Origin of the sequence: Rhizobium sp. CRRU65 (assembly GCF_048551595.1) — a bacterium.
Lineage (GTDB): Bacteria > Pseudomonadota > Alphaproteobacteria > Rhizobiales > Rhizobiaceae > Rhizobium > Rhizobium leguminosarum_J.
In genome coordinates this window covers 1-108,312 of record NZ_JBLYZH010000016.1, presented here as the reverse complement: position 1 = coordinate 108,312, position 108,312 = coordinate 1, and the positions used below count along the sequence as shown (strand labels likewise).

115 protein-coding genes and 2 pseudogenes (1 of these 117 only partly in view) are annotated in these 108,312 nt (G+C 61.2%); 66 read left to right on the top strand and 51 right to left on the bottom strand.

Going from position 1 to position 108,312, the window contains the following annotated elements; all coding sequences use genetic code 11:
• The 3 genes from ACM5SV_RS27575 to ACM5SV_RS27565 all read right to left on the bottom strand — a co-directional run.
• Positions 1–1,033 carry the 5' portion of a thiol-disulfide oxidoreductase DCC family protein gene (locus ACM5SV_RS27575; RefSeq protein ID WP_222017668.1) on the bottom strand. 1,013 nt of this gene lie to the left of the window's left edge, so only the first 1,033 of its 2,046 coding nucleotides appear in the window; the start codon lies at positions 1,031–1,033; the stop codon falls past the left edge of the window.
• Between the two features lie 182 nt (positions 1,034–1,215).
• Positions 1,216–3,054 carry a hypothetical protein gene (locus tag ACM5SV_RS27570; RefSeq protein ID WP_222017667.1) on the bottom strand — a complete coding sequence of 613 codons (1,839 nt, stop codon included), beginning with the start codon at positions 3,052–3,054 and terminating at the stop codon, positions 1,216–1,218.
• 397 nt (positions 3,055–3,451) lie between these two features.
• Positions 3,452–4,162 carry a class I SAM-dependent methyltransferase gene (locus ACM5SV_RS27565; protein ID WP_222017665.1) on the bottom strand — a complete coding sequence of 237 codons (711 nt, stop codon included), beginning with the start codon at positions 4,160–4,162 and terminating at the stop codon, positions 3,452–3,454.
• Between the two features lie 68 nt (positions 4,163–4,230).
• Here ACM5SV_RS27565 and ACM5SV_RS27560 point away from each other — a divergent pair, with 68 nt between their 5' ends.
• Positions 4,231–4,716: a lysozyme gene (locus ACM5SV_RS27560; RefSeq protein WP_409936801.1), complete on the top strand. Its 486-nt coding sequence runs from the start codon at positions 4,231–4,233 to the stop codon at positions 4,714–4,716.
• On the opposite strand, the gene ACM5SV_RS27555 is transcribed toward ACM5SV_RS27560, so the two are convergent.
• Entirely contained in the window at positions 4,652–5,827 is a 1,176-nt protein-coding gene (locus ACM5SV_RS27555; RefSeq protein ID WP_222017661.1) for an acyltransferase family protein, read from the bottom strand. The two genes, ACM5SV_RS27560 and ACM5SV_RS27555, sit on opposite strands and share 65 nt — an antisense overlap.
• 140 nt (positions 5,828–5,967) lie before the next feature.
• Between ACM5SV_RS27555 and ACM5SV_RS27550 the strand changes: the two genes are divergently transcribed.
• The 7 genes and pseudogenes from ACM5SV_RS27550 to ACM5SV_RS27520 all read left to right on the top strand — a co-directional run bounded on the left by ACM5SV_RS27550 (position 5,968) and on the right by ACM5SV_RS27520 (position 10,200).
• The gene (locus tag ACM5SV_RS27550) at positions 5,968–6,222 is read left to right on the top strand and encodes a hypothetical protein (RefSeq protein WP_222017659.1); all 255 of its coding nucleotides are present in this window, start codon (positions 5,968–5,970) and stop codon (positions 6,220–6,222) included.
• Positions 6,197–6,664, top strand: a complete 468-nt coding sequence (locus ACM5SV_RS27545; RefSeq protein WP_222017657.1) for a lysozyme — start codon at positions 6,197–6,199, stop codon at positions 6,662–6,664. Before ACM5SV_RS27550 ends, ACM5SV_RS27545 begins: the two co-directional genes overlap by 26 nt.
• A pseudogene (locus ACM5SV_RS27540) lies at positions 6,664–7,015 on the top strand (hypothetical protein). The gene ACM5SV_RS27545 and the pseudogene ACM5SV_RS27540 overlap by 1 nt, the downstream one beginning before the upstream one ends.
• Before the next feature lie 19 nt (positions 7,016–7,034).
• Positions 7,035–7,247, top strand: coding sequence for a hypothetical protein (locus ACM5SV_RS27535; RefSeq protein ID WP_222017655.1), 213 nt, complete (start codon positions 7,035–7,037; stop codon positions 7,245–7,247).
• Positions 7,244–9,084: pseudogene (locus ACM5SV_RS27530) on the top strand (SGNH/GDSL hydrolase family protein). Before ACM5SV_RS27535 ends, ACM5SV_RS27530 begins: the two are co-directional and overlap by 4 nt.
• Before the next feature lie 285 nt (positions 9,085–9,369).
• Positions 9,370–9,798, top strand: coding sequence for a DUF1515 domain-containing protein (locus ACM5SV_RS27525; protein WP_113546220.1), 429 nt, complete (start codon positions 9,370–9,372; stop codon positions 9,796–9,798).
• 216 nt (positions 9,799–10,014) lie between these two features.
• Positions 10,015–10,200, top strand: a complete 186-nt coding sequence (locus ACM5SV_RS27520; RefSeq protein WP_003557517.1) for a hypothetical protein — start codon at positions 10,015–10,017, stop codon at positions 10,198–10,200.
• Positions 10,201–10,817: 617 nt separating this feature from the next.
• Here ACM5SV_RS27520 and ACM5SV_RS27515 read toward each other — a convergent pair.
• The 8 genes from ACM5SV_RS27515 to ACM5SV_RS27480 form a co-directional block, all read right to left on the bottom strand.
• Positions 10,818–11,018 carry a hypothetical protein gene (locus ACM5SV_RS27515; RefSeq protein ID WP_113546219.1) on the bottom strand — a complete coding sequence of 67 codons (201 nt, stop codon included), beginning with the start codon at positions 11,016–11,018 and terminating at the stop codon, positions 10,818–10,820.
• Between the two features lie 336 nt (positions 11,019–11,354).
• Positions 11,355–11,537: a DUF3606 domain-containing protein gene (locus ACM5SV_RS27510; RefSeq protein WP_222017653.1), complete on the bottom strand. Its 183-nt coding sequence runs from the start codon at positions 11,535–11,537 to the stop codon at positions 11,355–11,357.
• Positions 11,538–11,767: 230 nt separating this feature from the next.
• The gene (locus ACM5SV_RS27505; RefSeq protein ID WP_017959490.1) at positions 11,768–12,004 is read right to left on the bottom strand and encodes a hypothetical protein; all 237 of its coding nucleotides are present in this window, start codon (positions 12,002–12,004) and stop codon (positions 11,768–11,770) included.
• Between the two features lie 216 nt (positions 12,005–12,220).
• On the bottom strand, positions 12,221–12,664 hold the full coding sequence (locus ACM5SV_RS27500) for a pyridoxamine 5'-phosphate oxidase family protein (protein ID WP_012756522.1): 444 nt from the start codon (positions 12,662–12,664) through the stop codon (positions 12,221–12,223).
• 85 nt (positions 12,665–12,749) lie between these two features.
• Positions 12,750–12,896, bottom strand: a complete 147-nt coding sequence (locus tag ACM5SV_RS27495) for a hypothetical protein (RefSeq protein ID WP_164902274.1) — start codon at positions 12,894–12,896, stop codon at positions 12,750–12,752.
• Positions 12,897–12,961: 65 nt separating this feature from the next.
• Complete coding sequence (locus ACM5SV_RS27490) at positions 12,962–13,324, bottom strand: hypothetical protein (RefSeq protein ID WP_017993329.1); 363 nt, start codon at positions 13,322–13,324, stop codon at positions 12,962–12,964.
• An 81-nt stretch (positions 13,325–13,405) separates the two neighbouring features.
• Positions 13,406–13,669 (bottom strand): DUF1488 domain-containing protein, encoded by a 264-nt coding sequence (locus ACM5SV_RS27485; RefSeq protein WP_012756525.1) that lies wholly within the window; start codon positions 13,667–13,669, stop codon positions 13,406–13,408.
• Positions 13,670–13,814: 145 nt separating this feature from the next.
• Positions 13,815–14,117 carry a hypothetical protein gene (locus ACM5SV_RS27480; RefSeq protein WP_419425453.1) on the bottom strand — a complete coding sequence of 101 codons (303 nt, stop codon included), beginning with the start codon at positions 14,115–14,117 and terminating at the stop codon, positions 13,815–13,817.
• Positions 14,118–14,306: 189 nt separating this feature from the next.
• Between ACM5SV_RS27480 and ACM5SV_RS27475 the strand changes: the two genes are divergently transcribed.
• Both ACM5SV_RS27475 and ACM5SV_RS27470 read left to right on the top strand, forming a co-directional pair.
• Complete coding sequence (locus tag ACM5SV_RS27475; protein ID WP_012756527.1) at positions 14,307–14,711, top strand: hypothetical protein; 405 nt, start codon at positions 14,307–14,309, stop codon at positions 14,709–14,711.
• A gap of 72 nt (positions 14,712–14,783) precedes the next feature.
• Positions 14,784–15,158, top strand: a complete 375-nt coding sequence (locus tag ACM5SV_RS27470; protein ID WP_222017649.1) for a hypothetical protein — start codon at positions 14,784–14,786, stop codon at positions 15,156–15,158.
• A 139-nt stretch (positions 15,159–15,297) separates the two neighbouring features.
• On the opposite strand, the gene ACM5SV_RS27465 is transcribed toward ACM5SV_RS27470, so the two are convergent.
• A complete protein-coding gene (locus tag ACM5SV_RS27465; protein WP_222017648.1) occupies positions 15,298–16,800 on the bottom strand; it encodes a DegQ family serine endoprotease in 1,503 nt (500 codons plus the stop codon).
• 551 nt (positions 16,801–17,351) lie between these two features.
• Between ACM5SV_RS27465 and ACM5SV_RS27460 the strand changes: the two genes are divergently transcribed.
• Positions 17,352–18,389, top strand: coding sequence for a LacI family DNA-binding transcriptional regulator (locus ACM5SV_RS27460; RefSeq protein ID WP_222017646.1), 1,038 nt, complete (start codon positions 17,352–17,354; stop codon positions 18,387–18,389).
• A 110-nt stretch (positions 18,390–18,499) separates the two neighbouring features.
• Positions 18,500–19,420: a LysR family transcriptional regulator gene (locus ACM5SV_RS27455; RefSeq protein ID WP_222017644.1), complete on the top strand. Its 921-nt coding sequence runs from the start codon at positions 18,500–18,502 to the stop codon at positions 19,418–19,420.
• 60 nt (positions 19,421–19,480) lie between these two features.
• Here ACM5SV_RS27455 and ACM5SV_RS27450 read toward each other — a convergent pair whose 3' ends face one another.
• Both ACM5SV_RS27450 and ACM5SV_RS27445 read right to left on the bottom strand, forming a co-directional pair.
• A complete protein-coding gene (locus ACM5SV_RS27450) occupies positions 19,481–20,434 on the bottom strand; it encodes an NmrA/HSCARG family protein (protein WP_419425452.1) in 954 nt (317 codons plus the stop codon).
• A 263-nt stretch (positions 20,435–20,697) separates the two neighbouring features.
• A complete protein-coding gene (locus tag ACM5SV_RS27445; protein WP_222017640.1) occupies positions 20,698–21,672 on the bottom strand; it encodes a quinone oxidoreductase family protein in 975 nt (324 codons plus the stop codon).
• Positions 21,673–21,741: 69 nt separating this feature from the next.
• Between ACM5SV_RS27445 and ACM5SV_RS27440 the strand changes: the two genes are divergently transcribed.
• Both ACM5SV_RS27440 and ACM5SV_RS27435 read left to right on the top strand, forming a co-directional pair.
• A complete protein-coding gene (locus tag ACM5SV_RS27440) occupies positions 21,742–22,608 on the top strand; it encodes a LysR family transcriptional regulator (protein ID WP_222017638.1) in 867 nt (288 codons plus the stop codon).
• A gap of 151 nt (positions 22,609–22,759) precedes the next feature.
• On the top strand, positions 22,760–23,161 hold the full coding sequence (locus ACM5SV_RS27435; protein ID WP_221971255.1) for a GFA family protein: 402 nt from the start codon (positions 22,760–22,762) through the stop codon (positions 23,159–23,161).
• A gap of 94 nt (positions 23,162–23,255) precedes the next feature.
• Here the strand turns inward: ACM5SV_RS27435 and ACM5SV_RS27430 are convergent, their stop codons facing one another.
• The 5 genes from ACM5SV_RS27430 to ACM5SV_RS27410 form a co-directional block, all read right to left on the bottom strand.
• A complete protein-coding gene (locus tag ACM5SV_RS27430; RefSeq protein ID WP_222017636.1) occupies positions 23,256–23,660 on the bottom strand; it encodes a GFA family protein in 405 nt (134 codons plus the stop codon).
• A 309-nt stretch (positions 23,661–23,969) separates the two neighbouring features.
• Positions 23,970–24,611, bottom strand: a complete 642-nt coding sequence (locus ACM5SV_RS27425) for a redoxin family protein (RefSeq protein ID WP_222017634.1) — start codon at positions 24,609–24,611, stop codon at positions 23,970–23,972.
• Positions 24,612–25,110: 499 nt separating this feature from the next.
• Complete coding sequence (gene cysN, locus ACM5SV_RS27420) at positions 25,111–26,607, bottom strand: sulfate adenylyltransferase subunit CysN (protein ID WP_012756538.1); 1,497 nt, start codon at positions 26,605–26,607, stop codon at positions 25,111–25,113.
• A gap of 1 nt (position 26,608) precedes the next feature.
• Positions 26,609–27,562, bottom strand: coding sequence for a sulfate adenylyltransferase subunit CysD (gene cysD / locus ACM5SV_RS27415; RefSeq protein WP_012756539.1), 954 nt, complete (start codon positions 27,560–27,562; stop codon positions 26,609–26,611).
• Between the two features lie 150 nt (positions 27,563–27,712).
• Complete coding sequence (locus tag ACM5SV_RS27410) at positions 27,713–28,489, bottom strand: phosphoadenylyl-sulfate reductase (protein WP_128440240.1); 777 nt, start codon at positions 28,487–28,489, stop codon at positions 27,713–27,715.
• A 421-nt stretch (positions 28,490–28,910) separates the two neighbouring features.
• On the opposite strand from ACM5SV_RS27410, the gene ACM5SV_RS27405 reads away from it, so the two are divergent.
• The 3 genes from ACM5SV_RS27405 to ACM5SV_RS27395 all read left to right on the top strand — a co-directional run bounded on the left by ACM5SV_RS27405 (position 28,911) and on the right by ACM5SV_RS27395 (position 30,346).
• Positions 28,911–29,357 carry an RrF2 family transcriptional regulator gene (locus ACM5SV_RS27405; protein WP_012756541.1) on the top strand — a complete coding sequence of 149 codons (447 nt, stop codon included), beginning with the start codon at positions 28,911–28,913 and terminating at the stop codon, positions 29,355–29,357.
• A gap of 109 nt (positions 29,358–29,466) precedes the next feature.
• A complete protein-coding gene (locus ACM5SV_RS27400) occupies positions 29,467–29,853 on the top strand; it encodes a DUF6152 family protein (RefSeq protein WP_222017632.1) in 387 nt (128 codons plus the stop codon).
• Between the two features lie 19 nt (positions 29,854–29,872).
• Positions 29,873–30,346 (top strand): DUF6644 family protein, encoded by a 474-nt coding sequence (locus ACM5SV_RS27395; RefSeq protein WP_113546209.1) that lies wholly within the window; start codon positions 29,873–29,875, stop codon positions 30,344–30,346.
• 101 nt (positions 30,347–30,447) lie between these two features.
• Here ACM5SV_RS27395 and ACM5SV_RS27390 read toward each other — a convergent pair whose 3' ends face one another.
• Positions 30,448–30,987, bottom strand: coding sequence for a MarR family winged helix-turn-helix transcriptional regulator (locus ACM5SV_RS27390; protein ID WP_113546208.1), 540 nt, complete (start codon positions 30,985–30,987; stop codon positions 30,448–30,450).
• Positions 30,988–31,076: 89 nt separating this feature from the next.
• On the opposite strand from ACM5SV_RS27390, the gene ACM5SV_RS27385 reads away from it, so the two are divergent.
• Both ACM5SV_RS27385 and ACM5SV_RS27380 read left to right on the top strand, forming a co-directional pair.
• Positions 31,077–31,877, top strand: a complete 801-nt coding sequence (locus ACM5SV_RS27385) for an SDR family NAD(P)-dependent oxidoreductase (RefSeq protein ID WP_221971250.1) — start codon at positions 31,077–31,079, stop codon at positions 31,875–31,877.
• 94 nt (positions 31,878–31,971) lie between these two features.
• A complete protein-coding gene (locus tag ACM5SV_RS27380) occupies positions 31,972–33,069 on the top strand; it encodes an NADH:flavin oxidoreductase/NADH oxidase (protein WP_221971249.1) in 1,098 nt (365 codons plus the stop codon).
• A 191-nt stretch (positions 33,070–33,260) separates the two neighbouring features.
• Here the strand turns inward: ACM5SV_RS27380 and betA are convergent, their stop codons facing one another.
• The 3 genes from betA to betI form a co-directional block, all read right to left on the bottom strand.
• Positions 33,261–34,910: a choline dehydrogenase gene (gene betA, locus ACM5SV_RS27375; protein ID WP_222017630.1), complete on the bottom strand. Its 1,650-nt coding sequence runs from the start codon at positions 34,908–34,910 to the stop codon at positions 33,261–33,263.
• Between the two features lie 250 nt (positions 34,911–35,160).
• The gene (betB, locus tag ACM5SV_RS27370; RefSeq protein ID WP_221965155.1) at positions 35,161–36,624 is read right to left on the bottom strand and encodes a betaine-aldehyde dehydrogenase; all 1,464 of its coding nucleotides are present in this window, start codon (positions 36,622–36,624) and stop codon (positions 35,161–35,163) included.
• Positions 36,621–37,247: a transcriptional regulator BetI gene (gene betI, locus ACM5SV_RS27365; protein ID WP_012756549.1), complete on the bottom strand. Its 627-nt coding sequence runs from the start codon at positions 37,245–37,247 to the stop codon at positions 36,621–36,623. Before betI ends, betB begins: the two co-directional genes overlap by 4 nt.
• Before the next feature lie 153 nt (positions 37,248–37,400).
• Between betI and ACM5SV_RS27360 the strand changes: the two genes are divergently transcribed.
• The 3 genes from ACM5SV_RS27360 to ACM5SV_RS27350 all read left to right on the top strand — a co-directional run bounded on the left by ACM5SV_RS27360 (position 37,401) and on the right by ACM5SV_RS27350 (position 39,815).
• Positions 37,401–37,949 carry an HdeD family acid-resistance protein gene (locus ACM5SV_RS27360; RefSeq protein WP_012756550.1) on the top strand — a complete coding sequence of 183 codons (549 nt, stop codon included), beginning with the start codon at positions 37,401–37,403 and terminating at the stop codon, positions 37,947–37,949.
• Between the two features lie 218 nt (positions 37,950–38,167).
• A complete protein-coding gene (locus ACM5SV_RS27355; protein ID WP_012756551.1) occupies positions 38,168–38,407 on the top strand; it encodes a ribbon-helix-helix domain-containing protein in 240 nt (79 codons plus the stop codon).
• A gap of 409 nt (positions 38,408–38,816) precedes the next feature.
• Positions 38,817–39,815: an NAD(P)H-quinone oxidoreductase gene (locus ACM5SV_RS27350; RefSeq protein WP_113546200.1), complete on the top strand. Its 999-nt coding sequence runs from the start codon at positions 38,817–38,819 to the stop codon at positions 39,813–39,815.
• Between the two features lie 207 nt (positions 39,816–40,022).
• Here ACM5SV_RS27350 and ACM5SV_RS27345 read toward each other — a convergent pair whose 3' ends face one another.
• Positions 40,023–41,462, bottom strand: coding sequence for an MFS transporter (locus ACM5SV_RS27345; RefSeq protein ID WP_222017627.1), 1,440 nt, complete (start codon positions 41,460–41,462; stop codon positions 40,023–40,025).
• 101 nt (positions 41,463–41,563) lie between these two features.
• Here ACM5SV_RS27345 and ACM5SV_RS27340 point away from each other — a divergent pair, with 101 nt between their 5' ends.
• The gene (locus ACM5SV_RS27340) at positions 41,564–42,187 is read left to right on the top strand and encodes a helix-turn-helix transcriptional regulator (protein ID WP_128440247.1); all 624 of its coding nucleotides are present in this window, start codon (positions 41,564–41,566) and stop codon (positions 42,185–42,187) included.
• A gap of 25 nt (positions 42,188–42,212) precedes the next feature.
• Here ACM5SV_RS27340 and ACM5SV_RS27335 read toward each other — a convergent pair whose 3' ends face one another.
• Together ACM5SV_RS27335 and ACM5SV_RS27330 are read right to left on the bottom strand one after the other, a co-directional pair.
• On the bottom strand, positions 42,213–43,424 hold the full coding sequence (locus tag ACM5SV_RS27335; protein ID WP_222017625.1) for an MFS transporter: 1,212 nt from the start codon (positions 43,422–43,424) through the stop codon (positions 42,213–42,215).
• A gap of 144 nt (positions 43,425–43,568) precedes the next feature.
• Entirely contained in the window at positions 43,569–43,796 is a 228-nt protein-coding gene (locus tag ACM5SV_RS27330; RefSeq protein ID WP_260690415.1) for a hypothetical protein, read from the bottom strand.
• A gap of 151 nt (positions 43,797–43,947) precedes the next feature.
• Between ACM5SV_RS27330 and ACM5SV_RS27325 the strand changes: the two genes are divergently transcribed.
• The 3 genes from ACM5SV_RS27325 to ACM5SV_RS27315 all read left to right on the top strand — a co-directional run bounded on the left by ACM5SV_RS27325 (position 43,948) and on the right by ACM5SV_RS27315 (position 46,417).
• On the top strand, positions 43,948–44,259 hold the full coding sequence (locus ACM5SV_RS27325; protein ID WP_128440250.1) for a hypothetical protein: 312 nt from the start codon (positions 43,948–43,950) through the stop codon (positions 44,257–44,259).
• A 278-nt stretch (positions 44,260–44,537) separates the two neighbouring features.
• Complete coding sequence (locus ACM5SV_RS27320; RefSeq protein ID WP_113546196.1) at positions 44,538–45,545, top strand: asparaginase; 1,008 nt, start codon at positions 44,538–44,540, stop codon at positions 45,543–45,545.
• Positions 45,546–45,676: 131 nt separating this feature from the next.
• Positions 45,677–46,417 carry a hypothetical protein gene (locus ACM5SV_RS27315; RefSeq protein WP_131707476.1) on the top strand — a complete coding sequence of 247 codons (741 nt, stop codon included), beginning with the start codon at positions 45,677–45,679 and terminating at the stop codon, positions 46,415–46,417.
• Here the strand turns inward: ACM5SV_RS27315 and ACM5SV_RS27310 are convergent.
• Positions 46,392–47,147, bottom strand: a complete 756-nt coding sequence (locus ACM5SV_RS27310; protein ID WP_012756559.1) for a DeoR/GlpR family DNA-binding transcription regulator — start codon at positions 47,145–47,147, stop codon at positions 46,392–46,394. The two genes, ACM5SV_RS27315 and ACM5SV_RS27310, sit on opposite strands and share 26 nt — an antisense overlap.
• A 143-nt stretch (positions 47,148–47,290) precedes the next feature.
• Between ACM5SV_RS27310 and ACM5SV_RS27305 the strand changes: the two genes are divergently transcribed.
• Positions 47,291–47,647 (top strand): hypothetical protein, encoded by a 357-nt coding sequence (locus ACM5SV_RS27305; protein WP_012756560.1) that lies wholly within the window; start codon positions 47,291–47,293, stop codon positions 47,645–47,647.
• A gap of 363 nt (positions 47,648–48,010) precedes the next feature.
• Positions 48,011–48,631: a glutathione S-transferase family protein gene (locus ACM5SV_RS27300; protein ID WP_113546466.1), complete on the top strand. Its 621-nt coding sequence runs from the start codon at positions 48,011–48,013 to the stop codon at positions 48,629–48,631.
• On the opposite strand, the gene ACM5SV_RS27295 is transcribed toward ACM5SV_RS27300, so the two are convergent.
• Both ACM5SV_RS27295 and ACM5SV_RS27290 read right to left on the bottom strand, forming a co-directional pair.
• Positions 48,616–48,981: an MmcQ/YjbR family DNA-binding protein gene (locus tag ACM5SV_RS27295; RefSeq protein WP_222017621.1), complete on the bottom strand. Its 366-nt coding sequence runs from the start codon at positions 48,979–48,981 to the stop codon at positions 48,616–48,618. The two genes, ACM5SV_RS27300 and ACM5SV_RS27295, sit on opposite strands and share 16 nt — an antisense overlap.
• Positions 48,982–49,019: 38 nt before the next feature.
• A complete protein-coding gene (locus ACM5SV_RS27290) occupies positions 49,020–49,220 on the bottom strand; it encodes a hypothetical protein (RefSeq protein ID WP_012756563.1) in 201 nt (66 codons plus the stop codon).
• 175 nt (positions 49,221–49,395) lie between these two features.
• Between ACM5SV_RS27290 and ACM5SV_RS27285 the strand changes: the two genes are divergently transcribed.
• On the top strand, positions 49,396–50,292 hold the full coding sequence (locus tag ACM5SV_RS27285; RefSeq protein ID WP_222017619.1) for a LysR substrate-binding domain-containing protein: 897 nt from the start codon (positions 49,396–49,398) through the stop codon (positions 50,290–50,292).
• Between the two features lie 3 nt (positions 50,293–50,295).
• Here ACM5SV_RS27285 and ACM5SV_RS27280 read toward each other — a convergent pair whose 3' ends face one another.
• Positions 50,296–50,961 carry a glutathione S-transferase family protein gene (locus tag ACM5SV_RS27280; RefSeq protein ID WP_221965175.1) on the bottom strand — a complete coding sequence of 222 codons (666 nt, stop codon included), beginning with the start codon at positions 50,959–50,961 and terminating at the stop codon, positions 50,296–50,298.
• A 150-nt stretch (positions 50,962–51,111) separates the two neighbouring features.
• Positions 51,112–52,479 (bottom strand): TIGR03808 family TAT-translocated repetitive protein, encoded by a 1,368-nt coding sequence (locus tag ACM5SV_RS27275; protein ID WP_222017617.1) that lies wholly within the window; start codon positions 52,477–52,479, stop codon positions 51,112–51,114.
• Positions 52,480–52,732: 253 nt separating this feature from the next.
• Here ACM5SV_RS27275 and ACM5SV_RS27270 point away from each other — a divergent pair, with 253 nt between their 5' ends.
• Positions 52,733–55,030, top strand: coding sequence for an EAL domain-containing protein (locus ACM5SV_RS27270; RefSeq protein WP_221965177.1), 2,298 nt, complete (start codon positions 52,733–52,735; stop codon positions 55,028–55,030).
• A 3-nt stretch (positions 55,031–55,033) separates the two neighbouring features.
• Here ACM5SV_RS27270 and ACM5SV_RS27265 read toward each other — a convergent pair whose 3' ends face one another.
• A complete protein-coding gene (locus tag ACM5SV_RS27265) occupies positions 55,034–56,005 on the bottom strand; it encodes a glycerophosphodiester phosphodiesterase family protein (RefSeq protein ID WP_419425451.1) in 972 nt (323 codons plus the stop codon).
• 104 nt (positions 56,006–56,109) lie between these two features.
• On the opposite strand from ACM5SV_RS27265, the gene ACM5SV_RS27260 reads away from it, so the two are divergent.
• The 13 genes from ACM5SV_RS27260 to ACM5SV_RS27200 all read left to right on the top strand — a co-directional run bounded on the left by ACM5SV_RS27260 (position 56,110) and on the right by ACM5SV_RS27200 (position 67,317).
• Positions 56,110–56,940 (top strand): alpha/beta fold hydrolase, encoded by an 831-nt coding sequence (locus ACM5SV_RS27260; RefSeq protein WP_222017765.1) that lies wholly within the window; start codon positions 56,110–56,112, stop codon positions 56,938–56,940.
• Positions 56,941–57,155: 215 nt separating this feature from the next.
• Positions 57,156–58,514: a tetratricopeptide repeat protein gene (locus ACM5SV_RS27255; protein ID WP_128407452.1), complete on the top strand. Its 1,359-nt coding sequence runs from the start codon at positions 57,156–57,158 to the stop codon at positions 58,512–58,514.
• Positions 58,515–58,711: 197 nt separating this feature from the next.
• Positions 58,712–59,722 carry a ligase-associated DNA damage response exonuclease gene (locus tag ACM5SV_RS27250; protein WP_222017613.1) on the top strand — a complete coding sequence of 337 codons (1,011 nt, stop codon included), beginning with the start codon at positions 58,712–58,714 and terminating at the stop codon, positions 59,720–59,722.
• A 262-nt stretch (positions 59,723–59,984) separates the two neighbouring features.
• A complete protein-coding gene (locus ACM5SV_RS27245) occupies positions 59,985–61,610 on the top strand; it encodes a cisplatin damage response ATP-dependent DNA ligase (protein ID WP_128440265.1) in 1,626 nt (541 codons plus the stop codon).
• 112 nt (positions 61,611–61,722) lie between these two features.
• Positions 61,723–62,643 (top strand): alpha/beta hydrolase family protein, encoded by a 921-nt coding sequence (locus tag ACM5SV_RS27240; RefSeq protein ID WP_012756574.1) that lies wholly within the window; start codon positions 61,723–61,725, stop codon positions 62,641–62,643.
• A gap of 46 nt (positions 62,644–62,689) precedes the next feature.
• Complete coding sequence (locus tag ACM5SV_RS27235; protein ID WP_128407449.1) at positions 62,690–62,926, top strand: hypothetical protein; 237 nt, start codon at positions 62,690–62,692, stop codon at positions 62,924–62,926.
• Positions 62,927–62,981: 55 nt separating this feature from the next.
• A complete protein-coding gene (locus ACM5SV_RS27230; protein WP_012756576.1) occupies positions 62,982–63,680 on the top strand; it encodes a nucleotidyl transferase AbiEii/AbiGii toxin family protein in 699 nt (232 codons plus the stop codon).
• 100 nt (positions 63,681–63,780) lie between these two features.
• Entirely contained in the window at positions 63,781–64,587 is an 807-nt protein-coding gene (locus ACM5SV_RS27225) for a L,D-transpeptidase (RefSeq protein WP_222017611.1), read from the top strand.
• A 177-nt stretch (positions 64,588–64,764) separates the two neighbouring features.
• Complete coding sequence (locus tag ACM5SV_RS27220) at positions 64,765–65,499, top strand: L,D-transpeptidase (RefSeq protein WP_003557650.1); 735 nt, start codon at positions 64,765–64,767, stop codon at positions 65,497–65,499.
• Positions 65,500–65,825: 326 nt separating this feature from the next.
• The gene (locus ACM5SV_RS27215) at positions 65,826–66,035 is read left to right on the top strand and encodes a cold-shock protein (RefSeq protein ID WP_003546468.1); all 210 of its coding nucleotides are present in this window, start codon (positions 65,826–65,828) and stop codon (positions 66,033–66,035) included.
• A gap of 251 nt (positions 66,036–66,286) precedes the next feature.
• A complete protein-coding gene (locus ACM5SV_RS27210) occupies positions 66,287–66,571 on the top strand; it encodes a hypothetical protein (RefSeq protein ID WP_012756578.1) in 285 nt (94 codons plus the stop codon).
• A 56-nt stretch (positions 66,572–66,627) separates the two neighbouring features.
• Positions 66,628–66,867 carry a 30S ribosomal protein S21 gene (gene rpsU, locus ACM5SV_RS27205; RefSeq protein ID WP_003546477.1) on the top strand — a complete coding sequence of 80 codons (240 nt, stop codon included), beginning with the start codon at positions 66,628–66,630 and terminating at the stop codon, positions 66,865–66,867.
• A gap of 225 nt (positions 66,868–67,092) precedes the next feature.
• Positions 67,093–67,317, top strand: a complete 225-nt coding sequence (locus ACM5SV_RS27200; RefSeq protein WP_003546479.1) for a hypothetical protein — start codon at positions 67,093–67,095, stop codon at positions 67,315–67,317.
• A gap of 59 nt (positions 67,318–67,376) precedes the next feature.
• Here ACM5SV_RS27200 and ACM5SV_RS27195 read toward each other — a convergent pair whose 3' ends face one another.
• Positions 67,377–67,862, bottom strand: a complete 486-nt coding sequence (locus ACM5SV_RS27195) for a MarR family winged helix-turn-helix transcriptional regulator (RefSeq protein ID WP_017993366.1) — start codon at positions 67,860–67,862, stop codon at positions 67,377–67,379.
• A gap of 125 nt (positions 67,863–67,987) precedes the next feature.
• Between ACM5SV_RS27195 and ACM5SV_RS27190 the strand changes: the two genes are divergently transcribed.
• On the top strand, positions 67,988–68,410 hold the full coding sequence (locus tag ACM5SV_RS27190; protein ID WP_003546481.1) for an organic hydroperoxide resistance protein: 423 nt from the start codon (positions 67,988–67,990) through the stop codon (positions 68,408–68,410).
• A gap of 344 nt (positions 68,411–68,754) precedes the next feature.
• On the opposite strand, the gene ACM5SV_RS27185 is transcribed toward ACM5SV_RS27190, so the two are convergent.
• Complete coding sequence (locus tag ACM5SV_RS27185) at positions 68,755–69,201, bottom strand: MarR family winged helix-turn-helix transcriptional regulator (protein ID WP_012756580.1); 447 nt, start codon at positions 69,199–69,201, stop codon at positions 68,755–68,757.
• 88 nt (positions 69,202–69,289) lie between these two features.
• Here ACM5SV_RS27185 and ACM5SV_RS27180 point away from each other — a divergent pair, with 88 nt between their 5' ends.
• The 3 genes from ACM5SV_RS27180 to ACM5SV_RS27170 all read left to right on the top strand — a co-directional run bounded on the left by ACM5SV_RS27180 (position 69,290) and on the right by ACM5SV_RS27170 (position 71,376).
• Complete coding sequence (locus ACM5SV_RS27180) at positions 69,290–70,018, top strand: DUF899 domain-containing protein (protein ID WP_128439264.1); 729 nt, start codon at positions 69,290–69,292, stop codon at positions 70,016–70,018.
• Positions 70,019–70,052: 34 nt separating this feature from the next.
• On the top strand, positions 70,053–70,517 hold the full coding sequence (locus ACM5SV_RS27175) for a DUF1579 domain-containing protein (protein WP_221966248.1): 465 nt from the start codon (positions 70,053–70,055) through the stop codon (positions 70,515–70,517).
• 79 nt (positions 70,518–70,596) lie between these two features.
• Complete coding sequence (locus ACM5SV_RS27170; protein ID WP_130709836.1) at positions 70,597–71,376, top strand: VOC family protein; 780 nt, start codon at positions 70,597–70,599, stop codon at positions 71,374–71,376.
• A gap of 59 nt (positions 71,377–71,435) precedes the next feature.
• On the opposite strand, the gene ACM5SV_RS27165 is transcribed toward ACM5SV_RS27170, so the two are convergent.
• Positions 71,436–72,053, bottom strand: a complete 618-nt coding sequence (locus ACM5SV_RS27165; RefSeq protein WP_012756584.1) for an outer membrane protein — start codon at positions 72,051–72,053, stop codon at positions 71,436–71,438.
• A 166-nt stretch (positions 72,054–72,219) separates the two neighbouring features.
• Positions 72,220–73,746, bottom strand: coding sequence for an ABC-F family ATP-binding cassette domain-containing protein (locus ACM5SV_RS27160; protein WP_221973333.1), 1,527 nt, complete (start codon positions 73,744–73,746; stop codon positions 72,220–72,222).
• Between the two features lie 383 nt (positions 73,747–74,129).
• Here ACM5SV_RS27160 and ACM5SV_RS27155 point away from each other — a divergent pair, with 383 nt between their 5' ends.
• Complete coding sequence (locus ACM5SV_RS27155) at positions 74,130–74,627, top strand: metal-dependent hydrolase (protein ID WP_222017609.1); 498 nt, start codon at positions 74,130–74,132, stop codon at positions 74,625–74,627.
• Positions 74,628–74,634: 7 nt separating this feature from the next.
• Here ACM5SV_RS27155 and ACM5SV_RS27150 read toward each other — a convergent pair whose 3' ends face one another.
• Both ACM5SV_RS27150 and ACM5SV_RS27145 read right to left on the bottom strand, forming a co-directional pair.
• Complete coding sequence (locus ACM5SV_RS27150; protein WP_222017607.1) at positions 74,635–76,227, bottom strand: ABC-F family ATP-binding cassette domain-containing protein; 1,593 nt, start codon at positions 76,225–76,227, stop codon at positions 74,635–74,637.
• A gap of 347 nt (positions 76,228–76,574) precedes the next feature.
• Entirely contained in the window at positions 76,575–78,140 is a 1,566-nt protein-coding gene (locus ACM5SV_RS27145) for a helicase HerA-like C-terminal domain-containing protein (RefSeq protein ID WP_222017605.1), read from the bottom strand.
• A gap of 223 nt (positions 78,141–78,363) precedes the next feature.
• Here ACM5SV_RS27145 and ACM5SV_RS27140 point away from each other — a divergent pair, with 223 nt between their 5' ends.
• The 3 genes from ACM5SV_RS27140 (at position 78,364) to ACM5SV_RS27130 (ending at position 79,728) form a co-directional block, all read left to right on the top strand.
• The gene (locus ACM5SV_RS27140; RefSeq protein WP_003546502.1) at positions 78,364–78,756 is read left to right on the top strand and encodes a hypothetical protein; all 393 of its coding nucleotides are present in this window, start codon (positions 78,364–78,366) and stop codon (positions 78,754–78,756) included.
• 97 nt (positions 78,757–78,853) lie between these two features.
• On the top strand, positions 78,854–79,309 hold the full coding sequence (locus ACM5SV_RS27135; protein ID WP_012756589.1) for an NUDIX hydrolase: 456 nt from the start codon (positions 78,854–78,856) through the stop codon (positions 79,307–79,309).
• Between the two features lie 77 nt (positions 79,310–79,386).
• Positions 79,387–79,728: a hypothetical protein gene (locus ACM5SV_RS27130; RefSeq protein ID WP_017993372.1), complete on the top strand. Its 342-nt coding sequence runs from the start codon at positions 79,387–79,389 to the stop codon at positions 79,726–79,728.
• Positions 79,729–79,761: 33 nt separating this feature from the next.
• Here the strand turns inward: ACM5SV_RS27130 and zwf are convergent, their stop codons facing one another.
• The 3 genes from zwf to ACM5SV_RS27115 all read right to left on the bottom strand — a co-directional run bounded on the left by zwf (position 79,762) and on the right by ACM5SV_RS27115 (position 83,793).
• Positions 79,762–81,270: a glucose-6-phosphate dehydrogenase gene (gene zwf, locus ACM5SV_RS27125; RefSeq protein WP_221966243.1), complete on the bottom strand. Its 1,509-nt coding sequence runs from the start codon at positions 81,268–81,270 to the stop codon at positions 79,762–79,764.
• 352 nt (positions 81,271–81,622) lie between these two features.
• On the bottom strand, positions 81,623–82,393 hold the full coding sequence (gene tam, locus ACM5SV_RS27120) for a trans-aconitate 2-methyltransferase (RefSeq protein ID WP_222018342.1): 771 nt from the start codon (positions 82,391–82,393) through the stop codon (positions 81,623–81,625).
• Between the two features lie 125 nt (positions 82,394–82,518).
• On the bottom strand, positions 82,519–83,793 hold the full coding sequence (locus ACM5SV_RS27115; protein WP_222018340.1) for a hemolysin family protein: 1,275 nt from the start codon (positions 83,791–83,793) through the stop codon (positions 82,519–82,521).
• Between the two features lie 650 nt (positions 83,794–84,443).
• Between ACM5SV_RS27115 and ACM5SV_RS27110 the strand changes: the two genes are divergently transcribed.
• The 4 genes from ACM5SV_RS27110 to ACM5SV_RS27095 all read left to right on the top strand — a co-directional run bounded on the left by ACM5SV_RS27110 (position 84,444) and on the right by ACM5SV_RS27095 (position 88,592).
• Positions 84,444–86,825, top strand: coding sequence for a methyl-accepting chemotaxis protein (locus tag ACM5SV_RS27110; protein WP_222018339.1), 2,382 nt, complete (start codon positions 84,444–84,446; stop codon positions 86,823–86,825).
• Between the two features lie 175 nt (positions 86,826–87,000).
• Positions 87,001–87,552 carry an AAA family ATPase gene (locus ACM5SV_RS27105; protein ID WP_222018337.1) on the top strand — a complete coding sequence of 184 codons (552 nt, stop codon included), beginning with the start codon at positions 87,001–87,003 and terminating at the stop codon, positions 87,550–87,552.
• Complete coding sequence (locus ACM5SV_RS27100; protein WP_113547052.1) at positions 87,539–88,015, top strand: GNAT family N-acetyltransferase; 477 nt, start codon at positions 87,539–87,541, stop codon at positions 88,013–88,015. The genes ACM5SV_RS27105 and ACM5SV_RS27100 overlap by 14 nt, the downstream gene beginning before the upstream one ends.
• 67 nt (positions 88,016–88,082) lie before the next feature.
• On the top strand, positions 88,083–88,592 hold the full coding sequence (locus ACM5SV_RS27095; protein ID WP_222018335.1) for an AAA family ATPase: 510 nt from the start codon (positions 88,083–88,085) through the stop codon (positions 88,590–88,592).
• Between the two features lie 69 nt (positions 88,593–88,661).
• On the opposite strand, the gene ACM5SV_RS27090 is transcribed toward ACM5SV_RS27095, so the two are convergent.
• Positions 88,662–89,129 (bottom strand): cupin domain-containing protein, encoded by a 468-nt coding sequence (locus tag ACM5SV_RS27090; protein ID WP_041935483.1) that lies wholly within the window; start codon positions 89,127–89,129, stop codon positions 88,662–88,664.
• A gap of 443 nt (positions 89,130–89,572) precedes the next feature.
• Between ACM5SV_RS27090 and ACM5SV_RS27085 the strand changes: the two genes are divergently transcribed.
• Positions 89,573–90,391 carry a sugar phosphate isomerase/epimerase family protein gene (locus tag ACM5SV_RS27085; RefSeq protein WP_222018333.1) on the top strand — a complete coding sequence of 273 codons (819 nt, stop codon included), beginning with the start codon at positions 89,573–89,575 and terminating at the stop codon, positions 90,389–90,391.
• 314 nt (positions 90,392–90,705) lie between these two features.
• Here the strand turns inward: ACM5SV_RS27085 and ACM5SV_RS27080 are convergent, their stop codons facing one another.
• A complete protein-coding gene (locus ACM5SV_RS27080; protein ID WP_222018331.1) occupies positions 90,706–91,749 on the bottom strand; it encodes a zinc-dependent alcohol dehydrogenase family protein in 1,044 nt (347 codons plus the stop codon).
• A gap of 248 nt (positions 91,750–91,997) precedes the next feature.
• Between ACM5SV_RS27080 and ACM5SV_RS27075 the strand changes: the two genes are divergently transcribed.
• Positions 91,998–92,885: a branched-chain amino acid aminotransferase gene (locus ACM5SV_RS27075; protein ID WP_222018330.1), complete on the top strand. Its 888-nt coding sequence runs from the start codon at positions 91,998–92,000 to the stop codon at positions 92,883–92,885.
• A gap of 194 nt (positions 92,886–93,079) precedes the next feature.
• Here ACM5SV_RS27075 and ACM5SV_RS27070 read toward each other — a convergent pair whose 3' ends face one another.
• Positions 93,080–93,625 carry a hypothetical protein gene (locus tag ACM5SV_RS27070; RefSeq protein ID WP_222018327.1) on the bottom strand — a complete coding sequence of 182 codons (546 nt, stop codon included), beginning with the start codon at positions 93,623–93,625 and terminating at the stop codon, positions 93,080–93,082.
• Between the two features lie 166 nt (positions 93,626–93,791).
• Positions 93,792–94,694 (bottom strand): LysR family transcriptional regulator, encoded by a 903-nt coding sequence (locus tag ACM5SV_RS27065; RefSeq protein WP_222018325.1) that lies wholly within the window; start codon positions 94,692–94,694, stop codon positions 93,792–93,794.
• Positions 94,695–94,831: 137 nt separating this feature from the next.
• On the opposite strand from ACM5SV_RS27065, the gene ACM5SV_RS27060 reads away from it, so the two are divergent.
• The 4 genes from ACM5SV_RS27060 (at position 94,832) to nadE (ending at position 100,258) form a co-directional block, all read left to right on the top strand.
• Positions 94,832–96,085, top strand: coding sequence for an HlyD family secretion protein (locus ACM5SV_RS27060; RefSeq protein ID WP_222018323.1), 1,254 nt, complete (start codon positions 94,832–94,834; stop codon positions 96,083–96,085).
• Between the two features lie 137 nt (positions 96,086–96,222).
• Positions 96,223–97,842: an MDR family MFS transporter gene (locus ACM5SV_RS27055; protein WP_222018321.1), complete on the top strand. Its 1,620-nt coding sequence runs from the start codon at positions 96,223–96,225 to the stop codon at positions 97,840–97,842.
• A 30-nt stretch (positions 97,843–97,872) separates the two neighbouring features.
• Positions 97,873–99,078 (top strand): adenylate/guanylate cyclase domain-containing protein, encoded by a 1,206-nt coding sequence (locus ACM5SV_RS27050; RefSeq protein ID WP_221964002.1) that lies wholly within the window; start codon positions 97,873–97,875, stop codon positions 99,076–99,078.
• Between the two features lie 346 nt (positions 99,079–99,424).
• Positions 99,425–100,258 carry an ammonia-dependent NAD(+) synthetase gene (nadE, locus tag ACM5SV_RS27045; RefSeq protein ID WP_222018319.1) on the top strand — a complete coding sequence of 278 codons (834 nt, stop codon included), beginning with the start codon at positions 99,425–99,427 and terminating at the stop codon, positions 100,256–100,258.
• Between the two features lie 35 nt (positions 100,259–100,293).
• On the opposite strand, the gene gstA is transcribed toward nadE, so the two are convergent.
• The gene (gene gstA, locus ACM5SV_RS27040) at positions 100,294–100,977 is read right to left on the bottom strand and encodes a glutathione transferase GstA (protein WP_222018317.1); all 684 of its coding nucleotides are present in this window, start codon (positions 100,975–100,977) and stop codon (positions 100,294–100,296) included.
• Between the two features lie 115 nt (positions 100,978–101,092).
• On the opposite strand from gstA, the gene ACM5SV_RS27035 reads away from it, so the two are divergent.
• Positions 101,093–101,713, top strand: coding sequence for a TetR/AcrR family transcriptional regulator (locus ACM5SV_RS27035; RefSeq protein WP_221973324.1), 621 nt, complete (start codon positions 101,093–101,095; stop codon positions 101,711–101,713).
• Here ACM5SV_RS27035 and ACM5SV_RS27030 read toward each other — a convergent pair.
• Positions 101,710–102,951 (bottom strand): multidrug efflux MFS transporter, encoded by a 1,242-nt coding sequence (locus ACM5SV_RS27030; protein WP_222018315.1) that lies wholly within the window; start codon positions 102,949–102,951, stop codon positions 101,710–101,712. The genes ACM5SV_RS27035 and ACM5SV_RS27030 overlap by 4 nt on opposite strands.
• A 333-nt stretch (positions 102,952–103,284) precedes the next feature.
• On the opposite strand from ACM5SV_RS27030, the gene ACM5SV_RS27025 reads away from it, so the two are divergent.
• Positions 103,285–103,629: a nuclear transport factor 2 family protein gene (locus tag ACM5SV_RS27025; RefSeq protein WP_012756612.1), complete on the top strand. Its 345-nt coding sequence runs from the start codon at positions 103,285–103,287 to the stop codon at positions 103,627–103,629.
• Positions 103,630–103,656: 27 nt separating this feature from the next.
• Here ACM5SV_RS27025 and ACM5SV_RS27020 read toward each other — a convergent pair whose 3' ends face one another.
• From ACM5SV_RS27020 to ACM5SV_RS27010, 3 genes are all read right to left on the bottom strand, one after another.
• The gene (locus tag ACM5SV_RS27020) at positions 103,657–104,388 is read right to left on the bottom strand and encodes a sulfite exporter TauE/SafE family protein (protein WP_017993391.1); all 732 of its coding nucleotides are present in this window, start codon (positions 104,386–104,388) and stop codon (positions 103,657–103,659) included.
• A 61-nt stretch (positions 104,389–104,449) separates the two neighbouring features.
• The gene (locus ACM5SV_RS27015; protein WP_222018313.1) at positions 104,450–105,103 is read right to left on the bottom strand and encodes a class I SAM-dependent methyltransferase; all 654 of its coding nucleotides are present in this window, start codon (positions 105,101–105,103) and stop codon (positions 104,450–104,452) included.
• 107 nt (positions 105,104–105,210) lie between these two features.
• Positions 105,211–105,537, bottom strand: coding sequence for a hypothetical protein (locus ACM5SV_RS27010; RefSeq protein ID WP_012756615.1), 327 nt, complete (start codon positions 105,535–105,537; stop codon positions 105,211–105,213).
• Between the two features lie 225 nt (positions 105,538–105,762).
• Between ACM5SV_RS27010 and ACM5SV_RS27005 the strand changes: the two genes are divergently transcribed.
• The 3 genes from ACM5SV_RS27005 (at position 105,763) to ACM5SV_RS26995 (ending at position 108,135) form a co-directional block, all read left to right on the top strand.
• Positions 105,763–106,365: a superoxide dismutase gene (locus ACM5SV_RS27005; protein WP_113547066.1), complete on the top strand. Its 603-nt coding sequence runs from the start codon at positions 105,763–105,765 to the stop codon at positions 106,363–106,365.
• 125 nt (positions 106,366–106,490) lie between these two features.
• Entirely contained in the window at positions 106,491–107,168 is a 678-nt protein-coding gene (locus ACM5SV_RS27000; protein WP_222018311.1) for an HAD family hydrolase, read from the top strand.
• Between the two features lie 112 nt (positions 107,169–107,280).
• Positions 107,281–108,135: a metallophosphoesterase gene (locus ACM5SV_RS26995; protein WP_222018309.1), complete on the top strand. Its 855-nt coding sequence runs from the start codon at positions 107,281–107,283 to the stop codon at positions 108,133–108,135.
• Positions 108,136–108,312: the final 177 nt, after the last annotated feature.

Here is a 108,312-nt window from a genome sequence, read left to right as displayed (position 1 = left end):
ATTGGGCTAGCCACCCGAGCTGGAGGATGAATAGGCTCAGCCCGAAGAACAGCACGCCCCACATGATCACATATTTGCGAAACACTCCGCCGAGAAGCACAAACGGAAGCAGCAGAAGATACCACGGCAACATCGCCCAGAGTGATACGCGCGCCAGGAAAACCGGGATCGGGCCTTGCGAGAGCAGCCAGCTAAACTCACTCGAATATCTGGACATGAAGTTATTGGTGAGCAGCAGTGGGCCAGCCGAACCTGACATCCAGGCAGGCTCGGCCAAATGGATCGAAAGCGAGTACAGGCACACGCACCAGTAACAGGCGAGCGTCATCAACTTTGCGAGCTGCAGCCCGGATTCGCTTGGTAAACCGTTGTCATAGTAGAACGCTGAGATGACCTTGCACGCGAACGTGCCTCTTTTCATAAGCAGCCGGTCCAGCGAAAAATTCGCTCCGGCGTTTGCGAAAATCAGAAGCACTGAAAGCATCGCTGCGATCCAGTTTCCCAATGTGGCTGTGCGGAGCAGTGTGTCTCCCATCTGCCACTGAAAAACGATCAGGTACACGAGAGTGTACTGCGTCAGCAGACCCGCTGTCACCAAGACGCCGCAGAGCAATCCCATCATGGCAGTCAACCAAATCGATGGCTGCCCCCAATCCGAAGGCTCAAGATAGGAGATCACCCAGAAGGCGCGCTCGATCATGAAGAGCCCAAATACTATTCGGATCAGCGCGAATTTCGGTGCTTCCTCCTCTGGATTTGATACGAAGGCCCCGCGTCTAGCGAGCCAATCCGCAAGACCACTTAGGACGACTGCGGCCTTCACTCTAACTACGGGGTGGATACCGAATACGAACAAACCGATCAGCAGCGGGAAAAAGCCGAAAAAGCGATTCTCGAACCAGTCCCAAGTTCCGGTAAGAGCGACCAGGGAAAGAGCAATGATGAATATCAGGCTGGTTACGAGGATCCCTTTGCTGCGGCGCACGTTTGAAAGGGATTCCACGCCCGCTGATATATCCGTCGCATCAACCATGCCCAACCGTCGCCTTCGATTTCTTCGCTAAGTCTCATTAGGGGCGTACCGTTCAGCGCCCTGGAGCTTAACGCCTCCTGCTTCTATGACCTCTATCCAAGCGAACGCTTACTTTAGAATCGAGCGAAGCTCAAGGCACGACTTCCAAGGGATGTAATTTGACTGGACTATCGCAACTTTCTTCATTCCGCATCCTTATCTCGCAGTGCCTTGCACGCTTTCAGAGTGTCCGCGGGGTTTGTCGGCCGATAAAGCTCCTGAACCCGGCTTGTGATGTAACCGCCCGCACCATCAGCGGTGCTCCACGTTCCCGCATGCTTGTAGTTTTGCGGAAACATTGCTCCCATGTCGGCCATGAGTTCTGTCGGAATGCTGCGAGGGCCTGTTGCCTCCACCAGAACCCAAGCTGCGGCGAGTTTTTCACACGACACACGGCCCATCACTGCGGTCGCATATTTCAGGCTGCCGGTGTAGCCGCCAATCATCCAAGCGGCTCCGATGCTTTCGGCGCCCATGGCGTACAGGAGCGTTGGAGATTGACCAGATAGATCGATGACGGGATCGCCTGGTTTGAAACCGCTGTTTTTAGCAGCCATAACCGCATCCGAAATATAGGAAGCATACGCCTTCGATAGTATCAATTCAGATCGATGAGGCCCAAGGTTTATGGGGGCATCGTTGAGCTTGAGCGATTGAGGTTGGCGAAACGGTTGCTCTAGTGCTGTCTGAAGAAGTGTCGCCGTCACCGCTTGGGCGGCAAGGACGAGGGGTAACAAAAACGACCAATTTGATCGTTCACGAGCAATTGGGCTAACTAGTACAATGCCGGCCAGCAGCCAAAAAAAACCCGCTTGTATCCCACTTTCCCAATAATTAACGTTTGTCCCAAAGGCATACATATGCGGGGTTATCAAAAAGAGACACGCGATGCTCCAGTGCGCCACCGATAAGCCCTTGAATGGTCTCGGCCTGCCAAAGGCTAGGCCTGCGAGCGCTGCAGCATAGACGACGCCGAAAAATGACAACCCTTGAAACTGCCCCAGCTCTGCAACCTTAGGGATCTGGCCAAATACGAGGAGCGCCGTCACGAGGAAGAGGCTGACCGCTGCGATCAGGGATATAATCACGCTCACGGATCGTCGCGACAAGAAACCCCAGACGGCAATAAACGTTGCTAGGAATACGAGTAGGGTAAGTAGTTTATCTTTGCCGTTCAGCCAGAAACTATCGATGCGCAAAAGTTCGGTGAATGTGTGGCCGCCACCGAGATAGTGTCCAAACTCAAGTCCTAGCTGTAGCCGTTCCACAAACTTCCGAAGGGAGCCATCGATTATGAATGCGCTGAGCAGAAGTGGGACGACCGCACTGGTGATGGCAAGTAAGAGCAGACGCAGCTGGAACTTTTTGGAAACGATCAGGTAGACTAGGGTGCCCACAGCCAGTGCGCCTGCAGTGCTTGGCTTGGCCATGATGGCCAGCCAGCCACCTGCGCCGATCAACATCGAGCCTGCAACGCTCCGCCAGTTCCATGCTCGTTCAAGCATGAGCATACCGATGCTCGTCACCAGCAAAGACTGAAGTGCCAAGCTATAATAGCTCGGCGTTAGAAGCCACGAGTCGAACAGGGCAAAAACACTAGTTGCCAGTCCAGCCGCGGCAGCGCACAGGACGACATCATTCGCTCTTGATTCGGGTGCGACTGCCACGAGAAGTGTATGTGCCAGCCCCCCAGCCAAAGCGAATGTGACGAGTATGTTGGCCTGCCTTAATGCCGCAATGTCCCCGCCGAGCAAAACATACAGAGGATGATACACAAATCCGAACTGCGTGATCGAAAAATCATAGATGAACGGGTTAGATATCGACACCAGATGAAAGCCTTCATCGGTGAACTCGATCCCGTAGGAGCTATATTTGAGCACCCAGCCGAGGATCAATATTGTTGCTGCTAGCGTCAGGCCAGTCATCGCGTGACTGGAGCCTGCGACGGGGGCGCTTTTATAATTCTCACTCAGCGCCATCTTGGACTGCTCGCTGCTTATTTCTGGATCGCCTTGGATTACGCGACCCTGTCACGGTTGTGGTTAAAGTCGTCTTAGATCACTTTCCACGTGATATAAAACTGCTTTTTCATGGTGAGGTCCAAGCTAGCTTTTTTTCACCTCCCCAATTTGATGTAAGCTGCAAATTGGGAACCAACTGATTCAGCCCACGCGTCTCGCTCCCCCGGGTCGCCGTGCTTGCTCTGATCATCGACGGTGTTGTGGACGAATAGGCAAGTGCCGGGTTCCCGGTTCGCTCTGTCCCGGTGAACAACTTCTACAACGCCACGACGGATTGCGATGTGGACGGAATCCACCCGCACGCTATCGGGCATCTGAACTATGCGTGCGCCTATATATCGGAAATCCACATCCTCTAGGCGGAGCAGAGAGCGCCGGCCATATACACCATGTTCCGCGCAGCAGTCTTCGGAGCCAATTTCAGGAAATTCTGCCGGATCTGATACTTAAGCCAGCCCTTTGCCTTCCCGGAAAGGTATTGCTCATATTCAATGTCATGGGGGAATACCATCAGGCTCTCGACCTTGAAGCCGCAGGTTTTTAACAGGTTCTCGAAAGAGCCGGGTGTGTAGAAATTGATATGCCCATATGGGCCAGACATTCGGATCGACTTGTCGAGATCCTTCGTCAGTTCGAGCGGCACCTCGATATAGAGCTTTTTGCTCACCCGCTTGGCTTCGTACAGAAACATCCGCTCATGCTCGACATGTTCAAGGACATGAATGGCAAGCGCGAGATCAAAGGCTTTGTCCGGGTGAGGGATCTTGTAGCCGTCGAATTGGTCGACAGCGCTTAGAGACGGCAGCTTGCGGGCTCTTATGGCGTCAATGCCAGACTTGGATATCTCGACGGCCGCCAGGCTCGTGGCGATACCAGAGGCGCTCAGCTCGTACAGGACAGCACCTTCACCCGCACCAATGTCGATCACCTTGTCGTAGGTACGACCAGGCGCGACTTTGAGGATGTGCCCGAGAGACTGCCTCGCGGCAATGGCCCGCTTCTCCGCTACCGCGCCATCCGCGTAGTAGTCCTCGTACATGTCCATGAGTTCGGTATTGGTGCTCATCTCGCCTCCCTAAGCAATCAGGGAACTCGATACACCACAAAGTGAAATCCCACAATCTGGAGCCTCCCATGACCTCGATGCGCACCAGCGCTGCGGGCCGCAAGGCTATTGCGCAGCGTGAAGGCAATAAGCTTATCGCCTACCTCGACGGCGTCGGGCTCTGGATCGGGGTAGGGCACACGACTGCAGCCGGTCCGCCGGCCGTGAAGAAGGGCCTGAAGATCACCGCGGCAGAATCCGACCAGATCGTCACGCGTGACCTGGGTGATGTCGAAGCCACGATCAACAAGGCCGTCAAGGTCCCGCTCAACGCTGGTCTTCAACATCGGTGGAACAGCTTTTGCAAAGTCCACGCTGCTCAAGAAGTTGAATGCGCGTGGCTTCCGCGGCGGCAGTGGTCTGGCCCTAGCGGGCAAGCACGTACTGCCGTTGCTCCATCATCGCAGCGAGGTTGCTCGATGCAGTTCTCTGCCCGTAGAACTCGCCGGCCTAAGCGTGAGCTACTGAGGCGCCATCTACCGGCTTGTTCTTGCTTTCTAGCAGGCGATATTTGAAGCGTTTCCCTAAATCCCGGAACGGCTTCTCGAAGTACCTTGTGGAAAGGGTGGCGAGGGTGCCTGAGACGAGCAGAACGGATACTCCTACGGCCACGCCCGACCAGTTTTCGATCCTCGGGACTTGGTTGAGAAAATATCCGTGGAACAGCCCGTTGATCGCCTGGTGGTACATGTAGAACGAGTAAGAAATCAGGCCCATGAATACCATGAAGCGCGAGCGCAAGATTTTGCGGTAAATACCGTCAGTGATGAAAATCCGCACGATGGCGTAGGCAAAGAGAGCGGATCGAAGGCTGAACGGGGCAGAAGCGCCTATCCACAGGGGCGGCCACATAAGGGTATAGATCGCCACTCCTGCGAGAATATCCAGAATAATCCGGCGATCGGCCAGCCATTGCAGCTTGGGACTGCGAATGAGGTAGGCAGCAAGGACGCCGAACATCAGCCCATCAGCTCGGGCAGGCGTAGGGAAGTACCCCACATAAAATCCATAGTGCTCCCAAAGGTAGCCGCGAAGGATGGGAGCCAAGATCAGAATGGCAAGCGCGATTTTCATCACGGACTTCTTTGGAAGAAAGAAAACAACGAACGGGAAGACTAGGTAAAACTGCTCCTCGACCGCTAGGGACCATGTGATCCCAACCCAGCGCGCCCCGCCTGTATTCTCTGCGGCCATGAAGTAGTTTTGTGTGAAAGTCAGGTACGCCCATGTGGGCAACTGGTCCACCATAAGGAAGGCGTGGAACCACGGGGCGCCGTCTGTCTGCCCGATGTGCTTGGCGACGACATAAGTCACCATCAGAAGCAGGTAAACCGGAAGGATTCTGGCTGCTCGCCTTATCCAAAATACCTTGAAATAATTTTCGGCGTCCCGGTGGTCTACGAGTATCCCGCCGATCAAGAAGCCAGACAAGACGAAGAACAAGTCAACACCACCCCCGCCGCCAAAGAAGAAACCGTAAAGGGGTCTGGGAACTTGGTATTGAAATTCCGGCGCCATGATGCCGAACAACGTGTGCAGCAGGACCACCATTAGAACCGCAGCCCCGCGAATGCCGTCCAGTTCCGGCAAGTGGTTGCCGGCCTTAACCCACTCTGTTCCGTTCATTTGTGCTGTTCTCTTTGGCCTTTGCACCCATAACGGGTGACGGGTAATTACCATCCAGCCGGAACAACGTCTACGTCTCGCTCGACGGAATATCGTTCCGCGTCAACTGACGCCTGAAATCCTACAATCTGGAGCCTTTCATGCTCGTCCATAACTGGCGCGAGGTGCTGAAACGCGCCTGGAGCGTCCGCCTCATGGTGCTCGCTCTGCTCTTCATCATCATCGAGCCGATCTACACCTTCGTCGCCGCCACCTGGGTTGCGAAGAACATCTACATCCAGCTCGGAATGTCGGCGGTCGCCGGCCTTCTCGCCGTCGCTGCGATCATCGCTCGCATCTTCGTCCAGCAAAAAGTTTCAGGAGATTTGAATGGCAAGCCGCCTCAAGAAGGGTAGCGCGATCGCCGCTGCCTGCATCGCAGTCGTCAGCACCTTCGAAGGGCTGCGCACCGTCGCTTATCGCGACCCAATCGGCATTCCGACGGTCTGCTTCGGCGAGACGCGCGGCGTGAAGATGGGCGACAGATACACCATCGCTCAATGCAAAGACATGCTCGGCGACAGCCTGAAGGAATTCGAGATCAGCATGCGCGCCTGCATGAAGCAGCCGGAGCAAGTTCCCGCCGCCGCCTATGTTGCTTTCCTGTCCTTCACCTACAACGTCGGCACAGGCGCCTTCTGCAAATCCACTCTGACGCGCAAGTTGAACTCGGGCGATGTCGTCGGGGCCTGCAACGAACTGCTGAAGTGGGATCGCGCCGCCGGCATCCAGCTTCATGGTCTGACGAAGAGGCGCACCGCGGAGCGCGCCCTTTGCCTCAATGGGATTCCGGTCTGATGTTCGGGATCCTCGACTATCTCAAGCTCGGTGCCGGCCTGGCGGCCGGTCTGCTGCTCTACCACCTCTATGCCGTTTCGATCGGCTATCCGGCCGCCGCCAGCGAAGCCCGCGCCGGCTATGTCCTAGTTGCCGAGAACACGGTGGCCGAAGCCAAGGCCGCCGAAATGGAGCGCCAGCGAAACGCGGCCACCCAGGCGACCGAAGAGCATCGCAAGCGCCTCGGCTGCCGAGCAGGCCGCCAAAGAGACCCTCGAAACCGAGATCCAATCCTATGAGCTTCAGCTTTCGGAAAAGAACCGCGCTTGCGCTGTCACTGCTGCTGATCGTCAGTGGCTGCTCCGCCACTGAGCGATTGAACAAGGCGGCGGTGACGAAGGGGCAGGCGGCGGCCGGCGTCGTCCTGCCGCCGTTGCCGGACGATCTGCGCCGCCAGGAAGCGCATGCGCCTGTTGCGGAAGGCGAGCCCGTCATCGCCATCCTCGCCCGCGAGCGGCAGGCGCTCGACCGCGCCAACGCCCGGCAGGGGCGCACCATTCAATTCTACGACGACCTCACCAGCAGATATGGAACACGCCGATGATGAACGCCATTTCGCTTGCCCTGACAAGCCCGATGCTGAGCGGTGGAGGCGGAGCCGGCGGAGACCCCGACCGCTACATGTTCTTCGTGACCCGCAACCGCATGCCATCAGGCAGTATCGTCACCGCTGCATCCGGCACGAATTATGTCTGCACCAAGGTCGTCGTCAACACGCCGCAGTACAAGACCAGGACCTTCCGCTTTCACCTCTCGGGCTTTGCCTCGACGGAAGGTGGAAACGCGCCGCAGGAAACGGTCGTTACCGGCACGATCGGCACGCCGGGCAATTCCGTCGTTGCCGATGCGATGTTCATCAGGGCGGCCGGCGTCTTCTACCAATGCACCTTCGCCGGCCTGAACACGGGACGGTCGCGGATCAGACGAACGGCGCCTGGACGGACGAACTGACCATTCCCGATGTCGCCTCGGAAAGCGAAATCGAAATCTGGCTGTTTTATCATACCGCCGTCGGCGAGAAGATCTGGCCGGTCTATCGCATCCAGAAGCACCGCGGCGAGCGCGTCTGGGGTGCCGGCGATCTCGCCACGCTGCTCGCCTTCAAGGACACCCCGCTTGCCGACAGCACCGCCGCACTCGACTCCAACTACGCGACCGTCACCCAGCCACAATATTATGGGCCTGACTTCATGGTCGCCAAGGGCGATTGGGATGGAAGGCCGGTCGCACTTGCTGTCGTCGACAGCCTGGGTGAAGCGCGCCAGCAGTTTTCCGCGGCTGCCGATGCGCGCGGCAATCTCGGCTGGTTTCGCCGCTGGCTCGACAGGGATGGCGGCATCGGCCGCATTCCGCATCTGATGATCGGCATGCCGGGAAACGGTTCGGTGCGCGAGCTCACCGGCACCGGGGCTGCGATCGCGACCCGGCGCTGGGCCGTTCTCGACGAAATCACCGCCTTCAACAACAACAAGAAGCCGTTCACCGTCATCGCCAACCAGATGGGGCAGAACGATACGGCGGCCACCTACACGCAGTTCTTCAACACCAACTACAGAAGCTTGATCACCAGGCTTCGGGCGCGCTACCCCGGCGTTAAAATCGTCGCCTTGCCGCCGCTCGGCCGCACCGTATCCACCCGCACGGTCACCCTGACATCGGTCGGCACCGTCGTCACGGCAACGATCGCCTCGGGCATCAATGGGCTTACGACCGGCCAGACGGTGTCGATCTCCGGCGCTACGCCGACGGAATATAACGGCAATGCGGTGATCACGGTCACCGGGCCGAACAGCTTCACCTATAATTTCGCCGGATCGGCGACATCGCCCGCGACCGGCACGATCACCGCCAACGACCTCTATCTCAGGGCCTCGTATCAGAGCTTTTCCGCCAACAACACCTGGCCGGCGGACGGTACGGATGCTTCGGGCAAATGGCGGCTGCGCGCCGATATCCTGGCGAAGACCTCCGCCTGCTGCGACGATGCTATCGATACCTATGCGGCCTGGGTCTCCGGTGAAAGGGATGGCGTCTGGCCCGGTATGCTGGAGCTGTCGAGCACGGTGGTGACCGTGCAGTCGGGCACGGACGGAGTTGCGACCTACACGACGATCGAAGTGGCGGATGCCAGCATCTTCGGGCCGGAGCAGGAGATCAGCACCTATGCCGGGCCGGATGGCCTTGCCCGCCTGTCGACCACGTCGATCGGCAGCATCTCCGGCAATACGATCACCATTTCGATCCCGCGCTCCACGGTGCTGCCGGTCGGCTCCATCGTCCGCCCGAGCGTCACGCCGGATGGCGTTCATCCCTACGGCGCCGTGATCGACCGCGTCGCCACCGGCATTCCCCAATCCGAGAAGGTGAAATTCAATCCATAGGCGGAGCCAACGAAGAGCCCTTCGACATCGTCACTTCGGCTCCGGCTGCTGGATGACCGGCGGGGGCGTTTCGCTCTTGCCGCCTTGATCGAACGGCTTGATCACCAGGATGCTCAGGATCGACGCGACCATTACCCCGATGATGATCATCAATAGCATTCTCATGGGCGCCTCGCGTCAGATCTATCGAGCTGTTTTGCGGCATGCATACGCCTCTTCGCGAATCCGAAGACTCAACATCCCTAGGCTGAAAACGTTCCAACCCACGACAGAGCACCGATAGAGATGACATCCAACGACGATATCCTTCGCGCCCTCGGGCGCGTCGAGGGCAGGCTGACCGGCATCGAAGAAAACGTCGCGCTTCTGCGCAACGAGGTCAGCGACGAAAAGGCCAACGCCCACGACAGCCGTGCCGTGATCCATAAGCGGCTCGACGAACAGGCCGGGCAGATCGCCCAGCTCGATACCAGGGTGGCGATCAGCGGCGGCGCGGATGCGCTGATCCGCGAGGAAATCAGAACCCTCAAGGAGACCGTCGAGAAGAACCAGGAGGCGGTGGGGCCGGCGCTTGAAGAGTGGAAACGGATGAAGACGATCGGCTACGGGATATCCGGGTTGATTGCCTTTGCCGGACTGACGATCGGCGGCACCATTGCCTATGCGAGCGATGGCGCGGTGGCGGCACTTCGGCATTGGTTGAAGATCAATTGATCGGCTCGATCTGTAATCCTTGGAGAGGAAGACAGGCGCTCTTCAGGGCTACGTTTAGGAAGGCAGAAACCCATTGATCTCGTTGCGAGCGCCTGGCGCCAGCAGACCGGCGTTTCTCACTCGCTGCAAACCGACGCAAAACAAAACCCTAAATTTTAGACTTCGCTAACGAACAAATCCGCACCTTGCCGGTTTTCCTCTCAGGAGGAAACAGACATGAAGAGTATGGACAACCGCCAAGTTCGCATTCCCGGCCCGCGAGAGCACGATGTTGCGGAGCATTGCCGCAAGTTTGGCATCGGCCCTGCCGAGGAGAAGAAGCTGAAGAAACTTCTCGGGTCGCGGGCGCCGCTCCATGAAATCCAGGCCAATGCTCCGCCGCGCCAGCCAAGGTGGCGTTAGGTGGGGAGGGGGCACGTCGCAAGTGGCCATTACACGCCACATTACGACAATGATTCAAAGATTGAGCGGAACAGAGCAGCGCCGTGAACGCTCGCGAAAGAGGTGCTTTTGCCGGATTTTGAAATGATCGATTTTGTTTAAAACGTCGGCCGAATGTTCGGCTTGCTCCACTTGGACCTGCTGAAAGCCCCGCTCCGGCGGGGTTTTTCGTTGGCGTTGTGATGTGCCTGTCGGTTTTTGCCCGGCGGGAGCTTATCGGTGTGACGGTCGCAACGTGCCCGGGCAGGTTGTCGATGATCCCCAGGCGGAATTTCCGGGATCGTGGCGTCACATCTCTGCCGGGGAACTTCCGGCAACATCAGGGGTTTTGCCGGCGGATCGCGCGGCAGGTCTCGTCTCCTGTACCACTGCTACCCCTGCAGTTGCTGCGCGGTCCACTTGATGCAAGCGTCTCACGGAAGGGCTTTGCTCCCGGCTCTCGGCAGCGGGCGAAGCCATTCTTGTCGGCCGTCACATGGCCTATTGGAAGATCCAAACCTGCAAAGACGCAGCGATCCGTGCCGAGCCCAGCACCTGCGATGGCTCAAGAAGGTACAGCCGCGCGCCCGAAACACCTATCAATGGCGTGGTTGCCGCGAGAGCATGAGGATGTAGTCATCGGCGATGTCGGCAACCACCATGGCGGCTTCCGCTGCCGTGTATCCCCTGCCGATGGCGTCGCTGACGATCTTCATCACGGCAGGTTCAAGGGCTTCCCGGCAGTCGGACAGGCTTTCGGCATGCGGGCATTTTGGACGAAATTCCAAGACGTTGTTCATGGCACACCCTCCATTTGATTGAGCTCGGCCCCTGTAAAGGAAAGCCGGCCTCTCCCCGGAAAGGCGGGCCACGGTTCCGGCGAGCTGCTTCACGAACCAGAAGTCTTATCGTGACGCTACGATGGCATAGGAGCCGACGTATTCAAGCGCATGCTGATATTAAGGTAAGCCAGTAGGGTTAATTCGTCCGTTGCTGTTGCATCGTGGCATCGCTAGCAGATGCAAAGGCTATAGAGGCTGCTGCATCTCGCCCAAAACCGTACAGCGGTTTTGGGGCAAGGACATGCATCAAATAAAGACTTTAGGATTTGAACGCCTGCGAGGCTATTTTCTGCCCTAAACGCTGATACGCCGGCCCGCCTTGTCCGCCTCTTTGCGATTGGCGCCGTGCTTTTCGATGATGTCCTTGGCATCCTCGTTGGAAATGCGGTGTTTCTTCGCGAAATAGATGACGTCGTAGGGGGCGTCAGCCACGGCCGCTTTGGCGGACTGGGCCTTTTTGGTTGTGTCGTTGGTCATGATTTTTCCTTTCAAGGCAATGTTGCGCCGGACATCAGCTCATGTCGCCGCGCGTCAGCACGAGAACAGGATGATTTAGGCCGGGCCGGCCTAAAATCTGAATCCTGGTCTCAATAAAAGAGTCAGAGCATCGTGTCGTCCGAAAACCGCTCACACTTTTCGGCATCATGCTCTATCGGCTCCGGAACGAGCCAAGCCGGCATCGGTCGAAGAATTGGCTTCGTGCCGTTTTATCGATGCGCTCGGGCCGTCATATGTTTTTCCCAGATCTGCGTTGCCTGCGCTGCCGTGCCGGTCTTGTGGAATCGCAGCAGGTGCAGTCCTTCGTTCCGTCGTTTTTCGTTAAAGGCGCTGTTTTCGTAGTCGGTGCCTTCGACAATGCTCTCGCTTTGAAGAACGGCCTTCAATTCCTGCACATAGTGTCCGGTGATATTGAAAAGCGCTTCATTCTCAGGTGCGTCTGTCATCGTTTTCCCTATGAGTGGTCGCGTGGCATTGAACGCAGTGCTGCGTTTCAGCTCGCCACGTTTGGTAGGATGCATCAAGCAATCCGCGCCCCTATGGGAAAGGCTGGTATCGGACAGCGTTTAGCTGGAGGTGTCTGTCTGGAGTTCCATATATCATGCAGCAGCGCACCCTTGCCAATCAAGGATTAAGGCGCGGCGAGTCTGAACGCCCGCATGTTAAACTACTTGCCTCCCCGATACCATCTCAATCGAAATACCGAAGAATATGGATGGAGCAGGGCCGTCTTCGCTTTCCGAGTTTAAGGCAAGCGATCCGGGTTCCCACCAGAATGGTTGCTTCTGCAGGAGAGACCAGGCGTGGAGGCGTTCGTCATGCCGGGCCGGCGTATCGGTCAGCTCATCATAGGTGCCCTGAACAAGCACGCTCTTCCACGTTCGGTTTTCGCCGAATTCTTCAACCTGAACGCAGGCCGGTGAATGGGCCCGCAATAGATCAATCTTCAGGCCCGGCATGGAAAATATGAAAAGCCGGTCTTTTTCATAGGCATACTGAATGGGAACGATATAGGGATATTTTTCGCCCAGGCATGCCAGGTGGCCACGGGTGTGGCCTGCCAGAAAGGCGAGGCAGTCTTGTTGACCCATTTCTCGCAGTTGCATCGCTTTATCCAATTCCGTCAGCGTTTCAGCCCTTCATTTGATCGGCAGCATAACGTCTTGGCTCGCCGCAACAGTCTTGCAGCGCCTACCAGAAGACATCCTCGAAGATGATATAGACGATAAAGGCCAGACAGATTGCTGGTGTCGATTTCACGAGAAAGTCGATGTACCGGAGCCTGCCGATATGCTGAGCCAGGCGTTTCCACGAATGGATGTTTACCGTGGAAGACATCATGCCCTCCTTTAGTTGGGGCCGGGTAACAACCCCGGGAAGCAGCGCCCGTTCACAAGCTGCCACTACACCAGATATGGGCGCCAAACATCTGCGCTGCAAGGCGTGGCGGGTTGCCGGTCCGGTAGAGAGATCCCGCTGCTGTGCACGATCGCAAAGGGCGGCGCGGAGGGGCCAGGATTGCTGGGCACGTCCACACACAATTGCCCTTCTACCTCAACCATCGCTTCGATCAGTTTCAGCCGATCGAGCTTCCGCCGTTGATCGTCGTAGAGCCTGCTGAGCAGCGCATAGGCCGATCCGGAGGGTCTACCTTTGCGCAATAGTTTCTTGATCAGCATTTCCTGATCGGCAACGCGATGCGCCGCCTTCACGATATGGCGACGCGCCAACTTCAGGTCTTTCGGGCGGTATCGTGTGGAAACCATATGCTTTGCTTCCCCTGTCTCATCCGGCAGTAGCAGGATGGTGGCCGTTTCAGTTCACCGGCCGCACGCTCCTTCTCGCGATCAGCGAAAATCTGCGGCCGTGAGCGTGAAGTTGTTTCCGCGTCGATGCTGATAGGCTCTCGATGCGGCCTCCTGAATGGCAGAGCGCGCCGCATCAAAGGCATTGAGATAGGCGGCCTCGGAGGAGTTCTGGGTGATCGCGCTGCCAAGCGCTGCCTCTTCGACCAGAAACCTGACTTCGAACATGCCGTCATAGCCGGTGAAGCGGACACCTTTTCGCGCTTCATCGAAGCTGCGGCTTCTGTTGGGAAAGATAAGTGCCATTGCGGTTGATCCTTGGAAGTGGGCGGGAGCCGCTGTGCGGACTTCGGACCCGGCGATGATTGTCGATGCACGGCTGGCCGGAACGGGCATCTTGATGCCAATGGTTGGCATTCAGCCTGCCGCCATACCCGACTGTCGGCAGGTCTTAATGGATCGTCTGCACGATGACCCGGTCAGCAAGCAAAGCCTGCGACGTCTTGATCAAGCGCACCGTACCAGTGATGATCTCGTCGGAATAGACCGGATCCGCACGCGAAATTTCGTCCGTCATATCGCGGAGGACTTTGTTTATCTCAAGCAGAGGCGGCACAAGGTCCAGCAATCCGTCGGCGGCCAGCCCGTGAGCCAAGCCTGCGATCACCTCTCTGAGGTGATCTATGAGCGCACGCCGTTCCGAAACCGCCAGTGCCGACGGCTTTGTGAGGGTCGCTTCACCGTTGAACTGCATGATGCGTATCCTCCTCTCTCTAAAATGGGTTCCGCCCCGCCATTATCAATGGCTACCGCCGAATGAGGTTGCGGTCAGCTGGCAATAAGCGCAAGCTAATTTATCGGCGGGCACGATACGGGCACCGCTGCTTGGGGCGCGACAGTAATCTGGCGCCAGTGAACCCTAGCCCCAACGAAGGAGGACGCCATGTCTTCCACATCAGATCAGTTTTTCGATATCGACAATTTGAGAATGCTGGATCGTATTCTGCGAAAGGTCGGATTTCGCGGCGGCGAAACCCATGCGGCCGATGAGGGTGAGATCACCGCCACAAGTTTCCTCATTCATTGTTTCCAAATGGGGATCGTCGATGAGGCCGCGTTAAAATCGGCGCTGAAAATGTATCTCGCGACTCAGTTGAGTTCCGGCCCGCTTCCGCAGGCGACGGAGGACGGCTCCTTTGCCCGATGGCAGGATGACGGCGGCGCCCCGGTGAAAGCCTATCGGATCGCGCGGTATACGGCGTCCGGGCGTGCGGACGCATCGCTGCGGCCGCCAGCTTACCGCTTTCCCAAAACCAGGCTGCCTGAACGATTGCTCGAGATCCCGTGAACGGGCCTGCTGCGATGTCGCCAGCGCCCCCGGATCGATCGTCCCGATAACATGACGAACAAGGAAGAAGACATGTCCGCGATCCATGCCAATCGAAAGGACAGGGCCGGGAAGAGCAAAATCATCGCCTTCTTGCGGAAAATCGCAACCTTAAGCCCAACTGCAGACGATCTGATAACGCAGGCTCGTCAAGCGCGGTCATCGTCAGCGGAGGAGGGGATCGATAGCGCCGATAACCAAGCCTATGGTCTGGCGCGTCCACACAAAGGTCCATTCGATAATGCGACGGCATTCAGCGCTTCCACCTACGACCATGATCTCCCGACGCGGCAGCAATTGGAGGCCGCGCAACGCAACCACTCCGATGCGGTAGAGCAGCAAGAGGCAAACCACCAAAAAGGCAAATCCCGCCTGCGCGCAAAGACAACGAAGCTGAAATCTCCCTGAGCAGGAAATAGAGGGACGGACAGCGCCCTATTAATTTTTCCGAGTGGGCGGCGCTTGCCTTCAAGGCCTTTCCGCCAGATCGGTCGAAAAGCCCGCGTCAGGCAGGCTTTCCTGTTTGCAGCAACAACTCGGGCGACCGTCACGCCGCCGCAAACGGCACGGCGACAAAGGTCTTGTTGCCATCGCGTTCGACGAGCAGCAGCACCGACTTGCGGCCGGCCTTGCCGGCATCGGCAATTGCGGTCTTGACGTCGCGGGCGTTATGAACAGGTCTGTCATTCACCGAGACGATGACATCGCCGGACTGGATGCCGGCGGCAGCCGCTGACTTGTCCGGGGCGACCTTGGCGACCACCGCACCGTTGATCGAGCGCGGCAGGTTGAGCTGCTGGCGCACATCGGGCGTCAGATCGGCAAGGCCGATGCCGAGGCTCGGCTGGCCGGAGCTCTGATCTTGAGCGTCGGGGCTTTCGGCCGCCGCCTGTTTCTGGCCTTCCTCATTGGTGCCGACGGTGACGTTGAGATCGATCGTCTTGCCGTCGCGCCAGACGCTGAGGGATTTTTTCGCGCCCGGCGAAAGGTCGGCGACCAGGCGCGACAGGTCTTTCGGCGTCTTGACGCTCTCGCCGCCGACTGACGTGACGATATCGCCGGGCTTCAGGCCGGCATGGGCGGCCGGCGTATCGGCGGTGACGGCGGCAACCAGCGCGCCGCCGGTCTTATCGAGGCCGACGGCATCGGCGACATCCTTGGTGACCGGCTGGATCTGCACGCCGAGATAGCCGTGATCGATCGAGCCGTCCTTCTGCAGCTTGGCGACGATCGCCTTGGCCTCGTCGGAGGGAATGGCGAAACCGACGCCGACGCTGCCGCCGTTTGGCGAATAGATGGCGGTGTTGATGCCGACGACATTGCCGCTGCGGTCGACCAGCGGTCCTCCGGAATTGCCATGGTTGATCGGCGCGTCGATCTGGATGAAATCGTCATAAGGCCCGCTGTGCAGGTCGCGGCCGCGCGCCGAGACGATGCCTGCCGTCACCGTGGTGCCGATGCCGAAGGGGTTGCCGATCGCCAGAATCTGGTCGCCGAGCTTCAGCCTGTCGGAATCGCCCCAGGCGATAGTCTGCAGCGGCTTGCCCGCCTCTATCTTCAGCACGGCGACATCGGATTTCGGATCGGTGCCGATCAGCTTGGCCGGCAGTTCCGTGCCGTCATCCAGCGTCACCTTGATATCGACGGCATTGTCGATGACATGGTTGTTGGTGACGATCACCCCGTCGCGGCTGATGATGAAGCCGGAGCCGAGCGCCATCGCCTGCTGCGAAGGCCGCTTTTGCGGCGCCTGGCGCGGCAGCGGGATGCCCTGATCCTCGAAGAACTGGCGGAACTGCTCGTCCATCGGCGATTCCTGGTCGGCGCTGACATCGGTCGCCTTCATCGTCGTGGTGATGGTGACGACCGCAGGCTTGTCGGCTTCGACGATGGAAGCGAAGGAGCCGCTGGGGGCGAGAATGCCGCCGGTATCCGAAGGCGCTGCAACGGCATTGGAGGCGTTGACGGCGAAGGGCAGGCAGGCTGCGCCGGCGATGATGGCGGCCCCGACAAGGGCTGCGGTGCGATGGTTGCGGAGGATGTGTGACATGGGTGGTGATCCCTTGGACGGTGGTCCCTTGCGAGAGCGTTGGCTTGGATGGCGTCGTGGTTCCATGTCCTGGGACCTGGCGTCGGGTGGCGTTTGGCGCCAATTCCTCTTGGGAACGCGCAGTCGTCGGGGGCGGCGACCGGGGGAAGAGAAGAATTGGCGCTCGGGATTCATATGATCCCACCGAGCGGATTTACAAATTAAAGTTTGATCATGTTTATATTGCCGATTTGTAAGATATGGCCGGAATCTAATCTTCGCTCACGCAGCGTTTGAGCTTCTCAAAAATTCCGGCCACATTTTGCCTGGCTTCGCCGCCGCCGCGATGTTTTCATTCGAAAATAAATGGACTTATTCCAGGAGGCGGTGATCCGTTCGCCGCATGCGTCCGTAATTTGCCGGCAGACGATCTTGTTGCTCTTTCCGGAAGTTATATTCCCGGATCCTGTTGCGAATATAAAATGTTAGTAGACTCTAAATTATTTCTTCTTCAGAAAGTAAAAACCGCGAATCGAGGGCAAGCGAGTCTCGCGGGCGACGTATAAGGGGCGATGAGGGCAGCAGTGGAGCGGGGGCGGAAAGCCAGGCGCGGCGCGCATGTGAAGTTGAGCGATGTGGCAAAGAAGGTGGGGGTCAGCCCCATCACGATTTCGCGTGCGCTTCGCAATCCTGAAATCGTCTCGGAGGATCTGCGCCAGACCATCCTGCGCACGGTGGGGGAGATGGGGTATACCCCCAATCTTGCCGCCCGGGCGCTGGCCGGTCGCCATAACGGCATCATCGGCGTCATCACGCCCGCTTTGCACCAGCACGGCTTCGCCGGCCTGATGATCGGCATCGAGGATTGCTTGCGCGCTACCGAATTCCGCGTGCAATATTCCAATACGCTCCACCATGCCGACGGCGAGGCCGGCGAGCTCAGATCCTTCCTGACGCAGAAGCCGGCCGGCGTCATCATTGCCGGCGCCGAATCCTATCGTGATCTCCTGCCGCTGATCGAGAATGCCACCTGTCCGATCGCCCATATCACCGATCTCAGCCAGGAGCCGGCAAGGCTGGTCGTCGGCCTTGATCATCATGCGGCCGGCGCCGAACCCACCCGCTTCCTGCTGTCGAGAGGCTATGAGAGGATCGGCTTCATCGGCCGCGGCACGGATATTCGCTCGCGTCGCCGGAAGGAAGGCTATGAGGCCGCGATGCGGGAAGCCGGCCGCTTCGATCCAGATCTCGCCATTGGCGGAGATGAGGGAAGCAGCACCGGCCTCGGCAGGGAATTGTTTGCCCGCCTGTTGCAGCGCGTGCCGGATATCGATGCCGTCTTTGCCCAAAGCGACGATCTGGCGCTCGGCGTGCTCATCGAATGCGCCGTGCGCGGCATCCGCGTGCCCGAGGATGTCGGCATCTGCGGCTTCAACGATCTGGAATTTTCGGCCTTCACCCAGCCGACGCTGACGACGGTGCAGATTGCACGCTACGATATCGGCTACCGCGTCGCCGACATGCTGCTACGCGCCATCCGCGACGAGCCGCCCGGCGAAGACAAGGTCGATTGCGGCTTCTCCATCATCCCGCGCGGCTCGACGCGCTAGCGCGGCTCGACGCGGTAAGCCGAGACGATCTGCCGAATGAAATGCCACTGAACTAGGCGCAGTCCAGATTATTCCCTATATTGGCTGAATGACAGTCAATGTGCTGAAAAATGGATAATACGGGACTGTCTCTCGACAGAATGCGCACCTTCGCTCGCGTCGCCGAACGCGGCAATCTGTCGATGGTCGCAAGAGAGCTGGGTGTCGGTCAATCCACCGTGACGCGGCACCTCAATGAACTTGAAGAGGCTGTCGGCGTACCGCTTCTCAGCCGAACCACGCGTCGCGTCACTCTCACGGACGAAGGCAGCCGCTATTATACCAACTGCCTGCAGATATTACGCCTGGTTGAACAGGCGGCTGAAGAAGCGCGAGATGCCCGTCAGGCCCCTGCCGGTGCTGTTCGGCTTTCGTGTACGGCAGCGCTCGGCGTGATGCACATCACGCGCCTGATCTTCGATTTCCAGGACAGGCATCCGGACATCCGGGTCGACCTCAACCTGACGGACGAGCGGATCGACCTGGTTCGCGAAGGCGTCGATGTCGCACTCCGTCTTGGGCCTCTAGCCGACAGCGCGATGAAACTTCATGCGCTCGGAGAAAGCCATCGGCTGCTGGTGGGCGCTCCGACCTATTTGTCCGTCCATGGACGGCCGCAGCACCCAGCCGATCTGTCGCGCTACGAAACCGTGGTGATGTCCAATGTGGCCGGCAGCGATCAGCTCGTTCTTTCCTCTGCCGATGGCACAAGCCTGATGATCCCCGTCAGTGGGAAGTTGCGCGTCGATCACGGGCTTGCGGCGCGTGAAGCCTTTGCCGCCGGTCGCGGCATTGGTCCTGCACATCTCTGGTTGGTTCACGATCTTCTGGATGACGGCCAACTCGAGGTCTTGCTTGGCGACTATCGTCCTTTACCGGTTCCGGTGAGCTTGCTGATCGTTCCAGAGCGTGCAGCCATTGCCCGCGTTCGGCTTCTCGTCGACTTTCTTGTCGCCGAGGTTTCCCAATTGCCGGGAATCCGGCCATCGTAAGTCTTTGTTTTCAAGCATATCGTTATTGCAAAACCGCTGCACACATTTGCGCGACATGCTTCAACGTCCGAAAGACCGCTTATCGCCACGCCACCCCGTCGTCTTGAGATATTGTTCCCAGTTGAGCGTGTCGGGGTTCAGGCGACGGCTCCATTCAAGGTCGTTCTCCTTGCCGAAATAGCCATAGTCGACAGCGTATTCGACCATCCCCAGAAGCTCTCGAACGAGAAGTTCGTTGGCAGCAAATTCTGGAAAATAGTGCAGCAGGCCATCCCGGGTGAAAGCGTTTCGATACGCGGCCTTGAGGCCGGTCACGCGCTGAAAGGTTTCGATCATCTCGTTCGGAGAAATGATGTCGCCAACGATCGGCAGGGTTTTGCCGTTGTAACGCTCGGGATTTGAGAAAATCTCGAGGACGGCAGGCCCGGTCGCGGTCAGCGGATCGACAAAAGGCGCTCGGAAATCTTCGGGAAGATAAACCGGCAGGAGCAGCGTATCGCCCTCCATGCGCGGCACATAATATTCGAGCAGATTCGTATAAAAGAATGCCAGCATGACGAAGGAATGAGAGATCGGCAAGCCGCGAATGGGGTCTGCTACGCGTGCCTTGTCGGTAAAATGCGGCGCATACTTCATGCCACTGGTGATCTTGTCGACATTCTCCAGCGTGCTGAAAACTATATGCCCGACGCCGGCCTCAGCGGCGGCATCCGCCAGTTGTCGGCCGAGAGGGGTCTCGATGGTCTCCGGCGGGGCGATCGGCGGCGTCATCAGAAATGCGCCATCCGCGCCTTTGAAGGCGGCAACGAGGTCCTTTTGACGGCCAAGTTCGAGAGGGACGGTGACGATTTCAGCGCCGCGTTTCTCCAGACGTAAAGCTTCAGGGGAATCCTTTTTCCGGGTGAAAGCGCGCACCCGGAAACGTTGGCTGTCAAGGAGCGTCGTGGCAACGCTGCGCCCCTGTTTGCTCGTTGCGCCGACAATCGCGATCAGTGGTTTTTCATGGGCAGACATAGAGCTTTGAACCTTTCCCTGTCATTGACGCCGACTGCGGTGCCGGGCGTCATTTTGCGGGAGAGCGGTCGGCCTATGCCGAGTTCCCACCGCAATGGCGGACCCTATCTCAACAGGTTCTATGGCTGTAGATATCTGAAATACATAACATAATGCCATTTTATGGATAAATGGTGCCGGCCAAGCGCGTCGAAACCCGCACCGAGGACTGAAAGGCGCCGACAGCGATCCATGGACTCTGCCGGCGCTGTTTCTCTGGCTCTTCAAGGGATCAGCAGGATACTGCCCGCCGAGCGTCCGGATTCCATCTCTTCATGCGCCTTGGCAACATCGGCCAAGCGATATTCGGCACCGATCTGCGAAACGATCCCGGTTTCCATCGCCCCGACGGCAGCCAGAGCAGCCTCGCGATACTGTCCGATGTCAGCGCACCAGGCCATGATGCTCGGATGGCAGAGCGCCTTGCCCGGGCGAAGTTCCTCGACAGGCACCGGTGGAATGGCACCGGCGGCCTGGCCGATGGTGACAGCCATGCCGAATGGGCGGACAGAGCGTATGCTTTTGAGAAGCGTGTCACCGCCGATCCCGTCATAGGCGACGTCGACACCAAGCCCGTTCGTCAGCCGCTTCACGTCCGCGACGATATCGGCGTCTCGTCCGACAATAAGGTGATCGGCTCCATAAGATGCGGCGAGTGCGGCCTTTTCGGAAGAGCCGACCGTCCCGATCACCGTGGCATCGAGCGATCTGGCCCAGCGAACGAGGATGCTCCCGAGCCCGCCCGCAGCCGCATGGATCAGAACCTGGGTTCCTGCATGCACATCATAGGTCTTTTTCAGCAGCATGTAGGCGGTCATGCCTTTGAGCAGCGAACTCGCTGCCGTTTTCGCTGAAACGGCATCCGGAAGCTTGATCGCCCTTTCGGCGGCAATGTTCCTGGTGGAGCGATAAGCGCCAACCGGAGGCCCTCCATAGGCGACGCGGTCACCCTTTTCGAAGATGGAGACGCCGGGACCGACATCGTCGACGATGCCCGCCGCCTCGGCGCCGATCACCGAGGGATAGGAAGGCATGGGATAGAGGCCCTTGCGTTGATAGACGTCGAGAAAGTTGGTTCCGATCGCCTCGTGACGGATTTGTATCTCGCCATGACCGGGAGGTTCACACTGGTGATGCTGCTCAACATGGAACTGGGCGGTATCACCGGGGGCGTTCAGCCATATGATTTGGTCGGTCATCTCTCGTGCTCCTTCATGGGCACAAATTAGGCGATGGCGTGGTGTGTGAAAATTCCCTATTGTTTCACAATGATTGGGAAAGAATTCACAAAACTCGACTGGGACGACCTTCGGCATTTCCTGGCGCTGGCGCAGTCCGGAACCTTGCTTGGCGCAGCAAAGCAGCTCGACGTCGAACACGCGACGATCAGCCGGCGCGTTTCGTCGCTTGAAGCCAGTCTGGGACGCAAGCTGGTCGACCGCCGCGGACGGCGCATCATTTTAACCTCGGACGGAGAGCAGGTTGCCAGGCACGCAGCTCTTGTCGCGGCGCAGACCGCAGCAATCGAGCAGCTTGGTCGCAGCAGCGCCACGGAATTGCGGGGCCATGTCAGGATCAGCGCGCCTCCCGCTCTCTCAAGCGTGCTGTTGGCAAAGCCGATCGCGGCCGTCAGGCGAGACCATCCGGGTGTTGAGATCACGCTTGTCGGAGAAAAGCGGCTCGCCTCCCTGAACAGACGAGAGGCCGATATCGCCGTGCGCATGTCGCGTCCCGAGGACGGCGATTACGCCATCGTCAAGCTCGGCGAGACAAGCTTCCATCTCTACGCATCAAAGACCTATCTCGAAACGGTTTCCCCGTCGGACTGGACCTTCATCGGTTACGACGAAACCATGAACGCCTCACCGCAACAGCTGCGGCTAATCGAACTCGCCGCTGGCCGGCCGATCGCCGTGAGATCATCCGTTCTGGAGTTTCAGGCCGCAACCGCAAGCCTTGGCGCCGGTGTCGTCATGCTCCCCGATTTCGCCGTCCTTGACACCAGCGGTCTCCAGCGCATTGAGACCGAACATCTTTTGACAAGAGAGGTCTGGCTGGTTGTCCATTCTGACATCAAAGACGTCCCCTCCATCCGCGTCGTCGTCGATGCGCTGAAGAATGCTCTCGTGAAGTAGTCCGCTCAGTTGGCCGGGGCCGCAGGGGGCAAAGGCAGCCATTGAACTGGTCGCAGCCCGGCGGAGTTCAGGTTTGCGCCCATTGCCGTCATTGATATCTCAGCCGCTGTTGTCTTTAGTGGGTCGTCACAACTTCAGGCGGGAGGAGAACATGCCAGTCGAAGCAATACGAACGGGTGGATGCCTGTGCGGTGCAGTGCGTTATGAGGTCTGGGGCGAGCCCTATCAGTCAGGGTTGTGCCACTGCAAGACGTGTAGAAAGATCACGGGCTCCGCTTTCTCCGCAACGGCAAATTGGCATCGTCGGCAATTCCAGATGTCCGGCGAAATCAGCACTTTCGATAAAAGGTCCTTCTGCCCTGTCTGTGGTTCTCGGCTCTTCTTTCTCTCCGATGGCGGCGTGGAAGTGTTTCTGGGGACGCTTGATGACGCGCCTTACGCTATCAGCCCGATGGTCGAAGTGTGGAACATTCGACGTGAACCTTGGCTCGCCCCGGTCGTCGGAGCTGCGCTTCACGAAGGAAATGAGATCGCTTCGGAAAAGGCGGACTAAGCCAAGCCAAAGCCTGCTGGGCATCCCCTTCTGCGCCGGGCACCGCTTATCGCCGAGAGAGGCCGGAATGCGCCATGAGAACTTGTCTGGCCGGTCACTCGGACACCGAACCTTGAAAGTGCTCTACCTCGTCGTCAAGCTGCACCCACTTATGTTTCGATTGTTCGAAGACTGATAGGGCAGGTGGCGCGAAGGCAGGGTCGGCAAGGGACCCGACCGCCACCCCGATCCAGGACGGTGCAGCATCGGCCTTCCAATAGACGGTCGAGCCGCATGTTGGGCAAAAATGCATTCGAACCTTGCGACCGCTCTCGGCGGTACGAATGAATTCCGTAGATGTTCCAGATATTTCGACACAGGCAATCGAGTAGAAAGCATTTGCGCTGAACGGCGCACCCGTTCTGCGCTGGCAAGCCAAACAGTGGCAGAGAGCTGTCAGTTGTGGCGGCTCGCTGAGCGTCAGTCTCAGAGCGCCGCAGGCGCATTGGGCATTAGCCATGGAAACTCCTCCCGCTTGCACGGTGAAATTACATTGAATGAGGGGGTGAAGCGCAGGCCCGAACCGCACATGGTGAGGGTGGGCGATGCGAAGGGGCTGAGACCTGATACAATTTCAGGCCCACAGAAGCTCAAATGTAGATCGCGGAATGCCGAAGTCTAGAAGAAAGCCATCTGACCGCTTCAGGCCGGAAGCGGATCCGGAGCCCTCATCGGCCCCGTCGCGTCGTCGGCGACGTCTTTCAGGACTTTATCGGATACCCGCGTGAGCTTCACCCGGGCGGTAGGTCGTCGAGCGAGTTTTTTGTTGTTAATGTACGACTTGGGAAGCGACCGACATCAATTCCTGGGAATTCGGTGCCTGGAACGACTGGAGGCCAGCCTCCAGAACTTCAGTGAAGCTCCAGCGTACGATGCCCTCCCGGTCGATTAGGAACTGACCGACAAGCTGCCCATGGTCCGCAGTCATCATCTGCTGATCGGCTTCCGTAATCTGATATCCTTCCTTCTTGTTGAGAAATTCGTCCATTGCCATCACGCCCATAGGCTCGGGCAACTCGCCCGGAAGATCGATCAGTATCGCCATCGCCGTGTCGATCCCGACCTCGCTTAGTCCAAAGGCTTGGTGCGAAGCCCGTACCGGGTCGGAAGCAGCAAGAAGATCGGGTATCGGATGGTAACGGAAATAAAGCCGTGCGCGCTCCACCGGGGTGTTTACCACCGCCAGGGATTGGACGCCTTTCTCTCGCAGCATCGGGTTGAGATATGCCATGGCCGCGACATGGCGCCGGCAGAATGGACAATGCAGGCCTCGAAACAAACCGATCAACAATGGGCTGCGGCCACGAAAATCATCAAGTGCGATCTTCCCCTCGTGCGAGATCGCATCAAACACAACGTTCGGGACCCGGTCGCCCGGTTGTAGCGGATGGTCGACATAGCGCGTGGACATGGACAACCTCCTCGCTCGGGGATCAGTCGAGAAACGGCGCCAAGTTAAGTGCTTCGAGGTCTAGATTGAGCGTTGCAGGGCCTGACCTCTCGTTTTACCGCACCGCCAGGATCCGATCTAAGAATGGCCCCACATTGGCCCGCGGGCAAGAGGTAAACAGCGAATCGTGAATTGCAAAAGTCCGTTTTCTGCAAACTCTGATTTTTTTAACGGCCGTCGAGGCGACACAGAAAATTGAGCTGGGGACCAGCCATTTTTGCGTTCAAGCGGCGTGAGGCCGCGTAGCGGAAGCGAAACAGCATCGAGCGGCAACATTCGCTCAAATCACCAATTGACCGACTTTTCGTTAAGCCCGGATTTTCGACTTTTTCAATACTATCGGCCGGAAGCGGATGCGGAGCCCTGATAGCAAAGTCTCAGGTTCTGAGCAGCTCTGCAGCCAGCGGATTCGGCTGCGGCGAGGGGCCAGTCTTGCTGGCCCCTTATCCCTTATCCCCTGTCAGATATCGCTTGCAGCGCTCGACCAGAGGTCGGCGGCTTCGGCTGCCGTCATGCGCCGCACCTCGGCCTCATGGCTGCGGCTGGCGAAGAGCTCGCTCGCCATGATCTGTTCGGCAAGGTCGGCCGGAAGCGAGAGGATGACGCGGGCTTCGCCATTGTGCAGGCCGCCGAGTTCCGTGCGCTTGCCGGTCACCATGCCGCCGGCGACCGTGTTGTTGGTCTCCGGATCGATCAGGATGAAGGAGCCGGAAAGCCGGTTCTGCTCATAGGGGTCGAAGATCGCGGCTTCGTCGAAGACGAGCCGGACTTTGCCGATGGCGTTCATGTAGAGCCGCTGGGCGGCGTTCCAGGCACCGGTCTTCAGTTCCAGCTGGCTGAGCGGCTGCACCTGGACACGCTGGCGGCGGCTGCCGCTCTTCAGCCAGTAACGCTTGCCGGGCTCGATACCCTCAGGCTGCAGCGCGACGATCTGCGCGTCGAAGGCAAGGCCGACCTGCGGCTGTGCGTCGATCGAGACGATCATGTCGCCGCGCGCCACATCCACCTGGCGGTCGAGCACCAGCGTGATCGCATCGCCGGCCACGGCGGCATTACGGACGAGATCGAAGGTGACGATCTTCGAGACGTTGGCGACCATGCCGGACGGCAGGATCATGACGCTGTCGCCGGGTTTGACCGAACCGCCGGCAACCGTGCCCTGATAGCCGCGGAAACTTTCGCCGGGACGCGAGACGCGCTGGACGGACAGGCGGAAGCCGACCGTCTGCGACGAGCGCACGGTGGCAAGCTCCAGCGTTTCCACCAGCGTCGGGCCGCTATACCAGGGCATGGCGGCCTGGCCGGAATAGACGACGTTTTCGCCCTTCAGCGCCGACATCGGAATGGCGGTGATCTGCTTGACGCCGAGCGACAGGGCAAATTCCCGGAAGTCATGGCTGATCTTGTCGAAGCCGGCGCGGTCGTAGCCCGTCAGGTCGATCTTGTTGATGGCAAGCACAAACTGCTTGATGCCGAGCAGCGAGGCGATCGTCGCGTGACGGCGGGTCTGCTCCAGAATGCCGAAGCGCGCATCGATCAGCAGAATGGCAAGATCGGCGGTCGAGGCGCCGGTCGCCATGTTGCGGGTATATTGCTCATGGCCGGGCGTGTCGGCGACGATGAAGGAGCGCTTGTCGGTCGAGAAATAGCGATAGGCGACATCGATGGTGATGCCCTGTTCGCGCTCGGCCTGCAGGCCGTCGAGCAGCAGGGCGAAGTCGGGCAGGCCGAGGTCGTTCTGCTTGCCGGTGGAATCGCGCTGCAACGTGGCGGCCTGGTCTTCCTTGACCGCCTTGGTGTCCCAGAGCAGGCGGCCGATCAGGGTCGACTTGCCGTCATCGACGCTGCCGCAGGTAATCAGGCGCAGCGGCCTGGTATCGCGCACGGCCTTGAGCGGCTCGGCGGCGGGCAGGTTGACGACGGTGGCGGCCGAGACGGCGGTTTGGGCTGCGGTCATCTCAGAAATATCCTTCACGCTTCTTTTTTTCCATGGAGCCGGACTGGTCGCGATCGATGGCGCGGCCCTGGCGTTCGGACACCGTTGCAATTTCGAGTTCGGCAATCACCTCTTCGAGAGTGGTGGCCTGTGAGCGGATGGCGCCGGTCAGCGGGAAGTCGCCGAGGGTGCGGAAGCGGATCATGCCTTCCTGGCGGACTTCGCCGGGCAGCAGTTCCAGGCGCGGATCCTCGGCCAGGATCATCATGCCGTCGCGTTCCACGAACGGCCGCTTCTTGGCGTAATAGAGCGGCACCAGCGGAATGTCCTCGGCCTGGATGTAGCGCCAGATATCGACCTCGGTCCAGTTCGACAGCGGGAAGGCGCGCACGCTCTCACCCTTGCGGATCATGCCGTTATAGATGTTCCAGAGTTCCGGGCGCTGGTTGCGCGGATCCCAGCGATGGTCGGGCGTGCGGAAGGAATAGATGCGCTCCTTGGCGCGGCTGGCTTCCTCGTCGCGCCGCGCACCGCCGAAAGCGGCGTCGAACTGGCCGGCATCGAGCGCCTGGCGGAGCCCTTCGGTCTTCATGATGTCGGTGAAGGCGGCCGATCCATGCGTGAACGGCGTGATGTTTTCGGCCTTGCCGCGCGGATTGATGTGTTCGATCAAATCGAGATCGTACTTCTTCGCGGTTGCGTCGCGGAAGGCGATCATCTCGGAAAATTTCCAGCCGGTGTTCACATGCAAAAGCGGGAAGGGCACGCGGCCGGGATAGAAGGCCTTGCGCGCCAGATGCAGCAGCACCGAGGAATCCTTGCCGATCGAATAGAGCATGACGGGACGCTCGAATTCGGCCGCAACCTCGCGGAAGATGTGGATGGATTCGTTTTCCAGCGCTTTCAGATGCGGGTCGAGCGGCGCCTTGGCGCTCTGCGGATTGCTGAGTTCCGTATCCGGACGGCTATCGGGCATGTGTTACTCCAGGCTATCGGTCGTTTGCGGGTGCCCGCAAAGCAATTCCTTGATGTTGGCTTCCCCCGGGAAAGTTGACTTCCCTGGGAATGTTGGCTTTCCCAAGGCTGCGGCGGTCGCCGCGCCCTGATTGGGAAAGCCGTGGGGTGATTATTGTGCGGCGATCGCTGCGGCCTCTTCGGCGACATGCAGGCCGCATTCGCGCGTTTCGTCCTGCTCCCACCACCAGCGGCCGGCGCGTTCCGGCTCGCCGGGCTTGATCGCCCGGGTGCAGGGTTCGCAGCCGATCGAGGGATAACCGCGGGCGTGCAGCGGATTGACCGGCACGCCGTTTGCGGAAACGAAGGCCTTGATCGCCTCCAGGTCCCAGTCGGCGAGCGGATTGACCTTCAGCAGGTGGCGTTCGGCGTCATATTCGGCAAACGGCGTCTCGGCGCGGTTGGCCGATTGGCCGCGGCGCAGGCCGGTGATCCAGATAGCAGCACCGTCGAGGGCACGCGCAAGCGGCTTCAGCTTGCGCACGCCGCAACAGGCATGCCGGGCTTCGACGCTCTCGTAGAAGCCGTTGAGGCCGTATTGCGCCGCATAGGCGTCGATATCGGCCTTCTCGGGCTCGAAGCGATGGATATGGATGTCGTACTGGCTTTCGGTCTCTTCGATCAGTGCCAGTGTTTCGGCAAACAGCCGGCCGGTCTGCAGCGTCGCGATATCGATCGGCAGGCGGTGCGTGCCGATCTCGGCAGTGATCACCTGGTCCTCGATGCCGAGTGACGTCGTGAACACCACGCGGCCGCCAAGGCCGGAGACCAGCGACAGACGTCCGGCTAGGTCGAGGCCCGCCAGTCTGTGGTTCAGCGCCTCGGCTTCCGCAATCGGCCCTTCTTCCGCAATCGGCCCGCCTTCTACAATCGGATTGATAGCAGTCATGAGATTCCTGTCCTTTGTTGAACGGGAGTATCGCAGTTCACGCATGGATCGGACAGAAAAAGGGATTTCGAAAGCTGCGGCCGAAGGAGCAAATATCTCTCCGAAGCTGCCGCGATGCAGAAAAGCAGCCGCCTGCGGATGAAAATCCACATCGGCAGCTCGAATGTCTATAGAAATAGTAGAGTTACACGCAGCCTGTCAATCCGAAATCTGAAGTGATGCCGAAAATGGTGCAGAAGGCGCGGTTTTGGCATAGATTAAGTGCGCTTGGCCGAGAGCAAAAAACAAGGCCAAAACGCTTGTCTCTCAAGGCTTTCTCCGGCGCGTTCAAATTCCGTTCATGCTGGTTGTGCCATAGAGGTGAAAGTACTTCCGTAGCGGTGCGGAAATTCGCGCCGCCTGTGTGTGTCGATGGTCAAAAATGATTACGCAAAAGGCGAAATATGCGCTGCGGGCGCTCACGGTCTTGGCTGATGCCGATGCCGACGAACCGGTGATGATTTCCGATATCGCGGCGCAGCAAAAGATCCCGAAAAAGTTCCTCGAACAGATCCTGCTCGACCTGAAACATCACGGCGTCGTCGCCAGCCGCCGCGGCAAGCAGGGTGGGTATCTCCTGCTGAAGCCCGCCCATACGATCACCTTCGGCGAGATCCTGCGCATCATCGACGGCCCGCTCGCTCCACTTCCGTGTCTGTCGATCACCGCCTATAGAAGGTGCGACGATTGCGATGGCGAACAGAACTGCCAGATCCGCCACGTCTTCGCCAAAGTGGCGGACGCCACCCGCAAGGTGCTGTTCTCCACCACCATCGCCGATGCCATCGCCCCAAAGCACAGCGCCGAAGTCACCCGGCTGCTCGCCTGAGCATCAGGGTGAAAACTGACGCCCGCATCTTTCTTCAAGATTTGGTGAAATCCCTTTTCCTCCGGCTCCGATGCTCCACCTGCCTGTCCATACGGGTAGGGAGGATATCATGTCTATAATTTCAGCACGGCGAGTAGTGGCTGCGGCCATGCTTTCGATGGCTTTCGCCACCGGCGCAATTGCTCATCACGGCTGGTCCTGGGCCGAGGCGGATCAGATCGAACTGCGCGGCACCATCGAGAAGATCTCCATGGGCGGACCGCATCCAACGCTCGATATCGCCACCGCCGATGACGGCGTCTGGCTCGTCGAACTCGGCAATCCGCGCCAGACGGAACGCTCCGGTTTCGTCGAAGGTGTGGCCAAGCCCGGCGACCAGGTGGTGGCCCTTGGAAACCGTTCGCAGGATCCAAAAGAAAAGCGGCTGAAGGCCGTGCGCCTCACCATCGGCGAGAAGCGCTACGATATCTATCCCGACCGCATCAAGACGAACTGACCTCTGGGCGAACTGAGCTGTGATCGACATTCTCGAATGGCTGTCGGCAACGACACCTGCGGTCGCGCTCCGGCGCTCCGGAACACTCTACATGTTCGTCAACGCAGCCCATATCCTGGCGATCGGCCTCTTGCTCGGCGCCATCCTGCCGCTCGATCTGAGGCTCGCCGGCTTCTTCCGCAAGGTGCCGGTTGAGATCGTCGCGCCGTTTCTGTCACGCGCCGCCGGCGTCGGCCTTGCCGCGGCTATTGTCACCGGCTTCTGCCTCTTCAGCGTCCGGGCGGTCGAATATGCCGGCAATTCCGCCTTCCTTGCCAAGCTCGGGCTGATCGCCCTCGGCATTCTCAACCTGTCGATTGTGCATCTCGGGCGAGGGTGGAAAATGGTGCTTTCCCTAGGCATCGTCCGGCCTGGCCTGCGCTTCTCCGCCGCCCTGTCTGCCGCCATCTGGATTGCCGCCGTGATCGCCGGACGATGGATCGGGTTTCTTTAGGGAATTAGCGAGCTGTCGGCGCGCGCCCGTCCGAGGCACTGCGGGTTCAACATGCTTGTTCGAATTCATCGCCCGAATCCTCTGCCGCGCCCATCCCACGGTCAGCCTCGCAGCATGCGACGAGCTTCATAAGCTTCCAGGAATTCCGGAGAGGCGACGTCATCGGCCAGCGCGCGAAGCGCAGAAGCGGAAGGACCCAGCACCACCTCGACGCGCTGATTGGCATCAGCCCACAGGGCCAATGCCTCGTGCAGACGGTGCTCACCATGCGTCGTCAGCGTCGCATGCTTCGTGCGGCCATCGTGTTCGTCCGGCATGAGCCCGACCAGTCCGTCCCGGACCAGCGGGCGAAGTGCGTGGGTCAAAGCAGAGATGCTGACGGCAAGGCGCTCGGCCAGGGATTGCAGGGTGGGCCATTGATGGCCGCCTTCGCGCAACGCAGCTATCTGGGTCAGAAGCCCGACCTGGGTAGCCTTCAGGCCGGTTGGCGCTACCGCATCGTCATAGAGTTGGCCTAGTCGCCGTGACGCGCGTCGAAGAGCGGTGTTTGTGCACACAAGTTCGGACAGGAGTTCGGGCGAACTCAGCCTGCCCCCACGCAGTTCCTCTCCGAGATTGCCAATCGAAAGTTTCTTACCCATCTCACTAAAATAGTTGAGGGCTCATCCATTGACAAGAGGACATCGCGACCATACGTAAACTTGAGTACTCAACCAAATAGGATTTTGACATGTCTACATCATCGCTCAAGCCCGTCGCCCTCGTCACCGGCGCCTCCGCTGGCATCGGCGCCATCTACGCCGCGCGTCTCGCCGAAAAGGGGTATGACCTCATCCTCGTCGCCCGGCGGGCCGATCGTCTGAAGGCGCTCTCGGACAAGCTCGGCGCTGCCCACGGCACGAAAGTCGAGGTCGTGGAAGCCGACCTGACGAAAGACGCCGACGTCAACCGCGTCGAAAAGGTGCTGAAGGAAAATTCAGCGATCACGCTCCTCGTCAACAACGCCGGCAACTCGACCTTAGCTCCGGTCGCCAAGACCACTGAGGAAGACGCGGCCGCGATGATCGCGCTCAACGTCACTGCGCTCACGCGGCTGACACACGCCGTTCTGCCTGCATTCCTCAGCCGCAACCACGGCGCGATCATCAACGTCGCTTCGGTCTTGTCCTTTCATGCCCTGCCGATCAGCGCGATCTACAGCGGCACCAAGGGCTATGTGATGAACTTCAGCCGGGGTCTGCAGCAGGAGCTGGCTGAGACCAATGTCCGCCTGCAGCTCGTGATGCCGGCGGCCACGGCGACGGAACTCTGGGATTTGTCGGGCGTGCCGCTGGCGTCGCTCAACCAGGCGACCGTCATGACGTCCGAAAACCTGGTCGACGCCGCCCTGGCCGGTTTCGACAAGGGCGAAGATATCACGCTGCCATCCGTTGCCGACGCCAGTCTCTGGGACAAGTTCGACCAGGCCCGATCCACACTGTTCGCCGCGACGCAGACCGGTGAACCTGCGCCCCGTTACCGCGCCGTCTAGACACCCCGAAGGATCGAGCGCGCGGATTAACCCCTACGCCAGCGGCGTCGGCAGATCCGTGCGGTTGATTGATATTCATTTCAAGGAGATTCCATTGCCCAGCCTGTTCGACCAATTCACGCTGAAAGGCGTCATCCTCCGAAACCGCATCGCGGTATCCCCCATGTGTCAATACTCCGCGACTGATGGCGTTCCGAACGACTGGCACGCCGCCCATCTCACAAGCTTGGCGCGCGGTGGCGCTGGCCTTGTCAATGTCGAAGCCACGGCTGTCTCTCCGGAGGGGCGTATCACGCCGGGCTGCACCGGTCTTTGGAATGATGTCCAGGCCGAGGCCTTTGGGCCGATTGTCGCCGGCATCGAAAAGGCGGGCGCGGTCGCAGGGATCCAGATCGGTCACGCCGGCCGCAAGGCCAGTGCAAACCGCCCTTGGGAAGGCGACGATCATATCGCCGATAGCGATCCGCGCGGCTGGGAAACCATCGCACCGTCCGCCATCGCGTTCGGCGGCGGCTTGGCCAAGGTACCGCGCGCCATGACGAAGGCCGACATAGATCGCGTTCGTGGCGATTTTGTCGCTGCAGCGATCCGCGCGCGCGACATCGGATTCCGCTGGCTCGTGTTGCATTTTGCTCACGGCTATCTCGGCCAGAGCTTCTTCTCGCCGCATTCTAACCAGCGAGACGACGAATATGGCGGCAGCGCCGATAACCGTGGACGCTTCCTCCTCGAGACGCTGGCGGCCGTTCGTGAGGTCTGGCCCGAGGATCGTCCGCTGACGGCTCGCTTCGGCGTCATCGAGTTTGACGGTCGCGACCAGGAAACCCTGCAGGACGCGATCGATCTCGTCGGAAAATTCAAGAAGGCCGGCCTCGACTTCATCGACGTCAGCCTCGGCTTCTCAACCCCAGCCGCCAATATTCCCTGGGGCCCGGGGTTCATCGCGCCTTACGCCGATCAGGTCCGCAAGGCCACTGGCCTCCCCGGTGCCGCAAGTTGGAACATCACTCAGCCGGAGCAAGCGGACGAACTCATCCGAAGCGGGCAGCTTGACCTGGTTATGATCGGCAAAGCGATGCTCGCCAATCCGCATTGGCCCTACCAAGCCGCGCGCAAGCTCGGTGTCGAGCGTCCGTCCTGGACATTGCCTGCCCCCTACGCACATTGGCTCGCATCCTACCGCGCTGCCTGAGCGATCGGGGCTCTCGAACATCGTTGAGGGCCCTTGTCTCTTCGCTTTAAAAAACGAACCAAGGCCCGCTGATTCATGGGCGCGATATCGCGATATCGCGCCTCACGTCAGACGGTTGGGCCGTGACGGGCGTTTGTGAAGGCTTTCGGTACCTGCATAGACGGACAAAGTAACGTCGGACGGCTCGCTTCTTATCGATCGCTGACGGCCGCGCGCGGGTTGACCCAGGGTTCCTGGTTCGAACGCGCCAGCGGCTGTTTGCCGAGGATATGGTCGGCGGCCTTCTCTCCCGTCATGATCGAGGGGCCGTTCAAATTGCCATAAGTGACGTGCGGGAAGATCGAGCTGTCGGCGACGCGCAGGCCATCGATGCCGATCACCCGCGTTTGCGGATCGACCACCGCCATCGGATCGTCCTTGGCGCCCATCCGGCAGGTGCCGCAGGGGTGATAGGCGCTTTCCAGATGTTCGCGCAGGAAGGCGTCGATCTCTTCGTCGCTTTGCACGCTTTCGCCCGGCTGGATCTCCGGGCCGCGATAGTCGTTGAAGGCTCTCTGCCCGAAGATCTCGCGGGTGAGGCGCACGCAGTGGCGGAATTTCTCCCAATCCTCGGCATGGCTCATATAGTTGAAGCGCAACACCGGGTCGGCCTTGGGATCGGCGGAGCGCAAGCTCACGCTGCCGCGCGATTTCGACAGGTTGTAGCCGACATGAACCTGGAAGCCGTGGCTTTTCGCGGCCGCCTTGCCGTCATAGCTGATCGCCACCGGCAGGAAATGATACTGGATGTCGGGCTGCTTCAGCCCCGGCGCGGAGCGCAGGAAGGCGCAGGCCTCGAACTGGTTGGAGGCGCCGAGCCCGCCGCGAGAGAGCAGCCATTGGGCGCCGGCCACCCCCTGCCAGAACCACGGCAGCCAGGAATAGAGCGACACCGGCTTGGTGCTCACCTGCTGGAAGTAGAATTCCATATGGTCCTGCAGGTTGGCGCCAACGCCCGGCCGGTCGGCCTTCACCGTAATGCCCATATCTCGCAGGTGTTCTCCGGGACCGATGCCCGACAGCATCAAGAGCTTCGGCGAATTGAAAGAGGAGGCCGAGACGATCACCTCGCGGTTTGCCTTCACCACCTCGATCCTGCCGTTGCGTTCGATCTCGACACCGGTCGCCCGCCCGTCCTCGATCACGATCTTCTGCGCAAAGCCGTAGACGATCCTGACATTCTGCCGTTTCAGCGCCGGTCGCAGATAGGCATTGGCGGCAGACCAGCGGCGGCCGCCGAAGATGGTCTGCTCCATCAGACCGAAGCCTTCCTGCTTGCTGCCGTTGTAATCCTCCGTCGTCTCGAAGCCCGCCTGTTTGCCGGCCTCGACGAAGGCGCGGAAGAGCGGATTGGTGAAGCCGCCGCGCTGGACATGCAGCGGCCCATCGGTGCCGCGCCAGCCCTCTTCGCCGCCATGCGAATGTTCCATCCGCTTGAAATAGGGAAGTACATCGGCATAGGCCCAGCCGCTGGCGCCGAGCTCCTCCCAGCGGTTGAAGTCCTCGGCATGGCCGCGCACATAGACCATGCCGTTGATCGACGAGGAGCCGCCGATCACCTTGCCGCGCGGCGCGGTGATGCGCCGGTTGTTGAGGTTCGCCTCGGGCTCGGACAGATAACCCCAATTATATCTCTTCATGCTCATCGGCCAGGCAAGCGCTGCCGGCATCTGGATGAACGGCCCGAAATCGCTGCCACCCGCCTCGATGACGATGACACTGTTCTTGCCGTCTTCCGACAAGCGGTAGGCGAGGGCGGAGCCGGCGGAGCCCGAGCCGATGATGACGAAATCTGCTTGCATAGTCTTGTTCCCTCGAGCTGCCATCATCCGGCTGCTTCTTGTTTTCCCAGAGCCTGCCCCTCATCCGCCTGCCGGCACCTTCTCCCCGCTCGCGGGGAGAAGGAGATATGCCGCACCGCGTTCCTTAACCTCGACGCTGCTTTGGGGCACGTCCCCTCTCCCCGCGAGCGGGGGTCCGGAGGACGGGTCGAGACGAGTGGCTCGACCCCGTTAGGGTGAGGGGCAAAAGCAAGGGCAGATGTTTTTCAATTCAATAAGGCGCCGCCACCGGCCCCATGCCCACATAAACCGTCTTCAGTTCGGAATAATGCTCCAACGCCGCAAGCGAATTCTCGCGGCCGAAGCCGGATTGTTTCGAGCCGCCGAAGGGGATTTCCACCGGGCAGAGATTATAGGTGTTGATCCACAGCGTGCCCGCTTCCAGCCGGTCGACGACGCGGTGGGCGCGGGTGAGGTCGGCGGTGAAGACGCCGCCGGAAAGGCCGAATTCGCTGGCATTGGCGCGGGCGATCACCTCGTCCTCGGCGTCGAAATCGAGTACGCACATGACAGGGCCAAAGATCTCCTCGCGGGCAATGGTCATGTCGTCAGTGACATCGGCAAACACCGTCGGCTGCACATAATAGCCTTCGCCGGAGACGTTGTTCGGAATGCCGCCGCCGGCAATGAGTGTTGCGCCCTCGGCCTTGCCCTTCTCGATATAGGAGATCACCTTCTCGCGCTGCACCCAGGAGACCATCGGCCCGACCTGCGTCGCCTCGTCCATCGGATCGCCGATCAGCATCGCTTCGGTGCGGATCTTCAGCCGCTTCAGGAATTCGGCCTTAACAGTCTTCTGCACGAAGACGCGCGTGCCGTTCGAGCAGACCTGGCCGGTCGAATAGAAATTGCCGAGCATCGCGCCCCCGACCGCCGAATCGAGATCGGCATCGTCGAAGACGATGAGCGGCGACTTGCCGCCGAGTTCCATCGTCACGTGCTTGAGGTTGCCGGCGGCAGCCGCCGCGACCCTGCGCCCCGTCGGCACCGAGCCGGTCAGCGACACCTTGGCGACATCGGGATGGTTGACGAGCAGCGGCCCGGTGTCGCGGTCGCCCTGGATCACGTTGAAGAGCCCCTTCGGCAGTCCGGCCTCAAGCAGGATCTCGGCGATCTTCAGCGCGCCGAGCGGCGTGTTTTCGGACGGTTTGAACACCATGGCATTGCCGCAGACAAGCGCCGGCGCAGCTTTCCAGCAGGCGATCTGCTGCGGATAGTTCCAGGCGCCGATGCCGACGCAGACGCCAAGCGCCACGCGCTTGGTATAGGCAAAGTCCTGGCCGAGCGGGATCTGCGAGCCGTTGAGACCGGCCGGCGCGATGCCGCCGAAGAATTCGAAGGCATCGGCGCCCGAGGTCGGGTCGGCGACAACAGTCTCCTGGATCGGCTTGCCGGTATCGAGCGTCTCGAGTTCGGAGAGCGCCCGGTTTCTCTCGCGCATGATGTCGGCTGCCCGCTTCAGGATGCGCCCGCGCGCCATCGGGCTCATCGCCGCCCATTCCGGCTGGGCGCGCTTGGCGGCGGCGATCGCCCGTTCGACAATCGCAGGCGTTGCGGCATGCAGCCGGGCGATCACCTCGCCGGTGGCGGGATAGAGGCTCTCGATGACGGTGCCGTCGGTATCCTCGACATATTCGCCATCGATGAAGTGCGAGGCTTTCGGCTGGGCTTTCATGTCATTTGTCCTTGGGTGGTTCGATGTGGTCGTCCCTTCTCGCTCCGGGGAGAGGGGGAGGCGGTGGCCAAAAGCGCATTCAGATAATCCTCGGTCAGCGCAATCGAGGCTTCAATGCCGATCGGCGCGGATTTCAGACTTTGCCTGATATAGAGCCCGTCGATCATCGCCGCAGCGCCTTCGGCGATGCGTTCTGCGGCGTCAGCTGGCAACAGCACTTTCAGATCGGCCAGCAGATTGGAGCGCAGCCGCCGCGCATAGATCACCAGGAAGCGCCGCGTCTCTTCCGAGCGCTGCGCTTCGGCGTAAAAGGCAAGCCAGGCGGCAATCGTCTCCGGCGCGAACTGATCGGCGTGGAAGCTGACACGGATGACGGCCGAAAGCCGGGCGCGCGGCGTCCTGGCGGCCCTGAGTGCCGCCACCGTATCGTTGCGCAACTGTCGGAGAAGCGAGCGGATCGTTTCGATCAGCAATTGCTCCTTGCTGCCGAAATAATGATGCGCCAGGGCAGGCGACACGCCGGCCTGCCGGGCGATGTCGGACATGGTGACGGCAAGCGAGCCGTGATCGCCGATCACCCGCAGCGCCGCATCGACAAGCGCCTTGCGGCGCACCGGCTCCATTCCGACCTTTGGCAACAGACCACTCCTTGAAATCAGCGACAGGTTATTTTTGATTGACTGATCAATCAATAAAAATCTTTAGCGATTTGCTCAGACGCAGATCTTTCCCTGCCGAATTGCTGCAGCATATTCGAATCTGTCAGGAGGTGAGTCATGGCCGATGTCTTCGAGGGAGCGCCGACATCTTCGCTGCAGTCGAAATGGATCTGGTTTGCCGGTCTCGGCGTGCTGCTGCTCGTCTGCGGTCTGATCGCGCTCGGCAATCTGATGCTCGCCACCGTCGTCTCGGTCTATTATGTCGGCATGCTGATGCTGTTCGGCGGCGTTATCTATCTCGTCCATGCCTTCCAGGTGCGCGGCTGGGATCACGTGCTGTTCTGGATACTGAGCGGCCTGCTCTATGTGCTTGCCGGCATCTGCGCCTTCATCAATCCGATCCTGACCTCGGCGGCGCTGACGCTGTTTCTCTCGCTCTCGCTCGTCGTCGCCGGCGTCTTCCGTACCTGGGTCGGCATGCGCATGAAGCCGGTCAAGGGCTGGCGCTGGATCGTCGCAAGCGGCGTCATCACCGCCCTTGCGGGTTTCGTCATCGCGCTCGGCTGGCCGGTGAACAGCCTGTGGATCCTCGGCCTGTTCCTGGCCGCCGATCTCATCGTTCAGGGCTCGACCATGATCGCCTTCGGCCTCGGCATCCGCAGTTGAGATTGTGGAGAGCGGCCGTTCTTTTTTGACAAGACCCGTTCTTTTTTGACAAGACTAGGACAGGGGATTAGACTGAAGGGGTTACGGGCCGCTCCCAGCACGCGGACGGTCCTATGTGCGAATGCACCAAGGCACCGGCGAGATCGCCGAGAATGCTGAAAATGGTCATGCGTCCCCCAGAGGCAGGGTTCTGCCTGATCAGAAAAGGGAGGAAGTTCATGCCGATGGTCACCGTTTCCATCTCTCCGCAACAGGCAGCGGGCATCCGCGCCGCCGTTGACAATGGCGGTTATGCCTCGAGCAGCGAGGTCGTCCGCGAGGCGCTGCGTCTCTGGGATACCGCCCGCAAGCTCAACGAGTTCCGGGACGATATTCTTGACGACGACGCTCCATCCGGCGGCAGATGCGTCGCCGACATGTTCGCCGATCACGAGGCGGAGCGCCGTCGCTCCGCCTGAGCAAGCGTTTGATTTTATTGGGTAAATCTAATAAGCGCTGAACGCGTCTCGATGGGCCGCGCGTTTCATAAAACTTTCGTTTACTTGATCCTGCCACGGCATGTTCCGAACGAGGACCACGCCGCCGGCTGCATTCTCGGCTACGACCGCGCGGCACGGAAGCCCTGTTCCCGCTGATGCGCTTTCGATCGGGTCATCGAACTGCCGGAAGGCCTCATCTTCCATCGGTTGGGCGAGGCGAATTGACGCCCTTGCCACTTCCAGTCTTCCCAAGCCTCCGGGGCTGATTTACTTCCTTTGTCCAGCGAATAGAGCAATTCCCAGGAAAACTGCGAAGCGGTTTTTCGTCCGGGATTGCGTAAAACCTAAGGTTAGAGCGGTTCTGAACCGCTCTAGGAGGAGCCTGGTCATGCCATTGCCTCAGGAAATGCGTTTCGTCGATCTGCCGTCCTTTGGCGGGCCGGAGGCAATGACAATCGGCAGGCGCCCGCTGCCTGTGCCCGGCGACGGAGAGGTCCTGGTGCGCGCCGAGGCGATCGGCGTCAACCGCCCCGATATTGCCCAGCGCCAGGGCAGCTATCCCCCGCCGAAGGGTGCGAGCCCGATCCTCGGCCTGGAGCTTGCAGGCGAAATTGTCGCCGTCGGCCCCGGCGTCCGCGGCCATGCCGTCGGCGACAAGGTCTGCGGGCTCGCCAATGGCGGCGCCTATGCCGAATATTGCCTGCTGCCGGCAGGCCAGATTCTGCCCTTTCCCAAAGGTTATGACGCGGTGAAGGCGGCGGCTTTGCCTGAGACCTTCTTCACCGTCTGGGCCAATCTCTTCCAGATGGCCGGGCTGACGGAAGGCGAGACGGTGCTGATCCATGGCGGTTCCAGCGGCATCGGCACGGCGGCGATCCAGCTCGCCCGCGCCTTCGGCGCTGAGGTCTACGCGACGGCGGGCTCGAAGGAGAAATGCGAGGCTTGCGAAAATCTTGGCGCCAAACGCGCGATCAACTACCGGACCGAGGATTTCGCCGAGGTGATCAAGGCCGAGACTGACCACGGCGTCGATATCATCCTCGACATGATCGGCGCCGCCTATTTCGAGCGCAACATCGCCTCGCTGGCGAGGGATGGCTGCCTGTCGATCATCGCCTTCCTCGGCGGCGCGCTCGCCGAAAAGGTCAATCTCTCGCCGATCATGGTCAAGCGCCTGACGGTCACCGGCTCCACCATGCGCCCGCGCACGGCGGAAGAAAAACGCGCCATCCGCGATGATCTTCTCTCCGAGGTCTGGCCGCTGCTTGCCGCTGGCACCGTCGCGCCCGTCATCCACAAGGTCTTTGCCTTCGACGAGGTCGTCGAAGCCCACCGGCTGCTGGAAGACGGCAGCCATGTCGGCAAGGTCATGCTGCGCGTTGGCTAGAGCAATTCCAGCAAAAGTGTGCAGCGGTTTTGCGTCCGGAATTGCGCCAGACCAAAGAGCAATTCCAGCAAAAGTGTGCAGCGGTTTTGCGTCCGGAATTGCGCCAGACCAAAGAGCAATTCCAGCAAAAGTGTGCAGCGGTTTTGCCAGGCAAAGTGCGAAGCGCTTTTGCCGGGAATTGCGCCAAAACAAAGAGATAGGGCGCTCTTAGTGCGTCCTATCGGACGCGCGGCGCGGTAATGTCAGCGACAGCGCGACGGCGAGAACACCTGGCACCGCCATCAGCAGATAGAGCCAGTGCGCTGCCGAAAGCGCGCCTGATATGCCGCCGGGATGAACGAGGCCGGCGCCATTGGCGATGAGGCCGGCAAAGGCGGCGCCGAACGCCCCACCGAGCGAACTCATTGTCGGGATCGCGGCAGAAGCCTTGTCTTTCTCGTTGTCGGCGACGAGTTTCAGCACCATGGCGACGAGATGCGCCCAGCCGAGCCCGATGCCGAAGCCCATCATGAACATGCCGATCGCCGCCGGCACGATAAGGAGCATATGCCCCTCGGGATTGTCCTTGGCGAGGAAGACGGCGAGGCAAGCGGTCGCCGCCGCCTCGATGAGGGCGCCAATGACGATTGCCGCGTACGCCCGCCTGCCGGTCAGCGAGCCGCTGAGGAAGGCCGCAAACGTCCATCCGAGGGCAACCAGCGCCACCAGATAACCCGATGCGAGTGGAGCCACCCCATGCAGGGTCTGCAGGAAATAGGGAATGAACACGTCGCTGACGAGGACGACGGTCATGGCGAGCATCGCCAGGTAGACCCGGGAAATCGGCTGGGAAAGGCTGACGGCGCCAGAGGGCAGCAAGCGGTTCGGGCTTCTGCCCTCGATGAAGATCATGCCGGCGACCGCGACGACCGAAGCGGCGATCAGCGCGACCTTCGTGGCTGTCGCCTCGATCGCGCCGGCCGTGCTGACCATCAGGACGGCGGCAAGCAGCAGCCCGATCTGGGCAATCGGCGTCTTTACCTGCTCGCGGTCGTCCTCGACCTCTGGCAACAGCCGCGGCGCCAGGAAGGCCATCAGCAGGCCGAGCGGCACGAGCACGATGAATGCGTAGCGCCAGGCGTGGCCGGATGAAAAGAAGCCGCCGAACGTCGGCCCGATGACGGTCGAGACCCCCCAGATCGCCGCATAGAGCGTCGAGGCTTTTGGCCATAGCGGCTCGGGATAAACGAAGCGGATGAAGGCATAGCCGAGCGCGGCAAGTGCGCCTGTTCCGAGACCCTGCACCGCACGTCCGATCAGCACCACTGGCATCGACGGTGCGGCCGCGGCAATCAGGCTGCCGACGCCGAAGACCAGCGCCGCGATCACATAGACGGATCGAAGCCCGGTGCCGCGCGGCCGCATGGCGACAAAGATCGAGCCGAGTACGGCCGCGGCGACGAACAAGCTGGTGACCCAGGAAAACAGCGCGAGGCCGCCGATATCCCGCACGATCGATGGCGCGATCGTCGCCATGATGTAAGTCTCCACCGCATAAAGCGTCACGCCGCCTGCCAGCATCAGCGTTGCCGGCAGATGCTCGGGCGCAAAGAGGCGGAAGAGGGAGCTAGCGTTGGGAATAGTTGCAGTCTGGTCGATATTCGACATGGGATGATCCCGAGATTTTTGCTGGCGGAGGATTATTTTCCAAGTTATAAATTGGAAAATTACACGCCGCCTCAAATTAAACAAGACTTGACTTGGAAAATATGCGCCAGTCCCCAGCCAACCGGATCCTGATCCTGATAAAGACCGACGGCCCGCAGCTCGCCGCCGCGATCGGCGATGCGCTCGGCATATCAGGCGAAGCCGCCCGCCAGCAACTGTCGAAGATGGCGGAGGAGGGGCTGGTGGAACCGGTCACCGTTGCCGCCGCGGGCCGGGGCCGGCCGCGTCAGCTCTGGCACCTCACAGCCAGCGGCAACCGCCAGTTCCCGGATGGCCATGCCGAACTGACGGCAAACCTCCTTGGCACGCTCGTCGAACAGCTCGGCCCCGCAGCCCTCGATACGGTCATTGCCGCCCGCGAGGCCGAGACGCTGCAGCGTTATCGGCAGGAACTCAGCCAGGCGCATGACCTTGCCGCCCGCGTCGAGGCCCTTGCCGGCATCCGCACCCGCGAGGGCTATATGGCCGATTGTTGGAGACAAGCGGACGGCTCCTTCATGCTGGTCGAAAACCACTGCCCGATCTGTGCGGCCGCCACCGCCTGCGCCGGCTTCTGCCGCTCCGAACTCGAAACCTTCCGCGCCGTCCTCAGCGCCGAGGTCGAACGCAGCGAACACATCCTCGCCGGCGCCCGCCGCTGCGCCTATCGCATCACGCCGCATTGACGCCTGTCGATCGGAGCGCCGCATGTCACGCCGGTTGCCGCGCCTGCCGCCTGCTGCTTTCGAGATAGAGCAGCACTCCGATCGATGCGAGACCCGCGGCCGCGCCGACGAAGGCGGTGCCGGAATAATCGGTGATCGCGGTGCCGAAGGCGAAGAGACCGGCGCTGATGCCAACCCCAATGAACGTGTTCAGCGAGATCAGTGAGGTTCCAAGCCCCGGCCGGTCCGCGATCAGGTCCTGCAGATAGGTGATCGGCACGCTGAGGATCGCTGCCGCCCCACAGGCATTGAAGAGGAGGAGTGCGTAGACGTGCCAGGGTGCGGAAGCAAAGCCGAGCAGCAGCAGATAGACGCAATAGATCAGCGCGCCGAAGGCAAGCACATGCGCGCTTCGGAAGCGGCGCTGCGCAAAGCCCCACATCATCATGAACGGCATCTCGAGCAACGCCGTCAAGCCTGCAATGAAGCCGACATCGACCACGGTGCCGCCGGCCGCACGGGTGATGATCAGCGGCAGGAGCATGGCGTTCAGCCGCTGCAGCCCGAACAGCATCGCCATGACGATGACGCGCGACAGCACATGCGGCACGAAAATCCGTTTCAGCGAAGCTAAGAAGCCGACTGGATCGGGGGCAGGGCCGCCTGAGCCATTTCCGGGTGCGAAGAAAAAATACAGGCAGAAGCAGGTGCAGCTTGCCAGTGCCGCGATCCCATAGGCCGGCGTCATCGACGGCGAACTGACGAGATAGAGGCCGATCAACCCCGGCGCCAGCGCCCATGAGCCGGAAAAGAGCGCCCGCACCGTTGCGGTGATCGCCGCCCCCTGGCCACGGTCCATCTGGTTGGTCCTGGCGCGCAGGCTGGCAAACAGCAGCGAATAGGTGGAATTGCTCATCGGCACCAGCAACAGCGTAGAGAAGATGAAGACCGCGGGGCTATGAATGAGCGCGATCGACCCGAAGCCGAGCATGCCGGCGACGCAAAGCCCCAGCACCAGCGGCCGGCGCTCCTTCAGCCTGTCCGACCAGATGCCGAGCGTCAGGCTCGTCGTGACGTTGACGATCGAAGACAAGAACACCAGTGCCGAATAGGCGCCGTTGCTCATGCCGAGTTCGTTGATCCCGATGATCGACTGATAGGGCGCGGTCGACGCATAGGTGAAGGCGAGCGCGACGAGGGTCACGGTTGGGATGCGGATCCTGTTGTCGCGAAGGATCAAGGAAAAGGTGGATGACATGGGAACGGTTCCTGATGCACCACTCTTAGTCGCATCGGACCCATCAGAGAAACGATAGTTTTCGATCGCCTCGGTCAATTTATGTGATGAATATTTGGACGATGTGATCGCGCTCCGAGCCCGCAACGAGGCCGAGCGCCTAGCTCAGAATTTCGCGACCAAACTTGAGAGCCAGAAGTCGATTTGCCCGAAGGGAAGCACCTTTCCCAAAAATCCGACCAGAGCTGAGGTGCTGACGATCAGCGCCAGCCCCACAAGTGTTCCGAGGATTATTCCAACGCTCGCCTTTGCCGGCCGGCGTGCCGGCCAAGACGCCAGACCCAGGGAGACAATGGTGAAAAATGCCAACAATATGGACTCGGTGATAGACATGCCCGCTTGCAAAACAATTCCTTGGAATGTGAACCGGGCTGCACGATAGCGTCCCGATGCGTCCAAACTCAAGGCCTGGGATGGCGGCCAATTGACTCTATCAATCTTCTGCCCTTAGTGCTCGCCGGGGTTGATCAATTGGGTGGGGACAATGAAATTTCGCTTTATTGGCGCTGTTGCGCTTTCTTTCGCTGTTGCAGGTTGCACGCTCCTTGATCCGCCGACGCCGTTTGAGCGCACCTTTCGTCAAGGTACGAAAACTTGCGATTTTCCCATTACCTGGAAATCGGCGAGACAAGTCATGACAACTCTTGAGATAGATTCGCCTGTCGGCGCACAGTTTTGGGATGCCATCAACGAAATATGTAACGTCGTGAATGCTGGAAATAAGAGCAAAACCATCGAAATCCGGGCTCGTGACAGACACGGTGTTCTGCGGAACATCGTTGTCGAAAGAGATTAGGAAAAGCGCGGAAGCTCACCCCCTCTCCGTCTTCCTCGGGCTTGACCCGAGGACCCACGCTGACCTCCACCAGCAGCGGGCATGGATCCTCGGCTCAAGGCCGAGGAGGACGGAATGTGCGGTGACGTCTCCGCCAAACTCACCGCAGGCGCGCCAGTTGCTCCATCAGGCAGGCCCTCGCGCAGCCGCCTAACCCTTGCAAAGCGTCAACCCCGTTGGCTTTCCCCGCGTGACGCGTTATGGACTGCGCTATCCCGCCAGCATCCGGATGAGAGCTCATGACCAATCCCGTCACCGTCGAAGTCACCCGCGGTCTGCTCGTCGAAAGTCGCCATCGCGGCTCGGTGGCTGTGGTCGATGGCGATGGCAAGCTTGTCTTCTCGCTGGGCGACATCGAGGTCGCGGTCTTTCCGCGCTCGTCCTGCAAGGCGATGCAGGCGCTGCCGCTGGTCGAGAGCGGTGCTGCCGATGCCTATGGCTTCGGTGACAAGGAATTGGCGCTGGCCTGCGCCTCGCACAATGGCGAGGACGAGCACGTGGCGCTCGCCTCCTCCATGCTGTTGCGTGCCGGTCGCGATGCGCAAGCGCTGGAATGCGGCGCCCACTGGTCCATGAGCCAGAAGACCCTGATCCATCAGGCCCGCACGCTCGAGGCACCGACCGCGCTGCACAACAATTGCTCGGGAAAACATGCCGGTTTCATCTGCGCCTGCTGCCATCAGGACCTCGATCCGAAGGGTTATGTCGGCACCCAGCACCCGCTGCAGATCGAGATCCGCGCGGTGATGGAAAGCCTGACCGGCGCCGTGATTGGCGCCGATAGCTGCGGCACCGACGGCTGCTCGATCCCGACCTATGCCGTGCCGCTACGCAGCCTGGCCCATGGTTTTGCCAAAATGGCGACCGGCACCGGCCTGGAACCCTTGCGCGCCAAGGCATCCCGCCGGCTGATCGAGGCCTGCATGGCCGAGCCCTTCTATGTCGCCGGCTCCGGGCGCGCCTGCACGGCGCTGATGCAGATCGCCCCCGGCCGCATCTTCTGCAAGACAGGTGCCGAAGGCGTCTTCTGCGCGGCGATCCCGGAAAAGGGCATCGCCATCGCGCTCAAATGCGAGGATGGCATGACCCGCGCTGCCGAAGCCATGGTGGCGGCGACCCTCGCCCGCTTCTTCGAGGCGGAGAGCGAGGTGCATGCGGCATTGATGGCTCATGCCGCAACGCCGATGCTCAATTGGAACGGCATCCATGTCGGCGATATCAGGGTCACCTCCGCCTTGGCCGGATGACTACGAGCCTACATATATAAGTTATTAGAAAAATAAGAATTGACTAATATAAAGAGGGATACGTCCTGCGATCGTGGATGCACCCTTTCGCGGCGACGTGAGCACAGTCCTGGAAGCCGTGAGGGCAGGGCATGTTTGCAGGCCGCTATCTCTGGTGGATGCTGATGGGGATCGGCATCTTCATGTTCGCCGCGCTGAGCCTCGATTATATCACCTGGCTCACGATCCAGCTGTCCGGCTGCGGCGATATGGCCGGCGCCTGCGAGCCGGTCCTCCGGCTGATATCGGGCATGCTCAAACCCGCCTGTATCTGGGCTGCAATCGGCGTGCTCTTCATGGCAACGCTGCTGCGTCTTCACACGCTCTCGCTCATCTGGTTCTGGGGACCGGTCGTCGCTGTCTGGTTCGTCGCCTCCACGCCGATCCTCCTCTTCGTTGCAGCGGATGCGGCGGCTCTGACGCAACCCACCACCCTGGCGGTGCTGCCGGTCGCCTTCCTGTTTCTGGCGGCCTTTGTCATCTATCTCATGTTTGCGCTCGAGGATGGCGACATGCTGCCTCTTGCAGCCTCGGTGCCCTTGCGCCTCACACTCCGCCTGACGGCGGTCTACGGCGCGCTTGCCGGCGTAGCCTTCATGCCGGAACTGTCGCGGATCGCCGGGACACTGCTCGACATGCCGGCACTTTCCGTCGTCATCGCGCTGGCGCAGCCATATCTGCAGATGGTGCTGACCTTTGGAACCGGCAGCATCGCGCCGGCCTATGCCGTGTTGGCGGCCTTCATCGCGGCCCTTGCCGCAAGCCTCTTGCCGCATGCTGCAGCACCGCAGCCCTCCCGCAGCACCATCATGCTGCGGCGATTGCGCCGTTGAGATCGCGATAGGGTTTCAGCTGTTCAGCCGTCATCTCCGCCGGCACGATCAGCCCCGCCACCTCGGAAATGCCAAGCACGGGGCAGGGCGAGACGAGGTCGAACTTCTCCTCGGTCAGCAGCACATGCGTTTCAGCCGCGCAGCGGGCGATGTGCCGCTTGATCGCCGCTTCCTCGAAATCGCCGGTGGAAAGCCCGTGCACCGGATGGGCGGCCGTCACCCCGAGGAAGAAGAGGTCGGGGCGAAGCTGCGAGATCGCCGCCATCGCCGCTGCCCCCGTCGCCACCATCGAATGTTTGTAGAGCCGTCCGCCGGCGAGGATCACCTCGGCTGTCGGGTGGTGTTCGAGTTCGGCGGCAATCGTCGGGCTGTGGGTCGCAACCGTCAGCGGCATGTCGCGCGGCAAGTGCCTGGCGATCTCCGCCGTCGTCGTGCCGCCGTCGAGGAAGATCATCTGACCGGGCTTCACCATCGCCGCCGCCGCCGCCCCCAGCCGTGCCTTGATCTGCGACGACACGCTGCGCCGGGCGGTAAAATCCGGCAGATCAGGCGCCAGCGGCATCGCCCCGCCATGCACTCGTTTCAACAGCCCCTCCGCCGCCATTTCCCGGAGGTCACGCCGGATAGTGTCCTCCGAAAGCGCGAAATCCTCGGCGACGCGTTTGGCGATCACCTGGCCGTCACGGCGCAGGATGTCGAGAATGAGGGCCTTGCGTTGGGTTGTCAGCATCGTCTCTCTGCACGAAATTAAACATAATAGCCCGATATTGCACGAAGTGACTCGACATTCAAGAAATATCGTGCATTTTCACGAAATCCCGTGCATGAGGCCGGGAAAATGCTCACGCATAAAGCGGAGCGAAGGAGTGGATCATGTTGATTTTGATTGCCGGGCCCTATCGGTCCGGAACCGGCGACGACCCGGAAAAGATGGCCGCCAACCTGAAGCGGCTGGAAGCGCCCTCGCACGCGCTGTTTCAGGCCGGCCATGTGCCGATGATCGGCGAATGGGTAGCCCTGCCGATCTGGCATGCCGCCGGCGGCCGGTCGGTCGGCGACGCGCTCTACGAAGAGATCTTCCACCCGGTCGCCGGCCGGCTGCTGCAGCTCTGCGAAGGCGTGCTGCGCCTGCCGGGCGATTCCAAAGGGGCGGACAACGACGTCCGCATCGCCCGGGAACGCGGCATCCCGGTCTGGCACCGCCTGGAAGACGTGCCGGGCTGCGGCTGAATGTGCGTGTTTTCTCTCCGGAGGGAGAAGGGGCATCTATCGTATCCGGCTGCGTTGGCTGACAAGGCGAGTTGAAGTGCAAGATCTGCCCCTCACCCTAACCCTCTCCCCGTAAAAACGGGGCGAGGGGACGTGGCAAACGCAGCGTCGAGGTCGGGGAAAGCCGGTGCGGCATGTCCCTTCTCCCCGTAAGCGGGGAGAAGGTGGCGGCAGCCGGATGAGGGGCGCGGCGCGGCACACCGATCATGCTCTCACACTCGCACGCACCCACCCTTGTCCCGATGGAGAAGCAAAACCCAATCCCACCAGTTCCAGCCCGCCCACCCCTGCGCTATAACCCTTGCCGAAAGGGAGTCGAGAACCATGCTGACATTGTACTACGCGCCCGGAACCTGCGCGCTCGCAAGCCTTATTGCCCTGGAAGAATCCGGCCTGGCCTTCGAGGTCAAGAAGATCAGCCTCCGCGATGGCGAACAGCGTTCGCCGGACTATTTGAAGATCAACCCGAAGGGCCGGGTGCCGGCACTGGTCACCGATTACGGCGTGCTGACGGAAACGCCGGCGATCTTGGCCTATATCGCCCAGAGCGCGCCGGCCGCCAAGCTGGCGCCGCTTGACGATCCTTTCGAATTTGCCAGGCTCCAGTCCTTCAACAGCTATATCTGCTCGACCGTGCATGTGAACCATGCCCATCGCCCGCGCGGCTCCCGCTGGGCCGACGAGCCGGCGGCAATCGAGGCGATGAAGGCCAAGGTGCCTGAGAATATGGCCGATTGTTTCACGCTGATCGAGCAGACGATGTTCGAAGGCCCATGGGTGATGGGTGAGACCTATTCGCTCGCCGATCCCTATCTCTTCGTCATGACCGACTGGCTGCCGTCGGACGGCGTCGATCCCGCCCGCTTCGAAAGGGCGAGCGATCACCACGCCCGCATGCTGCAGCGCCCCGCCGTCCAGCGGGCGCTGGCCTACGACCGGGCCTGATCCTTAAATCCGGCGGCAAGCTTCTTCGGCGCCCGGAACAGCCAGGCGCCGATCAGCCGCAACCGCAATTCCTCGTCGCCGATCACGGCGGCGCGCACCGGCAGATGCGGCCAGCCGACATAATGATCGGTTTGAAAATAGACGTCGGGCGCCATCTCCAGTAGGTGATCCTTGTCGTCGAGCGAAATCGAGATCACGATCGTCTCGGCATTCTTCACCGCAACGAAACTCTTGCCGCCGACCTTCAGCGCCGGATTGCCGTAGGAGGTGCTCTCCTCGACATCAGGCAGCCCGGCTTCCGCCGCCAGCCGCTTCAGGCGTTCGAAGATTGCATCGACATTGCCGGCCATGGTTCCGCCCTTTCTGCCAGGGCGAACCTACCATATCTTCAGGCGCATTTCGCCAGCGGCGGCTTGGCCTCTTTGGGAAAGCCGGCCGGCATCCCGAGCGGCAGATCGGCGATTTCGCGCATCGACATGCGCTCGACCTCGGGATGCCGCAACGGATCGTCCTTCCAGGCAGGAGAATCTGCAATTTCCGCACTGCCCAGATGAAGGACGGGCCTCAAGAAAAACTTCAGCAACGACATGGCATGCCTCGCTTTCTTCCGTGGCGTGGATGTGATCACCCCAGCGGCTCACGCCTCCGAGTAATCCTAACTGGCCGACGCTCTGCGTTGGAATGGATTGCCTATGCTTGCAATGTCGGCCTCAACAACCGGATTTTCAATTGAGAATAACGCTGAGGCGGTATAGAAAAACTATATGAAGAACCTGAATATGGTCCATCTCAACGGCCTGCGGGCGCTGGAAGCCGTCGGCCGTCTCGGCTCGCTGCAGGCCGCCGCCGACGAACTCGGCGTCTCGGTCGGCGCCGTTAGCCAGCAGGTCATCAAGGCCGAAGCCCAGCTCGGTCAGGTGATCTTCGAACGCACAGCCAGGGGAATGATCGCCACCGAAGCCGGCCGGCCGGTGCTGCTCGCGCTCGACGAGGGTTTTGCCCGTCTTTCGGCGGCGGTGTCGATCGCCAGCCGCAAGGACGATTCGATCCTGACGATCTCGGTGGCGCCGGTTTTCGCCGCCCGCTGGCTCGTCCATCGGCTCGATCGCTTCGCCGAGCGTCACCCCGACATCAAGCTGCGGCTGGATGCGACCACCAATCTCGTCAATCCGGCGCTTTGCGATGTCGATATCGGCATCCGCGTCGGCAACGGCAAGTGGCCTGACGTGAAGGCCGAACTGTTGTTGGCACAGGAGGTCTTTCCGGTCTGTTCTCCGGAGATGGCGTCGAATTTGAAGGAACCCGCCGATATCCTCGCACTGCCCGCCATCGTCGATGGCCACGCCATGTTCACCTGGGAAGTCTGGATGCGCGAGGTCGGACTATCAGGTGCTACGCTTTCGACCCGTCACGTCTTCAACGACGCCTCGCTCTGCCTCGACGCGGCGATCGCCGGCCAGGGCGTCATGCTGGCCTGGCAGACCCTTGCCGCCTTTGCGCTTGCCGAAGGCCGGCTGGCCGCCCCTTTCGGCATTCGTGCGCAGACCGGATTCGGCCATTACTTCGTCACCGCCGAAGGCACGCGCGAGCCGAAGAAGGTGAAGGATTTCAAGGCCTGGATCCGCGAGGAAATGGCCGGCACGCTCAGGCTGTTCCAGTAATTTTCAAACCTCGATCGGCTCTTTACCGCGCGTTGCCTGCATCGCCCTATAGGCCGGGCGGGACTGGCAGCGTTCGATCCAGGCCTTCACGTTGGGATGCGCTTCGAAAAGCGTCTCTTCGCTTTGGGCGTAACGCAGCACCTCGGCGAGATTGAGATCGGCGACGGTGAAGCGGTCGCCGACGATCCATGGCCGGCCGGCGAGGTGGTTTTCGAGAACCGCCAGCGGCCTGCGCAGCGACCGGCAGGAGACGGCGATCGCCTGCTTGCCCTCGTCGCTATTTTCGAGCCCGTTATCATAGGTGAGCACGATCTTCACCGTAAGCGGCTCGACCTGCGAAGCCGCCCAGACCGTCCACATCGTCAGCAATCCGTCTTCTTCGACGGTTTGTGCGGAAAGCGGCCCGCCGTGTCTACGCGCGAGATAGAGGTTGATCGCCAGCGACTCGTGCATGACGAGGTCGCCATCCCGAATGCTGGGGATCTGCGCCATCGGGTTGACGGCAACAAATTCAGGCGAATGCGTATTGAGTGGCGCATCCGGAGAGAGCGGATCTGCCAGCCGCCTTGCCTGCAGCACCGGCACCGACTGGAATTCGAGCCCGAGCTCCTCCGCCATCCAGTAAACGCGGGAGGCGCGCGATCGATAAACCCCGTAGATTGTCAGCATGAACGTATCCCCCTCGATATGTGCAAAGACCGTAAATGCCGGATCAGGCTGCGAGAAGTCCCTGGCGCTGATGGGATGATGAAAGCTTTTGATACGCCAAGCAATTCCAGAAAGTGCAAGCGGTTTGCGTCGGCAATTGCGCAAGCAAAGTCAGGAGACGCGGTTTCTCTCGACGGTCAGCTGTGCATAGGGCGAGCCGCCGCCCGCCATCTCGCCGGAGACTTTCTTCTCCCATTGGAAGCCGAGCACCGCCCCTTCGGCGGTCTCCTGGAAGATGTTGTCGGTGATGACGGCGGTCCCGGCGCCGTCGGCGACCGAGACGGCGCATCCCACAGGCGCCTTGCGCACCACATTGCCTGTCACGACGACGTTGCGCAGATACGGACCCCAGCCGATCTGCAGGCCCCAGCGCGGCGCGCCCTCGATCACATTGCCTGAAATCAGCGTGTCGGCCTCGGCCGCAATGCCGATGCCGAAGCCGACCTCGTGCTGGTATGGGCCGCGCAGCGTCAGGTTGCGCACCACATTGCCGGTGACGCTCGCCAGCCGGCCGCCCTCGTCGAAATTGGCGATCGAGATGCCGTTTGCCGCCCCGTCGATCATGTTGGCGGAGACGACAGCGCCCTCGAAAGCGAATTCGACATAGATCGCCGTCTCGCCGGACCGCCGGCACTGGTTGCTGCTGATCTGGATGTCCGAGGCCGAATTGGCGCGGACCGCCGTAAAGGCGCAGTCGGAGATATGGTTATTCACCACCAACACGCCGTCGGCGCGGAAGATGTTGATGCCGTTGCCGTTTTGCCCGGTGCCGCCGTCATTGGCGCGGATGTTGAAGATGCGGTTGCCGGAGACGATAGTGCCGTCCTCCGCCTTTTTCCAGCGATGCACCAGGATGCCGCCATTGCCGCAATCCGAGACCGTGTTGCCGGTGACCGACAGGGCGCTGGAATCCACTGCGTAAAGCCCGGATTGGGCAGCCCCCGAGATCCGGCTGCGCTCGATCCGCCCGCCGCAGCGCTCCAGTTGCAGCCCGTGTTTGCGGCTGCCGCCGATCTCGCAATTGTCGATCAGCACCTCGTCGACGCCGGTGAATTGCAAAAGCCCGCCGGCATAGTCGCCAAGCCAGCGGTTGCCGCCGTCGATGACGAGATTGGAAAGCTCGATGCGCCGCACGTTCTCGGCCGAAAAGAGATGGCCTTCGCCGGTATAGACGATCCGCGAGGCGCCGGGCACGCCAGTGATACGCGTATTGTCCGGCAAAGTGAGGTTGGAGACCCGGTAGGTGCCGGGCGGCAGGAACACCGGCACGTTCTCACGCGCTGCCTGTTCGATCATCTGCTGCAGGTTGCCGGTCGTGCGGTCGCCGCTTTCGGGAATGGCGCGATATTCCACTGCGTCGATCGCCCCGCGCAGATCGGGCTGAGTGGCTGCCGTCAGCGGCGAGGCAAGCGCGCGCGATGCCCCTCCCGCCACGGCTGACGCAGCGAGGAATAAAAGCATGTCGCGGCGTGAAGGCATCCGGGGATCACTCGTCATAGCGTGCCCGTAGCAGGAAATGTGCCAACCCCGCATGTATTCTTTTGGCACAGGCTTGGCAAAGGCGGGCGAAATTGCCGTTGTGGCGAGCCCGGCGGCAGGATATCGCCGCTAATATTGTCGTCTTGTTCACCCTTTCATTTAAGCAAGGCGAAGGAAATGAGGACTACTTTTAAGGGAATTTCTATTATGGCGGGTGTGGAATACGGCCTTCGGCCGCAGGGGGAATGGCGTCATGCGCGAATTGGGTGCCAGGCGATGGGAATCAACCGATGCCCAGACGGCCGAAACGCGACGCATCATCGCCGCGACGGAGGCAATGATGGCATCGACCGCCCACCACTTCTCCGAAGGTATCGAGAACCTGCGCCTCAAGGAAATCGTCCACGAACTTCCCGACTTTCTCTATGTCAAGGATCGTGACAGCCGCTTCGTCTTCGCCAATACAGTCACCGCCAGCAGCCTTGGCCTGGAGAGTGCTGCGCTGATGACCGGCAAGCGCGACTTCGACCTGTTCGATTTCGAGACGGCGCGCCACCATTTCGATATCGAGCAGCAGATCATGGCGACGGGCGAAGCGCGCATCGACATGGAGGAATCCTACGTTCTTCCCGGCAGCAGAAGACCGATATGCCGGCTGACCTCGAAGATACCGCTGCGCAATGATCGTGGCGAAATCGTCGGTCTGATCGGTGTTTCCCGTGATATCACCGAACGCAAGCGCCAGGAGGATCTGCATCGCGGCCAGGCGAGCCTGCTCGAAATGATCGCCCGCAACGAGCCGTTGCCGATGATCCTCGAGGCGCTCGTGCTGATGATCGAGGCGCAGCTCGATGGGATTGACGGATCGGTGCTGCTGCTCGACAGCGAGGGCACCAGGCTCTATCACGGCGCGTCTCCCAATCTGCCCGGCGGCTACAGCCGGCTCATCGACGGCGTTACGATCGGTCCCAAGGTCGGCTCCTGCGGCACCGCCGCCTGGCGCGGTCAGACCGTGATCGTCGACGACGTGATGAGTGATCCGCTCTGGGAGGATTTTCGCGCCCTGATCGCCCCGTTCGGCTTCCGCTCCTGCTGGTCGACGCCGATCGCCACATCACAGAACAATGTGCTCGGCACCTTCGCGCTCTATTCCAGGGAAGTCCGCCGTCCCACCGACCACGAGATGACGCTGGTGGCGCTCGCCACCCATATCGCCGGCATCGCCATCGAGCGCAAGCGTGTCGACGACCGCATTCATTTCATGGCCCATCATGACGATCTGACGGGCCTGCCGAACCGCGCCTTCCTCAAGGAACGGCTGGCGAGCATCCTCGACCAGGCCCGGCGCAACAACCGCAAGGTGACCGTCGCCTATATCGATCTCGACAATTTCAAGGACATCAATGACGGCCGCGGCCACGCTGCCGGCGACGAGGTGCTGAAGGAGATCGCCACCCGCATGGCCAATAGCGTCAGGGCGTCTGATATGGTGGTGCGTCTCGGCGGCGACGAATTCCTCGTGGTGCTCGTCCACCAGTCGAGCCATGATGCCGGCATCACGCGCCGCCTTCGCGAGCTGCAGAAGGCAATCAACCGGCCGATCCGCGGCGCGGACGGCGAAATCACCGTCACCTCGAGCATCGGCGTTGCCGCCTTCCCCTTCGATGGTGCAACCTCGGAAGAGCTCCTCGCCAATGCCGACCGCGCCATGTACCGCGCCAAGGAACTCGGCCGCAACACATTGCAACATCACGAAGGCGGCAGCACGCCGGTCGGAATGCCGCTCGGCGAGCACGAAGAATTGCATCAGGCGATCACCGGCGACCAGCTGTTCCTCCAATACCAGCCGCAGGTTGATGTCGCCACCGGCCGCATCACCGGCCTCGAGGCGCTGGTGCGCTGGAACCATCCGGCAAAGGGCAGGGTGCCGCCGGTCAATTTCATTCCGCTCGCCGAAGAGACCGGCCTGATCGTTCCCCTCGGTCTCTGGGTACTGAACGAGGCCTGCCGCCAGGCGCGTCTTTGGCAAGACATGGGCCTGGCGCCGCTGACGATTGCCGTCAATGTCTCGGCCAAGCAGTTCGCCGATCCTGACTTCGCAACCCACGTCGCCGAGGCGCTCGAGCGCCACCGCCTGCAGTCCCGCTGGCTGGAGCTGGAAGTCACCGAAAGCGTGGTGATGCAAAATGCCGAACGCGCGCTTGCCATGATGGAAACGCTGCGGGGGCTGGGCGTCCGCCTGTCGATCGACGATTTCGGCTCCGGCTATTCCAGCCTGGCGGCGCTGAAGACCTTCCCCTTCGACCGCCTGAAGATGGACCGTTCGCTGGTCGAGGCCCTGCCGGGCGACAAAACCGCCGTCGCCATCGCCTCGGCCGTCATTTCGCTGGCGCAGACGCTGAAGCTCTCGGTACTCGCCGAAGGCGTCGAAACCGACGCCCAGATGGATTTCCTGCGCCAGGCCCACTGCGAGGAGGCGCAAGGCTTCCGCTTCTCCAAGCCGGTCTCCCCGGAGGAGATCCCGGCATTGCTGCGGGCGCGCAGTCTCTGACACTTATTTCATAAGCTTGCCGATCGCCTCGATCTCGTTCGTCCATATGCCCGCCGCATAGTTCGGCGGCAGCCGCGCCAGTTGCGCGGGGTCGTCGATGCCGGTGGAAAAATCATTGCCGCGATAGGGGCCGAGCGCGAAAACCTCGGTCCCGGCATCCTGCATTCGGTTGAGAAAACGATCCGGCCAGCCCCAGAGCCACGGCGCGATATTGATCGGCACCAGCATCATCGCATGTCTGCATTCGTCCGGCAGCAGGCCGGTCCAGCCGTAGCTGATATAGCCGAACAGGCAGCTCTTCAGGCGCTTGCGCGAGGCAGTCTTGATATCAGGTGCCAGCCTGCGCAGCACGTCGATCGGCTCGTCGCCGCCATAGACGATGATCTCGGCCCGTCGCTCAGTGGAAAGCCCGTTGAGCACGGCGGCGAGCTTTTCGCCCTCGGAAGGATCGCGGCTCTTGACGTTGATGAGGAAGCGCCGATCCGGAAAGGTCGACAGCACCTCGGCAAGCGTCGGCATCATCCCGATGCCCCGGCCGCGAAAGGGAAAGGTCTTGCCGCCATCGGCGGTATAGCCATAGCCGATGTCGAGCCTCTTCATGTCAGCCATCGAATGCTCGCGGGTGACGCCATGCCCGTCGGTGCGGCAGTCGAGCGTCCAGTCGTGAAAAACCGCAAACTGCCCGTCCGTCGTCGGATGTATGTCGATCTCGACGATATCGGCGCCCGCCGCAAAGCCTGCCTGCATCGACGGAATGGTGTTTTCCAGATAATCGTGATTCGGCGGCAGCATGCGGCTCGCCGTACAGGTGTCGTTCTTGAGATCGGTTTCGTCGAACCGTTGGGCGATGCCGCGATGGGCGAGCAGCACCGGCTTTCCCGGCCGATGTTCGGCGAGCAGGCTGGTATTGTTGAGGTAGACGCCCGCCGCGGCGACGGCGATTGCCGCCGCACAATAGAAAAACTTCCTGCCCAATGCCGATCCCCCTGGTTGCATCGCAAGGGCTAGAAAACGATTCTGGTTGTTCTTGGGCTGTTTTCCGGCTTTTCTATGCTGCGGCAACAATGAGTCTGATCACTATGGAAGTTGACGACGACGAACTCATCCATTTCGAAGCGCATGGCGCCGCGCCGTTGCCGCCGGCGGCAGTCGACGGTCATGTCGCGCATGACGGCGCCCGTATCTGGTATGCGAGCTATGGCGCCGGCCCGCCCGTCATTCTGCTGCATGGCGGCCTCGGCCACAGCGGCAACTGGGGCTATCAGGTCCCGGCACTGTTACGCCGTGGCCGCCGCGTCGTGCTTGTCGACAGCCGCGGCCATGGAAGAAGCACCCGAGATTCCCGTCCCTATAGCTATGAGTTGATGGCTGCCGATGTGCTTGCCGTCATGGACGAACTGCATCTCGACAAGGCGGCCATTATCGGCTGGAGCGACGGCGCCTGCATCGCTTTGATCCTCGCCATGACGGCGCCGTCGCGGGTCGAGGGCGTCTTCTTCTTCGCCTGCAACATGGATCCGAGCGGCACGCGGGAATTCGTCCCGACCCCGGTCATCGACCGATGCTTCGGCCGGCACGCCAAGGACTATGGCGCATTGTCCACCACGCCGGATGATTTCAACCCATTCGTCGAGGCGGTCAGCCAGATGATGCGAACGGAGCCGAATTATCAGGCTTCCGACTTGGGCCTGATCCGCGTGCCTGTCGCAATCGTGCTTGGCGAGCACGACGAATTCATCAAGCCCGACCATGCCGAATATCTTGCCCGCAGCATTCCGAACGCTGAGATGATCTATCTGACAGGCGTCAGCCATTTCGCGCCGCTGCAGCGACCGGGTGAGTTTAATGTCGCTGTAGTCAACTTCCTGGATGACATCGGCACACGAAAAAATGAAGACTTGCGGCGTTGAGCCGCGGCAGGGCAATTTCCTAAGAATTCGGTAACTTTTTCGGAACGGCAAACGTAGGGTCCTGTGGGAAGGATTCGTTTTGTCGTTCGCTCACGGAAACCTTCGAGCCGCCGCCCGCTCATGTGATTTCCTATGCATGGGTAGGTTGCGCGGCCGATGGCGTGTGCTCGATCCGCGGCTCCCCCGCATGTCTTGAGAAGGCCCAGGGAGCAGGAATGATCAGTATCGATATTGAAGAGCGAGTTTCGATCGCGCAAAAATCGCTGAGCGACGCTATGAGTTTTCAGGCCTCGGGCGATTTCGAAAGCGCCGAGAAAGCCTATGTCCGAGTCCTCCACAAGGACTATCGCACGATAGATATCCTACCGCTGCTGGCGAGTGTCGTCGCAAAGAGAGGTGATGCAGAAACCGCTCTCTACTACTGGAACAAGCTGCTCGGTCTCAATCCCGGCCATCTCGTCGCCCTGATGGAAAAAGGTGCGCTGCTGCGTCAGCTCGGCCGGTCGGCGGAAGCGGTCGGCTGCTATGAGATGGCACGTGGCCTGTCACCCGAAAATCCTCTCGTGCGGAACAACCTCGCTGTCGCATTGGCCGATTCCGGCCGGCAGCCGGAGGCGCTGGCCGAATTCCGTCATGTTCTGCGGTTGCAGCCGGACAATATCAATGCCTGGCATCAGATAAGACGGATCTCCTCGTTGATCGTGCCCTTCTGGCACATCGCCATGATGAACGACACTCGACGCAACGATGCTTTTGAAGCGGCAATCCGCCTTGCCATAGAGCTGCGCGGAGCGGATGCGCAGATCCTCGATATCGGCGCGGGCAGCGGTCTGCTGTCGATGATGGCGGCGCGCGCTGGCGCCACCAATATCGCGACCTGTGAGAGTGTGCCGGCCATAGCGCAGACGGCGGAGAGGATCATCGCCGCCAATGGTTATCGCGAACAGATCGACATCTTCGAAAAGTCCTCGACCGAACTTTCTGTCGGCAGAGAGATGAAAGCCCGCGCGGACATCCTGATTTCCGAGATTCTTTCGAGCGATCTCCTTGCCGAAGGCGTGCTGAAAACCTTCGAGGACGCCCACGCCCGCCTGGTCCGCGAGGACGCGATCGTCATTCCACGCGCCGCCTCCGCCATCGGCTGCCTGGTTGCCAGCGAAACGCTCTCCAACTATGCCCATGTCGGCGAGGTCTCCGGCTTCGACATGTCGCAGTTCAATGCGCTCGCCCCTTTGCGCCTACCCGTTCACGGCACGATGACCGAGTGGACCAGGCTTTCGGACGATTTCGAGATCGCTGCCGTGGATCTCACCGCCCGCAAACATTCTGCAGCGCTGCGTAAGATATCGGTGCCGGTGCAGGCAAACGGCTCCGCCGTCGGGGTCGTCCAGTGGATGAAGGTCGATCTGATCGAGGGTGTGGTTTTCGATAACCACCCCGACGGCTATCATGATGGAGGTTGGCTCCAGGTTCTTCACACTTTCCCACAGCCGGTCGACGTCCATGCAGGTACCTCACTGGACATGCTGGTTGGCCACGACGGAACGAGCCTGCTGATGACGCCTATCGCCTGAGCAACGGCCTTCTGTCGCAGACACGGAAGGTCAGCATGGCCGTCTTGAGGAAAGGCGGCCATGCTCGTTACTGTCCGAGTGTTTTCGACCAACGTCACGACGAAGACGAGCTTGCGCAGTGGTCGATTCCAGTGCATTCGCCAGTCCCTTCTTCCCGCCCTCTGGCCTCGCGCCCATTTCCCGCTATCTCTCGTTTCATGAGACCTGATGCGCTGCTTTATCCCGCCCCGGAGGGGCTCTATTGCCCGGAAGGCGGCTTTTATGTCGATCCGGTGCGGCCCGTCGAGCAGGCGCTCGTCACTCATGGCCATTCGGATCATGCCCGCCCGGGCCATGTGAACGTGCTTGCCACCCGCCAGACGCTCGACATCATGCGCTTGCGTTACGGCGACGGTTACTGCGCCAGCGAACAGGCTGCCGCCTTCGGCGAGGAGCTGCTGGTCAACGGCGTCAAGGTGAGCTTTCATCCGGCCGGCCATGTGCTCGGCTCCGCCCAGATCTCCATCGAGAAGAACGGCACCCGGATCGTCGTTTCCGGCGACTACAAGCGCCGCCCCGACCCGACCTGCGCCGCCTATGTGCCGGTTCCCTGCGATGTCTTCATCACCGAGGCGACCTTCGGCCTGCCGGTCTTCCATCATCCCGATCCGATGGAGGAGATCGGCAAGCTCTTGGCATCGCTGCGGCAATTTCCCGAGCGCACCCATCTGGTCGGCGCCTATGCGCTCGGCAAGGCTCAGCGCGTCATCCGGCTGCTGCGCGATGCCGGCTATGCCGAACCGATCTATATCCATGGCGCCATGGAAAAACTCTGCGACTATTACATCGAGCAGGGCATCGATCTCGGCGAGCTGCTGCCGGCGACGATCGAAAGCCGCGACAAGTCCGCCTTCAAGGGGGCGGTCGTCATCGGCCCGTCATCGGCCTTCGCCGACCGCTGGGCCCGGCGCTTCAACGAGCCGCTGCCGGCCTTCGCCTCCGGCTGGATGATGGTGCGCCAGCGCGCCAAACAGCACGGCGTCGAACTGCCGCTCGTCATCTCCGATCATTGCGACTGGCCGGAACTGACCGAAACGATCCGGGAACTGCACCCGGCCGAGGTCTGGGTGACGCATGGCCGCGAGGAAGCCCTGGTGCGCTGGTGCCAATTGCAGGGCATCAAGGCGAAGCCGCTGCATCTGGTCGGTTATGAGGATGAGGGGGATTGAGCGTGGAGCTTGTCGCTGAAAACCCCGCCCCAACCCCTCCCCACAAGGGGGAGGGGCTTTCGTGCCGCGCCCGCCGCATTTCTCACACCCTCATTCCTGTGCTTGTCACAGGAATCCAGCCACCGCGAGTAGGCGCGGTGAAAGACTCATGCGACGTAAAAGGATCTCCCGCGTCCAAGGACTTGGACGCGCTGGATTCCTGTGACAAGCACGGGAATGAGGGAGTACCCGTTGGGCCTCTTCACGCCAGTGGGAGGCGCCCATGAAAGCCTTCGCCGACCTCCTCGACCGCCTGGTGCTGACCCCCAGCCGCAACGGCAAGCTGAAGCTGCTGACCGACTATTTCCGCGACACGCCGGATCCGGACCGCGGCTACGGCCTTGCCGCCATCGCCGGCACGCTGGAGGTGCGCAACGTCAAGCCCGCCATGCTGCGCGAGCTGGTGCTGGAGCGCATGGACGAGGTGCTGTTTCGCTATTCCTACGACTATGTCGGCGATCTTGCCGAAACCATCTCGCTCGTCTGGGACAATGAGAGGGATATCGACCGCTCGGCCCTTGCTCAGCCGCGTCTCGGCGAGGTCGTCACCGGCATGAATGCGCTCGGCCGCACTGAAGTGCGCAGCTACGTTCGCGATCTTCTCGACCGGCTGGATTCGTCCGGCCGTTTCGCTTTCATCAAGCTTGCCACCGGCGCCATGCGCATCGGCGTTTCCGCCCGCCTTGCCAAGCAGGCGCTGGCCGATCTCGGCGATAAGGACGTCACCGAGATCGAAACCCTCTGGCATGGCCTGCAGCCGCCCTATGAGACGCTGTTCGAATGGCTGGCGGATGGCGGCGAAAAACCGGTGCTGGCCACACCGGCGATCTTTCACTCCGTCATGCTCGCCAATGCGGTGGAGGAGGGGGATCTGACCAGTCTCGATCCGGTGAACTACGCCGCCGAATGGAAGTGGGACGGTATCCGCGTCCAGCTCTCCCGCTCCGGCGACAGGCGCAAGATCTATTCCCGCTCCGGCGACGACATATCAGGCGCCTTTCCCGATATTCTCGACGCGATCAATTTTTCCGGCGTCGTCGACGGCGAGCTGCTGGTCGGCGGCACCGCGCGCTCCAACAGCCCGACCCGCACCTTCTCCGACCTGCAGCAGCGCCTGAACCGCAAGACGGTGACGGCAAAGATGCTTGGCGATTACCCCGCTTTCATCCGCACCTATGACCTGCTCTTCGATGGCGACGACGATGTCCGCGGCCGCACCTATGTCGATCGCCGCGATCGGCTGACCGAGATCATCGACCGCGCCCCTCATGACCGTTTCGATCTCTCGCCGCTCGTGCCGTTCTCGTCGTGGGAAGAGCTCGATACTCTGCGCGCCGCGCCGCCCGATCCGGTCATCGAAGGCGTGATGATCAAGCGCCGCGACAGTATCTACCAGGCCGGCCGCATGAAGGGCCCCTGGTTCAAGTGGAAGCGCAACCCCTACAACGTCGATGCGGTGCTGATGTATGCCCAGCGCGGCCACGGCAAGCGCTCCAGCTACTATTCCGATTTCACCTTCGGCGTCTGGGCCGATGACGAGGACGGCGAACAGCTGGTGCCCGTCGGCAAGGCCTATTTCGGCTTCACCGATGCCGAGCTCGAGGTGCTCGACAAATTCGTGCGCAACAATACCACCGAGCGTTTCGGCCCGGTGCGCGCCGTGCGCGCCGACAAGGATTTCGGCTTCGTCGTCGAAGTGGCCTTCGAAGGCATCAACCGCTCGACCCGGCACAAATCGGGGGTCGCCATGCGCTTCCCCCGCATCGCCCGCCTTCGCCCCGACAAGCCCTCCTACGAGGCCGACCGGCTGCGCACGCTGATCGCCATGATCGAGGCCAAGCCGGCATGAAGTTGCAAGCCCTGCGCAAAATGACGCAGGGCAATATTTTCAACAGCATGTGTATTGGCGGCAACGATCTTCCGGTGCAGATTCTGCATGCCGGGAAAATGATGGGTGCGTTATGAGCTCGCTTGAACAAAATTCTTTTTTCCATCAACGCCGTGCCGTACTGGCGGGTCTTGCCGGTGCACTTGTCCTGCCGCGCATGGCGGCAGCTTTCGATGTCCCGGACGAGCCGCGCCTTGCCAAGCACGACTACGCCAAGGTCCGCCACCATTTCCGCACCAAGCTGCTGCAGAAGGGCCCGGCGCCCGACAAATACGAACTGCTGAATGCGCCTGCCGATGCCGACAAGATCTTCTACCGCTCCGGTTACGGCGAACTGGAACTGGCGGCCTGGGTCTCGAAATACAAGCGCGAGCGCGCTGCCAAGCCTGCCGTGCTCTTCCTGCACGGCGGCAATGCCATGGGCATCGGCCACTGGCAGCTGATGAAACCCTATATGGATGCCGGTTATGTCGTGATGATGCCGTCGTTGCGCGGCGAAAACGGCCAGATGGGCAATTTCTCCGGTTTTTACGACGAGGTCGACGACGTGCTCGCCGCCACCGAGCGCCTGGCGCATCTGCCAGGTGTCGATCCCGAGCGCCTCTTCATCGCCGGCCACAGCATCGGCGGCACGCTGACCATGCTGACGGCGATGACCACTCACAAATTCCGCGCCGCCGCACCGATTTCAGGCAACCCCGATGCCTTCCGCTTCTTCAACCGCTATCCGCAGGATATTCGCTTCGACGACAGCAATAAGCATGAATTCGAGGTACGTTCGGCCCTGTGTTACGCTCATAGCTTCAAATGTCCGATCCGCGTCGTCCACGGCACGGAGGAGCCGCATTTCAACGACCGCGCCGATCTGCTGGCCCGCCGCGCCCGCGCCGCCGGCGTCCATATCGAGACCGAAACCATCGCCGGCAATCACACCTCGGCGCTGCCGGCCGAGATCGAACAGAGCATCCGCTTCTTCCACGGGGTGGCGGCCTGAATTCCAGCCGCTTCAAATTGAGGGCTATTGGCCCTATATTGTGGGAATGACGACGAACGCAGAGAGCATGCCAGAAAGCATGATTGTGCCGAACGACTTCCCCGAGCTGAAATCGCTCGCCTGGAATCGCGATCCCGCGCGCGCCATGCCTGCCAACGAGGCCTTCGCGCTTTATGAACGCAACTGGCGTTTCGTCGATACCGGCAGGCTGACCGAGCGGGAGGCGCAACTGATCCGCGAGCTGGCCGCCACCCATGGCAACGGCGTCCTGCTCGTTTCCTGATTTTCCGTTTCTTTATCCTTCGCGTTTAGGCTTGGGCGGAAATCGGGTGGCCACCATGGAATTCAGACGTCCGGAACATCGCACCATCGCCGCGGCTCTTCAGTTGATGGAGGCTGATTTTCTTCTGGCCAACAAGTGTTGGTTTGCCGGCGGAACCGCCATAGTCATGCATCTCGATGAATACCGACTGTCGCTCGATGTCGATTTTCTCTGTGCGGATGGCGAGGGATATCGCGTCTTGCGCATGGCGGCGGTCGAAAGCGGAGTAGGGGCGTTTTTCGCAAAGCCGGTAGCCGCGCTCCGGGATATCAGGACAGATCAGTATGGAATACGCACGGCTCTTACCCTTGAAGGGCAGCCGATTCGCTTTGAAATCGTGCGTGAGGCCCGGATTGCTCTTGAAGGCACCCTCGATCCACAGCTGAACATTCCCATGCTGTCGCTGCCGGATATGTTCGCTGAAAAACTGCTCGCCAATGCTGACCGCTGCCAGGACAGGGCCGTCGCCTACCGTGATGCTATCGATCTCGGCATGCTTCTCACCCGCTACGTGGAGATTCCCGCTGTCGCTGTTCTCAAGGCGACGGAAGCTTATGGGCAAGACATTGAGCGCAAGATCGGCTGGGTCCTCGCCAGACTTGAGGACGAGACTGAATTGAGACATGCCGCAAGCGTTCTGCAGATGGACGGTGACGTTGCCGCACAGGCGATCGCTGCGCTTCGCGGCGAAGCCCGGCGGCTCTGGTCGTCTTAGCCCGCAGCTTTCCCACCCCAACGCCAGCCTCGCGCCAGCCGCAGATGCCATCGTCCCGGCAGATATCGCTGTCTTGCCGATCGTTGATAAGGGTGGTTCCATGAATTTTCTGCGCCGGGTCTTCCCACTTGCCGGGCTCGTGATTGCAGTTGCGTCGCTGAGCGGCTGCAACATCCTCATTCCCGATGTCGCCGCCGATTCGCCCGCCCGCTTCGTCCAGGAAACCTCGCCAGTCTTCTATCAGCCGCCCGGCGTCGATCCGCGCCGGGTGCGGCCGATCCCCGATCAGCCGGTGCCGCAGACGCGCGAACTCTACAAGACCCAGTTCCACCAGACCTATGGCCTGCCGGTTACCAATCCCGTGCACATGGCAATGTACGGTCAGCAGCGTGACGAGGATTTCACCCTGCCGGCGATCCCGGTCAGCCGCGTGCAGCCGCAGTTCTTGCGCCAGGAGGTCGATTATCAGACGGCTGAGCGTCCAGGCACCGTGGTCATCGATACCAAGGCGCATTTCCTTTATTTCGTCGAGGGCAACGGCAAGGCGATGCGCTACGGCGTCGGCCTCGGTCGCGACGGTTACGCCTGGTCGGGGCGCGGCGTCATCCAGTGGAAGCAGAAGTGGCCGCGCTGGACGCCGTCGGTCGAAATGGTCTCGCGCCAGCCTGAAGTTCGCCCGTTCGGGGCGGAGAATGGCGGCATGAATCCGGGGCTGATGAACCCGCTCGGCGCCCGCGCCATGTATATCTTCAAGGACGGGCAGGATACACTCTATCGCATCCACGGCACACCTGACTGGCAGTCGGTCGGCAAGGCCACCTCGTCGGGCTGTGTGCGCATGCTGAACCAGGACGTTATCGATCTTTACGACCGCGTTTCGGCCAAGGCCCAGATCGTTGTGATGTAGCGCTGCAACAGCGCTACCCATATCGTCCGCTCCGGGCTGGACACGTCTGCGTGAAGCTATGGTTTATTTGGCGCAAGCCGATAGATCTTTTGATGTTGTTATCGGCATTGGACGAATCACCGGTTTATCCGGACGTCTCGTCCGGCTTCCCGCATCAGAGGAAATCAGTCCCGCGTCATGAGCTTCGATAGACATCTTTCCCGCCGCAGCTTTCTTTCCTTTTCGGCGTTGACCGCAGCCTCCGCGCTCGCCGGCTGCGCCTCCTCAGCCAACACCGTGACATCAGGCGATACGACGATCACCTACCGTTCGCCCATGCGCCTGTTCCAGTCCCCGGGTGCGTCGAGCGTGCCGAGTGGGGCTGAGCTTGCCGTCATGTATGGTCCCATCGAAGACGGCGGCTTTCTCATTCCAGCCGTTCCCTACGAACAGATCGATCCGCGCTATTATCGCCAGCGCGTCGTCGATCCCACCGGTCAGCCTCCCGGCACCATCGTCGTCGATACGCCGTCGCGCTTCCTCTATCTCGTCCAGGGTGACGGCATGGCGATGCGCTACGGCGTCGGCATCGGCCGCGAGGGTTTCGCCTGGCAGGGTTCGGGCGTCATCCAGTGGCGTCAGAGATGGCCGCGCTGGAAGCCGCCGAACGAGATGGTTGCCCGCCAGCCCGAACTCGTCAAATACTCGATCGAGAACGGCGGCATGGAGCCGGGTCTGAAGAATCCGCTCGGCGCCCGCGCGCTTTATATCTTCTCGAATGGAGAGGACACGCTCTACCGCCTGCACGGCAATCCCGACTGGCGCTCGATCGGCAAGGCCGTCTCGTCGGGCTGCGTGCGGCTGATGAACCAGGATATCATCGATCTCTACGACCGCGTGCCGACAAAGGCGCCCATCGTCGTCTGGCAGTAATCGTCACCGAGGCGGCCGCAATCCGGCCGCCTCGGCTTGATCCTTTTCCCGGGCAAGCAGATGCTTTGCCCCAGGCAAGCGAGTGCTTTGCCCCGGGGAAAAAGGGTGCTTTCCGCGGGGGCAAGAGCTTCATTTTGCGCCCGCGAGAGAATTATTTTCCGAAATAGCATTGCTTAATTCGGTAAATATCCTACATGGTGCGTATCGAATTGCTTGCGACCTTTGTCCACGCGCTTGAGCGCTCCGTCAGATATCCTCTCAACATCGATACGGCTTGTCGGGGATTATTCCGCAGGCGAACACAAACGGTTGAAAAGGAGATCGTTATGAATTCAGGCGTCGTCAAGTGGTTCAATGGCACCAAGGGTTTTGGCTTCATTCAGCCCGATGATGGTTCTACGGACGTTTTTGTCCATATCTCAGCGGTTGAACGCGCCGGAATGCGCGAACTCGTTGAAGGTCAGAAGATCCGCTACGATCTCGTCCGCGACAAGAAGTCCGGCAAGAATTCGGCTGACAACCTTCAGGCCGCATGATTTGTCATTCGCCTCTGCTGGCCATGAATATGGCAGCAGGCTGGCCATGTGCTGGCAGCAAGCTGACCACGGATGTACTGGCAGCGAGCTACCGATACCGGCGGCGGGCTGAGTGACTGGAAGAGGTCGGGTACCAGCCCGGCCTTTTTGCTTTGATCGCAGGCTTTTCCGGAATGCCCGGTCGTTCCTGAATGACCCCCGGTCGTTCTGATTGACCGAGTGAGCAGCCGAAGAGTCGAAGGGACGCTGAAATGGGCAGACCAAACTATAAAGTCGGCGACATGATCGTGCTGAAATCGGGCCTCACCCGCACGGCGAAAGCCGATAAGCGGTGCCGGATCTCCAGCATCCTGCCCAACGACCATGGGCATGTGCAATATCGCGTCCAGTTCGACGCAGAGAATTTCGAGCGCCGCATCACTGAGGCGGACATCGATACCGGTGAATCTCCGTCGAGGGCTTCCCCCGAGGCGGCAGCCAAGTCCGACGGCGCCGAGCCCTGGCTGAAGTTTTCGAGCATCAAAATCGGGAAATAGTCCCGCGTTTTTAATTTGGACAGTGCGGCGGCCGCCGCGACAGGAAGGATATCGTTTTGCAGGTACTCGTCAGAGATAACAATGTCGATCAGGCGCTCCGCGTGCTCAAGAAGAAGATGCAGCGGGAAGGCCTGTTCCGGGAAATGAAGGCGCGCAGCGCCTTTGAGAAGCCGTCCGAGAAGCGCGCCCGCGAAAAGGCCGAGGCCATTCGCCGCCAGCGCAAGCTCGCCCGCAAGAAGTTGCAGCGCGAAGGTCTGCTGCCGGCGCCGAAGAAGGTTCTCCGCCCCACCCGCTAATCCCGGCTGTGGCATCACGGCCAACAGTGGCATCACGGGCTCACCGCGGAATCACGGCCAACCGTGAATCATGGTTTCTGCCGTGGAGCCATGGCTTACAGCGCCGCGCGTCTTTTCCAGACGCGCAAAGGAGGCTGTGACACTTGAATTTCAGTATAATTCCTTGAACCGATTTCGATTTGAGGAACTATGCAGCAACGCCGCCATCACCTGGGAAAGGGGCACATGACCGCCACCAAGGGAGAATTCTTCAATCCCGCCAAGCTTTCGTCTCGCGACAAGGCCGAAGCGACCGACCACACGGCGCGCGCGATTATCGCCGCCGAGGCATCGGCCCGTGACAAGAAGACGGAGAAGCTGAAGGCGCTGCGTTTGCAGCAGGAGGCCGAGGCCGAACCTAAGGCGGCGCCTGCCAAGAAGCGCCGGTCGCCGGCTAAGCCGCGGCCCTGATCTCTCGGCGCGCCCCCGCCCGCTCTACCGGGTGTGCCGGCTCTATCGGATGAATGCGTTCAGCCGCCCGTGCCGGCCCGCCCGAGATTGCCCCGCAGCCGATGCAGCATGTCGCGCATCTCGGCCATTTCCTCAAGCGTGCAGCCTGCGGCTTGCCCGATCGCCGTCATGATCGTATCGATCTCCCCCTTCATTGCCTGACCTTGCGGGGTCAGCGACACGATCACCTGCCGTTCGTCGCGCAGGTCGCGGATGCGCTTGAGCAGCCCGCTCTGTTCCAGCCGTTTCAACAGCGGCGATAGCGTGCCGGAATCGAGATCCAGTTGCTCGCCGATCGTCTTCACCGGCAATTCGCCGCGTTCCCACAGCACCAGCATCACCAGATATTGCGGATAGGTCAGGCCGACCTTGTCGAGGATCGGCTTGTAGGCGCGGGTGAAAGCATGCGCTGTCGCGTAGACCGCGAAGCACAACTGCTTTTCCAGCCGCTTCTCCTCTTGCGGTATCTCCATCGTCTTCGTCGTTTGCGCTTTCATATCCATCATCCCTGAGGCGCTGATTGTCCTCTTTTCGAATCCGAAATGCAATTTGCAAAATTCACTTGCGTGCAATTTAATTGTGCGATAATAAAAATCCAACCCGATCGAAGGGCCAATCAAAGGAGATCGTCATGCCTATTCTCTATACGACCAAAGCCTCTGCCACCGGCGGCCGCGCAGGCCGCGCCGTTTCCGAAAACGGCGTTCTGGACGTGACGCTGACAGTTCCCAAGGAACTCGGTGGTGACGGCGCGACCGGCACCAATCCCGAACAGCTTTTCGCTGCCGGCTACTCCGCCTGCTTCCTCGGTGCATTGAAATTTGTCGCGGGCCAGCAGAAGGTCAAGATTCCCGAGGACACGACGGTCTCCGCCAAGGTCGGCATCGGCCCGCGTGAAGATGGCGGCGGCTTCGGCATCGAAGTGGCGCTGACGGTCAACATTCCGGGTCTCGACCGCGAAACCGCTGAAAAGCTCGCAGCCGCAGCCCACATCGTCTGCCCCTACAGCCACGCCATGCGCACCTCGACCGAGGTCCCGGTCACCGTCGCCTGATCGGAGCAATTCCCAGCAAAAGTGTGGGAGCAGCTTCCATCTTCGGCCGGACGCCGTCGCGCTTCAACTCCTGAGACGAACGCAGTAGAGCCCGGCCCAGGAGATCGGTGAGGCCAGCCCCTCATCCGGCTGCCGCCACCTTCTCCCCGTAAACGGGGCGAAGGGGATATGCCGCGACCTCTCCGTTCCTCGCCAACCTCTCGCGGGGCACGTCCCCTCTCCCCGTTTTTACGGGGAGAGGGCTAGGGTGAGGGGCAGCCATCGGCTTGCTCTATTCGGCCGCTAGCCGTCCGCTGTGACGAGGTCGGCGTTCAGCCCGGCGGCCCGGGCGTTTCTGCCATCATTCATGACAGCGCCTGCAGGTCCTGCCGAAGCCTTGCGGCGCCGCCATCCGGCAGCTTTCCGTCGATCATCGCATGCGTGCTTTCCCAGATCGGCAGCGCTCTCGCCAACACCGCCTTGCCTTCGACGGTGAGGCTCAGCAGCCGGCCGCGCCTGTCCCTCGGGTTCTCCATCACCTTCACCCAGCCCTTGCGCTGCAGCGGCTTCAGCGCCGCCGTCAGCGTCGTCTGGTCCATGGCGAGCAGGGCGGCGACCGGCCCCATTGGCGGTGGTTCCGGCCGGTTCAGCGACATCATCAGCGAAAACTGCCCATTGGTCAGCCCGGCCGGCCTCAGCGCATCGTCGAACAGCCGGGCAAGCGCGCGTGCCGCCCGCTGCACATGCAGGCAGAGGCAGGTGTCGCGCACCAATAGCGTCGTGGAAAAGGGAATCTCGATCGAATTTGACATGCCCCATTTCTATTGATATCAATGTATTTAGTCAAGGAGAAGGAGATGAGCCGGCTTCACCGGCAAGCGCCGGAGGAGGGCGCATTTCATGCAGAATGAAGTTGTGTCCCGCGAAGAGTGGCTCGAAGCCCGCCGTGCCCTGCTGGCCAAGGAGAAGGAGGCGACGCGGCTACGCGACAGCGTCAACGCCGCCCGTCTGGCGCTGCCCTGGGTGAAGGTCGACAAGGATTATGTCTTCGAAACGCCGGAGGGCAGGAGGTCGCTCGCCGATCTCTTCGACGGCCGCAGCCAGTTGCTGATCTACCATTTCATGCTCGGCCCGGATTGGGACGCCGGCTGCACCGGCTGCTCCTTCCTGTCCGATCATGTCGATGGCGCCCTGCCGCATCTGAACCATCACGACGTCACCTGGGTCGCCGTTTCACGCGCGCCGCTCGACAAGATCGCCGCCTATAAACAGCGCATGGGCTGGCAATTTCCCTGGGTCTCTTCCTTCGGCAGCGACTTCAATTTCGATTATCACGTATCTTTTAGCCCGGAGGATCTTGCCAAGGACGAGGTCTTTTACAATTTCACGCCTATGCAGCCGGCTGACGCCAATGACGAACTGCCGGGCCTCAGCGCTTTCTACCAAAACGACAGGGGCGAGATCTTCCATACCTATTCGAGTTATGCCCGCGGGCCGGAAGAACTGATCGGCACCCTGATGATCCTCGATCGCGCGCCGAAAGGCCGCAACGAGGACAGCACGATGAATTTCGTGCGCCGCCACGACGAATATGATGAGGCCCCGAAGGCGCCATCCTGCTGTCACTGAAATAGGCCACCATCACTCAAGGGAGAAGAGGACGATGAAGACCGCTGAAGTGCTGAAGGAACATTCCTTCCTGGAAAGACTGATCGGCGACTGGACCGTCACCGCACCCGACATGACGGGAAGCGAGCCCTGGACGGAAACCGTCCGCTCACTGCACGGCATCTGGTTCGTCGCCGAAGGGACCGGCCGCATGCCTGATGGCAAAGAGGCCACCAGCATCCTGACGCTCGGCTACAACGCCGCAAAAGGCAAATACGTCGGCAGCTGGATCGGCAGCATGATGGATTATATGTGGGTCTATGAGGGCGAGCTCGACGCGTCAGGCAATGTGCTGGACCTCTATACCACAGGTCCCGACTTCAACAGCGAGGGGCTTGCCGATTACCGCGAGCAGATCATCTTCACCGACGCCGATCACCGCACCTTCATCTCCAGCGCCAAGCAGCCTGACGGTTCCTGGAAGCAGTTCATGGAAGCACATTACGCCCGCAAGATCTGACAATCACGGCGCTCAACCTTGAAAAAGGGGTTTCGAAAAAGAGGCCTCGGGAAAGGGGCGTCGAACAAGGGAGAGTATGATGTCCGAGACGCATGGAAAGTTCATCTGGTGCGAGTTGATGACCCCCGACACATCGGCTGCCGCGAAATTCTATAGCTCGGTCGTCGGCTGGACCACCTCCGAAATGAAAATGGAGGGCATGCCCACCTATACGATCTTCGAGGCGAACGGCATCGGCGTCGCCGGCCTGATGGAATTTCCGGCCGAACTCGAGGGTAAGGGCATTCCACCGAACTGGACGGGTTATGTCGATGTCGACGACGTCGACCAGTCGGCCAAGGATTTCGCCGCCAATGGTGGTTCGGTCCGCCGTCCGCCGGAAGACATCCCGACCATCGGCCGCTTCGCCGTTGTCGCCGATCCGCATGGCGCGGTGCTCTGCATCATGACGCCGGCGCCGATGGAGAAGCCCATGCCGGAACTGGCCTTCGACGCACCCGGCAATATCGGCTGGCACGAACTCTACGCAGGTAATGGCGAACAGGCGCTGGCCTTCTATTCCAAGCTGTTCGGCTGGACGAAGCACAGCGATTTCGACATGGGCCCGATGGGCGTCTACTATCTCTTCGCCCACAATGGCAGGCAGATCGGCGGCATGATGACCAAGCCGGAAAACATGCCGATGCCCTTCTGGTGCTACTATTTCATCGTGCCGACCCTCGACGCCGCGATCGAACGCGTCACCTCAGGCGGCGGCAAGGTGGTCAACGGCCCGATGGAAGTCCCCGGCGGCAGCTGGATCATCCAGGCCACCGACCCGCAAGGCGCCTTCTTCTGTCTGGTCGCACCGAGGCGGTAGGTTTTTAGGGGTGGCATCGTGCGGCAGGACCCTCATACGGCTGCCGCCGCTGCCTTCCGTCAGAACTTGTAGCTGGTCCCGAACAGGACCTTGTCCTGCGTGGCGCCGACATCGCCGATGGTCGAGCCGAAGTCCTTGTTGCCGAAATCGGAATGGCGATATTCGCCGCGCACCAGGATATTGTCTGTGACCGCGTGTTCGATGCCACCGCCGGCCGTCCAGCCGATCAGGATGCCGTCCTTCTTTCCGGCAGCGGAAATGTCGACCTTGCCGCCGCCGGCCGCCACGCCTGCCGTTGCAAAGAACAGGGTGCGATCCCAAGCGTAACCTACCCGAGCTCGGCCCGAGGCATCCCATTCGAGGTTCGCATTGTCATTTTTCTCGAAGTTGTAGTTAAAGTCGTTCTCGATGCCGTAGACGATATTTCCGGATTGGAAATTATAGCCGGCATGCAGGCCTGACGTGCCGCTGTCGATATCCTGATCCGAGCCGAGGATCTTTGCCTGGCTCCAGGAATATCCGCCTTGGGCGCCGAGATAGAAGCCCGACCAGTCATAGGCTGAAGATACCTCTCCGGCGGACGGCGCCGGCGGCGTTTCATAGGTGAGATCGGCGGCAACGGCCGGAACGGCAACCGAAAGCGCCAGGACGGCGCAGGCGACTAATCTGATATGCATGGAGATGCCTCGTGTTCATGGGAAGAAAAGCCGAGAGGGCGATTGCGACACCGCCCGGCTCTCAAGAAACCATGCCCCGCGCCGACGTTGCGGAGTGTCTTTTAACATTGAGATTTGTTGCGAACCCTCGCGAAGGATGGGGCGGCGCGGCACGCCGCGCCACCCATCACACGCCTGATCCCAACGAAGCAAAGAACCCCTCCGGGCTCTCGACTTCCACCAGCCGCTTCTTCTCGATCAGCCAGAACCGGTTTCCCACCGCCCGCACGAAACTGCGGTCATGCGAGACCAGCAGGCAGCTCGCCTCGTGCGCCATCAACTCGCCCTCCAGCGTCTCCTGTCCCTCGATGTCGAGATGGTTGGTCGGCTCGTCGAGCAGGTAGAAATTCGGTTCCGCAAGCCGCAGCACCAGCATGCCGAGCCGTGCCTTCTGGCCGCCGGACAACTGGCCGATCGGTTTTGCCTGCATGTCGATCGTCATGCCGGCGCCAGCCAGCAAGCCCCGCGCCCGCTGGTCGCCGACATCGAAGCGGCGGATGATTGTGCCGATCGGCGTATCGGTGTCGGCAAGATCGGCAAGCGCCTGGTCGCCATAGCCGAGCACGAGCGAAGGCGTCGCCTTGACGCCGTCCCGCGCCGTATCCGGTCTTTCGATCGCCTGCTTCAGCATCGACACCAGCCGCGACTTGCCGGCGCCGTTGAGGCCGAGCAGCACGATGCGGTCACCCTGGCAGATGAATTGTCGGCCGGTTTTGAACAGCAGCGTTCCATCCGGCGTCGTCACCGCCGCATCCTCCAGCGTCACCAGCACCTTGGCATGCGTGCCGCGATTGGCAAGCCGGATGGCGCCGGCCGAGCGCTCCAGATGCGCCGGTTTTGCCGTATCCTCCAGCTTCTCCGCCCGCTGCTTGAGCTGTTTCGTCTTGACGACGAGCAGATCGCTGCCGGAGTTGATGCCGATATTGTTGAGCTTGGCCGCCTGCTTGCGCAGTTGCTCCGCCACTTTCATGTCGCGCTCGTAGCGCCGGGCTTCGGAAGCGTCGGCCTCGTCGAGGGCGGCGCGCGCCCTTGTATAGGGCAGGGCGAAGACCGGCGATTGCTCCGGCCGCAGGAACAGCGTCCGGTTGGTCGTCGCATCGAGGAAGGCGCGATCGTGGCTGGACAGGACAACCGGCACGTCGCGCGGCAGCGCATTCAGCCAGCTCTCCAGCTGCGCGATCTTTTCGAGGTCGAGATGGTTGGTCGGCTCGTCGAGCAGAAGCACGTCGGGTTCGCTCACCCAGGTGCGGGCAAGCATGGCAAGCCGCTGCCAGCCGCCGCTCAACTGCTTCAGCGGCCGGCCGCGCATGACCTCCGGCACATCTAGCGATTCCAGCACCACGTCGACCCGCCAGCTTTCGCTTTCGGCCTGATCGGCCGGCAGCGCCTGCAGCACCGTATCGTAGAACGGCGTGTCGAAAAGGGCAGGCGGCACATTCTGCGCGACATGGCCGACGGTCAGCCCGCGCGCTTTGGTGATCTCGCCCTCGCTTGGCTCCAGCGCGCCGGTGATGCAGGCAAGCAGCGTCGATTTCCCCCGCCCGTTGGCGGCGACGAGACCAATGCGGTCGCCGCCATTGACGACGAGATTGAGCTTGGAAAACAACGGACTGCCCAGCGTCACGCCGAGATTGCGGATATTGATGAGTGTCATGATCGTTCTCTGGTCTTGACCGGGTATCAAGCGCGCTCCGGGGCGTTCAGCCATCACGGGATTGCGCGGTTCGAGCCCGGGAAATGAGAGGAATGCGCGCTGTCATCTACGGCGTCGCATTGGCCACGAAGGGCAGACCAGGAAGAGATGTCGAGAAACGGTCTCTGGTCAGCCCTGCAAACGCATTTGCAGGGCGTTGACGGGACCACGCTGGCGATTAAACCGAAAATAATACTGCATTGCGTGATCCTCCTTTCTCAAAAGCTTGAGCGATCCAAATAACATTGCCCGCAAGAAGAGGCAAGGGAGCCGGACGTGCGCCGATTTCCAGCCACAAACCGTGCATAGAGGATTCCTCGGGGCCGACCGGGAGAACAAGACGCATGCTCATTGCCCATTTGCCGGCAGGCTACATTCTGGCGAGCGCCGCGCGGCAGCGATCCGCTGCGCCCGGCATCATGACCGCGGCATTGGTCGGTAGCGTGCTTCCGGATTTCGACATGGTCTATTTCTTTCTGACCGGCGGCAAGGTCCATCATCACGACTATGTCTCGCACTGGCCGCTGTTCTGGCTTGCTCTCGCCGTCGTGGCTCTGCCGGTGATCGGACGGCTGGCGTCGCGCTGGTTTCCCGCGGCCGCCGTCTTTTTCGCAGCCGTCATGCTCCACATGATCATGGATACCGTCGCCGCGCCGATCCTCTGGCTAGCGCCATTCGATTGGTCGAAATTCGAGCTGACGACGGTGCCGGCGACCTACAGCAATTGGGTCGTGAGTTTCATGTTGCATTGGACCTTCGCTCTTGAATTCCTGATCTGCGTAACCGCGTTGATCGTCGCCGTCTGCCGGAGCCGTCGCGTCGGAGGCCGGCAGCAGGCATGAGCCGGAATTATCCCGGGTCGGCGGGCGACAGTTCCAACCGCCGCGTGATCCCAATGCTCTGAAGGAACGTTTCGTCGTGGCTGACGACGAGCAGCGCGCCGTCATAGGCGCGCAGTCCGGCCTCGACCGCGGCGATCGAGTCGATGTCGAGATGGTTGGTCGGCTCATCGAGGATCAACAGCGGCGGCGGTGCCGAGCCGAGCACGCAGGCAAGGCCCGCCCGCAGCAATTGCCCGCCGCTGAGCGTCGATACGGTCTGCAGCGCCGCATCCGCCCGGAACATGAAGCGGGCAAGCGCAGCCCGGCAGGTATTTTCATCGGAAAGCGGATTGATCCGGCGGAAATTGTCGCGGATCGAGATCGACGGATCGAGCAGGCTGACCTTCTGATCAAGCATCGAGAGGTCGGTCATGACGTTGACCGTGCCGGCCCAGGGTTTCAACTCGCCGGTAATAAGCGCCAGCAACGTCGTCTTGCCCGAGCCATTGCGGCCGGTGACGGCGATACGCTCCGGTCCCGTCACATCGAAGGAAAGATTGCGGATGACGGGATCGCCTGGCAGATAGCCCGATGTCACGCCATCCATTTTCAGGACGGTCTTGCTGGTCGGCAGCCCGGTTGGCGGCAGGGTGACCGACAAGGGCTGCAGGATCTCGATCTTCTCGCGCGCCGCCCTTGCCTCGTCCAGTGCCTGGGCGCGCCGACGGTCGGCGAGGCGGGCATTGTTGCCACCCGTCGTTTCGCTCCGCTCCTTCATACCGCCGAGCACGATGCGCGGAATGCCGCCCTTGGCGGCCGTTTTCCGCCCGGTGCTGTCCCTCTGCGCCTGACGCTCCACCGTCGCCTGCGCCTTCCTGGCAACCTCGGCGATGCGTTTTTCGGCGTCAGTGAGATCATGCCGTGCCGCCGCGAGCTCGAGCGCCTTGCGTTCGCGATAATGGCTCCAGTTTCCGCCGTAGCGCGTGGCAGAGAGCGACGTCAGTTCCACGATCGCATCGACACTTTCGAGCAGTTCGCGGTCATGGCTGACGATGACGGCGCCGGCCCGCCAGCCTGACATCAGCGCGATCACCGCCTCGCGGCCCTCGCGATCGAGATTGTTGGTCGGTTCGTCGAGCAGCAGAAAGTCCGGTTCGGTGAAAACAAGCGCCGCAAGCCCGGCACGGGTGCGCTGCCCGCCTGAGAGCACAGCAAGCGGCGTCTCCGGCAGTGCGTCGAGCCCCGTCCGATTGAGCGCTGCGGCAATGCGCGCCTCTAGCCTCCAGTCCGCGGATGCCAGCTCGTCGGCCGTTGCCTCGCCGGCTTCCGCATGGCGAAGAATAGCGAGGGCGTCGGTCACGCCGAAGAGATCGGCAACCGTTTCGTCAGACGTCACCTGAACGCTCTGCCGTAGCACGCCGAGACTGCCGCTGACGGATACCGTCCCGGAATGCGGCTGGAGTTCACCGGAGACGAGCTTGAGCAGCGTCGTCTTGCCGACGCCATTGCGCCCGACCAGACCGGTACGCTCAGCCCCGAAACTCAGGTCGAGATTGGAAAAAAGCGGCCGCCCGTCAGGCGCGGACCACGAAATTTGGGAGAGGGTGATGGATGCAGGCATGGATATGGTTTTCCCCGTTGGCAAGGCGAACTGGCGTTGCGATCGGGTTGAAATCCATTGCGGCACACATCCTGTTGAAATGGTCGATGGCAGGTAATTTAGGGAATAAATGCTGCGGGTTCAAGAAGGGGAACGATCAGAGAAGGCGTGGGAAGTTGCCCCTCACCCTAACCCTCTCCCCGTAAACGGGGCGAGGGGACGTGCCCTACGAGAGGGGAGGAACGGAGAGGTTGCGGCTATTCCGCTTTGCCCCGCGAGCGGGGGTCCGAAGGACGGGGCGAGACCTGTGGCTCGACCCCGGTCGATGCCGGCAGGCGGATGAGGGGCTTTTATAGCTCGCCGCAACCCTACCGCTTCAAGCTTCCCAAGATCCCGCGCACCAGCGCCCGGCCGACTTGTGTTGCCACCGTGCGGGCCACGCTCTTCATTGCCGCTTCCACCACCGTTTCGCGCTGATAGCTGGACGTCCGGCCGCGCGATTGGCCGCGGCCCTGGTTGTCGTCGTCATTGCCGCCGCCGAAGCCCGGCAGGTTCCAGCCGGAGGTTGTGCCGCCCTGTTGCTGAGGCGCTTCTTCCTGCGCCCGTTTGGCGGCTTCGGCATCGGCTGCCTTCTTCGCCCGTGCGGCCAGCAGTTCGAAGGCGGATTCGCGGTCGATATCCTCGTCATAGACGCCGAGAACCGGGCTCCTGTCCATGATCTGACGGCGCTCGTCATCGGTCACCGGGCCGACGCGGCCGGAGGGTGGGCGGATCAGCGTGCGCTCGACGATCGAAGGCGCGCCCTTGGCCTCCAGCGTCGAGACCAGCGCCTCGCCGGTGCCGAGATTGGTGATGACGGTGGCGCAATCGAAGGCCGGATTGGCACGGAATGTATCGGCCGCCGTCCGCACCGCCTTCTGCTCGCGCGGCGAATAGGCGCGAAGCGCGTGCTGCGCCCGGTTGCCGAGCTGGGCGAGCACCGTTTCCGGCACGTCGAGCGGGTTCTGCGTCACGAAATAGACGCCGACGCCCTTGGAACGGATCAGCCGCACCACCTGCTCGACACGTTCGGTCAGCACCTTCGGCGCATCGTTGAAGAGCAGGTGCGCCTCGTCGAAGAAGAAGACGAGCTTCGGCTTGTCGGGGTCGCCCACCTCGGGCAATTCCTCGAAGAGCTCGGAGAGCAGCCAGAGCAGGAAGGTGGCGTAAAGCCGCGGGTTCATCATCAGCTTGTCGGCCGCCAGCACCGAGATCTGGCCGTAGCCGTTGTTGCTGGTGCGCATGATGTCGGAAATCTTCAGCGCCGGTTCGCCGAAGAAATTCTCGGCGCCCTGCTGTTCGAGAACGAGCAGCGCCCGCTGGATCGAGCCGACCGAGGCCTTGGAGATCAGGCCGTACTGGTTGGAAAGTTGGCTGGCGTTCTCGCCCATATAGTTGAGCAGCGAGCTGAAATCCTTGAGGTCGAGCAACGGCAGCCCGCCCTGGTCGGCGATCTTGAAGGCGATGTTGATGACGCCTTCCTGCGGTTCGGAGGCATCCATCAGGCGGGCGAGCAGCAGCGGCCCCATCTCGGCGATGGTGGTGCGCACCCGGTGGCCCTTCTCGCCGAACAGATCCCAGAAGATCACCGGAAACTGGTCGAATTCATAGTCGGTGAAGCCGATCTGCTCGGCGCGCTTCGTCAGGAAATCCTTGGGCTCGCCCTTGGCGGCGATGCCGGACAGATCGCCCTTGATATCGGCCGCAAATACCGGAACGCCGGCTCGGGAGAAACCTTCGGCGAGTACCTGCAGCGTCACCGTCTTGCCGGTGCCGGTAGCGCCGGTGACGAGGCCGTGACGGTTGCCGAATTTCAGGTCGAGATATTCCGGCTTGTTGATGCTGTCATCGGGGTTGCGGCTCGCGCCGATGAAAATCTTGCCATCCTCGATCATTCGGAATGCTCCCTTGGGGCTCTGCCGCCATTTGTATGAGAAGGCGTGCTTCTGCCACCTTCATCGAACCATCGTTTCCTTGTTATAAGCAGGCAGGTGCATGCCGACAACTGTTTGCATTGAAAGCAAAACCGGACAAAGTGCGGCCCGGGGAGGGGCCGGCTTGAGTTGCCGTCGAATCTCGATTAACGTTGACGTTAACGTCAAAAAACAGGAGGCTGACATGAATGAAATTGTAACCCAGATCGCCGATCGCGTGGGTATTGCGCCGGACCTCGCCGAAAAAGCGCTCGGCATGATGCTCGGCTTCCTGCAACGCGAGGCCGCCGATGGCCCGGTTGCCAAGATGATCGAAGCGATCCCCGGCGGCGCCGATCTCGTTGCCCAGTTCAACGGCGCAGGCGCCGGCGGCGGCGGCCTGCTCGGCGGGCTGATGAGCTCGCTCGGCGGTGGCGGCATCATGGGGCTCGGCCAGCAGCTGATGGGTGAGGGCCTCGGTATGGGCGAGATCACTTCGCTTGCCAAGGAAACCATCGCGATCGCCAAGCAATATGCCGGCGAAGAGGTCGTCGATGAGGTCGTCGCTTCCGTTCCGGGCCTCAGCCAGTTCGTCTGAGACGAGGGATCGGCAGGAGCCTCGCTTTGTTGCGGGGCTCACTGTTCTCGCTATACCGGGGTGAAAAGCAAGCCCTGTCCCTATGAAAGGAGAGTTCGTGACCGTCTGGCGCCCATCGCAGCAGATCAGGGTGAAGGTGATCGGCCTCGCCTGGCGGAAAGACCAGCTGCTTGCCGCCGAAGTGGAGGATGACAGCGGCCGCATCAAGGGCGTTCGCCCGCTTGGCGGCGCGATTGAATTCGGCGAGAGCCGCGAAGAAGCCCTGCACCGCGAATTCCAGGAGGAACTCGAGACCGATATCCGCATCGTCGGCCCCTGGCATCTGCTTGAAAACATCTACGAGCATCACGGCGCGACCGGTCACGAATACATCTTTGCCGCCGATATCGAACTGGCCGATGCATCGCTCTATGAGCGCGACGAAATCCACTATTCCGAGCTCGACGAGACGGCGGCGACCGCGCGCTGGTTCTGTCGCGACAGCCTGCGGGACGCCGGCATCGATCTCTATCCGACAGGTCTCGACAGGCTGCTGTCGCGCTGGCGCGATTGAGCCGGAGATCGCCCGCTCTGAGGTGCCATATTCCGATCGCCAAACTTTGATCGTCCGCCTCCGCTTCCGGGGGAACAATGAGGTCGTTCTGCTGTTTCTGTCGCATCGCTGAAACCATAGGGAATAGCATCATGCGTATGTTTCTTGCAGCAGCCTCGATCATTCTCCTCGGCTTCGTCGCTCCGGCCTTCTCCCAGGCGCTTGCTGATATGGACTCTAGCGGCCGCTTCGGCGGCATGCCACCCGGCACTGTGCCGGGAGCGGAATCCAATGGCGGACTCATGATTCCGCTCGATCCAGTCGAAACCGGTGATATCACCGTCGTCATTCCGTCCGATCGGACCATCTGCCCGCGGCCCGGAACGCGTCAGTACCGCGCGGCAGAGCGCGACGGTACGCTAAGCGACGCCTGCCGCTGACAGGATAGGCCCCAGATCAGAAAGCAGGACCGGCTATTTGTCGTTTTTGTGCAGCACGACGCCGAGTTCATGCCACTGCCGCCTGTCGCGCTGCATCAGTTCGTCGGCTGAGGCGGGTCCCATGCTGCCCGGCGCGTAGGCGTCAGGCACACTCTGGTCGTTCGCCCAGATATCGAGGAAGGGCTGCACCACCGCCCATCCGGCTTCGATGCCGTCGGCGCGCTGGAACAGCGTCTGATCGCCGATGAAGAGATCGTAGAGCAGTGATTCATAGCCGGTGGTCTTGGCAATATCGAATTTGTCGGCATAGCGGAAATCGAGCGAGACCGGCACGGTATCGACCGAAAGCCCCGGCGATTTGATCGAGATTTCCATGCTCATGCCCTCATCCGGCTGCACCTGGATCACCAGCCGGTTCGGCGGCAGGCGGCGCTTGACGTCGGTCTCGCGAAACTGCGCGAAGGGCACCGGCTGGAAGGTGATGACGATCTCGGTGTCGCGCGCCGTCAGCGCCTTGCCGGTCCTGAGATAGAAGGGCACGCCGGCCCAGCGCCAGGTATCGGCATAGAGCTTCAGCGCCACGAAGGTCTCGGTCCTGCTGTCGGGCGAGACGTCCTTGGTGTCGCGATAGGCGGGAAGCTGAGCCCCATTGAGCGGGCCTGCAGCATAGGCGCCGCGCACGCCATGCGTCTTGGCCTCCTCAGGCGTATAGACGCGCAGCGCCTTCAGCACCTTGCTCTTTTCATTGCGGATCGCTTCGGCATCGAAGCTGTTCGGCGGCTCCATGGCGATCATCGCCAGCAGTTGGAAGAGATGGTTCGGCACCATGTCGCGCAGCGCGCCGGTCGCATCGTAGAATTTGCCGCGGCTGCCGACATCGACGATCTCGGCGGCGGTGATCTGCACGTGGTCGATGTAGCGGCTGTTCCACAAGGACTCGATCATCATGTTGGCGAAACGCGCCGTCATCAGGTTCTGCACCGTTTCCTTGCCGAGGAAATGGTCGAGCCGGTAGACTTGGCTCTCCCCGACCTGCGCGAGGATCTGTGCATTGAGCGCCTGCGCCGAGGCGAGATCGGTGCCGAACGGCTTCTCGATCGCGACGCGGCGGAAGACGCCGTCGCTTTCATCGGTCAGCCCATGCGCGGCGAGTTTCTCGACGATCGTGCCGAAGAAGGAGGGTGGCACCGCGAGATAGAAGGCGGCATTGGCATGCGGCCCCAGCCGCTTGCCGATCTCGACGAAAATATCGTCCTTGGTGAAATCCCCGGACGTATAGGAAATGCGCCGGCGCAGGCTTTCCCAGGCCTCGTCCTTCACCATCGGCGCTTCGCCGCTCAGATGGCTGAGGAATTGGTCGAGCCGCCCGCGCAGGAACTCGTCGTCACCCGGCTCGATGCCGATGCCGAGAATGTGGAGATCCTCGCCGACCAGGCGGCTGCGCGTCAGATTGATGATCGCCGGCACCAGCAGGCGGCGCGTCAGGTCTCCCGTGGCGCCGAAGATGACGAGGGTGACCGGCGGGGTAGGGGCAGCGTCCATGATGTCATCTCCTTGGATCTTCCGGCCGACTATACTGCGTGCCGGTCTCGCCGCAACATATGCAGGCGAGGGATAACAGGCATTTGACATCCTCTGGCGCTCGCGGCCGCCCCTCATCCGCCTGCCGGCACCTTCTCCCCGCAGGCGGGGCGAAGGGGATATGCCGCGACCTCTCCGTTCCCCGCCAGCCTCTCGCATGGCACGTCCCCTCGCCCCGTTTACGGGGGTCCGCAGGACGGGTCGAGACGAGTGGCTCGACCCCGGCAAGGTTAGGGTGAGGGGCAAGCCACACGGTAGGTTTAGGGTGAGGGCTACCATCGGCGCGAACCGGACATGCCGGCAGCGGCCGCCTTTACCCCTTCACCGCCACCATGAAGATCCTCGGAAACCTGAGCAGCACCCGTCCATCCGACATCTTGGGATAGGCCTTTTCCAACCGCTCCAGGTAATCCGCCAGGAACGCCTCACGATGCTCTTCGCCGGCATGGGCAAGATAGGGCATCAGCCCGGTTCCCTTCACCCATTCGACGATCGCCGCCGCATCCGCCATCGGGTGATTGTAGACGGTGTGCCAGATATCGACATGCGCGGCTTTGGCGATCAGCCGGCTGTAATAGGTGGATGGCGGCGGCAGCGACCTGCGGCGCACGCTCTTCGCCTCGAAGGCGGATTTCCACGGTCCGGCATGCGCCGTCTCCTCCATCGCCAGATGTGAGGGTTCGCCGAGATTATCGGGCATCTGCACGGCCAGGACGCCGCCTTCGGAAAGCCCGTCCATCAGCCGGTCGAAGATATCGAGATGATCGGGCAGCCATTGGAAGACGGCGTTGGCAAACAAGAGGTCGGCGGGTTCGTCCGGCTGCCAGCGGGCGAGATCGGCCTCGACGAAGGCAGTGCCCGGAAGCCGCTTGCGCGCCGCCTCCAGCATGTTCATGTCGCTGTCGACGCCCGAGACGCCCTGCGCCCCGTAGCGCTCGATGATCAGCTCGGTCGAATTGCCCGGGCCACAGCCGAGATCGATGGCATGACGAAGGTTTTGCAGCGGCACCTGTGCCAACAGGTCACGCGCCGGTCGCGTGCGCTCATCCTCGAATTTCACATATTGGTTGGCGGACCATGCCATGGCGTTCACTCCTGCTGTCAGGCCACATCGTCCATGTGGTGGATGCGGATCTTGTCGATGTTGCGGCCGTCGAGATTGACGACCTCATCGGCGAAGTCGCCAGCGACGAGGGCACCCGCCGATCTTCACTCAGCCGAGACAAGTATTTTGTCCACGCGCCTCCCGTCGAGATCGACGACTTCGAAGCGCCATCCATCTCTCGTGAAGCTCTCGCCCAATTCCGGCAGATGTTTCAACTCTTCCAACACCAGGCCGGCGACCGTCTGATATTCCAAGTCGCCATCGAGCTTGAGGTTTAAGAATTCAGCGAACTCGTCAATTGGCGTCCAGCCCGACACGAGATAAGAGCCGTCGTCTCGCCGAGCGATGGCCTGTTCATCGACAGGCCCCTCCTGCAGAGCCCCCATGATTGCTTCCAAAATGTCACCTGACGAGACAACCCCCTCGAAGTGGCCGTATTCGTCGAAAACCAGCACCATGTGAACGGGCGATTTCCTGATTGCCTCAATCACATTGATGGCAGTTGAAAGGTCTGAAACCACCGGGACGTCTTGCGTCAGAGACTTGATGTCGGCACTGCCGTGTTCGGACATCGCGTCGTAGAAGTCCTTGACCGGAAGGATGCCGATCACCTCGTCCGAACTGCCTTTTCGAACGGGCAACCGCGACCGCTTCGTCCTGTGCAACTGGGTCCGAATTTCATCAAGGCTGTCGTCGATATCAATAATTTCGACGTCCCGCCGGGGCGTCATAAGCGCTCGGGCAGTGCGATCCGCCAGCCGCATGACACCTGATATCATCGCGGACTCTTCGCTTTCGATCACTCCAGCCGACTGCGCCTCGGCCAGAACAGTTTTGATTTCTGCGTCTGAGACATTTTCGCCAGCTTTTCCTGTTTGGCCCAAGAGTTTGAGCACAAGGTTTCCGGAGGCGTTTAGAAGCCACACGAGTGGCAGCGCAATTTTTGAAAGGACCGCCATAGCGGGTGCGACCCTGGCCGCAACCGCTTCGGGTTCCCGCAATGCGATCTGCTTTGGAACAAGTTCGCCGACGATCAACGAAAGATATGTGATTGCCACGACGACTGAACCTACGCCAATGGCATCAGCGGCCGTCGATGACATTCCCTGGGCTTCTAGCCATCCGCTCAGGCGGCCGCCGAGCGTGGCCCCCGAGAAAGCGCCGGATAGAACGCCGACCAGCGTGATGCCGATCTGCACCGTTGAGAGAAAACGACCAGGGTTTTCAGCAAGTTTGATCGCTTGAGCTGCACCCTTGCTTCCATTGTCGGAGAGGACCTTTAGGCGAGCTGTTCGAGAATACACGACGGCCAGCTCCGACATGGCGAGCACACCATTCAGGATGGTGAGAAACGCCACAATTCCAATTTCCAGAAACACAGGGACCCTATTCGTTTAGGTTGTAGCCGCATTCATCAGGCGAAGCGGCGAGGCATTCGAAGGGACGCTCTTATACGCATATACGCATCGCCTGTCGTCTCTCCATCATAGTGTTGACATCAGTGCAGGTTCCATCAGACCGCTCCTCTGAAGTGAGCCGCGGCCGCCCGTCAGCGGCAATGGTCTGGGAAGCGGCCCTCTCTGCGGGAGCATTGATATGCTTGACGCGAGGCGGAGGTCATCGCACCGTCTACAATGGTCGCCTGCTTCCTCGGCCGGGAGATCCCGGTTGGAAGGGGCGGAGCTTGTACTGGATGGGTCGCTGTCAGGCATGTCGCAATTTTGACGGTGAAACAGTGCCGACGCAAGAGGCGCCGGGCGAAAATCCTTATAGCGTCTTGATGTGACAGTTTCGCCAACGGCAGCACCATCGCGTTTGCGCGTCTTAAAAGAGGCGCGGCGATCAGCCAGTCATAAGGAAAGCTGCCGCAATACACCGTAAATTAACAGCCTGTCCGTATTTTCTCCAAATTGCGAACGATTTCCGTGACGTGCAGCCACGTCCTGAAATCAGTTCTCGGTCTGGGGAAGCCGGGACGGAATAGATCGGTGCGCGATCGACGACCTGCCCGCTTGAGGAGGTTAAGCGCATGCAGTTCAAATCGGCGACCGGACGCAACATTTTTTCCGTGGCGGCCTGCGGTGTCATCGCCACGATCGCGGCATCGGGCGTTCTTTTCTACATCGCCTACAACGATATGCGCAAATCGAGCCTCGACGAGATGCTGCAGATCGCTGCTGCCAATGCGCTCAACGTCGAGAAATCCATGAGCGTGGCGCTCGGTATCGTCAATGCGTTGGAAACGTCGCTGTCGACGATGAAGGAGGGCGGAAACGCCAATCGTGCGGCCGCCGACGACCTGCTGAAGAACATGCTGCAGGATAATGCGATGGCGCTCGGTGTTTGGACCGGCTGGGAACCGAATGCCTTCGACGGCAAGGACAAGGATTTTGTCGGCAAGGAAGGCCACGACACGACGGGCCGCTACGTGCCTTACTGGGTCCGCAGTGGCGACAAGATCCAGCACACGCCGCTGGTCGATTATGGCGTGTCGGGCGCCGGCGATTACTACCAGCTGCCCTTTACCCAGAAAAAGACTGTCGTCATCGAACCTTATGTCTATGCGGTCGACGGCAAGGACGTGCTGATGACCTCGGTCGCCAAGCCGATCATGGTCGATGGCAAGGCGCTCGGCGTCGCCGGCATGGACATTTCGCTCGACGACGCCAACAAGGCGATCTCGGCAGTCCACCCGATGGAGACTGGCTATCTCAGCCTCGTGACGGGCACCGGCAGCATCATCAGCCATCCTTCCGCAGAACTCGCAGGCAAGAATATCAAGGACGGCGGCGATCTGACTGCCGGCTGGGATCAGTTGATCGCCAAGCCCGGCCTCGCGCAGGAGATCGCAGGCCCGGACGGCCAGACCTATTTCTCGGTCGCCTATCCGGTAAAGCTGACGAATGACCTGAACTGGTACGCCGTCGTCTCGGTGCCCAAATCCACCGTCTTTGCCCAGCTCAACAACATGGCCTGGAGCGCCGTTGCGATCACCGCCGTCGCTGCTCTTCTGCTCGGTTTTTCAGGCTGGCTCATCGCCCGCAAATTCATCCGCCGCATAGAGGGCGTGATCGCCGAGACCGATCGCATCGCCCATGGCCAGCTCGACGTGCAATTAAGCGACAAGAATGCCAAGGACGAAATCGGCGACCTCTCGCGTTCTCTCGCCATCCTGCTGGAAAGCAATCGCCAGAAGATCAAGCTGGAAGCCGATGCGGAAACCTCCCGGTCCCGCGAAGAGATCGAACGGCAGGAACGTTCCGTCCTCCATGCCGCCCGCGAGGATTCGATCAAGTTCGCGGTCAGCGAACTCGGCAACGGACTGGCCAGCCTTTCCAATGGAGACATGACCATCCGGCTGGAAAAGCCGTTTGCCGACTCACTTGACGAAATCCGCGTCGATTTCAATGCGTCTGTCGAAAAGCTCCAGGCAGCCCTGATTTCCTTCTCCGAAAACGCTGCCGTCATCCAGGCCGGTTCGGAAGAAATCCGCTCCGGCGCCGACGATCTCGCCCGCCGCACCGAACAGCAGGCCGCTTCCGTCGAGGAGACCGCCGCCGCGCTCGAGCAGATCACCACCTCGGTCAAGGACTCCACCCTTCGCGCCGAAGAAGCGGGAACGCTCGTCAGCCGCACCAAGGATGGTGCAGAAAAGTCCGGAGAGATCGTGCGCAATGCCGTCGACGCCATGACCGGCATCGAGCAATCCTCGCAGTCGATCTCCAACATCATCGGCGTGATCGACGATATCGCCTTCCAGACCAACCTGCTGGCCCTCAATGCAGGCGTTGAGGCAGCACGTGCAGGGGAGGCCGGCAAGGGCTTCGCCGTGGTCGCGCAGGAAGTGCGTGAACTGGCGCAGCGCTCGGCGACGGCCGCCAAGGAGATCAAGGCGCTGATCACCTCGTCCGGCGCCCAGGTCAAGCGTGGCGTCGATCTCGTCGGTCAGACCGGCAAGGCGCTGCAGGCAATCGTTTCCGAAGTCCAGCAGATCAACAGCAATGTCCAGGCGGTCGTCCAGGCCGCCCGCGAACAGTCGACGGGTCTCCTGGAGATCAATACGGCAGTCAACCAGATGGACCAGTCGACCCAGAAGAACGCCGCAATGGTCGAGGAATCGAATGCCGCCTCGCACACGCTGGTGACCGAGGTGTCCGCTCTCTCGGAGCGCCTGGCACAGTTCAATCTCGGCCAGATGGCAAAGGCGGCCCCCGTCGCCCGGACGGCTGCCAAGCCGTTGGCACGCCCGGTCGCGGCGACGCTTGCGGCGCGTAGACAGGTTCCCGCCTCGGCCACCGACCATGCCAGGCCCGCTCCCTCGCCGGCCCGCGCACTCGGCGGCAAGCTCGCAGCCGCCTTCGGCACCTCAGCCGCACCGGCTTCGACCGAGGGCAACTGGGAAGAGTTCTAGACATTTGGCGCGCGACGCTGCTAAGCGCCGCGCCACACGCGCCCTCGAGGGCGGCACATTGTTTTTCCACACAGCTGCAAGGATGGCGCGCGCTCAATTTTGATTTGAAAGCATTCAATATCTCGCGCTAAGGTCACACAAAACCAGCATCAGCGCAAAGTCCTCGGAGTTGCCGATGACGTTTCCCAATCCCTCAGCCGCCTTTGACCGCATGCTCATCATGGGCAATGGCGGCGCGGGTAAAACATGGCTTGCCCGTCGTATCGGCGAGCAGCTTCACCATCCGGTTGTCCACCTTGATGACATGCATTGGGAGCCGGGGGGCTACGGCATCGCTCGCGACAGGGCGTTGCGGGATGAGATGGTCATGGCAGCGGCCGAGCGCGATGTCTGGGTTATGGAGGGAGTTTACGGGCAACTGGCGAACATGGTCCTCAGCCGCACGACGATCCTGGTCTGGATTGATCTGTCGGAGGAGGAATGCATCGCCAACATCAAGGAGCGAGGCATCCAGGGCGGCGAGTCCCAAACCCAATTCGATGGCCTTTTGAAGTGGGTGGCCGAATACCGGAGTAGAACGAACAACTGGAATTCCTTCGAGACGCACACCCGATTGTTCTCGGTCTTTTCCCGTCCGAAATTCCTGCTATCGAGCCGTGAGGCCGTCACCGATTTTGCCTGCCGGTTGTCCAACAGCATCGACGAGGCCATCGATGAACGAGCCTAGATTTCCGAATGACGAGGGCGAAGACGCCTGGATGGTCGTCCAAGTGTCTGCGGATGAACACTGGAACGCCTACCACGACATCCGCCGCGCTGTCCTTTTCGAGGCCCGCGGGTTGATTGGCTATGATGCGAACCATCCCGATGATCGAAGGGATGGGCATTTCCCTTTGCTGCTTTTGCTCGAAAATACTCCGGTGGGTGCGGCTCGCCTCGATCTGATGGACGATGCGGCGGCGTGGGTGCGAACCGTCGCGATCAGGGCGGAATGCCAGGGAAAAGGGTACGGGCGGTTGCTCATGGCCGGCCTCGAAAAATTCGCATCACGGCACGGGGTCAAGAGATTGGTTGTGAATGCGGCGCGAGACGCCGTCGGATTCTACGAGGCGCTCGAATGGACCGTCGTTGAGGCCGGTGGTGAAAACCCCGTGCTGACAAAGGAATTGCGAACCAGGCCTCAATGGTGAAGTATTGCGTTGACCGTGAGCTGCTCTGACGTTCTCGTGGAGCCTCTCCAAAAACGACGAGGTGACGATGCTCATTATCTTCGGTGGTCTGCCTGGCAGTGGAAAGACGACGATCGCCCGCGCTTTGGCTGAGCGGTTGAATGCGGTCCATGTGCGCGTCGATACCATCGAGCAGGCAATCCGTGCCTCCGGAATTGCCGATGATGCCGGGCCTGCAGGCTATATCGTGGCTTACGGTATTGCCGGAGACAATCTGACCCTTGGCAGGACCGTTATCGCCGACTCCGTCAACCCGCTTCGGATAACCCGGGCAGCATGGCGTTCAGTCGCGCAAGCGGCCGGGGTGACAGCGGCGGAGGTCGAGGTCATTTGCTCGGATAAAGCCGAGCACCGCAAGCGTGCTGAAACGCGCCTCACCGACGTCGAAGGTCTGGTGAAGCCGACATGGCAAGAGACTTCCGAAAGAGCCTATGACGAATGGCCCGATGCAATCGTCATCGATACGGCTTCGAAAACGGTCGAAGCCGCTTTGGAGGAACTGGTGAGCCGATTGAAATCGCTCCCGCCAAAAGCCTAGCAGAACCGACGAAGAAACGCATGATGTCGTCCGAAAAGCGACACCACGCGCTACCACGCACGCGCGCCGTCACGCCGCGAGGATGGTGATCCCATAGGCATTGGCAGCCGCCGTCATGCGGGCGATGGTTTCAGCCGAAGGGCTGGCCTTCGGTGGCTCGGTCGCGCCTTCCGCTTCGATGAACTCGGCCATGTCCCGATCGACGATCGCAGAAAAGACCACGGGGACGGTTCCGCGGTTGGAATAGCCGTGCACCATGAAGGGAGGGATGGTGACGATGTCGCCGGCGCTGGCCTCGATCTCTTCGGGGCCGCTGTCGCTCAGGCGCCAGATCGTCAGGCGTCCCTCGAGGATGCGGAACACTTCGGGGCTCGCATGCGCATGTTTCGGCGTCCGGCTGCCTGATGGCACGGTGACGTCGAAGATATTGAGCCAGGCTCCGCTGATCCGGAGCCGCCGCTCGACCCGGTCACCGAGGACGAAAAACCGCTTTGCCTCGTCGCTCGCAGGCATTTTCACAAATGAGTTGGACATCATGTCTCTTTCTTTTTCTTACAGGGCTTCTTCTTATGGGCTTTTTCTTGCGGGCGCAGCCGTTAGACCTTTGCGCCGTCTTTGACAACCCGCCCTGTTGTTGGGGGTGCCATCGCCGAACGCTTTCAAAGAAGCCCGCGACATCGGCCGAAGCGATGAACAAGCGGCTCCGTTGCCAAGAGTTCAGCGCGGCTCGCGCGCCACTACGTCACGAGACTGTCGGGGCCGATATCGGTACTTCGGGGCGTTTCCGCAAGGTCCGGCAATGCCGCATCAGCTATGCGGAAATGACTGAGGCCGGAAGGGTTCAAAAGGCTCGGCGCCTGTAATACCGCCGACACAGAAGGAGCGCATAGAACGCGGCGGCTGTTCCTGGCCTTCCCTGGGGCTGTCCTTCCGCGCCGTCCCGGCATTCACATGATCATTCACATTGATGGAGCGCATTCATGTCCTCTCTTCCCGTCGTCGGCGCCGCCATGACGCTCGATGAAGTCGAACTTCACCGTGACTGGCTGTTCGAAAAGTCCCGCGATCTCGAATTGCAGAGCTTCGTCGATGCCGAGGTTCTGAACGGCGACTGGGCGCCGCTCGCCGCCCGCGCCAGAAGGCTTCTCGACGGTCATGGCGGCCGCCTCGGCATTCACGGCCCGTTCTGGGGCTTCACCATCGCCTCGGAAGATCCCGATATCCGCGCCATCGTCACCCGGCGCCTGCTGCAGGGCCTCGATGTCTGCGCCGCCATCGGCGCGACCCATATGGTCATCCACAGCCCTTATACGTCCTGGTCCTACAACAATCTCGACGACAATGCCGGCGCCCGCGAAGCCCTGGCCGAGCGCACGCACATGACCCTGCGCGACGCCATCAGGCGCGCCGAGGATATCGGCTGCACCATGGTGATCGAGAACATCGAGGACAAGGATCCGCATATTCGCGTGGCGCTTGCCGAAAGCTTCAACTCGCCCGCCGTCGCCGTCTCGATCGACACCGGCCACGCCCATTATGCCCACGGCTATACCGGTGCTCCGCCGGTCGATTATTACGTCAAGGCCGCCGGCAATGGCCTCCAGCATGTCCATCTGCAGGATGCCGACGGATATGCCGACCGCCACTGGAGCCTCGGCGAAGGCTCGATCCACTGGCATGCCGTTTTCGCGGCCCTTGCCAAACTCGAAAGCAATCCGCGCCTCATCATCGAGATCAAGGACAAGTCGAAGATCCCGGCTTCTGCGGCCTATCTCGCCTCCATTGGGGTGGCTGAATAAGGTCTGTTGTTTGTTCTCTGGGCATTTGGGCTGGCGCCCTCTTCTCCCCAGCGGGGAGAAGGTGGCCCGAAGGGTCGGATGAGGGGGCCACACGGCACAACCTTCACTATTCCTTGCCCTTCGCTTGCGCTCCGTGCATTCGCGGCTTCGCCACTCACCCCCTCAACCGCCTGCCGGCACCTTCTCCCCGCTGGGGAGAAGAGATTCGTGGCAGCGCCTTGGTTCCCTTCTTCTCAGTAGGAGCAAGACATATCAGACGAAACCCGCTTGCTCGCTCACCTTTGCTCGTCACAGGAGGGCAGGGCGGAGCTCCCTCATGAAAACCGGGTAATCACGCTGATCCCCGTGGCCTCAGCCTTGTCGAGCGCCATCAGCGCCGGCACGGCCTCCTCGAGGCTGACGCGGCGTCCGATCAGCTTCTGCGGCGCGATCTTGCCGGCCGAAAGCATCGACAACATGGCGTCGTAGCGCCAGGCCTGCATGCCGTGGCTGCCGTAGATTTCCAGCTCGTGGCCGATCACCTGTGCCATCGGGATTTGCGGCGTCGCATGCTCGCCGAGCATCAACCCCACCTGAACATGCCGCCCGCGCCGGCGCAGGTTCTTGATCGAGTTGAAGCAGGTGACGGGATGGCCGAGCGCGTCGATCGAGACATGCGCGCCGCCCTTGGTGATTTCGCGCACCGCTTCTGCCACGTCGGCAACGCCTGACGCATTGACCGTCGCCACTGCCCCGCAATCCCGCGCGAAGGCGAGCTTCTCCTCGGATATATCGATGCCGATCGCATTCGCTCCGAGCGCCGTGGCGATCATGATCGCCGACAGACCGACGCCGCCGCAGCCATGCACGGCGATCCATTCGCCAGGCCCGGTGCGGGCCTGGTCGGCGACGGCGCGAAACGAGGTGGCGAAGCGGCAGCCGAGGCTTGCCGCCGTCGCATCGTCGATCGTATCGGGCAGGTGCACCAGATTGGTGTCGGCATAATCGATCGCCACATATTCAGCGAACGACCCCCAATGGGTGAAGCCCGGCTGGAACTGGTTCGGGCAGACCTGCTGGTTGCCGGAATGGCATTCGCTGCAATGGCCACAGCCGGAAACGAAGGGCACGGTCACCCGGTCGCCCACCTTGAAGCGCATCACGCCGCGGCCGGTGGCGACGATCCGCCCGGCAAGCTCGTGTCCCGGCACATGCGGCAGGCGAATATCGGGATCGTGCCCCATCCAGCCATGCCAGTCGCTGCGGCAGAGCCCGCTGGCCCCGACGGATATGACTACACCGTCCTCGGCCGGCGTCGGATCGGCAACGGTGCGGATTTCGGGCGCCTGTTCAAAGGCTTCGTAGAACATGGCTTTCATCGGCGTCTTTCCTTGCTGCTTATCCGCTGTTGCGCCCATCATCGCATGCGGCAGCCAGCCATTCCAACATTCCATTCCATCATTTTTGCTGATGCACCCATCGATGAAGCTGCCGTTGCTGCGCACGAATATTGCGGCCTGGCGGCATTCCCCGGCATTTTCTTGCTTCCGTGTTTCCGCTCGGGATTTGTCCTTGACCCGGCTTACGGCGGCGGTTTTTCCTTCTCCGGCTTCAGGAGGAAACCATCATGGCAGTCGATACAACACCCCGTTCAACCACCTGGACTCATGTCGATGGAGAGTGGCTCCCCGGCAATCCGCCGCTGATCGGGCCGACCTCCCATGCCATGTGGCTCGGCTCCACGGTCTTCGACGGTGCCCGCTGGTTCGACGGCATCGCGCCGGATCTCGACCTGCATTGCCAGCGCATCAATCGCTCGGCACTTGCCATGGGCCTGAAGCCGGTGAAATCGGCCGAGGAGATCGTAGCGCTCGCCTGGGAAGGCGTTGCGAAATTCGATGGCGCCACGGCGATTTATATCAAGCCGATGTACTGGGGCGAACACGGTTCGCCCGGCAGCGTCGTCGCCGTCGACGGGGAATCGACCCGCTTCGCGCTCTGCCTGTTCGAGGCGCCGATGGGCGGTCATGGCGGCACCAGCCTCACTGTCTCGCCCTATCGGCGCCCGTCGCCGGAAACGGCGATGACCGAGGCAAAGACCGGCTCGCTCTATCCAAACAGCGGCCGCATGATCGCCGAAGCCCGCAGCCGCGGTTTCGACAATGCGCTGGTGCGCGACCTCAACGGCAACGTCGTCGAAACCGCTTCTTCCAATGTCTTCATGGTCAAGGACGGCATAGTGATGACGCCGGCCGCCAACCGCACCTTCCTCGCCGGCATCACCCGCGCCCGCGTCATCGGCCTGCTTCGCAAGGCCGGTTTCGACGTGCATGAAGCAACGCTCTCGGTCGAGGATTTCCTCGCAGCCGACGAAATCTTCACCACCGGCAACTACTCCAAAGTCGTCGGCGTCACCCGCCTCGACGGCCGCGACCTGCAGGAAGGCCCGGTCACCCGCAAGGCGCTGGAACTCTACATGGACTGGGCCTTCGGAAGGAGCGAGAGCGAGGAGTGAGGAGAGGTCCCGCGAAGCGGGAGCAATCGATCCAGTGAATCGATTGCAACGACGAACGCCCGAAGCGCAAGCGCAGGGCTGCAGCGGTTCGGCGGATCAGAGCCCAGCCCGCCTCTCATCCGCCTGCCGGCACCTTCTCCCCGCTTGCGGGGCGAAGGGGGATAGCCGCAGCCTCTCAGTTCACGCAAGGGTCGTCAAAAGTACTCATCTCGCCTGTAGAAATTGCCGTAGAGGTGCGTCAGCACCGAATTGGCTGCCAATTTTTCTTCCTCGCTGTCGCCATAAACCAGTTTGGGCGGATCGCTTTCGCTAAAGATGAGAGCGACAAAATGATTGTAACCCGCGCCGGCGATCCCTGTCGAAACGTCGCGCCCCTCAATGATCGTACCGTTCTGTGCAGAGCCACTCGCGGCTGCCGACGCTTCGAAACGCGATTTATTGAAAATGACGTACCATAGCCAAGGATCGAACAAAGGCACGGTGATCATCGTCCCAAAACAAACCGGAACAATGATGATAGCAATAAGACGACTCGCCATTCCACGGATACGACGACGAAATAACGCGACTAATGCGCCGATAAACCAAACGAACAGTATGCCCGCGACCGAGAGAACGAGCAGCGGCCCTCCCAATAGATCCAAGAGTCCTCGTAGCCCATTGGCCGAATCAAGCGGCCAAAAATCCAAGGCGCGATGGTAAGCTGCACACGCGATGCCAAGAAAAGCGGCGATGACCATTCGCCGAACATTCCAAATATCTATGGGCACAGCCGACACACCATCCTGTTGTTTTTCATAGTCGAATGGTGTCCAGCGAAGTCGAGGCATTTTTGGGGCCGAACGGCATTGCTGCCGAATTCCGCTGTGTTGCAGTGAAGGGTGACCTCCAATGTAAAATTGCCCCTCACGTCATCCACTTCCGATGTTCCGCAAATCTCTCCGCCAAGAGGTCGATGAACAGCCGCACCTTGGTCGGGAGATGGCTGCGGTTGGGATAGACCGCGTTGATGTTGAATTCGATCGGCCGGTAGTCCGGCATGATCTTCACCAGCCGCCCTTCGGCGATGTCGTCGAACACCACGAAACTCGGCGCCAGGAAGATGCCCCGTCCGGTCAGCGTCAGGAAACGCAGCATCTCGGCACTGTTTGAGACGACATTGCCGCTGATCTTGACGCTCTCCTTTTTGCCTTCGCCATCCTCGAAGCGCCATTCGTCGCCATAGGGGTAGTAAGCATATTGCAGGCAATTGTGATCGGCGACCTCGGCCGGCGTCTTCGGCATCGGATGGCTCTCGAAGTAGGCCGGCGAGCAGACGAGCATATGGCGCCAGGGCGTCAGCTTGCGCGCGACGAGCGAAGAATCCGGCGGTGGTACGGTGCGCATCACCAGGTCGTAGCCATCCTCGATCATGTCGACCATCCGCTCGCCGACGCTGAAATCGAGTGAGATCGACGGATAGAGCTCCATAAATTCGCTGACGACGGGCAGCAGGAAACGCACGATGGCGCTGCTGGTATAGACCTTCAGCGTGCCGCGCGGCGTCGTACTGAGCGCGCCGGCCGTCCGGTCCGCCTCATCTAGCTCGGCCAGGATCTGCAAAGAGCGCTCATAGTAATATTTGCCGGTTTCCGTCAGGCTGACCTTGCGTGTCGTGCGGTTGAGCAGTCGCACGCCGAGCCGGTCCTCCAGCGACTGCACGTGATTGCCAACCATGGTGACGGACATGTTGAGCCGGCGCGCGGCGGCGGAAAAACCACCGCATTCCACCACCCGGCCAAAGACTGTGAGGCTTGTCAGCCGATCCATATTGCCCTCGGATTATCCGCTGAGAGTTGATGATCCTTCCCGATATAAGCAGATTATCAAAATAAATGTCAGGGTGCATTTTCCCTCTCGTCAAACACGGCCTCTCACAGAGCAGGCCAGGACGAAGGAGAATTACGATGGTCGAGTTACCCCGCAAGGACATTTTCGAAGGTGCGAGGAAGGCCGAGCAGATTCTGGCCGAGGAAGCCGCCAAGGCGCCCGTCGCCGAGGCGCCTGCCATGCCTGTCGCCGAAGCGCCGATTGCGGACGCACCGGTCGCGGGTGCTCCCAAAAAGACCGGCCGTCGCATCGTCAAGCGCGCCGTCATCGCCGCCCTACTGCTTGCCGGCGTCGCTTTCGCCGGCGATTTCGGCTACCGCTATTGGACGGTCGGCCGCTTCATCGAATCCACCGACGACGCCTATGTGAAGGCCGATTACACCACTGTCGCCCCGAAGGTCGCCGGCTATATCAGCCAGGTGCTGGTCAACGACAATGACGCGGTCAAGGCCGGCCAGGTTCTCGCCCGCATCGACGACCGCGACTTCCAGGCGGCGCTGTCGCAGGCCACGGCCGATGTGAAGGCAGCGGAAGCCGCCATCACCAATATCGATGCCCAGATCGCCCTGCAGCAGTCCGTCATCGAGCAGGCGAGGGCGACGGTCGATGCCTCGCAGGCATCGCTGGATTTCGCAGTATCCGATGCCGCCCGCTCGGCCCGCCTGATCACCAACGGCGCCGGCACCCAGTCTCGCGCCGAACAGACCCAGTCGGCCCGCGACCAGGCCGCTGCCGCCGTCGAGCGCGATCGGGCAGCCCTCGTCACGGCTCAGAATAAGGTGCCGGTGCTGCAGACTGAGCGTGAACAGACGGTTGCCCAGCGTGACCGTGCGGCCGCCGCCGCCCAGCAGGCAGAGCTCAACCTCTCCTATACGGATATCGTCGCCGCCGTTGACGGCACGGTCGGCGCCCGGTCTATCCGGGTCGGCCAGTATGTCACCTCGGGCACGCAGCTGATGGCGGTCGTTCCGCTGCATGCGGTCTATGTCGTCGCCAATTTCAAGGAAACGCAGTTGACCTATATCAGCCCCGGCCAGTCGGTCGAGATCAAGGTCGACAGCTTTCCCGATATCTCGATCAAGGGTCATGTCGACAGCGTTTCGCCGGCAAGCGGGTTGGAATTCTCGCTGCTGCCACCGGACAATGCCACCGGCAATTTCACCAAGATTGTCCAGCGCATCCCGGTCAAGATCGTCATCGACGACGAGGCGCTGAGCGGCCTGTTGCGCTCGGGCATGTCGGTCGAGCCGGAAATCGATACCAAGGCTGCCCAGACCCAAGCTGCCGAGACCAAGCCTGCCCAAGCCCCTGGAACAGCCGGGGAGGGATAATCCAGCCACGCTGGATGATCCTTCGCTAGTTTGCCGAATGATACCGATCATTCCTGGATGATCCCGATCATTCCCTGAATGATCACCCGAACCCCGTCATGAGAAAGTTTCCCGCGAGAGCTGGAAGGAGATAAGCCATGGCCACTCTTCAGATCGCAGCCAACAGCAATGCGCTGGCGCCCCCCGCCGTTGCAGCGCCCGCGACACCTGCGGCGATGAGCCCACTTCGCATGTGGGCAGCCGTTGTCGGCTCGACGCTCGGTGCCTTCATGGCCGTCCTCAACATCCAGATCGTCAATGCCTCGCTTGCCGATATCCAGGGCGCGATCGGCGCCGGCACCGATGACGGCGGCTGGATTTCGACCTCCTATCTGATCGCCGAGATCGTCGTCATTCCGCTCAGCGCCTGGCTGGCGCGGGTCTTCTCGCTCCGCAATTACCTGCTCACCAACGCCATCCTCTTCCTCATCTTCTCCGTTGCCTGCGCCTTCGCGGCCAATCTGCAGCAGATGATCATCCTGCGCGCCATTCAGGGCTTTTCCGGCGGCGTGCTGATCCCGATGGCCTTCACCATCATCATCACCCTGCTGCCCAAGGCCAAGCAGCCGATCGGCCTCGCGCTCTTTGCCCTGTCTGCCACCTTCGCGCCGGCGATCGGCCCGACGATCGGCGGTTATCTCACCGAGAACTGGGGCTGGGAACATATCTTCTATGTCAACCTGGTACCCGGCGCGCTGATGGTCGGCCTGCTTTGGGTCTCGCTCGACCGCGCGCCGATGAACCTGGAGCTGCTCGCCAAGGGTGACTGGCCGGGCATCATCACCATGGCAATCGGCCTCGCCGCCCTGCAGACCGTGCTGGAAGAGGGCAACAAGGAAGATTGGTTCGGCTCCGATTTCATCCTCCGCCTGTCCGTTATCGCCGCCGTCTCGCTGACGCTGTTCCTGATCATCGAGCTGAAGACCGCCAATCCGCTGCTGAACCTGCGCCTGCTGGTGCGCCGCAACTTCGGCTTCGGCATCGTCGCCAATTTCCTGCTCGGTATTGCGCTTTACGGCTCGGTCTTCGTGCTGCCGATCTATCTGACCCGCATTCAGGGCTATAATTCCGAGCAGATCGGCATGGTTCTCGCCTGGACCGGCATCCCGCAGTTGCTGCTGATCCCGCTGGTGCCGCAGCTCATGAAGCGTTTCGATGTCCGCCTGCTGATCGTCGTCGGCTTTGCCCTCTTTGCCGCCTCGAACTTCATGAACGTCCACATGACCGGCGATTATGCCAGCGACCAGCTGTTCTGGCCGAACATCGTCCGTGCCATCGGCCAGGCGCTCGTCTTCACGCCGCTTTCGGCAATCGCCACCGCCGGCATCGAGCAAGAAAATGCCGGCTCGGCGTCCGCGCTCTTCAACATGATGCGCAATCTCGGCGGTGCCGTCGGCATCGCTTCGCTGCAAACCTTCCTGTCGAAACGCGAGCAGTTCCACTCTAATATCCTGACCCACTCGGTCTCGATCTTCGAGGAAGCCACCCGCGATCGCATCGCCAGGCTCACCGGCTATTTCATGAGCCACGGTGTCAGCGATCAGGCGCTCGCCGGCCATAAGGCCGTCGTCGCCATCGCGCTCAAAATACGCAAACAGGCCAATATCATGGCCTTCAGCGACACCTTCTTCCTGCTCGGCGTCGCCCTCGTCGTCGCCCTGCTTGCAAGCCTGCTTCTGAGAAAACCCGGTCAACTCTCCGGCGGCGGCGCCCACTAGCGCCCTGCCTCCCTCAAGGAGGAGAAAGCCATGACAACTGCGATCTATGCTCCCGATACCGACAGGCTCCCAACGAAGACCGCCGGCCATGCCGTCAGCATCGGCGCACTGCTCTCGATCATCGAGTGGCTCTCCGGCGATGAATGCCACGCGCTCGACGAAGCGGGGCTGGTCTCCGGCCTCGGCCGGCGGCTTCAGGCGCTCGGCGTGCCAGTCGACCGGCTGACCCTGCATCTGATGACGCTGCATCCCGAGTTCATCGGCCGCACCATCGCTTGGGCGCCGGGCGAGCCGGTCGAGATCCATGATCGGGAACACGGCGCGCGCGTCGCCATATCAAATACGCCGCTGCGCAAGGTCATGGAAACCCGCGAGCCGCTGGTCGTCGATACCAGAGAAAGCGTGCATGGCCGCTGGCAGCATATCGATGTCTTCGCCGATCGCGGCCTGATGCAGCTCGTCATTGCGCCGCTCTGCAATGTCGACGGCCCGGTCAGCGCTGCCGTCTTCGGTACGAAGCGGCCGGGTGGCTTCACCGCCTCCGAGCGCGAGGTGATCGAGCGCATCCTGCCGGCGCTGCGCAACACCAGCGAACTGCGCATCCTTCGCCAGGTCGAGCTCAGCCTGCTCGATACCTATATCGGCCCGCTGACGGCAAGCCGCATCCTGGCCGGCCGCATCCGCCGCGACGAGATCGAATCGATGGAGGCAGCCCTGCTGCTTTGCGATCTGCGCGGCTTTACCGAGCTGTCGAACCGGCTGCCCGGCAGCACCGTGCTCGGCCTGCTCAATGCCTATTTCGACCGGATCGTGCCGGCCATCACCCGCGAGGGCGGCGAAGTGCTGAAATTCATGGGCGACGCCGTCCTCGCCTTCTTCCCGGGTTATGATGCCGCCCATTCCTGCGGCGCGGCCCTGGCATCGGCCCGCGCCATCCTCGAGGAGATCGACCATTTCCAGTACGAGGGCATCGGAGTCAAAGCCGGCATCGCCCTGCATTATGGCGAGGTCAGCTACGGCAATGTCGGCTCCGGCCGCCGCCTCGACTTCACCCTGATCGGCGGCGACGTCAATCTGGTCAGCCGTATCCAGACCGCCTGCAGCGAACTGGGAGAGGCACTGCTGATGTCGGCGCCGTTTCGCGACGAAGCGGGGGCAGGGGATGTGGTGTCGGTCGGGGCGCACGGGCTGAAGGGGTTTGCCGATCCGGTGGAGCTGTTTACGATTGTGCGGTAGGCGGGAGTCCACCCCCCTCTGCCCTGCCGGGCATCTCCCCCACAAGGAGGGAGATTGGATGGGCGCGATGGCTTTGCCAAACAACTGCCGCCACATGAATCGCGAATTCAGGGCGAGGCATGGCTTCCTGCCGATCTCCCGACCTGTGGGGGGTCCGAAGGACGGTTCGAGACCCGTGGCTCGACCCCGGGGCCCCGCAGGGCAGAGGGGGGGTGCTGCAGCCACCGAGATACCAAACCGCCCACTTGCATAAAATGCATGGCAGGTTTGCCCGAAACGGTTTCGTCTTCCCCCATCTTTTCGCCATAGTGGCGCCGAAATTCCGTAAGCGGGGAGGAAGAGGCTTATGACTGTGCTGTTCGACGAACAAGGCGAGATCATCCGCGAACTGGGTGTCGCCGCCGATATCGACCCTGAGCGCGAGATCGAACGGCGAACCGCTTTTCTCAAGGATTATCTCGTCGCCTCGGGCATGCGCGGCTACGTCCTCGGGATCAGCGGCGGCGTCGATTCGCTGACGGCGGCGCTGCTGGCTCAAAAGGCGGTGCGCGAGCTGCGTGACAGCGGCCATGCGGCCGAATTCATTGCCGTGCGCCTTCCCTACGGTGTCCAGGCGGATGAGGCGGATGCGGGAAGGGCGCTGGAAACGATCGGCGCCGACCGCTCGATGGTGGTCAATATCAAGGCGCCGGCGGATGCGATGCTTGCCGCCGCGCAGGACGGCGGCCTCGCCTTTGCCGATGCCGGCCGGCAGGATTTCATCCTCGGCAATATCAAGGCGCGCCAGCGGATGATCGCCCAATTCGCCCTTGCCGGGGCGCTTGGCAGCCTCGTCATCGGCACCGATCATGCGGCCGAGGCGGTCATGGGTTTCTTCACCAAGTTCGGCGATGGCGCCGCCGATATCCTGCCGCTCGCCGGCCTCAACAAGCGCCGCGTCCGCCTGCTGGCAAAGCGGCTCGGCGCCCCGGACGAGCTGGTCTTCAAGGTGCCCACAGCCGATCTCGAGGACCAGCGGCCGCTGCGCCCCGATGAGGAGGCCTATGGCGTCAGCTATGACGAGATCGACGATTTCCTCGAAGGCAAGCCGGTCGGCGAGATCGCCCGCCGCCGCATCCTTGCCGCCTATCGGGCGACCGGCCACAAGCGTGCCCTGCCGGTCGCCGTCAACGCCCTCTGATGCCCATCCGTGTCGCGGTGTGGCCGACCTCGCGTTTACGGCCTGACCGGCGAGCCGGTCCGTCCTGATGAGGCGAGATAGGCGTGTGGCGCAAAATAGACGCCGTCGGCATCGAAGGCCTCGAGGTTTTCGGCCTGCAGCGCCTCGCGCACCTTCGGTCGTGCCGCCACCCGGGCCATGAAGCCGTGCAGCGCCGGCCATTGCTTGAGATCGATGTCGGTCCAGGGCGACCAGTTCAGGCAGACGAAGAGATAGGCATCCGCCACCGTGAAGGCATCGCCGGTGAGATAGGGTCCGGCAAGGCGACCGTTCAGCCAGGTGAGCCGCTTCGATATCAGCGCGCGGACTTCCCCATGAACGCTGGAATAAGTCGGATTGAAGAGCAGCACCATCGGCTTGTGCAGCTCGGCGGTGATGAAGTTGAGATAGGATTGCACCTCGTTGCGGCGGATGTTGCCGACCTCAGGCAACAAGGCTGCCCCTTCGGACACGCTGTCGGCGAGGAACTGCACGATCGCCGGCCCCTCGGTCAGCACCTTGCCATCGTCGAGCACCAGCGCCGGCACATAGCCGTTGCCGTTGATCGCGAGGTAATCCTCGCCGGTGCTCGTCCTGTAGGTCTGACGATCGACCTGGACGAGCTCGATATCGAGCCCGAGCTCGCGGCAGATGATGTGCGGCGAAAGCGAACAGGCGGCTGCGTGCATGTAAAGTTTCATTCCGGTTTCCTCTCCTTGCGGAGGCGGTCGATGCCGCCGGCCGACAGTGTTGAATATCTGTACTGTTTCGCATAAAATGACTCTCGTCAAGAATTTAATGCGAAACGGTACAAATATGAAAGACGAGAAGAAGCGGGGCCGCCCGAGGGCTTTTGACACCAAGGCGGCGCTCGGCAAGGCACGGGATGTCTTCTGGGACAGGGGGTTTGCCGCCGCCTCGCTCGACAATCTGAGTGCTGCGACCAACCTCAACCGCCCGAGCCTCTACGGCGCCTTCGGCGACAAGGAGGATCTTTATCTCGATACGCTGGAGGGCTATCGGCAGGACGGCATGAATACGCTCGCCGAGGCGCTCGACCCCTCACTGCCGCTTCGCGACAATATCGCCCGCGTCTATGCCGGCGCGCTGGCGATCTATCTGCATGGTGAAACCGCGGCCCGCGGCTGTCTGTTGATCGGCACGGCATCGGTCGAGGCGGTCCAGCATGAGCGGGTCCGCGAGGTGCTCGGCCGCAGCCTCAACGATTTCGACGACGAGATCGAAAAGCGCATGCGGCTTGGCGTGGAAAGAAGCGAGCTTCCGGAAAGCGCCGATCCGCAGATGCTTGCAAGGCTCGCCTCCGCCGTCATGCATTCGCTCGCCGTCCGCGCCCGCGCCGGCGACAGCCGCGAGACGCTGGAAGCGATCGCCCGGTCAGGCGTCGAGCTGATCTGCGGAAGCGCCAATAATCCTTAGGTCGACTCCCGAGTCTCCGCATCTCTCGGCCGTACCATCCAGGCATAGGCCGCACCTGCGACAAGCAGCACGGAGGTGCCGAGGAAGACTGCCCGCATGCCGATATGCCCGCCGACGAAACCGCCAAGGATGGGGCCAGCCACCTGGCCGACATATTGCGAGGAAATCGAAAGCCCGAGAATGCTGCCGGCCGCACTGTCAGGTACGCTGTGGCGGATGACCGCGGCGATGCAGGGCAGCAGCCCGCCGAGCGCCACACCCATCAGGAAACGCAGGATGATCAGCTGCCAGGCGCTGGTGACGAAGGCCTGCGGGATCAGCAGCAGCCCGGCGACGGCGAGCGCGCCTGCAATCACCGGCCAATGGCCGATCCTGTCGGCAAGCTTGCCGAGCCATGAGGCCGAGAGAATGCTGCCGAGGGCGGCCGCCGACATGACGACGCCCGATACCATCGTCACCTGGGATTCGACGGGCACCAGCTGCGCGACATAGACGGTGATGATCGGCTCGATCGACATATTGGCAAACATCAAGAGCATGCCGGTTGCCAGCATGGCGATGACCGGCCGCTTGTCGGCAATGGATTTCCAGCCGCCGCTGGCCTTGGCCGCCTGCTTGCGGGCCGGCGATTTCTCTTCCTTGATCAGCAAGGCCGTGGCGAGAAAGGCGAGGAAGATCATGCCGCCGGCGGCGAGGAACGTGCCGCGGATGCCGATGATCGGCGGCAGCGCGCCGCCGATCAGCGGCCCGACGAGATTGCCGGCCATGATGCCGGAGGAGAGCACGCCGAGCGCCCAGGCCGAACGGTCCTTCGGCGTCTGCGTCGCCACCAGCACCATCGAGCCGGAGGCATAACCGCCGGCAAGCCCGACGAAGAGGCGCAGCGCCACCAGCTGCCAGACATTGCCGGCCATGCCCATCAGCGAGATCGCCAGCGTCATGCCGAAGCTGGCGCGCACCAGCATCAGCTTGCGGCCGTAGATATCGCCGAGCCGACCCCAGAGTGGCGCGACGAGAGCCGCGGCAAAGAAGGTGGCGCCATAGGCGATGCCCGACCATTGCACGATGTCAGCATGGTCGCTGACGCCGAGCTCCTCGACATAGAGCGGCAGGAAGGGAAGCAGCAGCGTCATCGCCACGATCGTGGTGAAGGAACCGATCAGCGAGATGGTGAGATTGCGCTTCCAGTAGATCGAGCCCGGCCTGGCGCTGGCGGCGTCCAATTGCGTATCGGTCATTCTCTCTGCCCCGGCATTGATCGCGCGGGCGAAGTTCCGCACGCCTGATGAAACGATGTGCCCTTTGCCGCGGCGAGGAGATCGGCGCGGGTGAAACTGTCCTGAAGATCGAGCTTTTCGAGGTCGAGCGCATAGGCCGTAGCGGTGCATGCGCTCGCCGTTCCAGGGCGGGCACGCACTGATATAACCGCGCTATGGCCCATCCTTCAAGACAGCGCTTTCGCATCGGTGACCTGTCTATCGAAATGAGAGCCGCAATCTGGACCCTCTCGGGCAAAAGTGCTAGAACAGGACCGATTGCATGATGCAATCGGTTAATCCAAGGACATTGCCATGAGCGACATGTGCACATCCCGAGAGCAGACCGTCCGTCAGCTCTACGCCGCCTATCTCGACGATCGCAAGGATATTGTCGGCGCCATGTTGACGGAGGATTTCACCTTCTCCAGTCCGCGCGACGACCACATCGACCGGGCGACCTATTTCGAGCGTTGCTGGCCGAAGGAGCCGGTCTTCCGCGGCTTTGACATCGAATTCCTGGCGATCGACGGCGACGAGGCGGTCGTCCGCTACCGTGCGGAAAAACGCGACGGTGGCAGCTTCCGCAACATCGAGAGCCTTCGCTTCCGCGGCGACAAGATCGCCTCCGTGGATGTCTATTTCGGCCGGAATCTCTGATCCCCCGGCCGGGATGGCGATAGCTCTTTACAGGATCCGTATCGCCGACGTGCCGATGATGATCATCGACACCGCCACCATCAGCGGCCGCACCGGCAGCCGTTTGACGAGGATCGCGCCGAAGGGGGCGGCGATGACGCCGCCGATGATCAGGCCGATCGCCGAATTGAGCTCCGACCAGCCGAGCGTCAGCATGAAGGTCAGGGAAATCGTCAGCGTCACCGCGAATTCGGTGAAATTGGTCGAGCCGATCACCCGTTTCAGGTCATGGCCGCGGCTAACGAGCGAACTGGTGACGATCGGACCCCATCCACCGCCGCCGATCGCATCGAGCACGCCGCCGCAAAATCCGACGGGCGGCACCATCCAATCGCGAACATCCCGCTTCGGCGGTGGCCGAAAGGCCTTGTAGAGGATCACCAGCCCGATCGCGATCAGATAGGCCGACACGAAGGGCGCGATCGCCTTGCCGTCGATATTGGCCAGCAGATAGGCGCCGATCGCGCCGCCGATCATGCCGGCCGGTGCAAGCCGCGCCACCAGGCGCCAGTCGACGTTGCGATGATAGGCATGCGAGATGCCCGAGGCGGCGGTGGTGAACATTTCCGCCACATGCGTCATGGCGCTGGCATTGGCCGCCGGCACCCCGAAGGCGAGAAGGCTCGTCGTCGACAGTACGCCGAAGGCCATGCCAAGCGCGCCGTCGACGATCTGCGCGCAGAAACCCACGACGATGAAAAAGAAGATATCCGATGTCATGCAGTCCCCTCAGGCGAACGGTAGCATCAGAATAAGCGACGCGGGGAAAAAAGTTCCGGTCTCAGCCGGCAAGTCCGCGCTGCTTCAGCCGGATGATCTTGAAGAAGCCGTTCGGAAAGACCGGCAGGATATCGGCAGCGGCAAAGTCGCCGCGGCGCTCGGCCCAGGCGACGATGCGGTGAATGCGGAAGGCGGAGGACCAGCCGATGTGACGCACCAGCGGCGCCAGCGCCGTCTCGATCGCGCCCTGCAGACCGGCGCCGTCGCCAAGCTTGCTGGCGAGGATGATCTCGCCGCCCGGCCTGAGCACCCTGGCGCATTCGTCCAGTGCCCGTTCGGGTTCGGGGATGAGCGTGATGACGAAGGGCAGGCAGACCCCATCGAAAGACCGGTCGGCAAAGGTGAGCGCATGCGCATCCATCACCTCCAGCGCCTGCACGTGCTCAAGATTTTCGCGTTTCGCCTTTTCACACGCCCGCGCGATCATGTGTTCGGAAATGTCGATGCCGGTCACCCGGCAGTGGCGCGGGTAATGCCCGAGCGTCAGGCCGGTGCCGACGCCGATCTCCAGGATGTCGGTGCCGGCCGCAGCGGCGAGGGCTGCAAGCTTGCGGTGGCCATCGCGCAGGATGCCGCGATAGACCCGGTCATAGACCGGTGCCCAGCGCTGATAGATTTTTTGCTGATCGTCCGCCCTGCTGCGAAGCTCTGACATGCCGCACCTCCCTAAAAGCCCAGGTTTTCAACTCTTGAGGGAGGCTTCGGTTCCCCAGAAATGTGACCCAAGGCACAAACCAGCTTGGTGAGCAGCCTCATAGCGGCCTATTTTGCGGGCATGAGACCGAGCGTCTTGGCGTCCAGCTCGCTGCCGATCTCGACGGTTTTCTTTTGCTTGTCGTAGACGCAGATCTGGGCGATCAACCCCTTGGCGCCCTTCGGCTTGCCTATCACAAGGGCAAGCCCGTAATGCGAACTACCGAAGGGATCGACGGTGGCGCTGGGCTTTTCGATCGTGACCGCTGCCTTCTTGCATTTAGCCTCGACGTCAACGGCGAGCTGCTTCCAGGCGTCATCGGAGGAGGCATGCGCCGCACCTGCCAGGCAAAGCAGTACGGCGGCAGTGAGAGGCTGGATTATTTTCCTGTTCATATCGGGTCTCCGTTGATCTCCATAATGGGCAAAGTGGTTTTCGGGGCGGGTATTCCCATTGATTTGCCCAGGCGATTTCTACGCACGACTCCAACCCTGCAACTGAGGCAAATTTTCCTCCGGCCGGTCGTTTTTTGATAATTCGCCGGTTGCCTCTCCCCCTTTCCCCTCCTATGTTCCGCCTCACCTGCCGAGACGCAATCTATTGCCAAGAGGAGATCTGACATGGCTTTCGAATTGCCTGAACTTCCCTATGACTACGAAGCGCTTGCTCCCTTCATGTCGAAGGAAACGCTGGAGTTCCACCACGACAAGCACCACAAGGCCTATGTCGACAACGGCAACAAGCTCGCCGCCGAAGCCGGTCTTTCGGACCTCTCGCTCGAAGACGTCGTCAAGAAGTCCTTCGGCACCAATGCCGGCCTCTTCAACAACGCGGCCCAGCATTACAACCACATCCATTTCTGGAAGTGGATGAAGAAGGGCGGCGGCGGCAACAAGCTGCCGGGCAAGCTCGAAGCGGCCTTTACCTCCGATCTCGGCGGCTATGACAAGTTCAAGGCCGATTTCGCCAATGCCGGCGCCACCCAGTTCGGCTCCGGCTGGGCCTGGGTTTCCGTCAAGAACGGCAAGCTCGAAATCTCCAAGACCCCGAACGGCGAAAACCCGCTCGTTCACGGCGCCACCCCGATCCTCGGCGTCGACGTCTGGGAACACTCTTATTACATCGACTATCGCAACGCCCGCCCCAAATATCTCGAGGCCTTCGTCGATAGCCTGATCAACTGGGACTACGTCCTGGAACGCTACGAAGCAGCCACGAAGTAAGCGGTACCAGACTCGCCGCCATGGCGGCGATGTCGTCCGAATCTTCGAACTCAGCACCCGGCGCCTCAAACGCCGGGTGTTTCGTTTTACGATCAGTCGCGAGATCTTTGTGAGATCCTCAACAGATGAAGCATCTTCAATATAAGCCCGAAGCTGTACTGTTCGACATGGATGGCTTGATTTTTGATACCGAGGCTTTGTATCGGGACGCAATTATCAAGGCCGCTGAAGAAAACGGGTTTAAAATCCCGGTGTCCGCCTATCTGGAAACGATTGGACTACCGAGCGCGTCAGCCAAGGCGCTTCTGGGCATGCATCTTGGTGTAGAAATTGCCATTGAGGACTTGTGGAAACAGGCCTCGGATCAGTTTCAGACGATGGTCGCAACAGAGCTTCGCCTCAAGCCTGGGGTCATCGAAATGCTAGACTGGTTGGAAGAGATTCAACTTCCGTGGGCCATCGTTACCTCCTCAGACCATGACACAGTGCTCAGTCATCTGCTGGCGGTGAATCTGAGAGATCGCTTTAGATACATCATCGCCCGCGGAGACTATACGGCGGGAAAGCCTCATCCGGAGCCGTACTTGAAAGCTGCAAGCCGGTTAGGGGTAGACCCCAGCCGTTGTGTTGCACTTGAGGATTCCCGCAACGGCGTGCTTTCAGCATCTCGCGCCGGCCTGATGACCATAATGGTACCCGACCTCGTTCAGCCAGCGCAGGATACTCAAAGTCTATGTGCATATGTCGCACCAAATTTACACGACGTTCTTGCTGTCTTGATCGATACGCTCCAAGCGACATGAGTGCGTCGGAATGGGCGATCACACACTTTGGGGATCTCAGCAGTTGACGCATTTCGACCATGCTTTGGGACGCCGTCACATTCCTGTCATTGGCCGCTCCTAATCACGCCCCATGTCTTCTTCCGCTCCTTCCCTATTCCGTTTCGGCATCATCGCCGACCCGCAATATGCGGCGATCGCTCCGCATATTGCGATGGATCGCTATTATGCCAACAGCCTCGCCAAGGTCGCCGCGGCGATCGAGGTCTTCAACGGCGAGCAGCTCAGCTTCGTCATGACGCTCGGCGATGTCATCGACCGCAGATTTTCAAGCTTCGACGATATCCTGCCGGTCTATGAGACGCTCAGGCACGAAGCGCTCTTCCTGCTCGGCAACCACGATTTCTCGGTCTCTGCAGGACACTTGTCCGAAGTCGCCGCGCGTCTCGGCATGCCGTCGCCCTATTACAGTTTCGTGCGCCACGGCTGGCGCTTTGTCGTGCTCGACGGCAACGAGGTCAGCATCTTCGCGCCGCCCGAAGGCCATCCTCATCGCGCCCTTGCCGCTGAGATGCTGGCGGAGCTGCAGGCAAAAGGTGCGAGGAATGCCCATCGCTGGAATGCCGCGCTGAGCGACGAACAATTCGCCTGGCTCGGCGATGAAATCGCAAAAGCGGCTGCGGCCGGCGAGAAGGTGATCGTCATGAATCACTATCCGGTGCATCCGCCCAGTGAGCACGGCATGTGGGACAGCGAACGCATTGCCGCGCTGCTCGCCTCCAGCAGCAATGTCGTCGCCTATCTCAACGGCCACGACCACGTCGGCAACTACGGCATGGCCGGCGCCTGCCACTTCGTCAATTTCAAGGGCGTGGTTGACACCGAGATGGAAAACGCCTTTGCGATCGTCGAGGTCTATGCCTCCAGAATCGAAATCCGCGGCTTCGGACGCGAGGTGAGCCGCACGCTGGCTTTTAGGTTGCGATAGGCTGCTGCTATTGTTTGGTTTGCGCGAGTGGCTGCCCCTCACCCTAACCCTCATATGCGCTAGGTTTAGCCCTGGACATAAGGAATCTGGTTGTGATTCAAGCTTTGGATGAAGATTCGTCCTGAGGTTTTGGATCATTGGCCGGAAGTGCGCGAGCGGCTTCCGGCGGGTTTTGAC

What these genes read in the sequence shown, in the direction of transcription:
- ACM5SV_RS27100 (WP_113547052.1), top strand. Translation starts at nt 87,539, where the DNA reads ATGAACGAGCCTAGATTTCCGAATGACGAGGGCGAAGACGCCTGGATG.
- ACM5SV_RS27220 (WP_003557650.1), top strand. Translation starts at nt 64,765, where the DNA reads ATGAGCTTCGATAGACATCTTTCCCGCCGCAGCTTTCTTTCCTTTTCG.
- ACM5SV_RS27240 (WP_012756574.1), top strand. Translation starts at nt 61,723, where the DNA reads ATGAGCTCGCTTGAACAAAATTCTTTTTTCCATCAACGCCGTGCCGTA.
- ACM5SV_RS27350 (WP_113546200.1), top strand. Translation starts at nt 38,817, where the DNA reads ATGCCATTGCCTCAGGAAATGCGTTTCGTCGATCTGCCGTCCTTTGGC.
- ACM5SV_RS27005 (WP_113547066.1), top strand. Translation starts at nt 105,763, where the DNA reads ATGGCTTTCGAATTGCCTGAACTTCCCTATGACTACGAAGCGCTTGCT.
- ACM5SV_RS27400 (WP_222017632.1), top strand. Translation starts at nt 29,467, where the DNA reads ATGTCTATAATTTCAGCACGGCGAGTAGTGGCTGCGGCCATGCTTTCG.
- ACM5SV_RS27500 (WP_012756522.1), bottom strand. Translation starts at nt 12,664, where the DNA reads ATGCAACTGCGAGAAATGGGTCAACAAGACTGCCTCGCCTTTCTGGCA.
- ACM5SV_RS27185 (WP_012756580.1), bottom strand. Translation starts at nt 69,201, where the DNA reads ATGTCAAATTCGATCGAGATTCCCTTTTCCACGACGCTATTGGTGCGC.
- ACM5SV_RS27230 (WP_012756576.1), top strand. Translation starts at nt 62,982, where the DNA reads ATGGAATTCAGACGTCCGGAACATCGCACCATCGCCGCGGCTCTTCAG.
- ACM5SV_RS27290 (WP_012756563.1), bottom strand. Translation starts at nt 49,220, where the DNA reads ATGTCGTTGCTGAAGTTTTTCTTGAGGCCCGTCCTTCATCTGGGCAGT.
- ACM5SV_RS27015 (WP_222018313.1), bottom strand. Translation starts at nt 105,103, where the DNA reads ATGTCAGAGCTTCGCAGCAGGGCGGACGATCAGCAAAAAATCTATCAG.
- ACM5SV_RS27525 (WP_113546220.1), top strand. Translation starts at nt 9,370, where the DNA reads ATGACATCCAACGACGATATCCTTCGCGCCCTCGGGCGCGTCGAGGGC.
- ACM5SV_RS27270 (WP_221965177.1), top strand. Translation starts at nt 52,733, where the DNA reads ATGCGCGAATTGGGTGCCAGGCGATGGGAATCAACCGATGCCCAGACG.
- ACM5SV_RS27050 (WP_221964002.1), top strand. Translation starts at nt 97,873, where the DNA reads ATGACAACTGCGATCTATGCTCCCGATACCGACAGGCTCCCAACGAAG.
- ACM5SV_RS27275 (WP_222017617.1), bottom strand. Translation starts at nt 52,479, where the DNA reads ATGCCTTCACGCCGCGACATGCTTTTATTCCTCGCTGCGTCAGCCGTG.
- ACM5SV_RS27190 (WP_003546481.1), top strand. Translation starts at nt 67,988, where the DNA reads ATGCCTATTCTCTATACGACCAAAGCCTCTGCCACCGGCGGCCGCGCA.
- ACM5SV_RS27560 (WP_409936801.1), top strand. Translation starts at nt 4,231, where the DNA reads ATGACCTCGATGCGCACCAGCGCTGCGGGCCGCAAGGCTATTGCGCAG.
- ACM5SV_RS27170 (WP_130709836.1), top strand. Translation starts at nt 70,597, where the DNA reads ATGTCCGAGACGCATGGAAAGTTCATCTGGTGCGAGTTGATGACCCCC.
- ACM5SV_RS27355 (WP_012756551.1), top strand. Translation starts at nt 38,168, where the DNA reads ATGCCGATGGTCACCGTTTCCATCTCTCCGCAACAGGCAGCGGGCATC.
- zwf (WP_221966243.1), bottom strand. Translation starts at nt 81,270, where the DNA reads ATGGACGCTGCCCCTACCCCGCCGGTCACCCTCGTCATCTTCGGCGCC.
- ACM5SV_RS27295 (WP_222017621.1), bottom strand. Translation starts at nt 48,981, where the DNA reads ATGGCCGGCAATGTCGATGCAATCTTCGAACGCCTGAAGCGGCTGGCG.
- ACM5SV_RS27020 (WP_017993391.1), bottom strand. Translation starts at nt 104,388, where the DNA reads ATGACATCGGATATCTTCTTTTTCATCGTCGTGGGTTTCTGCGCGCAG.
- ACM5SV_RS27235 (WP_128407449.1), top strand. Translation starts at nt 62,690, where the DNA reads ATGACGACGAACGCAGAGAGCATGCCAGAAAGCATGATTGTGCCGAAC.
- ACM5SV_RS27025 (WP_012756612.1), top strand. Translation starts at nt 103,285, where the DNA reads ATGAGCGACATGTGCACATCCCGAGAGCAGACCGTCCGTCAGCTCTAC.
- ACM5SV_RS27425 (WP_222017634.1), bottom strand. Translation starts at nt 24,611, where the DNA reads ATGTCCACGCGCTATGTCGACCATCCGCTACAACCGGGCGACCGGGTC.
- ACM5SV_RS27180 (WP_128439264.1), top strand. Translation starts at nt 69,290, where the DNA reads ATGCAGAATGAAGTTGTGTCCCGCGAAGAGTGGCTCGAAGCCCGCCGT.
- ACM5SV_RS27110 (WP_222018339.1), top strand. Translation starts at nt 84,444, where the DNA reads ATGCAGTTCAAATCGGCGACCGGACGCAACATTTTTTCCGTGGCGGCC.
- ACM5SV_RS27495 (WP_164902274.1), bottom strand. Translation starts at nt 12,896, where the DNA reads ATGTCTTCCACGGTAAACATCCATTCGTGGAAACGCCTGGCTCAGCAT.
- ACM5SV_RS27440 (WP_222017638.1), top strand. Translation starts at nt 21,742, where the DNA reads ATGATTGGGAAAGAATTCACAAAACTCGACTGGGACGACCTTCGGCAT.
- ACM5SV_RS27485 (WP_012756525.1), bottom strand. Translation starts at nt 13,669, where the DNA reads ATGGCACTTATCTTTCCCAACAGAAGCCGCAGCTTCGATGAAGCGCGA.
- ACM5SV_RS27570 (WP_222017667.1), bottom strand. Translation starts at nt 3,054, where the DNA reads ATGGCGCTGAGTGAGAATTATAAAAGCGCCCCCGTCGCAGGCTCCAGT.
- ACM5SV_RS27035 (WP_221973324.1), top strand. Translation starts at nt 101,093, where the DNA reads ATGAAAGACGAGAAGAAGCGGGGCCGCCCGAGGGCTTTTGACACCAAG.
- ACM5SV_RS27390 (WP_113546208.1), bottom strand. Translation starts at nt 30,987, where the DNA reads ATGGGTAAGAAACTTTCGATTGGCAATCTCGGAGAGGAACTGCGTGGG.
- ACM5SV_RS27215 (WP_003546468.1), top strand. Translation starts at nt 65,826, where the DNA reads ATGAATTCAGGCGTCGTCAAGTGGTTCAATGGCACCAAGGGTTTTGGC.
- ACM5SV_RS27385 (WP_221971250.1), top strand. Translation starts at nt 31,077, where the DNA reads ATGTCTACATCATCGCTCAAGCCCGTCGCCCTCGTCACCGGCGCCTCC.
- cysN (WP_012756538.1), bottom strand. Translation starts at nt 26,607, where the DNA reads ATGACCGCAGCCCAAACCGCCGTCTCGGCCGCCACCGTCGTCAACCTG.
- ACM5SV_RS27055 (WP_222018321.1), top strand. Translation starts at nt 96,223, where the DNA reads ATGGCCACTCTTCAGATCGCAGCCAACAGCAATGCGCTGGCGCCCCCC.
- ACM5SV_RS27410 (WP_128440240.1), bottom strand. Translation starts at nt 28,489, where the DNA reads ATGACTGCTATCAATCCGATTGTAGAAGGCGGGCCGATTGCGGAAGAA.
- ACM5SV_RS27505 (WP_017959490.1), bottom strand. Translation starts at nt 12,004, where the DNA reads ATGACAGACGCACCTGAGAATGAAGCGCTTTTCAATATCACCGGACAC.
- ACM5SV_RS27490 (WP_017993329.1), bottom strand. Translation starts at nt 13,324, where the DNA reads ATGGTTTCCACACGATACCGCCCGAAAGACCTGAAGTTGGCGCGTCGC.
- ACM5SV_RS27340 (WP_128440247.1), top strand. Translation starts at nt 41,564, where the DNA reads ATGCGCCAGTCCCCAGCCAACCGGATCCTGATCCTGATAAAGACCGAC.
- ACM5SV_RS27030 (WP_222018315.1), bottom strand. Translation starts at nt 102,951, where the DNA reads ATGACCGATACGCAATTGGACGCCGCCAGCGCCAGGCCGGGCTCGATC.
- ACM5SV_RS27305 (WP_012756560.1), top strand. Translation starts at nt 47,291, where the DNA reads ATGTTGATTTTGATTGCCGGGCCCTATCGGTCCGGAACCGGCGACGAC.
- ACM5SV_RS27555 (WP_222017661.1), bottom strand. Translation starts at nt 5,827, where the DNA reads ATGAACGGAACAGAGTGGGTTAAGGCCGGCAACCACTTGCCGGAACTG.
- gstA (WP_222018317.1), bottom strand. Translation starts at nt 100,977, where the DNA reads ATGAAACTTTACATGCACGCAGCCGCCTGTTCGCTTTCGCCGCACATC.
- ACM5SV_RS27430 (WP_222017636.1), bottom strand. Translation starts at nt 23,660, where the DNA reads ATGGCTAATGCCCAATGCGCCTGCGGCGCTCTGAGACTGACGCTCAGC.
- betI (WP_012756549.1), bottom strand. Translation starts at nt 37,247, where the DNA reads ATGGAGCCGGTGCGCCGCAAGGCGCTTGTCGATGCGGCGCTGCGGGTG.
- ACM5SV_RS27195 (WP_017993366.1), bottom strand. Translation starts at nt 67,862, where the DNA reads ATGATGGATATGAAAGCGCAAACGACGAAGACGATGGAGATACCGCAA.
- ACM5SV_RS27470 (WP_222017649.1), top strand. Translation starts at nt 14,784, where the DNA reads ATGTCCGCGATCCATGCCAATCGAAAGGACAGGGCCGGGAAGAGCAAA.
- ACM5SV_RS27000 (WP_222018311.1), top strand. Translation starts at nt 106,491, where the DNA reads ATGAAGCATCTTCAATATAAGCCCGAAGCTGTACTGTTCGACATGGAT.
- nadE (WP_222018319.1), top strand. Translation starts at nt 99,425, where the DNA reads ATGACTGTGCTGTTCGACGAACAAGGCGAGATCATCCGCGAACTGGGT.
- ACM5SV_RS27070 (WP_222018327.1), bottom strand. Translation starts at nt 93,625, where the DNA reads ATGGTCATCGCCGCTTTTCTTGGCATCGCGTGTGCAGCTTACCATCGC.
- ACM5SV_RS27300 (WP_113546466.1), top strand. Translation starts at nt 48,011, where the DNA reads ATGCTGACATTGTACTACGCGCCCGGAACCTGCGCGCTCGCAAGCCTT.
- ACM5SV_RS27285 (WP_222017619.1), top strand. Translation starts at nt 49,396, where the DNA reads ATGAAGAACCTGAATATGGTCCATCTCAACGGCCTGCGGGCGCTGGAA.
- ACM5SV_RS27095 (WP_222018335.1), top strand. Translation starts at nt 88,083, where the DNA reads ATGCTCATTATCTTCGGTGGTCTGCCTGGCAGTGGAAAGACGACGATC.
- ACM5SV_RS27445 (WP_222017640.1), bottom strand. Translation starts at nt 21,672, where the DNA reads ATGACCGACCAAATCATATGGCTGAACGCCCCCGGTGATACCGCCCAG.
- ACM5SV_RS27315 (WP_131707476.1), top strand. Translation starts at nt 45,677, where the DNA reads ATGTTTGCAGGCCGCTATCTCTGGTGGATGCTGATGGGGATCGGCATC.
- ACM5SV_RS27225 (WP_222017611.1), top strand. Translation starts at nt 63,781, where the DNA reads ATGAATTTTCTGCGCCGGGTCTTCCCACTTGCCGGGCTCGTGATTGCA.
- ACM5SV_RS26995 (WP_222018309.1), top strand. Translation starts at nt 107,281, where the DNA reads ATGTCTTCTTCCGCTCCTTCCCTATTCCGTTTCGGCATCATCGCCGAC.
- ACM5SV_RS27460 (WP_222017646.1), top strand. Translation starts at nt 17,352, where the DNA reads ATGAGGGCAGCAGTGGAGCGGGGGCGGAAAGCCAGGCGCGGCGCGCAT.
- ACM5SV_RS27010 (WP_012756615.1), bottom strand. Translation starts at nt 105,537, where the DNA reads ATGAACAGGAAAATAATCCAGCCTCTCACTGCCGCCGTACTGCTTTGC.
- ACM5SV_RS27455 (WP_222017644.1), top strand. Translation starts at nt 18,500, where the DNA reads ATGGATAATACGGGACTGTCTCTCGACAGAATGCGCACCTTCGCTCGC.
- tam (WP_222018342.1), bottom strand. Translation starts at nt 82,393, where the DNA reads ATGGCATGGTCCGCCAACCAATATGTGAAATTCGAGGATGAGCGCACG.
- ACM5SV_RS27325 (WP_128440250.1), top strand. Translation starts at nt 43,948, where the DNA reads ATGAAATTTCGCTTTATTGGCGCTGTTGCGCTTTCTTTCGCTGTTGCA.
- ACM5SV_RS27335 (WP_222017625.1), bottom strand. Translation starts at nt 43,424, where the DNA reads ATGTCATCCACCTTTTCCTTGATCCTTCGCGACAACAGGATCCGCATC.
- ACM5SV_RS27065 (WP_222018325.1), bottom strand. Translation starts at nt 94,694, where the DNA reads ATGGATCGGCTGACAAGCCTCACAGTCTTTGGCCGGGTGGTGGAATGC.
- ACM5SV_RS27450 (WP_419425452.1), bottom strand. Translation starts at nt 20,434, where the DNA reads ATGTCTGCCCATGAAAAACCACTGATCGCGATTGTCGGCGCAACGAGC.
- ACM5SV_RS27465 (WP_222017648.1), bottom strand. Translation starts at nt 16,800, where the DNA reads ATGTCACACATCCTCCGCAACCATCGCACCGCAGCCCTTGTCGGGGCC.
- ACM5SV_RS27320 (WP_113546196.1), top strand. Translation starts at nt 44,538, where the DNA reads ATGACCAATCCCGTCACCGTCGAAGTCACCCGCGGTCTGCTCGTCGAA.
- ACM5SV_RS27155 (WP_222017609.1), top strand. Translation starts at nt 74,130, where the DNA reads ATGCTCATTGCCCATTTGCCGGCAGGCTACATTCTGGCGAGCGCCGCG.
- ACM5SV_RS27330 (WP_260690415.1), bottom strand. Translation starts at nt 43,796, where the DNA reads ATGTCTATCACCGAGTCCATATTGTTGGCATTTTTCACCATTGTCTCC.
- ACM5SV_RS27075 (WP_222018330.1), top strand. Translation starts at nt 91,998, where the DNA reads ATGGCAGTCGATACAACACCCCGTTCAACCACCTGGACTCATGTCGAT.
- ACM5SV_RS27060 (WP_222018323.1), top strand. Translation starts at nt 94,832, where the DNA reads ATGGTCGAGTTACCCCGCAAGGACATTTTCGAAGGTGCGAGGAAGGCC.
- ACM5SV_RS27250 (WP_222017613.1), top strand. Translation starts at nt 58,712, where the DNA reads ATGAGACCTGATGCGCTGCTTTATCCCGCCCCGGAGGGGCTCTATTGC.
- ACM5SV_RS27515 (WP_113546219.1), bottom strand. Translation starts at nt 11,018, where the DNA reads ATGAACAACGTCTTGGAATTTCGTCCAAAATGCCCGCATGCCGAAAGC.
- ACM5SV_RS27260 (WP_222017765.1), top strand. Translation starts at nt 56,110, where the DNA reads ATGGAAGTTGACGACGACGAACTCATCCATTTCGAAGCGCATGGCGCC.
- ACM5SV_RS27280 (WP_221965175.1), bottom strand. Translation starts at nt 50,961, where the DNA reads ATGCTGACAATCTACGGGGTTTATCGATCGCGCGCCTCCCGCGTTTAC.
- betA (WP_222017630.1), bottom strand. Translation starts at nt 34,910, where the DNA reads ATGCAAGCAGATTTCGTCATCATCGGCTCGGGCTCCGCCGGCTCCGCC.
- ACM5SV_RS27550 (WP_222017659.1), top strand. Translation starts at nt 5,968, where the DNA reads ATGCTCGTCCATAACTGGCGCGAGGTGCTGAAACGCGCCTGGAGCGTC.
- ACM5SV_RS27105 (WP_222018337.1), top strand. Translation starts at nt 87,001, where the DNA reads ATGACGTTTCCCAATCCCTCAGCCGCCTTTGACCGCATGCTCATCATG.
- ACM5SV_RS27360 (WP_012756550.1), top strand. Translation starts at nt 37,401, where the DNA reads ATGGCCGATGTCTTCGAGGGAGCGCCGACATCTTCGCTGCAGTCGAAA.
- ACM5SV_RS27255 (WP_128407452.1), top strand. Translation starts at nt 57,156, where the DNA reads ATGATCAGTATCGATATTGAAGAGCGAGTTTCGATCGCGCAAAAATCG.
- cysD (WP_012756539.1), bottom strand. Translation starts at nt 27,562, where the DNA reads ATGCCCGATAGCCGTCCGGATACGGAACTCAGCAATCCGCAGAGCGCC.
- ACM5SV_RS27160 (WP_221973333.1), bottom strand. Translation starts at nt 73,746, where the DNA reads ATGACACTCATCAATATCCGCAATCTCGGCGTGACGCTGGGCAGTCCG.
- ACM5SV_RS27345 (WP_222017627.1), bottom strand. Translation starts at nt 41,462, where the DNA reads ATGTCGAATATCGACCAGACTGCAACTATTCCCAACGCTAGCTCCCTC.
- ACM5SV_RS27210 (WP_012756578.1), top strand. Translation starts at nt 66,287, where the DNA reads ATGGGCAGACCAAACTATAAAGTCGGCGACATGATCGTGCTGAAATCG.
- ACM5SV_RS27080 (WP_222018331.1), bottom strand. Translation starts at nt 91,749, where the DNA reads ATGAAAGCCATGTTCTACGAAGCCTTTGAACAGGCGCCCGAAATCCGC.
- ACM5SV_RS27405 (WP_012756541.1), top strand. Translation starts at nt 28,911, where the DNA reads ATGATTACGCAAAAGGCGAAATATGCGCTGCGGGCGCTCACGGTCTTG.
- ACM5SV_RS27475 (WP_012756527.1), top strand. Translation starts at nt 14,307, where the DNA reads ATGTCTTCCACATCAGATCAGTTTTTCGATATCGACAATTTGAGAATG.
- ACM5SV_RS27245 (WP_128440265.1), top strand. Translation starts at nt 59,985, where the DNA reads ATGAAAGCCTTCGCCGACCTCCTCGACCGCCTGGTGCTGACCCCCAGC.
- ACM5SV_RS27090 (WP_041935483.1), bottom strand. Translation starts at nt 89,129, where the DNA reads ATGATGTCCAACTCATTTGTGAAAATGCCTGCGAGCGACGAGGCAAAG.
- ACM5SV_RS27130 (WP_017993372.1), top strand. Translation starts at nt 79,387, where the DNA reads ATGAGGTCGTTCTGCTGTTTCTGTCGCATCGCTGAAACCATAGGGAAT.
- ACM5SV_RS27200 (WP_003546479.1), top strand. Translation starts at nt 67,093, where the DNA reads ATGACCGCCACCAAGGGAGAATTCTTCAATCCCGCCAAGCTTTCGTCT.
- ACM5SV_RS27150 (WP_222017607.1), bottom strand. Translation starts at nt 76,227, where the DNA reads ATGCCTGCATCCATCACCCTCTCCCAAATTTCGTGGTCCGCGCCTGAC.
- ACM5SV_RS27140 (WP_003546502.1), top strand. Translation starts at nt 78,364, where the DNA reads ATGAATGAAATTGTAACCCAGATCGCCGATCGCGTGGGTATTGCGCCG.
- ACM5SV_RS27435 (WP_221971255.1), top strand. Translation starts at nt 22,760, where the DNA reads ATGCCAGTCGAAGCAATACGAACGGGTGGATGCCTGTGCGGTGCAGTG.
- ACM5SV_RS27520 (WP_003557517.1), top strand. Translation starts at nt 10,015, where the DNA reads ATGAAGAGTATGGACAACCGCCAAGTTCGCATTCCCGGCCCGCGAGAG.
- ACM5SV_RS27510 (WP_222017653.1), bottom strand. Translation starts at nt 11,537, where the DNA reads ATGACCAACGACACAACCAAAAAGGCCCAGTCCGCCAAAGCGGCCGTG.
- ACM5SV_RS27480 (WP_419425453.1), bottom strand. Translation starts at nt 14,117, where the DNA reads ATGCAGTTCAACGGTGAAGCGACCCTCACAAAGCCGTCGGCACTGGCG.
- ACM5SV_RS27085 (WP_222018333.1), top strand. Translation starts at nt 89,573, where the DNA reads ATGTCCTCTCTTCCCGTCGTCGGCGCCGCCATGACGCTCGATGAAGTC.
- ACM5SV_RS27310 (WP_012756559.1), bottom strand. Translation starts at nt 47,147, where the DNA reads ATGCTGACAACCCAACGCAAGGCCCTCATTCTCGACATCCTGCGCCGT.
- ACM5SV_RS27545 (WP_222017657.1), top strand. Translation starts at nt 6,197, where the DNA reads ATGGCAAGCCGCCTCAAGAAGGGTAGCGCGATCGCCGCTGCCTGCATC.
- ACM5SV_RS27175 (WP_221966248.1), top strand. Translation starts at nt 70,053, where the DNA reads ATGAAGACCGCTGAAGTGCTGAAGGAACATTCCTTCCTGGAAAGACTG.
- ACM5SV_RS27145 (WP_222017605.1), bottom strand. Translation starts at nt 78,140, where the DNA reads ATGATCGAGGATGGCAAGATTTTCATCGGCGCGAGCCGCAACCCCGAT.
- ACM5SV_RS27165 (WP_012756584.1), bottom strand. Translation starts at nt 72,053, where the DNA reads ATGCATATCAGATTAGTCGCCTGCGCCGTCCTGGCGCTTTCGGTTGCC.
- betB (WP_221965155.1), bottom strand. Translation starts at nt 36,624, where the DNA reads ATGAAAGCCCAGCCGAAAGCCTCGCACTTCATCGATGGCGAATATGTC.
- ACM5SV_RS27565 (WP_222017665.1), bottom strand. Translation starts at nt 4,162, where the DNA reads ATGAGCACCAATACCGAACTCATGGACATGTACGAGGACTACTACGCG.